This is a genomic window from Mycobacterium kyogaense (assembly GCF_036946525.1).
Taxonomy (GTDB): Bacteria; Actinomycetota; Actinomycetes; order Mycobacteriales; family Mycobacteriaceae; genus Mycobacterium; species Mycobacterium kyogaense_A.
Window position 1 is genome coordinate 57470 of the sequence record NZ_JAQIIY010000017.1, and the last position, 113367, is coordinate 170836.

The 113367-nt window shown below is 68.1% G+C and carries 110 protein-coding genes and 2 pseudogenes (2 of these 112 only partly in view); 66 read left to right on the top strand and 46 right to left on the bottom strand.

From position 1 onward, the window contains the following. From dacB to PGN37_RS15195, 5 genes are all read left to right on the top strand, one after another. A protein-coding gene (gene dacB / locus PGN37_RS15175; RefSeq protein WP_335331849.1) for a D-alanyl-D-alanine carboxypeptidase/D-alanyl-D-alanine endopeptidase crosses the window boundary here: on the top strand, window positions 1-923 show its 3' portion. It extends 448 nt beyond the left edge of the window; the window shows 923 of its 1371 coding nt (coding positions 449-1371); its start codon lies off the left edge, out of view; the stop codon is at window positions 921-923. Continuing rightward, window positions 920-1999, top strand: coding sequence for a zinc-dependent metalloprotease (locus tag PGN37_RS15180; protein WP_335331850.1), 1080 nt, complete (start codon window positions 920-922; stop codon window positions 1997-1999). Before dacB ends, PGN37_RS15180 begins: the two co-directional genes overlap by 4 nt. Further along, window positions 1978-2946, top strand: coding sequence for a tRNA lysidine(34) synthetase TilS (tilS, locus tag PGN37_RS15185; protein WP_335331851.1), 969 nt, complete (start codon window positions 1978-1980; stop codon window positions 2944-2946). Before PGN37_RS15180 ends, tilS begins: the two co-directional genes overlap by 22 nt. Before the next feature lie 20 nt (window positions 2947-2966). After that, window positions 2967-3542, top strand: coding sequence for a hypoxanthine phosphoribosyltransferase (gene hpt / locus PGN37_RS15190; protein ID WP_335331852.1), 576 nt, complete (start codon window positions 2967-2969; stop codon window positions 3540-3542). 86 nt (window positions 3543-3628) lie between these two features. Continuing rightward, window positions 3629-5848 (top strand): molybdopterin-dependent oxidoreductase, encoded by a 2220-nt coding sequence (locus PGN37_RS15195; RefSeq protein WP_335331853.1) that lies wholly within the window; start codon window positions 3629-3631, stop codon window positions 5846-5848. Here the strand turns inward: PGN37_RS15195 and PGN37_RS15200 are convergent. The 3 genes from PGN37_RS15200 to PGN37_RS15210 all read right to left on the bottom strand — a co-directional run bounded on the left by PGN37_RS15200 (window position 5841) and on the right by PGN37_RS15210 (window position 8987). Then, a complete protein-coding gene (locus tag PGN37_RS15200) occupies window positions 5841-6578 on the bottom strand; it encodes an SIMPL domain-containing protein (RefSeq protein ID WP_335331854.1) in 738 nt (245 codons plus the stop codon). The two genes, PGN37_RS15195 and PGN37_RS15200, sit on opposite strands and share 8 nt — an antisense overlap. A gap of 37 nt (window positions 6579-6615) precedes the next feature. After that, on the bottom strand, window positions 6616-7962 hold the full coding sequence (locus PGN37_RS15205; protein WP_335331855.1) for a PE-PPE domain-containing protein: 1347 nt from the start codon (window positions 7960-7962) through the stop codon (window positions 6616-6618). A gap of 71 nt (window positions 7963-8033) precedes the next feature. After that, complete coding sequence (locus tag PGN37_RS15210; protein WP_442932938.1) at window positions 8034-8987, bottom strand: alpha/beta fold hydrolase; 954 nt, start codon at window positions 8985-8987, stop codon at window positions 8034-8036. A gap of 184 nt (window positions 8988-9171) precedes the next feature. On the opposite strand from PGN37_RS15210, the gene ftsH reads away from it, so the two are divergent. The 16 genes from ftsH to PGN37_RS15290 all read left to right on the top strand — a co-directional run bounded on the left by ftsH (window position 9172) and on the right by PGN37_RS15290 (window position 25248). Next, entirely contained in the window at window positions 9172-11523 is a 2352-nt protein-coding gene (ftsH, locus tag PGN37_RS15215) for an ATP-dependent zinc metalloprotease FtsH (RefSeq protein WP_335331857.1), read from the top strand. Window positions 11524-11537: 14 nt separating this feature from the next. Continuing rightward, entirely contained in the window at window positions 11538-12146 is a 609-nt protein-coding gene (gene folE / locus PGN37_RS15220; protein ID WP_335331858.1) for a GTP cyclohydrolase I FolE, read from the top strand. A 44-nt stretch (window positions 12147-12190) separates the two neighbouring features. Next, window positions 12191-13012 carry a dihydropteroate synthase gene (gene folP / locus PGN37_RS15225; RefSeq protein ID WP_335331964.1) on the top strand — a complete coding sequence of 274 codons (822 nt, stop codon included), beginning with the start codon at window positions 12191-12193 and terminating at the stop codon, window positions 13010-13012. Next, entirely contained in the window at window positions 13005-13391 is a 387-nt protein-coding gene (gene folB, locus PGN37_RS15230) for a dihydroneopterin aldolase (RefSeq protein ID WP_335331859.1), read from the top strand. The genes folP and folB overlap by 8 nt, the downstream gene beginning before the upstream one ends. Next, window positions 13388-13915, top strand: a complete 528-nt coding sequence (gene folK, locus PGN37_RS15235; RefSeq protein ID WP_335331860.1) for a 2-amino-4-hydroxy-6-hydroxymethyldihydropteridine diphosphokinase — start codon at window positions 13388-13390, stop codon at window positions 13913-13915. Before folB ends, folK begins: the two co-directional genes overlap by 4 nt. Continuing rightward, complete coding sequence (locus PGN37_RS15240; protein WP_335331861.1) at window positions 13915-14391, top strand: DUF3180 domain-containing protein; 477 nt, start codon at window positions 13915-13917, stop codon at window positions 14389-14391. The genes folK and PGN37_RS15240 overlap by 1 nt, the downstream gene beginning before the upstream one ends. A 76-nt stretch (window positions 14392-14467) precedes the next feature. Next, complete coding sequence (locus tag PGN37_RS15245; RefSeq protein ID WP_335331862.1) at window positions 14468-15736, top strand: DUF6779 domain-containing protein; 1269 nt, start codon at window positions 14468-14470, stop codon at window positions 15734-15736. A gap of 93 nt (window positions 15737-15829) precedes the next feature. After that, entirely contained in the window at window positions 15830-16771 is a 942-nt protein-coding gene (locus PGN37_RS15250) for a Rossmann-like and DUF2520 domain-containing protein (protein ID WP_335331965.1), read from the top strand. Then, the gene (gene panC / locus PGN37_RS15255; RefSeq protein WP_335331863.1) at window positions 16768-17709 is read left to right on the top strand and encodes a pantoate--beta-alanine ligase; all 942 of its coding nucleotides are present in this window, start codon (window positions 16768-16770) and stop codon (window positions 17707-17709) included. The genes PGN37_RS15250 and panC overlap by 4 nt, the downstream gene beginning before the upstream one ends. Then, complete coding sequence (locus tag PGN37_RS15260) at window positions 17710-18525, top strand: type III pantothenate kinase (RefSeq protein WP_335331864.1); 816 nt, start codon at window positions 17710-17712, stop codon at window positions 18523-18525. Between the two features lie 104 nt (window positions 18526-18629). Further along, window positions 18630-20129, top strand: a complete 1500-nt coding sequence (lysS, locus tag PGN37_RS15265; RefSeq protein ID WP_335331966.1) for a lysine--tRNA ligase — start codon at window positions 18630-18632, stop codon at window positions 20127-20129. A gap of 158 nt (window positions 20130-20287) precedes the next feature. Continuing rightward, on the top strand, window positions 20288-20629 hold the full coding sequence (lsr2, locus tag PGN37_RS15270; RefSeq protein ID WP_335331865.1) for a histone-like nucleoid-structuring protein Lsr2: 342 nt from the start codon (window positions 20288-20290) through the stop codon (window positions 20627-20629). 287 nt (window positions 20630-20916) lie between these two features. Further along, window positions 20917-23442: an ATP-dependent protease ATP-binding subunit ClpC gene (gene clpC1 / locus PGN37_RS15275; RefSeq protein WP_335331866.1), complete on the top strand. Its 2526-nt coding sequence runs from the start codon at window positions 20917-20919 to the stop codon at window positions 23440-23442. 218 nt (window positions 23443-23660) lie between these two features. After that, window positions 23661-23879: a CbtB domain-containing protein gene (locus tag PGN37_RS15280; RefSeq protein ID WP_335331867.1), complete on the top strand. Its 219-nt coding sequence runs from the start codon at window positions 23661-23663 to the stop codon at window positions 23877-23879. Between the two features lie 23 nt (window positions 23880-23902). Next, window positions 23903-24703, top strand: a complete 801-nt coding sequence (locus PGN37_RS15285) for a CbtA family protein (protein ID WP_335331868.1) — start codon at window positions 23903-23905, stop codon at window positions 24701-24703. After that, a complete protein-coding gene (locus tag PGN37_RS15290; protein WP_335331869.1) occupies window positions 24700-25248 on the top strand; it encodes a histidine phosphatase family protein in 549 nt (182 codons plus the stop codon). The genes PGN37_RS15285 and PGN37_RS15290 overlap by 4 nt, the downstream gene beginning before the upstream one ends. Here PGN37_RS15290 and PGN37_RS15295 read toward each other — a convergent pair whose 3' ends face one another. Then, the gene (locus tag PGN37_RS15295; RefSeq protein WP_442932937.1) at window positions 25249-26610 is read right to left on the bottom strand and encodes a serine hydrolase; all 1362 of its coding nucleotides are present in this window, start codon (window positions 26608-26610) and stop codon (window positions 25249-25251) included. Continuing rightward, on the bottom strand, window positions 26585-26941 hold the full coding sequence (gene mhuD / locus PGN37_RS15300) for a mycobilin-forming heme oxygenase MhuD (RefSeq protein ID WP_335331871.1): 357 nt from the start codon (window positions 26939-26941) through the stop codon (window positions 26585-26587). Before mhuD ends, PGN37_RS15295 begins: the two co-directional genes overlap by 26 nt. A gap of 40 nt (window positions 26942-26981) precedes the next feature. On the opposite strand from mhuD, the gene PGN37_RS15305 reads away from it, so the two are divergent. Further along, window positions 26982-27746, top strand: a complete 765-nt coding sequence (locus PGN37_RS15305; protein ID WP_335331872.1) for an alpha/beta fold hydrolase — start codon at window positions 26982-26984, stop codon at window positions 27744-27746. Here PGN37_RS15305 and PGN37_RS15310 read toward each other — a convergent pair. Then, the gene (locus tag PGN37_RS15310; protein ID WP_335331873.1) at window positions 27720-27974 is read right to left on the bottom strand and encodes a hypothetical protein; all 255 of its coding nucleotides are present in this window, start codon (window positions 27972-27974) and stop codon (window positions 27720-27722) included. The two genes, PGN37_RS15305 and PGN37_RS15310, sit on opposite strands and share 27 nt — an antisense overlap. Before the next feature lie 72 nt (window positions 27975-28046). Between PGN37_RS15310 and PGN37_RS15315 the strand changes: the two genes are divergently transcribed. Beyond that, entirely contained in the window at window positions 28047-29027 is a 981-nt protein-coding gene (locus PGN37_RS15315) for a helix-turn-helix domain-containing protein (protein ID WP_335331874.1), read from the top strand. Window positions 29028-29043: 16 nt separating this feature from the next. On the opposite strand, the gene PGN37_RS15320 is transcribed toward PGN37_RS15315, so the two are convergent. Further along, a complete protein-coding gene (locus PGN37_RS15320; protein WP_335331875.1) occupies window positions 29044-29946 on the bottom strand; it encodes an A/G-specific adenine glycosylase in 903 nt (300 codons plus the stop codon). Between PGN37_RS15320 and PGN37_RS15325 the strand changes: the two genes are divergently transcribed. Both PGN37_RS15325 and PGN37_RS15330 read left to right on the top strand, forming a co-directional pair. Beyond that, window positions 29945-30565: a carbonic anhydrase gene (locus tag PGN37_RS15325; protein ID WP_335331876.1), complete on the top strand. Its 621-nt coding sequence runs from the start codon at window positions 29945-29947 to the stop codon at window positions 30563-30565. The genes PGN37_RS15320 and PGN37_RS15325 overlap by 2 nt on opposite strands. Window positions 30566-30624: 59 nt before the next feature. Next, window positions 30625-31401, top strand: coding sequence for a hypothetical protein (locus PGN37_RS15330; RefSeq protein WP_335331877.1), 777 nt, complete (start codon window positions 30625-30627; stop codon window positions 31399-31401). A gap of 2 nt (window positions 31402-31403) precedes the next feature. Here the strand turns inward: PGN37_RS15330 and disA are convergent, their stop codons facing one another. The 3 genes from disA to PGN37_RS15345 form a co-directional block, all read right to left on the bottom strand. Next, the gene (disA, locus tag PGN37_RS15335) at window positions 31404-32522 is read right to left on the bottom strand and encodes a DNA integrity scanning diadenylate cyclase DisA (protein ID WP_335331878.1); all 1119 of its coding nucleotides are present in this window, start codon (window positions 32520-32522) and stop codon (window positions 31404-31406) included. A gap of 21 nt (window positions 32523-32543) precedes the next feature. Continuing rightward, on the bottom strand, window positions 32544-33929 hold the full coding sequence (gene radA / locus PGN37_RS15340; RefSeq protein WP_335331879.1) for a DNA repair protein RadA: 1386 nt from the start codon (window positions 33927-33929) through the stop codon (window positions 32544-32546). Window positions 33930-33990: 61 nt separating this feature from the next. Next, complete coding sequence (locus tag PGN37_RS15345) at window positions 33991-34578, bottom strand: hypothetical protein (RefSeq protein ID WP_335331880.1); 588 nt, start codon at window positions 34576-34578, stop codon at window positions 33991-33993. Window positions 34579-34819: 241 nt separating this feature from the next. Here PGN37_RS15345 and carD point away from each other — a divergent pair, with 241 nt between their 5' ends. The 4 genes from carD to rlmB are packed head-to-tail and all read left to right on the top strand — an operon-like array spanning window position 34820 to window position 38176. After that, on the top strand, window positions 34820-35308 hold the full coding sequence (gene carD, locus PGN37_RS15350; RefSeq protein WP_167097262.1) for an RNA polymerase-binding transcription factor CarD: 489 nt from the start codon (window positions 34820-34822) through the stop codon (window positions 35306-35308). A gap of 1 nt (window position 35309) precedes the next feature. After that, window positions 35310-35792: a 2-C-methyl-D-erythritol 2,4-cyclodiphosphate synthase gene (ispF, locus tag PGN37_RS15355; RefSeq protein ID WP_335331881.1), complete on the top strand. Its 483-nt coding sequence runs from the start codon at window positions 35310-35312 to the stop codon at window positions 35790-35792. Between the two features lie 47 nt (window positions 35793-35839). Beyond that, window positions 35840-37231, top strand: coding sequence for a cysteine--tRNA ligase (gene cysS / locus PGN37_RS15360; RefSeq protein ID WP_442932939.1), 1392 nt, complete (start codon window positions 35840-35842; stop codon window positions 37229-37231). After that, window positions 37232-38176 (top strand): 23S rRNA (guanosine(2251)-2'-O)-methyltransferase RlmB, encoded by a 945-nt coding sequence (rlmB, locus tag PGN37_RS15365; RefSeq protein ID WP_335331883.1) that lies wholly within the window; start codon window positions 37232-37234, stop codon window positions 38174-38176. Here the strand turns inward: rlmB and PGN37_RS15370 are convergent. Together PGN37_RS15370 and PGN37_RS15375 are read right to left on the bottom strand one after the other, a co-directional pair. Next, window positions 38173-39411, bottom strand: a complete 1239-nt coding sequence (locus PGN37_RS15370) for an SLC13 family permease (protein WP_335331884.1) — start codon at window positions 39409-39411, stop codon at window positions 38173-38175. The two genes, rlmB and PGN37_RS15370, sit on opposite strands and share 4 nt — an antisense overlap. Next, window positions 39402-40316 carry an MBL fold metallo-hydrolase gene (locus tag PGN37_RS15375; RefSeq protein ID WP_335331885.1) on the bottom strand — a complete coding sequence of 305 codons (915 nt, stop codon included), beginning with the start codon at window positions 40314-40316 and terminating at the stop codon, window positions 39402-39404. The genes PGN37_RS15370 and PGN37_RS15375 overlap by 10 nt, the downstream gene beginning before the upstream one ends. 104 nt (window positions 40317-40420) lie before the next feature. Between PGN37_RS15375 and PGN37_RS15380 the strand changes: the two genes are divergently transcribed. Beyond that, window positions 40421-40687 carry a type B 50S ribosomal protein L31 gene (locus PGN37_RS15380; RefSeq protein WP_335331967.1) on the top strand — a complete coding sequence of 89 codons (267 nt, stop codon included), beginning with the start codon at window positions 40421-40423 and terminating at the stop codon, window positions 40685-40687. Here PGN37_RS15380 and PGN37_RS15385 read toward each other — a convergent pair. Together PGN37_RS15385 and PGN37_RS15390 are read right to left on the bottom strand one after the other, a co-directional pair. Next, on the bottom strand, window positions 40681-41397 hold the full coding sequence (locus tag PGN37_RS15385) for a TIGR03943 family putative permease subunit (RefSeq protein ID WP_335331886.1): 717 nt from the start codon (window positions 41395-41397) through the stop codon (window positions 40681-40683). The genes PGN37_RS15380 and PGN37_RS15385 overlap by 7 nt on opposite strands. Beyond that, complete coding sequence (locus PGN37_RS15390; protein WP_335331968.1) at window positions 41394-42341, bottom strand: permease; 948 nt, start codon at window positions 42339-42341, stop codon at window positions 41394-41396. Before PGN37_RS15390 ends, PGN37_RS15385 begins: the two co-directional genes overlap by 4 nt. Before the next feature lie 114 nt (window positions 42342-42455). Between PGN37_RS15390 and PGN37_RS15395 the strand changes: the two genes are divergently transcribed. Together PGN37_RS15395 and PGN37_RS15400 are read left to right on the top strand one after the other, a co-directional pair. Continuing rightward, window positions 42456-42740 carry a DUF1490 family protein gene (locus PGN37_RS15395; protein ID WP_335331887.1) on the top strand — a complete coding sequence of 95 codons (285 nt, stop codon included), beginning with the start codon at window positions 42456-42458 and terminating at the stop codon, window positions 42738-42740. A 40-nt stretch (window positions 42741-42780) separates the two neighbouring features. Continuing rightward, window positions 42781-44898 carry a heavy metal translocating P-type ATPase gene (locus PGN37_RS15400; protein WP_335331969.1) on the top strand — a complete coding sequence of 706 codons (2118 nt, stop codon included), beginning with the start codon at window positions 42781-42783 and terminating at the stop codon, window positions 44896-44898. Here the strand turns inward: PGN37_RS15400 and PGN37_RS15405 are convergent. Further along, window positions 44884-46080, bottom strand: a complete 1197-nt coding sequence (locus PGN37_RS15405; RefSeq protein WP_335331888.1) for an MFS transporter — start codon at window positions 46078-46080, stop codon at window positions 44884-44886. The two genes, PGN37_RS15400 and PGN37_RS15405, sit on opposite strands and share 15 nt — an antisense overlap. 102 nt (window positions 46081-46182) lie before the next feature. Between PGN37_RS15405 and PGN37_RS15410 the strand changes: the two genes are divergently transcribed. After that, window positions 46183-46491: an ArsR/SmtB family transcription factor gene (locus PGN37_RS15410; protein ID WP_335331889.1), complete on the top strand. Its 309-nt coding sequence runs from the start codon at window positions 46183-46185 to the stop codon at window positions 46489-46491. Here PGN37_RS15410 and PGN37_RS15415 read toward each other — a convergent pair. Together PGN37_RS15415 and PGN37_RS15420 are read right to left on the bottom strand one after the other, a co-directional pair. Continuing rightward, window positions 46484-47249 (bottom strand): annotated as a pseudogene (locus PGN37_RS15415) (LamB/YcsF family protein). The gene PGN37_RS15410 and the pseudogene PGN37_RS15415 overlap by 8 nt on opposite strands. 37 nt (window positions 47250-47286) lie before the next feature. Beyond that, window positions 47287-48435 carry a GTP-binding protein gene (locus PGN37_RS15420; protein WP_335331890.1) on the bottom strand — a complete coding sequence of 383 codons (1149 nt, stop codon included), beginning with the start codon at window positions 48433-48435 and terminating at the stop codon, window positions 47287-47289. Between the two features lie 62 nt (window positions 48436-48497). On the opposite strand from PGN37_RS15420, the gene PGN37_RS15425 reads away from it, so the two are divergent. The 4 genes from PGN37_RS15425 (at window position 48498) to PGN37_RS15440 (ending at window position 52296) form a co-directional block, all read left to right on the top strand. Further along, the gene (locus tag PGN37_RS15425; RefSeq protein WP_335331970.1) at window positions 48498-49538 is read left to right on the top strand and encodes a metal ABC transporter solute-binding protein, Zn/Mn family; all 1041 of its coding nucleotides are present in this window, start codon (window positions 48498-48500) and stop codon (window positions 49536-49538) included. After that, window positions 49525-50310: a metal ABC transporter ATP-binding protein gene (locus tag PGN37_RS15430; protein ID WP_335331891.1), complete on the top strand. Its 786-nt coding sequence runs from the start codon at window positions 49525-49527 to the stop codon at window positions 50308-50310. Before PGN37_RS15425 ends, PGN37_RS15430 begins: the two co-directional genes overlap by 14 nt. A 62-nt stretch (window positions 50311-50372) precedes the next feature. After that, the gene (locus PGN37_RS15435) at window positions 50373-51251 is read left to right on the top strand and encodes a metal ABC transporter permease (protein ID WP_335331971.1); all 879 of its coding nucleotides are present in this window, start codon (window positions 50373-50375) and stop codon (window positions 51249-51251) included. Continuing rightward, a complete protein-coding gene (locus PGN37_RS15440) occupies window positions 51196-52296 on the top strand; it encodes a LacI family DNA-binding transcriptional regulator (RefSeq protein WP_335331892.1) in 1101 nt (366 codons plus the stop codon). Before PGN37_RS15435 ends, PGN37_RS15440 begins: the two co-directional genes overlap by 56 nt. Window positions 52297-52299: 3 nt before the next feature. Here the strand turns inward: PGN37_RS15440 and PGN37_RS15445 are convergent, their stop codons facing one another. From PGN37_RS15445 to kstR, 3 genes are read right to left on the bottom strand one after another with little or no spacing between them, the layout of a single operon-like run. Then, entirely contained in the window at window positions 52300-53181 is an 882-nt protein-coding gene (locus PGN37_RS15445) for a metal ABC transporter solute-binding protein, Zn/Mn family (RefSeq protein ID WP_335331893.1), read from the bottom strand. Between the two features lie 5 nt (window positions 53182-53186). Next, window positions 53187-53942 (bottom strand): trehalose-phosphatase, encoded by a 756-nt coding sequence (gene otsB / locus PGN37_RS15450; RefSeq protein WP_335331894.1) that lies wholly within the window; start codon window positions 53940-53942, stop codon window positions 53187-53189. A 4-nt stretch (window positions 53943-53946) separates the two neighbouring features. Further along, a complete protein-coding gene (gene kstR / locus PGN37_RS15455; RefSeq protein ID WP_172835681.1) occupies window positions 53947-54561 on the bottom strand; it encodes a cholesterol catabolism transcriptional regulator KstR in 615 nt (204 codons plus the stop codon). A gap of 297 nt (window positions 54562-54858) precedes the next feature. Between kstR and PGN37_RS15460 the strand changes: the two genes are divergently transcribed. Continuing rightward, window positions 54859-56970, top strand: a complete 2112-nt coding sequence (locus tag PGN37_RS15460; protein WP_335331895.1) for an acyl-CoA dehydrogenase — start codon at window positions 54859-54861, stop codon at window positions 56968-56970. On the opposite strand, the gene PGN37_RS15465 is transcribed toward PGN37_RS15460, so the two are convergent. Together PGN37_RS15465 and PGN37_RS15470 are read right to left on the bottom strand one after the other, a co-directional pair. Further along, a complete protein-coding gene (locus PGN37_RS15465; protein ID WP_335331896.1) occupies window positions 56967-57545 on the bottom strand; it encodes a hypothetical protein in 579 nt (192 codons plus the stop codon). The two genes, PGN37_RS15460 and PGN37_RS15465, sit on opposite strands and share 4 nt — an antisense overlap. Before the next feature lie 22 nt (window positions 57546-57567). Continuing rightward, window positions 57568-58623 (bottom strand): ferredoxin--NADP reductase, encoded by a 1056-nt coding sequence (locus tag PGN37_RS15470; RefSeq protein ID WP_335331897.1) that lies wholly within the window; start codon window positions 58621-58623, stop codon window positions 57568-57570. 158 nt (window positions 58624-58781) lie between these two features. Here PGN37_RS15470 and hsaA point away from each other — a divergent pair, with 158 nt between their 5' ends. From hsaA to hsaB, 4 genes are read left to right on the top strand one after another with little or no spacing between them, the layout of a single operon-like run. Continuing rightward, the gene (gene hsaA / locus PGN37_RS15475; protein ID WP_335331898.1) at window positions 58782-59966 is read left to right on the top strand and encodes a 3-hydroxy-9,10-secoandrosta-1,3,5(10)-triene-9,17-dione monooxygenase oxygenase subunit; all 1185 of its coding nucleotides are present in this window, start codon (window positions 58782-58784) and stop codon (window positions 59964-59966) included. Next, on the top strand, window positions 59966-60850 hold the full coding sequence (gene hsaD, locus PGN37_RS15480) for a 4,5:9,10-diseco-3-hydroxy-5,9,17-trioxoandrosta-1(10),2-diene-4-oate hydrolase (RefSeq protein WP_335331899.1): 885 nt from the start codon (window positions 59966-59968) through the stop codon (window positions 60848-60850). The genes hsaA and hsaD overlap by 1 nt, the downstream gene beginning before the upstream one ends. Before the next feature lie 4 nt (window positions 60851-60854). Beyond that, window positions 60855-61754, top strand: coding sequence for an iron-dependent extradiol dioxygenase HsaC (gene hsaC, locus PGN37_RS15485; protein WP_335331900.1), 900 nt, complete (start codon window positions 60855-60857; stop codon window positions 61752-61754). 2 nt (window positions 61755-61756) lie between these two features. Beyond that, window positions 61757-62323: a 3-hydroxy-9,10-secoandrosta-1,3,5(10)-triene-9,17-dione monooxygenase reductase subunit gene (gene hsaB, locus PGN37_RS15490; protein ID WP_335331901.1), complete on the top strand. Its 567-nt coding sequence runs from the start codon at window positions 61757-61759 to the stop codon at window positions 62321-62323. A gap of 24 nt (window positions 62324-62347) precedes the next feature. On the opposite strand, the gene PGN37_RS15495 is transcribed toward hsaB, so the two are convergent. Both PGN37_RS15495 and PGN37_RS15500 read right to left on the bottom strand, forming a co-directional pair. Continuing rightward, a complete protein-coding gene (locus tag PGN37_RS15495) occupies window positions 62348-63130 on the bottom strand; it encodes an alpha/beta fold hydrolase (protein WP_335331902.1) in 783 nt (260 codons plus the stop codon). A gap of 8 nt (window positions 63131-63138) precedes the next feature. Continuing rightward, window positions 63139-64101 carry a LysR family transcriptional regulator gene (locus PGN37_RS15500; protein WP_335331903.1) on the bottom strand — a complete coding sequence of 321 codons (963 nt, stop codon included), beginning with the start codon at window positions 64099-64101 and terminating at the stop codon, window positions 63139-63141. A gap of 132 nt (window positions 64102-64233) precedes the next feature. Between PGN37_RS15500 and PGN37_RS15505 the strand changes: the two genes are divergently transcribed. From PGN37_RS15505 to PGN37_RS15515, 3 genes are read left to right on the top strand one after another with little or no spacing between them, the layout of a single operon-like run. Beyond that, window positions 64234-65526, top strand: coding sequence for an MFS transporter (locus PGN37_RS15505; RefSeq protein WP_335331972.1), 1293 nt, complete (start codon window positions 64234-64236; stop codon window positions 65524-65526). Window positions 65527-65537: 11 nt separating this feature from the next. After that, complete coding sequence (locus tag PGN37_RS15510; RefSeq protein WP_335331973.1) at window positions 65538-66284, top strand: 3-hydroxybutyrate dehydrogenase; 747 nt, start codon at window positions 65538-65540, stop codon at window positions 66282-66284. Next, a complete protein-coding gene (locus tag PGN37_RS15515) occupies window positions 66269-68182 on the top strand; it encodes an acetoacetate--CoA ligase (protein WP_335331904.1) in 1914 nt (637 codons plus the stop codon). Before PGN37_RS15510 ends, PGN37_RS15515 begins: the two co-directional genes overlap by 16 nt. Here PGN37_RS15515 and PGN37_RS15520 read toward each other — a convergent pair. The 6 genes from PGN37_RS15520 to fadD3 all read right to left on the bottom strand — a co-directional run bounded on the left by PGN37_RS15520 (window position 68163) and on the right by fadD3 (window position 75239). Further along, window positions 68163-69446: an HNH endonuclease gene (locus PGN37_RS15520; protein WP_335331905.1), complete on the bottom strand. Its 1284-nt coding sequence runs from the start codon at window positions 69444-69446 to the stop codon at window positions 68163-68165. The genes PGN37_RS15515 and PGN37_RS15520 overlap by 20 nt on opposite strands. Before the next feature lie 79 nt (window positions 69447-69525). Then, complete coding sequence (locus PGN37_RS15525; RefSeq protein ID WP_335331906.1) at window positions 69526-70680, bottom strand: pyridoxal phosphate-dependent aminotransferase; 1155 nt, start codon at window positions 70678-70680, stop codon at window positions 69526-69528. A 9-nt stretch (window positions 70681-70689) separates the two neighbouring features. Then, complete coding sequence (ipdE2, locus tag PGN37_RS15530) at window positions 70690-71637, bottom strand: acyl-CoA dehydrogenase IpdE2 (RefSeq protein WP_335331907.1); 948 nt, start codon at window positions 71635-71637, stop codon at window positions 70690-70692. Continuing rightward, window positions 71634-72587 (bottom strand): acyl-CoA dehydrogenase family protein, encoded by a 954-nt coding sequence (locus PGN37_RS15535; RefSeq protein WP_335331908.1) that lies wholly within the window; start codon window positions 72585-72587, stop codon window positions 71634-71636. The genes ipdE2 and PGN37_RS15535 overlap by 4 nt, the downstream gene beginning before the upstream one ends. A gap of 7 nt (window positions 72588-72594) precedes the next feature. Next, the gene (locus PGN37_RS15540) at window positions 72595-73719 is read right to left on the bottom strand and encodes an acyl-CoA dehydrogenase family protein (RefSeq protein WP_335331909.1); all 1125 of its coding nucleotides are present in this window, start codon (window positions 73717-73719) and stop codon (window positions 72595-72597) included. Then, entirely contained in the window at window positions 73719-75239 is a 1521-nt protein-coding gene (gene fadD3 / locus PGN37_RS15545) for a 3-((3aS,4S,7aS)-7a-methyl-1,5-dioxo-octahydro-1H-inden-4-yl)propanoate--CoA ligase FadD3 (protein ID WP_335331910.1), read from the bottom strand. Before fadD3 ends, PGN37_RS15540 begins: the two co-directional genes overlap by 1 nt. A 56-nt stretch (window positions 75240-75295) precedes the next feature. On the opposite strand from fadD3, the gene ipdE1 reads away from it, so the two are divergent. Genes ipdE1 through fadA6 form a run of 4 tightly spaced genes read left to right on the top strand, consistent with a single transcriptional unit; the run spans window position 75296 to window position 78978 of the window. Then, a complete protein-coding gene (gene ipdE1, locus PGN37_RS15550) occupies window positions 75296-76444 on the top strand; it encodes an acyl-CoA dehydrogenase IpdE1 (protein ID WP_335331911.1) in 1149 nt (382 codons plus the stop codon). Further along, on the top strand, window positions 76441-77232 hold the full coding sequence (gene ipdF / locus PGN37_RS15555; RefSeq protein WP_335331912.1) for a (5R,7aS)-5-hydroxy-7a-methyl-1-oxo-2,3,5,6,7,7a-hexahydro-1H-indene-carboxyl-CoA reductase: 792 nt from the start codon (window positions 76441-76443) through the stop codon (window positions 77230-77232). The genes ipdE1 and ipdF overlap by 4 nt, the downstream gene beginning before the upstream one ends. Next, a complete protein-coding gene (gene kstR2, locus PGN37_RS15560) occupies window positions 77229-77837 on the top strand; it encodes a TetR family transcriptional regulator KstR2 (RefSeq protein WP_335331913.1) in 609 nt (202 codons plus the stop codon). Before ipdF ends, kstR2 begins: the two co-directional genes overlap by 4 nt. Next, window positions 77830-78978, top strand: coding sequence for a steroid 3-ketoacyl-CoA thiolase FadA6 (fadA6, locus tag PGN37_RS15565; RefSeq protein ID WP_335331914.1), 1149 nt, complete (start codon window positions 77830-77832; stop codon window positions 78976-78978). Before kstR2 ends, fadA6 begins: the two co-directional genes overlap by 8 nt. Here fadA6 and PGN37_RS15570 read toward each other — a convergent pair. Then, window positions 78962-81661 carry a molybdopterin-dependent oxidoreductase gene (locus tag PGN37_RS15570; protein WP_335331915.1) on the bottom strand — a complete coding sequence of 900 codons (2700 nt, stop codon included), beginning with the start codon at window positions 81659-81661 and terminating at the stop codon, window positions 78962-78964. The two genes, fadA6 and PGN37_RS15570, sit on opposite strands and share 17 nt — an antisense overlap. Continuing rightward, a complete protein-coding gene (locus PGN37_RS15575; protein ID WP_335331916.1) occupies window positions 81658-82482 on the bottom strand; it encodes an FAD binding domain-containing protein in 825 nt (274 codons plus the stop codon). Before PGN37_RS15575 ends, PGN37_RS15570 begins: the two co-directional genes overlap by 4 nt. 85 nt (window positions 82483-82567) lie before the next feature. On the opposite strand from PGN37_RS15575, the gene PGN37_RS15580 reads away from it, so the two are divergent. Beyond that, window positions 82568-83932, top strand: coding sequence for a guanine deaminase (locus tag PGN37_RS15580; protein ID WP_335331917.1), 1365 nt, complete (start codon window positions 82568-82570; stop codon window positions 83930-83932). Here PGN37_RS15580 and hpxO read toward each other — a convergent pair. The 7 genes from hpxO to PGN37_RS15615 all read right to left on the bottom strand — a co-directional run bounded on the left by hpxO (window position 83922) and on the right by PGN37_RS15615 (window position 90460). Next, on the bottom strand, window positions 83922-85076 hold the full coding sequence (hpxO, locus tag PGN37_RS15585; protein ID WP_335331918.1) for an FAD-dependent urate hydroxylase HpxO: 1155 nt from the start codon (window positions 85074-85076) through the stop codon (window positions 83922-83924). The genes PGN37_RS15580 and hpxO overlap by 11 nt on opposite strands. A gap of 6 nt (window positions 85077-85082) precedes the next feature. Beyond that, window positions 85083-85400, bottom strand: coding sequence for a hydroxyisourate hydrolase (uraH, locus tag PGN37_RS15590; protein ID WP_335331919.1), 318 nt, complete (start codon window positions 85398-85400; stop codon window positions 85083-85085). Window positions 85401-85424: 24 nt separating this feature from the next. Next, complete coding sequence (gene uraD / locus PGN37_RS15595; protein ID WP_335331920.1) at window positions 85425-85925, bottom strand: 2-oxo-4-hydroxy-4-carboxy-5-ureidoimidazoline decarboxylase; 501 nt, start codon at window positions 85923-85925, stop codon at window positions 85425-85427. After that, complete coding sequence (locus PGN37_RS15600; protein WP_335331921.1) at window positions 85922-87826, bottom strand: solute carrier family 23 protein; 1905 nt, start codon at window positions 87824-87826, stop codon at window positions 85922-85924. The genes uraD and PGN37_RS15600 overlap by 4 nt, the downstream gene beginning before the upstream one ends. A 72-nt stretch (window positions 87827-87898) precedes the next feature. Next, the gene (locus PGN37_RS15605; RefSeq protein WP_335331922.1) at window positions 87899-89011 is read right to left on the bottom strand and encodes an NDMA-dependent alcohol dehydrogenase; all 1113 of its coding nucleotides are present in this window, start codon (window positions 89009-89011) and stop codon (window positions 87899-87901) included. A gap of 55 nt (window positions 89012-89066) precedes the next feature. After that, a complete protein-coding gene (locus PGN37_RS15610; RefSeq protein ID WP_335331923.1) occupies window positions 89067-89813 on the bottom strand; it encodes a hypothetical protein in 747 nt (248 codons plus the stop codon). Then, entirely contained in the window at window positions 89813-90460 is a 648-nt protein-coding gene (locus PGN37_RS15615; protein ID WP_335331924.1) for a SatD family protein, read from the bottom strand. The genes PGN37_RS15610 and PGN37_RS15615 overlap by 1 nt, the downstream gene beginning before the upstream one ends. 184 nt (window positions 90461-90644) lie before the next feature. Between PGN37_RS15615 and PGN37_RS15620 the strand changes: the two genes are divergently transcribed. Then, entirely contained in the window at window positions 90645-92930 is a 2286-nt protein-coding gene (locus tag PGN37_RS15620; protein WP_335331925.1) for a YncE family protein, read from the top strand. On the opposite strand, the gene ipdC is transcribed toward PGN37_RS15620, so the two are convergent. Genes ipdC through echA20 form a run of 4 tightly spaced genes read right to left on the bottom strand, consistent with a single transcriptional unit; the run spans window position 92923 to window position 96363 of the window. Next, on the bottom strand, window positions 92923-93990 hold the full coding sequence (gene ipdC / locus PGN37_RS15625; RefSeq protein ID WP_335331926.1) for a (3aS,4S,5R,7aS)-5-hydroxy-7a-methyl-1-oxo-octahydro-1H-indene-4-carboxyl-CoA dehydrogenase: 1068 nt from the start codon (window positions 93988-93990) through the stop codon (window positions 92923-92925). The two genes, PGN37_RS15620 and ipdC, sit on opposite strands and share 8 nt — an antisense overlap. Then, window positions 93987-94733: a cholesterol ring-cleaving hydrolase subunit IpdB gene (ipdB, locus tag PGN37_RS15630; RefSeq protein ID WP_335331927.1), complete on the bottom strand. Its 747-nt coding sequence runs from the start codon at window positions 94731-94733 to the stop codon at window positions 93987-93989. The genes ipdC and ipdB overlap by 4 nt, the downstream gene beginning before the upstream one ends. Next, window positions 94730-95608, bottom strand: a complete 879-nt coding sequence (gene ipdA, locus PGN37_RS15635) for a cholesterol ring-cleaving hydrolase subunit IpdA (protein ID WP_335331928.1) — start codon at window positions 95606-95608, stop codon at window positions 94730-94732. Before ipdA ends, ipdB begins: the two co-directional genes overlap by 4 nt. Further along, window positions 95608-96363 carry a (7aS)-7a-methyl-1,5-dioxo-2,3,5,6,7,7a-hexahydro-1H-indene-carboxyl-CoA hydrolase gene (gene echA20 / locus PGN37_RS15640; protein WP_335331929.1) on the bottom strand — a complete coding sequence of 252 codons (756 nt, stop codon included), beginning with the start codon at window positions 96361-96363 and terminating at the stop codon, window positions 95608-95610. Before echA20 ends, ipdA begins: the two co-directional genes overlap by 1 nt. 53 nt (window positions 96364-96416) lie before the next feature. Here echA20 and PGN37_RS15645 point away from each other — a divergent pair, with 53 nt between their 5' ends. Both PGN37_RS15645 and PGN37_RS15650 read left to right on the top strand, forming a co-directional pair. Then, window positions 96417-97199, top strand: a complete 783-nt coding sequence (locus tag PGN37_RS15645) for an SDR family oxidoreductase (RefSeq protein ID WP_335331930.1) — start codon at window positions 96417-96419, stop codon at window positions 97197-97199. 14 nt (window positions 97200-97213) lie between these two features. Then, a complete protein-coding gene (locus PGN37_RS15650) occupies window positions 97214-98119 on the top strand; it encodes an SDR family oxidoreductase (RefSeq protein ID WP_335331931.1) in 906 nt (301 codons plus the stop codon). Between the two features lies 1 nt (window position 98120). Here the strand turns inward: PGN37_RS15650 and PGN37_RS15655 are convergent, their stop codons facing one another. Genes PGN37_RS15655 through PGN37_RS15665 form a run of 3 tightly spaced genes read right to left on the bottom strand, consistent with a single transcriptional unit; the run spans window position 98121 to window position 100159 of the window. Further along, window positions 98121-98600 carry a nitroreductase family deazaflavin-dependent oxidoreductase gene (locus PGN37_RS15655; RefSeq protein WP_335331932.1) on the bottom strand — a complete coding sequence of 160 codons (480 nt, stop codon included), beginning with the start codon at window positions 98598-98600 and terminating at the stop codon, window positions 98121-98123. Between the two features lie 9 nt (window positions 98601-98609). Then, a complete protein-coding gene (locus PGN37_RS15660; protein ID WP_335331933.1) occupies window positions 98610-98996 on the bottom strand; it encodes a hypothetical protein in 387 nt (128 codons plus the stop codon). Further along, entirely contained in the window at window positions 98996-100159 is a 1164-nt protein-coding gene (locus tag PGN37_RS15665) for a steroid 3-ketoacyl-CoA thiolase (protein ID WP_335331934.1), read from the bottom strand. Before PGN37_RS15665 ends, PGN37_RS15660 begins: the two co-directional genes overlap by 1 nt. Window positions 100160-100280: 121 nt before the next feature. Here PGN37_RS15665 and PGN37_RS15670 point away from each other — a divergent pair, with 121 nt between their 5' ends. The 13 genes and pseudogenes from PGN37_RS15670 to PGN37_RS15730 form a co-directional block, all read left to right on the top strand. Continuing rightward, window positions 100281-101543, top strand: coding sequence for a cytochrome P450 (locus PGN37_RS15670; RefSeq protein WP_335331935.1), 1263 nt, complete (start codon window positions 100281-100283; stop codon window positions 101541-101543). Window positions 101544-101570: 27 nt separating this feature from the next. Beyond that, window positions 101571-102572, top strand: coding sequence for an acyl-CoA dehydrogenase family protein (locus tag PGN37_RS15675; protein WP_335331936.1), 1002 nt, complete (start codon window positions 101571-101573; stop codon window positions 102570-102572). Beyond that, a complete protein-coding gene (fadE29, locus tag PGN37_RS15680; RefSeq protein ID WP_335331937.1) occupies window positions 102573-103736 on the top strand; it encodes an acyl-CoA dehydrogenase FadE29 in 1164 nt (387 codons plus the stop codon). Window positions 103737-103764: 28 nt separating this feature from the next. Beyond that, entirely contained in the window at window positions 103765-104715 is a 951-nt protein-coding gene (locus PGN37_RS15685; RefSeq protein WP_335331938.1) for a bifunctional MaoC family dehydratase N-terminal/OB-fold nucleic acid binding domain-containing protein, read from the top strand. Beyond that, entirely contained in the window at window positions 104712-105125 is a 414-nt protein-coding gene (locus PGN37_RS15690; RefSeq protein WP_335331939.1) for a MaoC family dehydratase, read from the top strand. Before PGN37_RS15685 ends, PGN37_RS15690 begins: the two co-directional genes overlap by 4 nt. Window positions 105126-105133: 8 nt before the next feature. Continuing rightward, complete coding sequence (locus tag PGN37_RS15695) at window positions 105134-106288, top strand: lipid-transfer protein (RefSeq protein WP_335331974.1); 1155 nt, start codon at window positions 105134-105136, stop codon at window positions 106286-106288. 390 nt (window positions 106289-106678) lie between these two features. After that, window positions 106679-107560 (top strand): response regulator transcription factor, encoded by an 882-nt coding sequence (locus tag PGN37_RS15700; protein ID WP_335331940.1) that lies wholly within the window; start codon window positions 106679-106681, stop codon window positions 107558-107560. 637 nt (window positions 107561-108197) lie between these two features. Next, the gene (locus PGN37_RS15705) at window positions 108198-108914 is read left to right on the top strand and encodes a response regulator transcription factor (protein WP_335331941.1); all 717 of its coding nucleotides are present in this window, start codon (window positions 108198-108200) and stop codon (window positions 108912-108914) included. A 534-nt stretch (window positions 108915-109448) separates the two neighbouring features. Then, window positions 109449-110057 (top strand): response regulator transcription factor, encoded by a 609-nt coding sequence (locus tag PGN37_RS15710; protein ID WP_335331942.1) that lies wholly within the window; start codon window positions 109449-109451, stop codon window positions 110055-110057. Between the two features lie 323 nt (window positions 110058-110380). After that, window positions 110381-111037: pseudogene (locus PGN37_RS15715) on the top strand (glutamine--fructose-6-phosphate transaminase (isomerizing)); the annotation flags it as partial. A 143-nt stretch (window positions 111038-111180) separates the two neighbouring features. After that, on the top strand, window positions 111181-112695 hold the full coding sequence (locus PGN37_RS15720) for an AMP-binding protein (protein ID WP_335331943.1): 1515 nt from the start codon (window positions 111181-111183) through the stop codon (window positions 112693-112695). After that, complete coding sequence (locus PGN37_RS15725) at window positions 112692-112913, top strand: phosphopantetheine-binding protein (protein ID WP_335331944.1); 222 nt, start codon at window positions 112692-112694, stop codon at window positions 112911-112913. The genes PGN37_RS15720 and PGN37_RS15725 overlap by 4 nt, the downstream gene beginning before the upstream one ends. Beyond that, window positions 112910-113367, top strand: the start of a protein-coding gene (locus tag PGN37_RS15730) for a flavin monoamine oxidase family protein (protein ID WP_335331945.1). The gene runs 928 nt beyond the window's last position; only the first 458 of its 1386 coding nucleotides appear in the window; its start codon is at window positions 112910-112912; its stop codon lies off the right edge, out of view. The genes PGN37_RS15725 and PGN37_RS15730 overlap by 4 nt, the downstream gene beginning before the upstream one ends.

A 113367-nucleotide genomic window follows, 5' to 3' on the forward strand; every position in this document is an offset into this window, starting at 1 on the left:
GAGGCGACCCGACGTTGTCGGCCGCGCCGCGCGGCACCGACACGTGGTACCGGGACGCCGCCCGGATCGTCGACCTCGCCGACCAGGTGCGCCGCAGTGGGACGACCGTGCGCACCGTCGCGGTCGACGTCAGTGCCTACAGCGGCCCGACGATGGCGCCGGGCTGGGATCCGCTCGACATCGACGGTGGTGACATCGCTCCGATGGAGTCGGTGATGCTCGACGGTGGCCGCACCCAGCCCGTCACCGTCGACTCGGCACGCTCGCGGACCCCCGCGCTCGATGCCGGCCGCGCGTTGGCCGTCGCGCTCGGTGTCGACCCGCTGAAGGTGACGGTGTTGCCGTCGGCAGCCCGGGGGCGAGAGATCGCCTCGGTCCAGTCGCCCCCGCTGATCCAGCGGCTGCGCGACATGATGAACGCCTCGGACAACGTGATGGCCGAGTCGACGGGCCGCGAGGTCGCCGAGAAGACGGGCCGCCCGCAGAGCTTCTCCGGCGCGGTCAGCGCCGTGCTCGATGCGCTCGACGACGCAGGGATCGACACCGGCGAGGCGCGGCTGCTGGATTCCAGCGGGCTCTCGGTCGACGACCGGCTGACCGCCGAGACGCTCGATGAGGTCGTCGGTGCGGCCGTCGGTGACGATCACCCCCGGCTGCGTCCGCTCGTGGACCTGCTGCCGATCGCCGGCGGCAGCGGCACCTTGTCGAACCGCTACCTCGACGACGCCGGTCGCGGCGCCGCGGGTTACCTGCGCGCCAAGACCGGGTCGCTGACCGCCACCAACTCCCTGGCCGGCTTCGTGACCGACTCCAACGGCCGGGTCCTGACGTTCGCGCTGCTGTCCAACCAGGCCGGCCCCAGCGGGCGCACCGCGCTGGACGCGTTCGCCGCGACGCTGCGGTCGTGCGGGTGCCGCGCATGAGCCAGACGTTCTCGGTCGGCAGCGCGGTGGACTGGAACCTCGCCGCCTCGTTCGGTGGCAAGCTGGCTCGCCCCGAGCCGCCGGCCAGCGACTACACCCGCACACAGGTGATCGCGCAGCTCGCCGATGCGGCGCGCGCGGCCGAGGTCCCGGTGCGCGACGTGACAGGTCTGGCCGAAGGGGCGGACATCCCGGAGGCCCGGATCGTGAACCGGCCGGAATGGATTCGCGCAGCCGCACATTCGATGCGGGCGATGACGGGTGGGGGCGCCGACTCGAAGCCGCGCGCGATCAGCGGGCGGATCGCCGGGGTGCAGACGGGCGCGGTGCTGGCGTTCGTGTCGTCGGGGATTCTGGGGCAGTACGACCCCTTTGCTTCCGGTGGGCAGGAGCGCAGCGACCCGGGAAATGGCACAGCCGGCGGCGAACTGCTGCTGGTCTATCCGAACGTCATCGCGGTCGAGCGGCAGCTGCATGTGCAGCCGGCCGACTTCCGGATGTGGGTCTGCCTGCACGAGGTCACCCATCGTGTCCAGTTCCGCGCCAACCCGTGGCTGGCCGGGCACATGTCCGACGCGCTCGGGGTGCTGACCCAGGATGCCGGCGACGACGTGACGCAGGTGGTGGGCCGGCTGGCCGACTACCTCCGGCAGCGCCGTTCCGACCAAGCGGCAGAAGCGAATTCGGCAGGCATCCTTGGTCTGGTGCGTGCGGTGCAGTCCGAGACCCAACGTGAGGCCCTGGACCGGTTGCTGGTGTTGGGCACGCTCCTGGAAGGCCACGCCGATCACGTGATGGACGCGGTGGGGCCCGCGGTCGTGCCGTCGGTGGCCACGATTCGCCACCGGTTCGACCAACGCCGACAGCGGCGCCAGCCGCCGGTGCAACGGCTGCTGAGGGCGCTGCTCGGCATCGACGCCAAGATGGACCAGTACACCCGTGGCAAGGCGTTCGTCGACGCCGTGGTGTCGACGGTGGGCATGGCCCGGTTCAACACGATCTGGACCGGCCCGCACACCCTGCCGCTGCCCGAGGAGATCGACGAGCCGCAGCGATGGATCGACCGGGTGCTGTAGCGCAGCTGCGCGTCGCGCTGCGCCGGTTCGTCGCCGAACACGATGTCGACGGTGAGCACTGGTGCGTCGCGCTGTCGGGAGGGCCGGACTCGCTGGCGCTGACCGCTGTGGCCGCGCAATTGCGGCCGACCACCGCGCTGATCGTCGACCACCGGCTGCAGGCCGGCTCCGGCACCGTCGCCGCGACGGCTCGTGACCAGGCGATGGCGCTGGGATGCGTTGATGCGCAGGTGGTTTCGGTAGGCGTCGGCTCCGCTGGCGGCCCGGAGGCAGCGGCGCGTGCCGCGCGGTACGAGGCGCTGGAGCACGCGCGTGCGGGGGCGCTGGTGCTGCTGGGCCACACGCTCGACGATCAGGCAGAGACGGTGCTGCTGGGTTTGGGCCGCGGATCGGGCGCGCGTTCGATCGCCGGCATGGTGGCCTACGACGCGCCGTGGTGCCGGCCGCTGCTCGGTGTGCGTCGCAGCGTCACCCACGCCGCGTGCGCCGAGTCGGGGCTGACTCCGTGGCGGGATCCGCAGAACGACGACCCGCGGTTCACCCGGGTGCGGCTGCGCACCGAGGTGCTGCCGTTGCTCGACGACGTGCTGGCCGGCGGTGTCGCCGAGGCGCTGGCCCGGACGGCCACCGCGCTGCGGGAGGACACCGACGCGCTCGACGCCATCGCCACCGATATCGCCACCGATATCGCGGTCGGCGCGGATCTCGCGGTGGCGACGCTGACGGTGCTGCCCGCCGCGGTGCGCCGCCGCGTGATCCGGCGCTGGCTGCTCGAGGGTGGCGCGGCCGGCCTGACCGATGCGCAGATCCGGTCGGTCGACGCGCTGGTGACCGCGTGGCGCGGGCAGGGTGGGGTCGCGGTTCCGAGTGCGATGACGCGGCGTCGGCTGTTCGCGGGCCGCCGTGGCGAGGTGCTGACGCTCTACCGCGAGCCGGTCGCCGACTGAGCACCGCTACTCTCTAGGGCGTGCCTGCGCATGGGGAGTTGTATCCCGGGGACATCAAGTCGGTGTTGCTGTCGGAAGAGCAGATCCGCGCCAAGACCGCCGAGCTCGCCGAGCTGATCGCCGCCGATTACCCGACGCCGGGGGACGGGCAGCAGGATCTGCTGCTGATCACCGTTCTCAAGGGCGCGGTCATGTTCGTCACCGACCTGGCCCGGGCCATCCCGCTGCCCACGCAGCTGGAGTTCATGGCGGTCAGTTCGTACGGCTCCTCGACGTCGTCGTCGGGGGTGGTGCGCATCCTCAAAGACCTCGATCGCGACATCAACGACCGCGACGTGCTGATCGTCGAGGACATCGTCGACTCCGGGCTGACGCTGTCGTGGCTGCTGCGCAACTTGGCCACCCGTCACCCTCGGTCCCTGCGCGTGTGCACGCTGTTGCGCAAGCCCGAGGCCGTGCGCGCCGACGTCGACATCACCTACATCGGCTTCGACATCCCCAACGAGTTCGTCGTCGGCTACGGCCTGGACTACGCCGAGCGCTACCGGGACCTGCCCTTCATCGGCACGCTCGACCCCAAGGTCTACGAGTCCTGACTCCTCAACCCGCCCACACCGACGTTTGGGCGGGAAAGCGCGAGAAGTTCTCGCCATTTCGTCGATCTGGACGCAGGATCGAAGCCATGACCGACACCGCGTTGCGCATCTGCCCCTTCTGCGAGGCCACCTGCGGCCTGACGCTGACCATCGATGCCGGCCGCGTGGTCGGCGCCCGGGGCGACCGCGACGACGTGTTCAGCGCAGGCTTCATCTGCCCCAAGGGTGCGAGCTTCGCCGAGCTCGACAACGACCCCGACCGGTTGCAGGCGCCGCTGGTGCGACGCGACGGTGTGCTGACCGAGGCGACGTGGGAGGAGGCGTTCGCCGCGGCCGCCGACGGGCTGGGTGCAGCGATCCGTGAGCACGGCGGTGCCTCGGTGGGCCTGTATCTGGGAAACCCCAACGCGCACACGGTCGCCGGCGCGCTGTACCCGCCGCTGATCATCCGCGGCCTCGGCACCCGGCAGGTGTTCTCGGCGAGCACGCTTGACCAGATGCCCAAACACGTCTCGCTGGGACTGATGTTCGGCAGCCCGGTGGCATTCACGGTGCCCGACCTCGACCGCACCGACTACCTGGTGATCATCGGCGCCAACCCGCTGGTCTCCAACGGCAGCGTGGCCACCGCCCCCGACTTCGGCGGCAAGATGCGCGACATCCGCAAGCGGGGCGGCCGGATCGTCGTCATCGACCCGGCCCGCACCCGCACCGCCGACCTCGCTGACCGCCACCTGTTGCCGCGCCCCGGCACCGACGCCGCTCTGCTGTTCGCCGTCGTGAACGTGCTGTTCGACGAGGACCTGGTGACGCTCGAAGACGTCGAAGACCACCTCGCCGGACTCGACGACGTGCGGGCCGCCGCACGCGACTTCGCCCCCGACGCCGTCGCCGACTACTGCGGCGTCGACGCCGACGAGATCCGCACTCTGGCACGCGAACTCGCCGCCGCGCCCAGCGCGGCCGTCTACGGCCGGATCGGCACGTCGACCGTCGAGTTCGGCACCCTGGGGAGCTGGCTCGTCGATGTCGTCAACATCCTCACCGGCAACCTCGACCGGCCCGGCGGCGCGATGTTCCCCTGCTCGCCGGTGGCGCCGGCCCCGCGCGGGCACCGGCCCGGTAAGGGGTTCCGCACCGGCCGCTGGCACAGCCGGGTCGCCGGCCGCCCCGAGGTGCTCTCCGAACTGCCCACCACCGTGCTCGCCGAGGAGATCGAGACGCCGGGGGACGGGCAGATCAGGGCGATGATCACGATCGCCGGCAACCCGGTGCTGTCGGCCCCCGACGGCGACCGCCTCGACAAGGCACTTGAGCGCGTCGACTTCATGGTGAGCGTCGACCCCTACCTGAACGAGACAACCCGGCACGCCGACGTCATCCTGCCGCCCCCGCCGCCGTCGCGGTCCCCGCACTTCGACGTCGCGCTCAACGCACTCGCGATCCGCAACAACGCGCGCTACTCACCGCCGGCGCTGCCGCTCGACGGGCGACCCAGCGAGGCCGAGATCATGTCCCGGCTGGCCCTGGCCGTGTTCGGCATGGGCCAGGACGCCGATCCGGCACTCGTCGACGAGCAGGTCATCGCCACGACCCTGGCCAAGGAGACCGCCGACGCCGCTTCCCCGGTCGCGGGCCGCGCCGTCGAGGAACTGACCGCGATGCTGCCCGCCGGACCCGGCTACGAGCGCCGGCTGGACATGATGCTGCGCCTCGGTGCCTACGGCGACGCGTTCGGCACACGTCCCGACGGCCTCTCGCTGCAGCGCCTCAAGGACGCACCACACGGCGTGGATCTGGGCCCGCTGCAGCCCCGACTGCTCGACGTGCTGCGCACGCCATCGGGACAGGTCGAACTCGCACCGCCCGCCCTGATCGACGACGCTGCGCGCCTGCGCGAGGCCATGGCCCGTCCCGCGGAGGGCTTCGTGCTGATCGGGCGCCGGCATCTGCGCAGCAACAACAGCTGGATGCACAACCTGCCCGCGCTGTCGGGCGGCACCAATCAGTGCACGCTGCGGATGCATCCCGACGATGCCGCCGAACTCGGCGTCACCGACACCGCTGTCGTCAAGGGGTCCGGCGGTGAGCTTGTGGTGCCGGTCGAGATCACCGACGGCATCCGGCGTGGGGTGCTGTCGCTGCCGCACGGTTGGGGCCATGACCGCCCCGGGACCGGGCAGCAGCTGGCCGCCGATCAGCCGGGTGTCAACGTCAATCAGCTCAACGACGGGTCGCTGCTCGATCCGCTGTCCGGCACCGCGGTGCTCAACGGTGTGCCGGTGACCGTCGGACCAACTAGCTGAGCTGCCACACCACCGTCACCGAGAACCCGACGGTCTGCTGGCCCGGCTCCAGCGGCACCGCGGCCTCCATCGCACGCGGCATCGCCGGCATCGGGACCGGCGGGGTCGGCGCGGCCGCCTCGGAGATCGAGATGACGTCGCCGAGGTCGAGGCCCGACAGCTGGGCGTACTGGTTGGCGCGGTCCTTGGCGTCGTTGAACGCGCGGGCGCGGGCGTCGCGGACGAGCTGGGAGTCATCGTCGATCGAGTAGTTGATCGAGTTGATGCGGGCGGCGTTGCCGCCGGTGCTGACGATCAGGCCGATCGCATCCGACGCCTTGGCCAGATCGCGGATCGTCACGGTGATCGAGTTGGTGGCGCGGTAGGCGGAGATCGTGGTGCCGTCGCTGCTGTACTGCGGCTGCAGATCGGCGGCGGTGGTGGCGATGTCCTTGCGGTCGACTCCGGCGCCGACGAGCGCGTCGATGACGGCCTGCTGGCGTTCGTTGGTCTGGCTCATCGCGCCGGTGGCGTCGGCGGCCTGGAATTCCATGGATGCGTTGACGGTCAACGTGTCCGGGGTGCCCTTTACCTGGCCTTCGCCGACGACGGTGACCTGGCGCGCGTCGGTGCCGGGAGCCGCTGCCGGTCCGGACCGGGAGTCACAGGCGCTCGCCGATGCCGCGACGACGCCGGCAGCGGCGACGGCGAGAACACTTCGGACTACACGGGAGCGGGCACAGTGAGGCATGGCTGGCACAGTAACCCGCCAGGCGCCGCATCCGGTGTCACTCGTCGCGGTGGTGTCCCCAGCGCTTCTGCGTCTTCTTGGTGGGTGTGCTGGCCGCAGCCCCATCACTCGTGGGAGGGGCGGTGACCGTGGGCGTGTCGGCTTGCTGTCGGTCGTCATCGGACCGGGCCTTCTTGTGCCGGGGCGTGTCCTCGGCGTCCGCGTCTGCTGAAACATCTTCGGCGACAGCGTGTTTGGCGAACAGTGTGCGACGCTTGGGGGTCACGGGCTCGGACTCCTCGGTGGCGGCCGCGAGGACCGTCTTCTCCGGTTCCGGCGCGACGACGGGTGCGGGCTCAGGTGAGTCGAGATACGGGCGGTCGTAGGCCTTTTCGATGATCTCGGTGAGCGGCCCGTTCAACTTCGCGGCCAGCTCGTCGAAACCCAGGGCGCGCAGCGGCTTGAGCAGCGGGAGTTCCGTGGTGGGAACGAACACGTACGTGGTGTTGCCCTCGGTCCACACCACGTTGTTCGGATCGTCGAGATCCACCCCGCGGTAGTCCAGATGCATCGGGGAGAGCATGCCGGCCGCGACGTTGGCCAGCGCCAGCAGGTTCAGCGGCCGGTCGGGGAAGTCGGCCAGCGGGTCGTACTGCCGAACCACGTCGATCACGTGGTAGTCGGTCGGCGCGATCGGAGGCATGATGCCGCCGTAGGCCCGCCGCGGATTGCCGATCAGGACGAACGACACCTCGTCCGGGGACGGGGCGCCCACGACTCCGGAGTGCTCGGCCATCCACTCCTCGGCCACGCCGGCTCCGTTACTGAAGCCCAGAACGACGGTCGGGCCGTCGCCGGTCGCCTTCGACGGCGACGTCGCCAATTGCGAGAGCTCCCGGTCCAGCGCACGGACCCCGTTCCCAGTCACGAACGGCACGTAGTCCAGCCGGTTGCAGATGTTGTCGGCGCACAGCGACCCCTGCAGCGCGGTGTCCAGTGACCAGATCGGCCAGAGCGGGCTGATCGTCACCACCGAAGAGGCCGGGGGCGGGTCTACCGCCGCGGCGGTCGACGGGGGTGCGGTGGTCACCGACAGCACGGCGGCCGCCGCCACCACCGGGGGGACGACGTAGCGCGCGGACAGGCCCGGAAAACTGAAGGATCGGCGGTCTCTCGGCTCGGGCTCGCGCAGGGACTGTTCGAGATCCTCGAGGACGGCGACGAGCAGCCCGTCGCGGTCACCGAAGTGGCTGTACAGGTCGTCGGTGCTGACACCCGCCGCGTCGGCGATGTCCGCCATGCTCGCAGTGGGCCCGACGTCGGCGAAGGTCTGGCGCGCGGAGGCGACGAGACCGTCGCGGTCCTGCCGGCTGTCAACACGGGCACGCTTTGCTGTGAAGTTCACGTCAATTTCCCCCCGGTGGCGCGGCGCCCCAACCCGCAGCAAACATACCCGTCAATAACGGATGTCACACGTCAAACCGCAAGGAACTCGATCAACAATCGGCTGAGCTGCTCGGGCCGCTCTTCCGTCAGCCAATGCCCGGCACCCTCGAGCAGGACCTCACGATAGGGCCCACTGACTAGTTCGCTGGCGCGGTGGCGCGGGGTGTAGGCCAGTGTGGCATCGGCGGTGCCGCCGACGAACAGCGCCGGCACGCTGATCGTGGCCGCCGGCGGGTCAGCGGTGAGTTCCCAGTTGCGGTCGAAACAGCGGTACCAGTTCAGCGGCGCGGTGAATCCGCCGCGGGTGAACGCCTCCACGTAGACGTCGAAATCGGAGTCGTCGAGCCAGTCCGGCAGACCGCCCGGTTCGGGGATGCGGTCCAGGAACCCCGCGGGCCCGGGCGCGAGCATGCGCAGGGCGGCGGCCTCGTCGTCGGCGGGCGGGGTCGCGAACAGCTTGCGCATCGTGGTCGCGGGGTCGCGGTCGAGCTCCGCATCGGCGGGACCGGGTTCCTGGAAGTAGAGGATGTAGAAGAAGTGGTCGCCGAACAACTTCCGGAACGCCTGCGTCGTCGGGACCCGGGGCCGTGGCACCGGCGGCAGGCTCACTCCGGCCACTGCGGAGAACCGGTCGGGCGCCAGGAGCGGCGCCGCCCACGCCACCACGGCGCCGAAGTCGTGCCCCACCACCGCGGCCCGCTCGGCGCCGATGTCGTCGAGTAGCCCCACCACGTCGCCGACCAGCGCGTCGACGGCGTAGTCCTCGACCGCGGCGGGCTTGTCGGACTCCCCGTACCCCCGCTGATCGGGCGCCAGGACATGGAATCCGGCGTCGGCCAACGCGCGGATCTGATGACGCCACGAGTAGGCCAGCTCGGGGAATCCGTGCAGCAGGACGACGACGGGCGCACCCGGGTCACCGGCCTCGGTCACCTGCAGCGTCACTCCGTTGGTGTGGACCTCTCGTGTGCGCACGGCGTCCAGTGTGAGTCTGGATCGCGAGTCCGGCGGCGATTCCGATCTGTGCGCACATCAACGGCGGGAACTCCAGAGGCTGCCGAACGTTGGTCTAGCGGTAGCCTTGAGGTTTCCAGCTGGCGTTATTGGAAGGATTTCGGCCGGGTTCTCTAGTACCGGCTGCACACACATCGATGAACCGGACCAACGCATGAACCGCAAAAATGTGATCCGCACGCTCACGGTGATCGCCGTGGTCCTGCTGCTCGGGTGGTCTTTCTTCTACTTCAGCGACGACACGCGCGGCTACAAGCCCGTCGATACCTCGGTGGCGATGTCGCAGATCACCAGCGGCAACGTGACCAGCGCGCAGATCGACGACCGCGAGCAGCAGCTGCGGCTGGAGCTCAAAGACGGCAACGGCGACACCGAGAACAGCAACAAGATCATCACCAAGTACCCGACCGGGTACGGCGTGACCCTGTTCGAGGCGCTGCAGGGCAAGAACGTCAAGACCAACACCGTGGTCAACCAGTCCAGCGTGCTGGGCTCGCTGCTGATCTACATGCTGCCGCTGCTGTTGCTGGTCGGCCTGTTCGTGCTGTTCTCCCGGATGCAGACCGGCGGACGGATGGGCTTCGGCTTCGGCAAGTCGCGCGCCAAGCAGCTGTCCAAGGACATGCCGAAGACCACGTTCGCCGACGTGGCAGGCGTCGACGAGGCGGTCGAAGAGCTCTACGAGATCAAGGACTTCCTGCAGAACCCCAGCCGCTACCAGGCGCTCGGCGCCAAGATCCCCAAGGGCGTGCTGCTCTATGGCCCGCCCGGCACCGGCAAGACGCTGCTCGCGCGCGCGGTCGCCGGGGAGGCCGGGGTGCCGTTCTTCACCATCTCCGGTTCGGACTTCGTCGAGATGTTCGTCGGCGTCGGCGCCTCCCGCGTCCGTGACCTGTTCGAGCAGGCCAAGCAGAACAGCCCCTGCATCATCTTCGTCGACGAGATCGACGCCGTCGGCCGTCAGCGCGGCGCCGGCCTAGGCGGTGGGCACGACGAGCGCGAGCAGACGCTCAACCAGCTCCTCGTCGAGATGGACGGCTTCGGCGACCGCCAAGGCGTCATCCTGATCGCCGCAACCAACCGGCCCGACATCCTCGATCCGGCGCTGCTGCGGCCCGGCCGCTTCGACCGCCAGATCCCGGTCTCCAGCCCCGACCTGGCCGGCCGCCGCGCTGTGCTGAAGGTGCACTCGCAAGGCAAGCCGATCGCTCCCGACGCCGACCTCGAAGGCTTGGCCAAGCGCACCGTCGGCATGTCGGGTGCGGATCTGGCCAACGTCATCAACGAGGCCGCACTGTTGACCGCCCGCGAGAACGGCACCGTCATCACCGGCCCGGCGCTGGAAGAGGCGGTGGACCGGGTGGTCGGCGGACCGCGCCGCAAGAGCCGCCTGATCAGCGAGCACGAGAAGAAGATCACCGCCTACCACGAGGGCGGGCACACGCTGGCGGCGTGGGCGATGCCGGACATCGAGCCCATCTACAAGGTGACGATCCTCGCGCGCGGCCGCACCGGAGGTCACGCGATGGCCGTGCCGGAAGACGACAAGGGTCTGATGACCCGCTCGGAGATGATCGCGCGCCTGGTGTTCGCGATGGGTGGCCGCGCCGCCGAAGAGCTCGTGTTCCGCGAGCCCACCACCGGCGCGTCGTCCGACATCGATCAGGCCACCAAGATCGCCCGCGCGATGGTCACCGAGTACGGCATGAGCTCCAAGCTGGGCGCGGTGCGCTACGGCAGCGAGCACGGCGACCCGTTCCTGGGCCGCACCATGGGTAACCAGGCCGACTACAGCCACGAGGTCGCCCAGATCATCGACGACGAGATCCGCAAGCTCATCGAGGCGGCCCACACCGAGGCGTGGGAGATCCTCACCGAATACCGCGACGTGCTCGACGTGCTGGCCGGCGAACTCCTCGAGAAGGAGACACTGCACCGCAAGGAGCTGGAGCAGATCTTCGGCGACGTGAAGAAGCGTCCGCGGTTGACGATGTTCGACGACTTCGGTGGCCGGGTGCCGTCGGACAAGCCGCCGATCAAGACGCCCGGCGAGCTGGCCATCGAGCGCGGCGAGCCGTGGCCCAAGCCGGTGCCGGAGCCCGCGTTCAAGACCGCGATCGCGCAGGCGTCCAAGGCGGCCGCCGAGGCGGCACACCGCAACGGCGGCAACGGGACCAACGGCGCGCACGGTGGGGGCCAGGGTGGGCAGACCCAGCCCGACTACGGCGCCCCGGCCGGCTGGCACGCCCCCGGCTGGCCGCCCCCGCCGCAGCAGCAGGGCGCCCCGCAGCAGCAGCCGCAGCCCGGCTACTGGTACCCGCCGTCGGGTTATCAGGGCGCACCGGCACACCCGCAGCCGCCGTATTATCCGCCGTATCAGCAGCAGTATCCGCAGCCTGCGCCGCCCGACCAGAACGGCGGCCAGGACAACAGCCGCCAAGACAACGGCCGCCAGGACAACGGCAGAGGCGAGAACGGGCACGGCACCCCGCCGGGCAACGGGTAACGGAGGAGACTTCGATGACGCGGTCGCAGGACGGTTCGGCCACGCTCACCACCCCGGATTTCGATCAGGCCCGCGCGGAGGCCGCCGTGCGCGAGCTTCTGCTCGCCGTCGGTGAGGATCCGGATCGGCACGGCCTGCTCGACACCCCGGCCCGAGTGGCCCGTGCCTACCGGGAGATGTTCGCGGGTCTCTACACCGATCCCGACGAGGTGCTCAACACGACGTTCGACGAGCAGCACGACGAGCTCGTGCTGGTCAGGGACATCCCGATGTATTCGACGTGTGAGCACCATCTGGTGTCGTTCCACGGTGTCGCACACGTCGGGTACATCCCCGGCAAGGACGGCCGGGTGACGGGCTTGTCGAAGCTGGCCCGCGTCGTCGATCTGTACGCCAAGCGGCCCCAGGTGCAGGAGCGGCTGACCTGCCAGGTCGCCGACGCGCTGATGCGCAAACTGGATCCGCGGGGAGCGATCGTGGTTATCGAGGCCGAGCATCTGTGCATGGCGATGCGGGGCATCCGCAAGCCCGGCGCCCGCACCACGACGTCGGCGGTGCGCGGCCAGTTCAAGACCGACAAGGCCTCTCGCGCTGAAGCTCTGGATCTGATCCTGCGTTCGTGACCGCCTCAGTCCTCCCGCCCTCCACACCGGCCGGCGTGGCCGTGATGGGGGTCGTCAACGTCACCGACGACTCGTTCTCCGACGGCGGGTTGTTCCTGGACCGGGATCGCGCGGTCGCCCACGGCGTCGAGCTGGTGGCCCAGGGCGCGGCGATCATCGACGTCGGTGGCGAATCCACCCGGCCCGGCGCCACCCGCGTCGACGCGGAAGTGGAGACCGCCCGCATCCTGCCGGTCGTCGCCGAACTCGCCGCCCGCGGCATCACCGTCAGCGTCGACACCATGCACGCCGGCGTGGCCAGCGCCGCCTTGGAGAACGGGGCCCGCATCGTCAACGACGTGTCGGGCGGCAGGGCGGACCCGGACATGGTGCGGGTGGTCGCCGACGCGAAAGTGCCCTGGGTGCTGATGCATTGGCGCTCGGTCGACAGTGCGCGACCGCACGAACCGCCGGCCTACGGCGACGTCGTGGCCGAGGTGCGCGACGAGTTGATGGCCGGGGTGGATGCCGCCGTGGCGGCCGGCGTGGACCCCGACCGGCTGATCCTCGATCCGGGGCTCGGTTTCGCGAAGACGGCGCAGCACAACTGGGCGCTGCTGGCGGCGCTGCCGGAGTTCGTCGCCACCGGGATCCCGATTCTCGTCGGCGCGTCACGCAAACGCTTCCTCGGCGCCCTGCTCGCCGACGACGACGGGACGCCGCGGCCGCCGGACGGCCGCGAGACCGCGACGGCGGCGATCTCGGCACTGGCCGGCTGGCACGGGGCGTGGGGTGTACGGGTGCACGACGTGCGCGCGTCGGTCGACGCGCTCGCGGTGGCGTCGGCCTGGAGAGCGGCCGGGAAGAGGTCGGGGCAGGATGGCTGATCGAATCGAGTTGCGCGGCTTGCGCGTTCGCGGCAACCACGGGGTCTTCGACCACGAGCGCCGCGACGGGCAGGACTTCGTCGTCGACATCACGGTGTGGATCGATCTGGCTGCCGCCGCGGCCAGCGACGACCTGGCCGACACCCTCGACTACGGGTCCCTGGCTCAACGGGCCGCCGCCATCGTCGCGGGCCCGCCGCGCCAGCTGATCGAGACGGTGGCCGGGGAGATCGCCGAGGACGTCATGTCCGACGAGCGCGTGCATGCCGTCGAGGTGGTCGTGCACAAACCGGCCGCGCCGATTCCGCTGGACTTCGCCGACCTGGCGGTGGTGGCGCGCCGTTCACGCCGCGGCGGGCGCGGAGCTGGGCCGAGATGACGTCGGTGGTGCTGTCGATCGGGTCGAACCTCGGTGATCGGCTGGCGCACCTCCAGTCGGTGCTCGACGGACTGGGCGACGCGGTCACCGCGGTGTCGCCGGTCTACGAGACGGCGGCGTGGGGCGGCGTCGAACAGGGCGCCTTCTTCAACGCGGTGGTGCTGGCCGAGGACGCGTCGCGGGGCCCGCACGACTGGTTGCACCGCGCGCACGAGCTGGAGGACGCCGCCCGGCGGGTTCGCGAACAGCATTGGGGGCCAAGAACACTCGACGTCGACCTGGTGGAGGTCCGGGATGGTGGCCGCGAGATCGCCGTCGATGACGACGAGCTGACGCTGCCGCACCCCTACGCGCACGTCCGAGCGTTCGTCCTCGTCCCGTGGCTCGCGGTCGCCCCCGCGGCCACGTTGACGGTCGAGGGCCGGCTCACCCCGGTCGACGAGCTGCTGGCCGCGCTCGATCCCGCCGAACGCGACGGCGTGCACCACACGGAGCACGCCCTGACGGTGCGGACGCCCCGCTGATGGGACCGACGCGCAAGCGCGATCTTCTCGCCGGGGCCGTCGCGGCCGCGGTGCTGGGTTATCTGCTCGTCCGCGCCACCTACCGGTACTTCCCGCCGATCACGGTGTGGACGGGTATGTCGCTGCTCGGCGTCGCGGTTGCCCTCGGGGGCTGGGGTTTCTACGTCCGGGCCCGCATTCGCGAGGGCGAGATCGGTGAAGGGCGTGGCCGGCTGCATCCGCTGGCGGTGGCCCGCTCGGTGCTGATCGCCAAGGCGGCGGCGTGGATGGGTGCTGTCGTGCTGGGGTGGTGGCTGGCCGTGTCGGCGTACGTGCTGCCGCGCCGCGACGCCCTGCGGGTGGCCGCCGCCGACAGCCCCGGAGCAGTCGTCGCGGGTCTGTGCGCGCTGGCGCTCGTCGCGGCGGCACTGTGGCTGCAGCATTGCTGCCGATCTCCCGAAGACACTCCGCCCGACGCGGATCCGGCGCCCGGCTGAGGCTGCCCGCGGCTTCGTGACCGAATCGCCGCAAGGGTCGACACGCTGGGCGACCTGTGGCGGGTACAGTCGCCCCATGACCGAACCGACCCGCGGCGCCCGCATGCGTCGAGGGGGTCGGCGGCCCGGCTGGATCTTGATGTCGGCGTTGCTGGTGCTCGCCATCGCCGCCAGTTCTGCCTTGGTTTTCACCGATCGCGTGGAGTTGCTCAAGCTTGCTGTGATCCTCGCTCTGTGGGCGGCGGTGGTCGCGGCGTTCGTGTCGGTGATCTACCGCAGACAGAGCGACAGCGACCAGGCCAAGGTGCGCGATCTCAAGCTCGTGTACGACTTGCAACTGGAACGCGAGATCTCGGCGCGCCGCGAGTACGAGCTGACCGTCGAGAGCCATCTGCGCCGCGAGCTGGCGGGCGAACTGCGGGCGCAGTCGGCCGACGAGGTGGCCGCGCTGAGGGCCGAGTTGGCCGCGCTGCGGGCGAACCTCGAGTACCTCTTCGACACAGATCTGTCCCATCGGCCGGCTCTGGAGAACGACCGCGCCGAGGCGCCGTCGCTACCCACTGCCGGACGGGTCAGCAGCAGCCGCATCGACACCGAGGACGCCGACGCCCGCCGCGCCGCGCTCCAGATCGACACCGACGAGCACTCCCCGGACACGGAGGAGAGCCCGATCATCGACGTCCCCGCCGAACCGCATCCGGACGAACCCTGGCCGCAGGCCTCCGAGCCGGCCGCGCAGGCCGGCGGTGCGCACCGGCGTGCCGGGCAGCCGACCGGGCCCTGGGCGCCCCCGACTCCGCCCCCTCCTCAGGCCGGGCCGCAGTTCCCGTGGCTGCCGCCGCAAGCACCGCAGCAGCCGCCACCGCCTCGGCCGGCTCGCCAGAACGGCCCCCCGTCGTCGGGTTCGTGGCAGCCCGTACCGGCCGAGGGACAGTTCATCCCCGCCGGTCAACCGGGTTCGCACTGGTCGTCACCAGCACCGCCACCTCCGCCGCGACCCGAGCCCGAGCCAGTACAGCGGGAGCCCGAGCCGGCTCCCGAGCCCGTGGTGGAGCCCGTTCCCGAGCCGGCTCCCGAGCCTCAGTCCGACACCGCACCCGAGTACGTGGGACGGCGCCGGGCACGGGAGTCGAGCGAAGCACCCGAGCCGCCCCGGGGCCGGCATTCGTCGGCACCAGACCAGGAGCCGGCTGCCCCCGACGTCCCCGACGCGCCTGACGTCCCCGACGAGGACGCGGACGAGGACGGCGGCGCGCACACGGGTGGTCAGTCGGTCGCCGAACTGTTGGCACGGTTCCAGGCGAGCCCGTCGGGTGGGGGACGGCGCCGCCGCCGCGAGGACTGATCGCCGCGCTGAGCTAGGCTGTGCCCGACCGGTACCCGCCCCGCGGGACCGGACCGACGTCAGAATTCAGCGAGGGCGAACTCGATGGTTGCGATGGTGCAGCCCCCGATCGGTGGGAATGCTCCCCATGACGGACTGCGCCCCGCCCGGTTGACCGTCGGCGTCGTCTCGGCAGGCAAGGTGGGTGCCGCGCTGGGTGCCGCACTGGAACGAGCCGAGCACGTGGTCGCCGGATGCAGCGCGGTGTCGCGCGCCTCCCGCACCCGGGCGGCCAGGTGGCTGCCCGACACCCCGGTACTGGCGGTCGACGAGGTCGCTGCGCGTGCCGAGTTGCTGCTGCTGGCCGTTCCCGACGCAGCGCTGGCCGATGTGGTCGCGAGGCTCGCGGCCACCGGCGCGGTGCGGCCCAACACGATCGTCGCGCACACATCGGGGGCCAACGGCATCGGCATCCTGGCGCCGCTGGCCGAGCGCGGATGCATCACGATGGCGATCCATCCGGCGATGACGTTCGCCGGCACCGACGAGGACGTGGATCGGCTGCGCGGCACCTGCTTCGGCATCACCGCCGCCGACGAGATCGGTTACGCGATCGCCCAATCGCTGGTCCTCGAGGTGGGTGGCGAGCCGTTCCGGGTGCGCGAAGATGCGCGCACGCTGTATCACGCTGCGCTCGCGCACGGCAGCAATCACGTCGTCACCGTCGTGCTCGATGCGCTGGAGGCGTTGCGAGCCGCGTTGACCGGGCAGGAGCTGCTCGGCCAGGACATCGTGGCCGACGCTCCCGGCGGCCTCGCCGAACGGATCATGGGTCCGCTGGTCCGCGCGTCGGTGGACAACGCGCTGCAGGCCGGTCAGCGCGCGCTGACCGGGCCGGTGGCCCGCGGTGACGCCGCCGCGGTAGCCGGCCACCTGCACGCGCTCGAAGAGGTCAATCCTGCTCTGGCGCAGGCATATCGATCGAATTCCCACCGGACGGCGCAGCGTGCCGATGCACCCCGCGCAGTCTTCGACGTTCTGGCGGAGGCCGAGTGACCACCCGAAAACCGACGTTCTCACCGAACGAGCTGAACATCTACGCCCGCCCGCACGAGGTGTCCGACGTGACTCGGGCGCTGCGGGCCACGGGGCGCCGCGTCATGCTCGTCCCGACGATGGGCGCCCTGCACGAGGGCCACCTCACGCTGATCCGTACCGCCAAGCGGGTGCCCGGCGCGGTCGTGGTGGTGTCGATCTTCGTCAACCCCTTGCAGTTCGGGGCCGGCGAGGATCTCGACGCGTACCCGCGCACCCTCGCCGCCGACCTCGACGCCCTTCGCGCCGAGGGGGTCGAGATCGCCTACACCCCGACGGCGGCAGACATGTATCCGGAGGGTCAGCGCACCACCGTGGTACCGGGACCACTGGGTGGCGACCTCGAAGGTGCCTCGCGGCCAACACATTTCGCGGGAGTGCTGACCGTCGTCGCCAAGCTGTTCAACATCGTGCGCCCCGACCGGGCGTACTTCGGGGAGAAGGACTACCAGCAGCTGACGCTGATCCGGCAGATGGTCACCGACTTGGACCTCGGCGTTCAGGTCCAGGGTGTGCCGATCGTGCGTGAGGCTGACGGCCTGGCCATGTCCTCGCGCAACCGCTACCTCGATCCGGTTCAGCGGGAGCAGGCCGGCGCCCTCTCGGCTGCCCTGCTCGCCGGCATGTACGCCGCGGCCGGGGGCGTGCCCGCGGCGCTCGACGCCGCCCGCGCCGTCCTCGACGAGGTTCCCGCACTGGTGGTCGACTACCTGGAGGTGCGCGACCCGATGCTCGGGCCCGCACCAGTCGAGGGGCCCGCTCGAATGCTGGTGGCGGTCAAGCTCGGAACCACCCGCTTGCTCGACAACATAGCCGTCGACATCGGCGCCAGCGCCGGCATCGACGGTCACCCTCGCACCCCGAGCGGTGAGAGCCACGAACTGCCCTGGAGGAACTGAGTGCTCCTCGTCATCGACGTCCGTAACACCCACACTGTCGTCGGCCTGATCTCTGGTGCCGGCGACCACGCGAAGGTGGTGTCGCACTGGCGTATTCGCACCGAATCGGAGGTCACCGCCGACGAACTGGCGCTCACCATCGACGGGCTGATCGGTGACGACGCCGAGCGGTTGACCGGCGCGGCGGGCCTGTCCACCGTGCCGTCGGTGCTGCACGAGGTCCGCGTGATGCTCGAGCAGTACTGGCCCTCGGTGCCGCACGTGCTCATCGAGCCGGGGGTGCGCACCGGTATCCCGCTGCTGGTCGACAACCCGAAAGAGGTGGGTGCCGACCGGATCGTCAATTGCCTTGCGGCATATCAGAAGTACGGCACCGCGGCGATCGTCGTCGACTTCGGTTCGTCGATCTGCGTGGACGTGGTGTCGGCCAGAGGGGAATTCCTGGGCGGTGCCATCGCGCCCGGTGTGCAGGTGTCCTCCGATGCGGCGGCCGCCCGATCGGCGGCGCTGCGGCGGGTGGAGCTGACCCGGCCGCGTTCGGTGATCGGGAAGAACACCGTCGAGTGCATGCAGGCGGGCGCGGTGTTCGGGTTCGCCGGTCTGGTCGACGGTCTAGTCAGCCGGGTGCGGTCGGACGTCGAGGGTTTCGGCGGCGACGACGTCGCGGTGGTGGCGACAGGACACGGCGCTCCGCTGGTGCTCGCCGACCTGCGGACCGTGCAGCACTATGACCGCCATCTGACGCTCGACGGGCTGCGCCTGGTGTTCGAGCGCAACCGCGACGGCCAGCGCGGCAAGCTCAAGGGCGCCCGCTAGCCGGTCTGAGCGACGTCGGGGGCGGTGGGGCCGGTCATTTAAGCTGGCACGTCGTGACCGACGAATCCGGCAGCCCCGATCTCGACCGTGCCTTCTCCGGGGACATCCCCAAGGACCTCTCGGACGACACTCCCGAGCAGTTCCGGATCCGTCAGGCGAAGCGGCAGAAGCTGCTCGACGAAGGCCGGGACCCCTATCCCGTCGAGGTGGCCCGCACGCACACCCTCGCCGAGGTGCGCCAGGCGTTTCCCGATCTCGCCGCCGACGAGGCCACGGGCCAGGTCGTCGGGGTGTCGGGCCGCGTCATCTTCGCCCGCAACTCCGGCAAGCTGTGCTTCGCCACGCTGCAGGAGGGGGACGGGACCCAGCTGCAGGCGATGATCAGCCTCAACCAGGTGGGGCAGGAGTCGCTGGACGCGTGGAAGGCCGACGTCGACCTCGGGGACATCGTGTTCGTCCACGGCGAGGTGATCAGCTCCCGCCGCGGTGAGCTCTCTGTGCTGGCCGACTCGTGGCAAATTGCCGCCAAGTCGTTGCGCCCACTGCCCGTCGCCCACAAGGAGATGAGCGAGGAATCGCGGGTCCGTCAGCGCTACGTGGACCTGATCGTGCGACCGGAGGCCCGCACCATCGCCCGGCAACGCGTCGCCGTCGTGCGCGCGGTGCGTTCGGCACTGGAGCGGCGCGGCTTCCTGGAGGTCGAGACGCCGATCCTGCAGACCCTGGCCGGTGGCGCAGCGGCGCGGCCTTTCGTGACGCACTCCAATGCCCTCGATGCCGATCTGTATCTGCGGATTGCGCCGGAACTGTTTCTCAAACGGTGCGTGGTGGGCGGATTCGACAGGGTCTTCGAGATGAATCGGGTGTTCCGAAACGAGGGTGCGGATTCCACGCATTCCCCCGAATTTGCGATGCTCGAGACATATCAGGCATACGGAACATATGACGATTCGGCGATCATGACGCGCGAACTCATTCAAGAAGTCGCCGACGAGGCGATAGGGACGCGGCAGGTGCCATTGCCGGACGGAACCACCTATGACCTCGACGGTGAATGGGACACGATTGCGATGTATCCCTCATTGTCCGACGGGCTCGGTGAGGAGATCACGCCGGCGACCAGTGCCGAGCAATTGTGGCAGATCGCGGACCGGCTCGGTGTCGAAATTCCGCGTGATCGCGGTTACGGCCACGGGAAATTGGTGGAAGAACTGTGGGAGCACGTGGTGGGCGACACGTTGTGGGCGCCCACTTTCGTCCGGGATTTCCCCGTGGAGACCACGCCGCTGACCCGCGCGCACCGCAGCATCGAGGGGGTCACCGAGAAGTGGGACCTCTACGTCCGCAATTTCGAGTTGGCCACCGGGTATTCGGAATTGATCGATCCGGTGATCCAACGCGAACGTTTCGAGGCGCAGGCACGCGCGGCTGCCTCTGGAGATGACGAGGCAATGAGCCTCGACGACGATTTCCTTTCCGCCCTGGAGTACGGGATGCCCCCGACAACCGGAACGGGAATGGGCGTGGATCGGTTGTTGATGGCGCTGACCGGGTTGGCCATTCGGGAGACGGTTTTGTTTCCGATTGTTCGGCGGCACAGTTAGACGACACACTTCGGCCACCCGTCTACTTCGGCGTCCCACTACGCCGTCGATTCGCGAGGTGTCCCGCGTTGTTGATCGAAATGCGCATTTATGGCACATTGATGCCGGGGTTCGGGGTTCGAAAAACAGCGGGGCAGCGCAGAGAAGGGCACTGGGCCATGGCGAAAAAAGTCACCGTCACTCTTGTCGATGATTTCGACGGTGAAGGCGCCGCTGACGAGACTGTCGAATTCGGTCTCGACGGAGTGAGCTACGAGATCGATTTGTCGGCCAAGAACGCCGCCAAACTCCGCAATGATGTGAACAAGTGGGCCGAGGCGGGCCGCCGTGTCGGTGGCCGTCGCCGCGGCCGGTCGGCCGGTACCGGCCGGGGCCGCGCCGCAATCGACCGTGAGCAGAGCGCAGCGATCCGGGAGTGGGCGCGCCGCAACGGGCACAACGTCTCCACCCGCGGCCGCATCCCCGCCGACGTCATCGACGCGTTCCACGAGGCCACCTAGCGGCAACGGCGCACGCCGTTGCCGGGCGCATCCCGCCCGGTTCGTTCGCTACCGGCGAAGCCGCCGACCCTGCTCTCTCGAAACGATTCCGCCCGCCGCGGCGTTGCACTGGACAGCGTCAGGCCGTCACCCGCCGTTAAGCCCATGGAGAACAGACCCCGGAACCGACCGGGAACGGGCCGACAGGCGGGGCACCTGAGGCCGCCGCCCATTACAGTGGACGGCAGGTGCGGGCACGTCTTTTGCGTGCGGCACCCATCTATGCGATGGAGAGCAGGTAACCACGGATGTTCGAAAGATTCACCGACCGTGCACGTCGGGTTGTCGTCCTGGCTCAGGAAGAAGCCCGGATGCTCAACCACAACTACATCGGCACCGAGCACATCCTGCTGGGACTCATTCACGAGGGTGAGGGAGTGGCCGCCAAGTCACTCGAGTCGCTGGGCATCTCTCTCGAGGGTGTGCGCAGCCAGGTCGAGGAGATCATCGGTCAGGGCCAGCAGGCGCCGTCCGGGCACATTCCCTTCACCCCGCGTGCCAAGAAGGTGCTGGAGCTCAGCCTGCGCGAGGCGCTGCAGCTCGGCCACAACTACATCGGCACCGAGCACATCCTGCTGGGTCTGATCCGCGAAGGTGAGGGCGTGGCCGCCCAGGTGCTGGTCAAGCTCGGCGCCGAGCTGACCCGGGTGCGCCAGCAGGTCATCCAGCTGCTGAGCGGCTACCAGGGCAAGGAGACCGCCGAGGCCGGCACCGGCGGGCGTAGCGGCGAGGCGGGCAACCCGTCGACGTCGCTGGTGCTCGACCAGTTCGGTCGCAACCTGACCGCCGCCGCGATGGAGGGCAAGCTCGATCCCGTCATCGGCCGCGAGAAGGAAATCGAGCGGGTCATGCAGGTGCTGAGCCGCCGTACCAAGAACAACCCCGTCCTCATCGGCGAGCCGGGCGTCGGCAAGACCGCCGTCGTCGAGGGGCTGGCCCAGGCGATCGTGCACGGCGACGTACCCGAGACGCTCAAGGACAAGCAGCTCTACACCCTGGATCTCGGTTCGCTGGTCGCTGGCAGCCGCTACCGCGGTGACTTCGAGGAACGCCTGAAGAAGGTGCTCAAGGAGATCAACACCCGCGGCGACATCATCTTGTTCATCGACGAGCTGCACACGCTCGTCGGTGCCGGTGCCGCCGAGGGCGCAATCGACGCGGCCAGCATTCTGAAGCCGAAGCTTGCCCGCGGCGAGCTGCAGACCATCGGCGCGACCACGCTCGACGAGTACCGCAAGTACATCGAGAAGGACGCCGCGCTGGAGCGCCGCTTCCAGCCGGTCCAGGTCGGGGAGCCGACGGTGGCGCACACCATCGAGATCCTCAAGGGTCTGCGCGACCGTTACGAGGCGCACCACCGCGTCTCGATCACCGACGGCGCGATCGCGGCGGCCGCCACGTTGGCCGACCGCTACATCAACGACCGCTTCCTGCCCGACAAGGCGATCGACCTGATCGACGAGGCGGGCGCCCGGATGCGCATCCGCCGGATGACCGCGCCGCCGGACCTGCGCGAGTTCGACGAGAAGATCGCCGACGCGCGCCGGGAGAAGGAGTCCGCGATCGACGCGCAGGACTTCGAGAAGGCCGCGAACCTGCGCGACAAGGAGAAGCAGCTGGTCGCGCAGCGCGCCGAGCGTGAAAAGCAGTGGCGCTCAGGCGATCTCGACGTGGTCGCCGAGGTTGACGACGAGCAGATCGCCGAGGTGCTGGGCAACTGGACCGGTATCCCGGTGTTCAAGCTCACCGAGGAGGAGACCACGCGTCTGCTCCGCATGGAGGACGAGCTGCACAAGCGGATCATCGGGCAGGAGGACGCCGTCAAGGCGGTCAGCAAGGCCATCCGCCGCACGCGCGCCGGTCTGAAGGACCCCAAGCGTCCGTCGGGCTCGTTCATCTTCGCCGGCCCGTCCGGCGTCGGGAAGACGGAGCTGTCGAAGGCGCTGGCCAACTTCCTGTTCGGCGAGGACGACGCGCTCATCCAGATCGACATGGGTGAGTTCCACGACCGCTTCACCGCGTCGCGGCTGTTCGGTGCCCCTCCGGGATACGTCGGCTACGAAGAGGGTGGCCAGCTCACCGAGAAGGTGCGCCGCAAGCCCTTCTCCGTGGTGCTGTTCGACGAGATCGAGAAGGCCCACCAGGAGATCTACAACAGCCTCCTGCAGGTCCTCGAGGACGGTCGTCTCACCGACGGTCAGGGCCGCACGGTCGACTTCAAGAACACCGTGCTGATCTTCACCTCGAACCTCGGAACGTCCGACATCTCCAAGGCGGTGGGCCTCGGCTTCACCCAGGGTGGTGGCGAGAACAACTACGAGCGGATGAAGCAGAAGGTCAACGACGAGCTGAAGAAGCACTTCCGCCCGGAGTTCCTGAACCGTATCGACGACATCATCGTGTTCCACCAGCTGACGCAGGACGAGATCATCAAGATGGTCGACCTGATGATCGGACGGGTCGGCAACCAGTTGCGGGCCAAGGACATGACGATGGAGCTGACCGATCGGGCCAAGTCCCTGCTGGCCAAGCGCGGGTTCGATCCGGTGCTGGGAGCGCGTCCGCTGCGGCGCACCATCCAGCGCGAGATCGAGGACCAGCTGTCGGAGAAGATCCTCTTCGAAGAGGTCGGACCCGGCCAGCACGTGACCGTCGACGTCGAGAACTGGGACGGCGAGGGTCTGGGCGAGGACGCGGTGTTCACCTTCCACGGTGGGCCGAAGCGCTCCGAGCCCGCCGAGGCGGACCTGGCGCAGGCCGGCGCAGCCGAGTAAGCGATACGCGAACGGGCGGTCACCTACGGGTGGCCGCCCGTTCGCCGTTTCCGGCACGGTCGGCGCCCGCAGGCGAGCGCCGACCCTTATGATCCGTAATGCAATCGACGGTTGTCGGAATCTGGTGAGACTCCAGAACGGTCGCGCCACTGTGACAGTCAGACCCGATGCCGTCGGCACCCACCAACTGGGACGCGACATCCCGGAAAGGACCCCTCATGACCACTCCGCAAGCCCCCAGAGCGCAGGCAAAGGCCATCGACTTCTCGGCCACCAAGGCCGCGTTGTGGCTGTCGCTGACCGCCTTCCTGGCACTCGTCGTGCTGTACTTCGTCGGCGTCGACCAGGGAGCGACGTCGGTATTCGGCGCCGACAACATGTACATCCACGAGTTCGTGCACGACGCCCGCCACCTTCTCGGCTTCCCCTGCCACTGATTCCGGCAGGGAGAACAACGTCAATGGAAAAGCAGATCATCTGGCGTGGCCTCCTGGCCGGCGCCATCGGCGGCATCCTCGCGTTCGTGTTCTCGAAGATCTTCCTCGAGCCGATCATCGGGCGCGCGATCGACTTCGAGGACGGCACCGCTGCCGCGCACGAGGCCATGGAGATGGCCGCAGGCCACGGCCATTCACACGGTGAAGGCGGCGAGCTGTTCAGCCGCGGCATCCAGTCCACCGTCGGCCTCGGATTCGGTGTGGTCCTCTTCGCTGTCGCGATGGGTGCCTTGTTCGCCGTGGTGTTCGCCATCGCCTACGGACGCATCGGTGCACTATCCGCGCGCGCGACTGCGGTGTGGGTCGCGGGCGCGATGTTCATCGCGCTCTGGGTCGTTCCGGCGCTGAAGTATCCGCCGAACCCGCCGGCGACCAGCGACGACGCCACGATCACTCAGCGTGCGCTGCTGTACCTGCTGATGGTGGGCCTGTCGGCGCTGTTCATGGTCGCGGCGGTCTACCTGGGACACCAGCTGGTCCCGCGGTTGGGCTCCTGGAACGCGACGCTCACAGCAGGCGCCTCGTATGTGATTGCCGTCAGCGTGCTGATGTTGGTGCTTCCGACGATCAACGAGACTCCGGGGGCGCTGACCGACGATGCGGGCACCATCGTGTTCCCGGGTTTCCCGGCCGTCGACTTCTACGAGTTCCGCGTGTACACGTTCTTCACGCAGCTCATCATGTGGACTGCGATCGCCCTGGTGTTCTCGACCTTGGTGTCCAAGCTCCTCGACGGCAAACGGCAGGACGCGCTGACGGTGTGAGTGAAGTCGTCCGGCTGACCCTCGTGTCGCACGGCATGACCGATGCGATGGCAGCCGGACGGTTTCCCACCGACGAACCGCTCAACGCGCTCGGGCGCGGGCAGGTGGCTGATGCGCGCGGCGGCGTCAAGGCCGCCGATCGGGTCTACTGCGGCCCGGAGGCGCGCGCCATCCAGACCGCCGACCTGCTCGGCATGCGAGCCGAGATCGAGCCCAAGCTGGCAGATCTGGACCACGGGCGGTGGCGCGGTGAGGTGCTGGGCCGGGTTCAGCCCGCCGAGCTGGCGATCTGGCTGACCGATCCCACGCAGGCTCCGCACGGAGGTGAGCGCATCGTGGAGCTGATCGCACGGGTACGGACGTGGATGGAGTCGCTGACCTCCGAGCATGTGCGTGTCGTGGCCGCGACACACCCGGCCGTCATTCGCGCGGCCATGCTGGTGGTCCTGGATGCGCCGCCGAAGTCGTTCTGGCGCATCGACATCGCGCCGGCCAGCGCCACGGTGCTGCACTTCCGCGGGCACGCCTGGACGCTGAGATCCTGATCAGGGTTGGACGAGCCCGAACATCTGCCGCGCGATGGACAGCAGCCAGGACGCCGCGGTCGAGCTGCGGTATTGCGACCAGTTGGTCTGCATGCTGACCACCCAGCTCTGCCCGGTGCGGTCGGTGGCGAACCAGCTGAACGTCAGGTCGCCGGGCAGGTTGCCCGCTTTCGCCGCGATGTAGGGCCACTCCGTGCGGTCGAGGTCGATGCCCGGCACCGCGGAGAGGATGTCGTGCACCGGCGCTGCCTCGCCGGTTGCGTTGCGCTGCAGCGCGGCGTGCAGGCGGCAGATGTCGGCGGCGCTGGCGTACCACTCGGCGCCGATGTCCGACGCGGGCATGTGGGTGCGCTGCGGATCGGGTTCGTAGGGGCGTGAATTGGTCTGCTGCAGCAGTTGTGCGCGCCCGGCCGGGGTGGCCTGCTTCCACTGCTCGCGCAGGTTCGGCTCGCCCCAGCCCACCGAGAACATCTCGTGCATGGTCGGGAACGGCGTCATGCTGGACGGGTCGTGGTGGCCGGCGGCGACGAGCGCCCGTTCGATCGCGCCCGGGCCCAGCCGACCGATCAGCAGATCGGTGGCCATGTTGTCGCTGGCCGAGATCATCTGCTGGGCCGCGTCGCGGACCGACACCGTCGAGCCGGGAGGCAGCTTGTCGAAGCCCGACGAGCCGACGGCCTTGGCTTCTGCGGTGATCGTCAACGGATCGGTCCAGGACACCGTGTGCGCCTTGACCGCGTCGGAGAGCGCGTAGAGAACGTAGAGCTTGAAGATCGACGCCAGGGGCAGCGACATCTCGGTGTTGGTGCCCGCGACCTTCTCGCAGCGGCCGTCGGTCACCTTCGACACCTGATAGGAGTATTTCGCGCCGGTCTTGGTGATCTCGGCGTCGACGTCTGCGAACGACGAGATCCGTGGCGGCACGAGTTCGACGGCGAAGCGGTCCACCATGCCGGCGTCGTCGGTGCGCAGCTCGATCGTCTGCGCGACCCCGTACGAGGTGAGGATGTGCAGCGTCGCGTTGCCGGCGCCGACGTCGATCTTGGTGACGGTGAAGGGGCGGTCCCACCACATCCGGTCCATGGTGACGCCGACGGCTTCGACGACCTGGGGGGCGGCCAGCGTGCGGATGCCGGTTTCCCCGATGGGCCAGTCGCTGTTGAGCATGTCCATGGTCTGCTTGGCGCGCAGGCCCTGCGGGGTGTTGATCTGGATGGGGACGCCGTAGGCGGCGTCGGCGGGAGCGGGCCGGGTGGCGGCGCAGCCGTTCACCAGCGCTGCGACCGTGATCAGTGCGGTCGCGCAGGTGAGCGATCGACGACGCGCCCCGGCGCCCCTACGCCTGCGTGCGGGTTCCTGCAACGTCGAGCACAACCTCGAACTCCAACAGTGACGCGCCCTTGGACACGGGGTTGGCGCGTTCCCCGGCGTGCGCCTCGATGGCCGGTCCGCTGGCCCAGGCCTGGAACGCCTCCTCGGACTCCCACTGGGTGACGACGAAGTATCGGTCTTCACCCTTGATCGGGCGCAACAGCTGGAAGCCGAGGAAGCCGGCCTGATTGTCGACGGCGTGGGCGCGGTGGGCGAACCGCTTCTCCAGCTCCGGTCCGGCACCGGGCGGGACCTCGATCGCGTTGATCTTCACCACCGGTGTGGTGTTCGCGTTCTGCTCGGACGTGTTCGGGTCGGGCATGGCGTTCAGGCTACCGCGCGCCCGATGCCATGATGACCGCATGGAGCTGCTCACGGCCCACGGTGGTGCCGGGCGCCCGCTGGTGCTGGTCCACGGGTTGATGGGGCGGGGCACGACGTGGTCGCGGCAGCTGCACTGGCTCGCCGACCACGGTCGGGTGTTCACCTATGACGCGCCGTGGCACCGGGGGCGGGAGGTGCCCGACGCCCACCCGATCTCGACCGAGCGCTTCGTCTCCGACCTCGCCGACGCGGTGTCGGTGCTGGGCGAACCGGCCGTGTTGATCGGGCATTCGATGGGTGGTCTGCACGCGTGGTGTCTGGCGGCCGAGCGCCCTGAGCTGGTCGACTCGCTGGTGGTCGAGGACATGGCTCCCGACTTCCGGGGCCGCACCACCGGCGCGTGGGAGCCGTGGCTCTATGCGTTGCCGGTGGAGTTCGACTCGAAGGCGCAGGTGGTTGCGGCGTTCGGGCCGGTGGCGGGGCGCTACTTCCTGGAGGCGTTCGATCGCACCGCCACCGGATGGCGATTGCACGGAGAGCCGGCTCGCTGGATCGAGATCGCGGCCGAGTGGGGTCGGCGCGACTACTGGACGCAGTGGCGGGCCGTCCAGGTGCCGACGCTGCTGATCGAGGCGGGGGACTCGGTGACGCCGCCGGGGCAGATGGCGGAGATGGCGCGCACGGGCAGGCAGACGACGTATGTCACGGTGCCCGGTGCCGGCCACCTGGTCCACGACGACGCCCCGATGAAATACCGGGACGTCGTCGAGGCGTTTCTATCGACGTTCACCGGTGGCGGTTGAGCTCGGCCAGCTCGGGTGCTGTTCGAAGCGGGTCCGGATGGCGTCGACGTCGTGTGTCACTCGGGTGAGGTCACGGTCGTCGGTGAACAGCCGCCCCGCCAGCGGTGCGGCGATGCGGAATTGGTCGCGGTGCAGACGCAGCACGCCGGTGCGGTGAGCTGCCCAGGTGAGACCCGCAGCGAGGGCGAACGGTGCGGCCAGGATCAGGAAGGTCAGTGCGATGCTCATGGCAGTAATGCTCCACCTACCAAATATCGTGCCACCAGTGGCAGAAGCGACATCTGCCGATAAGATGCTGCCATGACGATACGGACGGTGTCGGCGTTGGTCCTGGACGGGCTCGCGGTGTTCGAGTTCGGCGTGATCTGCGAGGTGTTCGGCATCGACCGGTCCGCCGACGGCGTGCCGAACTTCGACTTCAAGGTCTGCGGGCCGGAACCGGGCAAGCCACTGCGCACATCGGTCGGCGCGACGATCATTCCCGACCACGGCCTCGACGATCTCGTCGGCGCCGACCTCGTGGCCATCCCCGCGATCAGCGGGGGCAACTATCTCCCCGAGGCGCTCGACGCGATCCGCCGGGCCGCCGAATCCGGATCGATCATCCTGACCGTGTGCTCGGGGGCCTTCGTCGCAGGCGCGGCCGGTCTGCTCGACGGGCGGCCGTGCACCACACACTGGATGCACGCCGACGACCTCGCGCGGATGTATCCGACCGCCGAGGTGGATCGCAACGTGCTGTTCGTCGACGACGGGAACCTGATCACCAGCGCGGGCACCGCCGCAGGCATCGATGCGTGCCTGCATCTGGTGCGCCGCGAGATGGGCAGCGAGATCACCAACAAGATCGCCCGCCGCATGGTCGTGCCGCCCCAGCGCGACGGTGGCCAGCGGCAGTACATCGACCAGCCCATCCCGGTGCGATGTTCGGAACGCTTTGCCCCGCATCTCGACTGGATTCTCGCCAACCTCGACAAGCCGCACACCGTGACGTCCCTGGCCCGCCGGGCCCACATGTCGGGACGTACCTTCGCGCGCCGCTTCGTCGACGAGACCGGTCGCACCCCGATGCAGTGGGTGACCGACCAGCGTGTGCTGTTCGCCCGTCGACTGCTCGAGGAGACCACGCTGGACATCGACAACATCGCCGAGCAGTCCGGGTTCGGCAACGCCACGCTGTTGCGCCATCATTTCCGGCGCATCATCGGTGTCACTCCGTCGGATTATCGACGCCGATTCGCTTCTGCCGCAGCAGAATCCGAGGTCGCCGCTACCGCCTGATTGCCGGCTTCGCCGGCTAGTGCGCACCCTCTCCCGGGAAGGCGAACCTGCCGTCGTCGGTCTGCTCCACCAGCCCGTCGACCAGTAGCGAATCGAGGCAGCGGTCCCGCTGGGCGGTGTCCGTCAGCCACGCCACGTCGAGCTGTGCCCGGGTGACCGGAATGTCGCTGCCGCGCAACACATCCAGCAGCTTTCCTCGCACCTGACGGTCGGTGCCGGCGAATTTCTGCACCTTGCGCGCCGGGCCGGTACCGGCGGGGAAGCCGAGCGAACGCCACGTGCAGTGCGACAGCGGGCAGACGCCACACTTCGGGGAGCGCGCGGTGCACACGATCGCACCGAGTTCCATCAGCGCCACCGAGAACGTCGGCGCCCGTTCGTCGTCCGGCAGCAGCGCGGCCACGTCGTCGAGATCGCGCACCGACGCCGCCGCGGCGTCGTCACGCCCGTGCACGGCCCGCGCCACCACACGGCGAACATTGGTGTCCACCACGGGCACCCGCTGCCGGTAGGCGAAGCAGGCCACCGCACGCGCGGTGTAGGTGCCGATTCCGGGCAGCGAGAGCAAGGTGTCGACATCGTCGGGAACGACGTCGTCGTGCTCCGTCGCGATCACGGTCGCGCATTCGTGCAACCGCTTGGCCCGCCGCGGGTAGCCCAGCTTGCCCCAGGCGCGCAGCACGTCGGCCGCGCTCGCCGCCGCGGTCGCCGACGGCGTCGGCCACCGTGCGATCCACTCCCGCCAGATCGGCTCGACCCGGGCCACCGGCGTCTGCTGCAGCATGAACTCGCTGACCAGGATCTGCCACGCCGAGACGCCCGGTTGCCGCCACGGCAGGTCGCGCTGCGCCACGGCATACCAGTCGAGCAGCTCACCCGCGTCGATCATCGGTGCAGGCTGAGGCAGAATGACGGCCATGCCGAACACGAACCCGTTGACCGCGTGGAAAGCACTCAAAGAGGGTAACGAGCGCTTCGTCGCCGGGAGGCCGGAGCATCCGAGCCAGAGCATCGAGCACCGCGCCAGCCTGGCCGCAGCGCAGAAGCCGACCGCGGTCGTGTTCGGATGCGCCGACAGCCGGGTGGCCGCCGAGATCATCTTCGATCAGGGGCTCGGCGACATGTTCGTGGTGCGCACCGCCGGCCACGTCATCGACAGCGCGGTGCTCGGCTCGATCGAGTACGCCGTCGCGGTGCTCAACGTTCCACTGATCGCGGTGCTCGGGCACGACAGCTGCGGCGCGGTCGGCGCAACGCTGACAGCACTGGACGAGGGTTCGCTGCCCGGCGGGTACATCCGCGACGTCGTCGAGCGGGTCACGCCCTCGATCCTGGTCGGCCGCCGCGAGGGCCTGACCCGGGTCGACGAATTCGAGGCCCGGCACGTCACCGAGACCGGCAGGCAGTTGCTGAGTCGCTCGACGATCATCTCGGAGGCGATCTCCGCCGGCCGGCTTGCGATCGTCGGATTGACCTATCACCTGGCCGACGGCCAGGTGGTGTTGCGCGACCACATAGGCGACATCGGCGAAAACTGAAAGGCAACACGCCGAGTGGCGTCGAACAGAGTCGCTTGAGCTGGCCTTACCGTGATGTCGTGCTGGATTTGGAACCGCATGGCCCGCTGCCCCAACAGATCTACTGGCGACGCCGGATGTTGGCGCTCGGCGTGTCCGTGCTCGTCATCGGGATCATCGCGGCTGTCATCGCGGTCGTCGTGATGAACAGCACCAGTACCGAGGCGCCCACCGCGAACGAGAACCAGGCATCCCAGGCTGCCGCACCGCCGACGCCGCTGCCCGGTGACAACCCGCAGGTCAAGACGCCTATTCAGGCGCCGGCTCAGCAGGCGCCGCCGCAGACCGCGACCCCGACGGCTGCCGTGGTGCCGCCGCCGATCCTCAAAGAGGGCGACGACTGCCCCGACTCCACGCTCGCGGTCAAGGGCATCACCAATCAGCCGCAGTACGTCGTCGGCGATCAGCCGAAGTTCACGATGGTGGTGACCAACATCGGGCTGGTCGCCTGCCAGCGCGATGTCGGCGCAGCGGTGCTGGCCGCATACGTCTACTCACTGGACAACCAGCGGCTGTGGTCGAACCTGGACTGCGCACCGTCCGCCGAGACGCTGATCAAGACCTTCCAGCCGGGCGAGCAGGTGACCACCGAGGTGACGTGGACCGGGATGGGTTCGGCGCCGAACTGCCCGCTGCCTCGCCAGCCGATCGGAGCGGGCACCTACAACCTCGTCGTCCAGCTGGGCAATCTGCGTTCGGCGACGGTGCCGTTCATCCTGGCCCCGCCGCAGCAGGTGCCGCCGGGTGCGCCCGGCGCAGTGCCGGCTCCCGCTCCGGCTCCCGCGCCCGCCGGCTGAGTTCAGGCGAGCCGGTCGGCGATCGTCGACTCGGCGAGCTGCGACAGGCCTTCTCGGATGTGGCGCGCCCACATCGAGCCGATCCCGTCGACCGACTGCAGATCGCTTGCGCTCGCCGCGAGCAGGCCCTGCAGGGAACCGAAGTTGCGGACCAGCAGGTCGACGTGCGCGAACTGCAGGCGCGGTATCCCCGACATCGCCCGGTAGCCGCGTGAACTCATCGCCGAATCCTGCGCCTCGGCCGTCGACGGATACCCGAAAACCCTTGCCAGCGTGGTGAAGTCGAGCAGCTCACTGTCCGACAGGCTGTCGAGCTCCTCCAGGGTCGCGGTCACCTGAGCCGGCGTGGGTGGGTCGGGGTTGGCGTGGTAGTCGCGAACGATCAGCTCGCGGTCGATGTCGTTGTCGCCCACCAGCTCGTCGAGCTGCAGCTTCAACTGCCTGCCGTCGGTGCCGAGTTCGACGACGTCGGAGTCGATCTCGAGGCTGATCCGGCGCACCATCTCGAGCCGCTGCACCACGGTCATCACGTCGCGCAGCGTCACGAAGTCCTCGATCTCGGCCATCGAGAGCTGCTTGCTCACCTCGTCGAGGCGGGTTTTGTAGCGCTCCAGCGTGTCGATGGTCTGGTTGGCCCGCGACAGGATGGTCGCCGACTCGGGCACGACGTGCCGCTCGCCGGCCACGTACACCGTCACGATGCTCATCGAGTGGCTGACCGAGATCACGGGGTAGCCCGTCTGGATCGCGGTGCGCTCGGCGGAGCGGTGCCGGGTTCCGGACTCCTCGGTCGGTATCGACGGGTCGGGCACCAATTGCACGTTGGCGCGCAGTATTCGGCTGCCGTCGCTGGAGAGGACGACGGCGCCGTCCATTTTCGACAGCTCACGCAGCCGGGTCGGCGCGTACCGCACGTCCAGTGAGAAGCCGCCGTCGCAGATTGCCTCGACGCTGTCGTCGAATCCGATGACGATCAGCGCGCCAGTGCGCCCCCGCAGGATGCGTTCCAGCCCGTCGCGCAGCTGTGTGCCGGGCGCCAGCCGTGCGATCGTCTCCCGCAGCGTCGGACGGGCCAGCGGAACGACTGTGCGCGAGCTGCGTCCCGTCGACTTCACGGCCATCCGATCCCCTCGAGAGTTGCCTCAGTTCGCGTCATTCTGGCTGATCTGGCGTAGCACCCGCAATGCCGAGGCGATGTCGTCGGCCTCGTAGGTCCGCATGCCACCGGGCGCTGAGGTGAGCCCGGCGGGCACGACGGCGGTGTCGAAACCCAGCCGGAACGCTTCGGCGAGTCGGCGATCCATCCCGGTCACCCGACGCAGGTCGCCGGCGAGGCCGACCTCGCCGATCGCGATCACCGACGTCGGCATCGCGAGATCTGTGAACGCCGAGGCGATCGCCAGCGCCACCGCGAGATCCGATGACGAATCGGTGAGTCGCATGCCGCCGACCGTCGACAGATAGATGTCGTTGGCGCCGACGGGCAGCCGTGCCCGCTTCTCGAGCACCGCGGTGATCATCGCCGCGCGGGAGGAGTCGATGCCGCTGACGGCCCGGCGCGGGCTGCCGCTGGCCGGGGAGCCGATGAGGGCCTGCACCTCGCCGATCATCGGGCGTTTCCCGTCGAGCGTCACCGTCACCGACGTGCCGGGCACCGGTTTGGGACGCTGGTCCAGGAACAGTCCAGACGCATCGGCCACGCATTCGATCCCGTTGTCGTGCAACAGGAAACAGCCGACCTCGTCGGCGGCGCCGAATCGGTTCTTGATGCCGCGCACCATGCGCAACGCCGACGTGCGGTCGCCCTCGAAATGCAGCACGACGTCCACGAGGTGCTCCAGTGAGCGCGGTCCGGCGATCGCTCCGTCCTTGGTCACGTGGCCGACCAGAAGCATCGCGACGCCGGTGGTCTTCGCTGTCATCGTCAGCGCCGTGGTGACCGCACGCACCTGGGTGACGCCGCCGGTGACACCGTCGGCCTCGGTGGTCGACATGGTCTGCACCGAGTCGACGATGACCAGCGACGGCCGGACCGCGTCGATGTGGCCGAGTGCAGTCTGCACATCGGACTCGGCGGCCAGGTACACCTCGTCGTGGGTGCAGCCGGTACGTCCGGCCCGGAGCCGGATCTGACCGGCCGATTCCTCCCCCGAGAGGTACAGCGCCCGGCGTCCGTTCTGGGCCCAGCGATGGGCGACCTCGAGCAGCAGCGTCGATTTTCCGACGCCGGGATCTCCGGCGAGCAGGGTGACCGATCCGGGCACCACGCCGCCGCCGAGAACGCGGTCGAGCTCGCTGATGCCGGTGGGGAAGTGCCGCGTGGTTCCCGGGTCGATCGAGCTGATCGGGACGGCGGGGGAGGCGGGTGCGATGGCGTGGCGGATAGCTGTCCCACCGACGGAGGCCAATGCGACCTCGTTGACCGTGCCCCACGTTCCGCAGTCAGGGCAGCGACCCACCCATTTGGGCGTCTGATGGTGGCATTCCGAACAGCGATATTGCGAACGTGTTTTCGAAGGCCGGGCCACGGATGCGACGGTATCGGCCCGCACCGACAACTGGTGGGCGCGGCGCGCCCGTGTCGTGCGGCTAGTGTCCGCCGGAGTGCTCGGAGACGGCGGCGCCGCTGTCGGCGACCTCTCGGCGCGGTGCCTCACCGGCCGAGATCGGCACCGTCACCGTGGTGTCGCCGGCCTTCTCGAACGTGAACGTGAAGTCATACGTCAGACCGTTGGTGATCGGCTTGGACAGCGCGACGCGCGCCTCGGCCGCGTCCGCGGGTTCGACGGCCTCCAGCGGCGTGGTCTGCCCGTCGGGGGTGCCCACCACGAGCACGCCGTTGGCAGGCAGGTCCTTGCCGCCGGTCAGCGAGACGGTGCCGACGTCGGAGGTGATGCTGACCAGCTTGTCGTTCGTGTCGGGGGAGGTGTTGGCAGCGGTGAAGATCAGCTCGACGTCGCTGCCCGGACGCACGTAGTCCGACGTCTGCTGGGCGCGCAGGTGGACGTTACGCAGCGCGATCGGTCCGGCCTTGGCGCTCGTCCCGTTGATCGCCGGCTCCTGGGTGGCCGTCTGGGACACCTGACCAGCACTGCAGCCGCTCAGCACGGCGGACAGCGCGATCGCGGCCGTCGCCACGGCGGTCGTGACAGAAGTGCGCCGATCCAAAGGGTTCACTCAGGTGCCTCCTGCTCGGCCGGCAACGCGACGTGACATGCCGGTCTCCATCGTTCGACTATGCAGAGTAGTAGGTCGCGTTGACGGGCGGTAGCGCAGGGCGCACGAGGCGCTCGCCTTGCACGGAATCGGCAGCCTGTCAACCCCTGATGTTGCCCGTCTGTGCCCCTGACCTGCATTGTTGGCGCACCCCCGAAGAGTGCCCGTGTTAAACTCGTCATGTGAAAGGGGCTCGAAACTGATGATTTTCAAGGTCGGAGACACCGTCGTCTATCCACACCACGGTGCTGCGTTGATCGAAGCGATCGAAACCCGAACCATCAAAGGCGAGCAGAAGGAATATCTCGTCTTGAAGGTCGCCCAGGGCGATCTGACTGTCCGGGTTCCCGCGGACAACGCCGAATACGTGGGTGTGCGTGACGTCGTCGGCCAGGAGGGCCTCGACAAAGTTTTCCAGGTGCTTCGTGCCCCGCATACCGAAGAGCCGACCAACTGGTCGCGTCGGTACAAGGCCAATCTCGAGAAGCTGGCCTCCGGCGACGTGAACAAGGTCGCCGAGGTCGTTCGCGATCTGTGGCGTCGTGATCAGGAGCGCGGACTGTCCGCCGGCGAGAAGCGGATGCTGGCCAAGGCCCGGCAGATCCTGGTCGGCGAGTTGGCGCTGGCGGAGAACACCGACGACGCGAAGGCGTCGATCATTCTCGACGAAGTTCTCGCCGCCGCATCCTGACGTGATTCCTCGCGTCGGTCTCGGTACCGACGTCCATCCGATCGAAGCGGGGCGGCCGTGTTGGCTGCTGGGTCTTCTGTTCGACGACGCCGACGGTTGTGCCGGTCACTCCGACGGTGACGTCGCCGCCCATGCCCTCTGTGACGCGCTGCTGTCCGCAGCGGGCATGGGCGATATCGGCGGGATCTTCGGCACCGACCGTCCTGAATGGCGGGGCGTGTCCGGTGCCGACATGCTTCGTCACGTGCGTTCGCTGCTCGAGGGGGCAGGGCTGCGCGTCGGTAATGCCGCGGTGCAGGTCATCGGTAATCGGCCGAAGGTCGGGCCGCGTCGAGCGGAAGCCCAGGAGCTGCTGTCCGAGCTCGTCGGCGCGCCGGTCTCGGTGTCGGCGACCACGACTGACGGCCTCGGGTTGACTGGGCGTGGTGAGGGTCTGGCGGCCCTGGCGACGGCCCTCGTTCTGAGCGATGCGGGTTCTGCCTGATCTGGCCGGTAAGCTGGCCCGTCGTGACCGAACGCCCCGCCGCGTCGATGCGGCTGTATGACACCCTGTCTGGCGGTGTGCGCGATTTCGCGCCACTGCGGCCCGGCCACGTGTCCATCTACCTCTGCGGTGCCACAGTGCAGGGTCTGCCCCACATCGGCCATGTGCGCAGCGGTGTGGCGTTCGACGTGCTGCGCCGCTGGCTGACCGCCAAGGGGTACGACGTCGCCTTCATCCGCAACGTCACCGACATCGACGACAAGATCCTCACCAAGGCTGCCGACGCAGGCCGGCCGTGGTGGGAATGGGCGGCGACCTACGAGCGTGCGTTCTCGGCCGCCTACGACGCGCTGGGTGTGTTGCCGCCCTCGGCCGAGCCCAGGGCCACCGGGCACATCACCCAGATGGTGGAGCTGATCGATCGGCTGATCGACCGGGGCCACGCCTACACCGGCGCAGGCGACGTGTACTTCGACGTCGCGACGCTGCCCGACTACGGAAAGCTCTCGGGGCACCGGATCGACGACGTGCACCAGGGCGAGGGGGTCGCGACCGGCAAGCGGGACCAGCGCGACTTCACCTTGTGGAAGGGCGCCAAGCCCGGCGAGCCGTCATGGCCGACGCCGTGGGGTCGCGGCCGGCCCGGCTGGCACACCGAATGTGTGGCGATGGCCCACGAGTACCTCGGTGCCGAGTTCGACATCCACGCCGGCGGCATGGACCTGGTGTTCCCGCACCACGAGAACGAGATCGCCCAGGCCGAGGCGGCCGGCGACGGCTTCGCCCGATTTTGGCTGCACAACGGCTGGGTCACCATGGGCGGGGAGAAGATGAGCAAGTCGCTGGGCAATGTGCTCGCGATTCCCGCTGTGCTGCAACGGGTTCGGGCCGCCGAGCTGCGCTACTACCTGGGCAGCGCGCACTACCGGTCGATGCTCGAGTTCTCCGAGACCGCGCTGGCCGACGCGGCGAAGGCCTACACCGGCATCGAGGATTTCCTGCACCGGGTGCGTAACCGCGTGGGCGCGGTGGTTCCTGGGGAGTGGACACCGAAGTTCGGCGCCGCCCTCGATGACGACCTCGCGGTGCCGATGGCGCTGGCCGAGGTTCACGCCGCCCGCGCCGAAGGCAACCGCGCGTTGGACGCCGGCGATCACGAGACGGCGCTGACCCACGCGATGTCGATCCGCGCGATGATGGGCATCCTGGGTGCCGACCCGCTCGACGAGCGCTGGGAGTCCCGCGACGAGACCTCCGCCGCGCTCGCCGCGGTCGACGTTCTCGTCCAGGCTGAGGTGCGGCGCCGGGGAGAGGCCCGGGCGCGCCGCGACTGGGCCGAAGCAGATGCGATCAGGGACCGGCTGAAAGAGGCCGGCATAGAGGTGACCGACACCGCCGACGGTCCCCAGTGGTCACTCGTCGACGGAACGGACAAGTAGATGGCGGGCAATTCTCAGCGCCGCGGCGCGATACGCAAGGCGGGCACCAAGAAGGGCCCGACGGTCGGCTCGGGTGGGGTCCGCAGGCGCGGGCTCGAGGGCAAGGGTGCGACGCCGCCGGCACACGAGCGGCCCCATCACCCCGCGGCCAAGCGTGCTGCCAAGGCGGCGCGCCAAGCCCAGGGCAGGCACAAGAAGACTGACGACACCGAGACCGTCCTGGGCCGCAACCCGGTGGTCGAGTGCCTGCGCGCGGGCGTGCCGGCGACGGCGCTGTACGTGGCACTGGGCGCCGACTCCGACGAACGTCTCACCGAGGCCGTGCAGACCGCGGCGGACCGGGGCATCGCGATCCTCGAGGTGCCCAAGCACGATCTCGACCGGATCGCCGCCAACGGTCTGCACCAGGGCATCGCGCTGCAGGTGCCGCCGTATGCCTACGCCCACCCCGACGATCTGCTGGCGCTCGCGAAGAAGGACGTGACGCCGCCGCTGCTGGTGGCGCTCGACAACATCTCGGACCCGCGCAATCTGGGGGCCATCGTGCGTTCGGTCGCGGCGTTCGGCGGGCAGGGCGTGCTGATCCCGCAGCGCCGCTCGGCGTCGGTGACGGCCGTGGCATGGCGCACCAGCGCGGGTGCGGCCGCGCGGACCCCGGTCGCCCGGGCCACGAACCTGACCCGTGCCTTGAAGCAGTACGCCGACGCGGGCATCCAGATCGTGGGGCTCGACGCCGGTGGTGACACCGAGATCGACGACATCGACGGCGCGGGCCCGATCATGGTGGTGGTCGGTTCCGAAGGCAAGGGCCTGTCGCGACTCGTGCGGGAGACCTGCGACGCCATCGTGTCGATCCCGATGGCCGGGCCCACCGAATCGCTGAATGCGTCGGTGGCCGCCGGGGTGGTGCTCGCCGAGATCGCGCGGCAGCGCCGCCGCGCTTAGGCGCCGATCACCTGCAGTCCCGCCCACAGCGCGACCACGGCGGCGACCAGCGTGAGCGGTGTGGTGACCAGCCCGACGCGGCTGAACTCGGCGAAACTGGGGTTCATGTCGCGGCGGACCACGCTGCGCCACAACAGGTTCGCCAGCGATCCGACGTAGGTCAGGTTGGGGCCGATGTTGACCCCGATCAGCACGGCCAGCACTGCGGCAGGGCCGATCGGCGCCGACAGCGGCAGGAGGACCAGCACCGCAGGCAGATTGTTGACGACGTTCGACAGCACGGCCCCCACCGCCGCGATGCCCAGCAGCGCCAGCAGCCCCTGACCGTCGGGGAGCACTCGGTGCATCGCGGGCTCCAGGCCGTTGCGCATCACCGCCGCGACGACCACACCCAGACACAGCACGAACGCCAGGAACGGCAGGTCGATCGCCACGGCGATCCTGCGGACCGAGGTGCGCCGGGTCACGAGTCCACGCACGCCGAGTGCGACCGCTCCGGCCAGGGCCGCCCAGGCCGGTGACAGGCCCACCAGCGAGGTGACGGCGAATCCGGCCAGCGTGAGCCCGACGGTGACCAGCGCGAACAGGGGCAGGTCGACGGGCTCGCGGGGCGCCGGCTGCGGCTCGACCGCCAGGTCGCGACGGAACAACAGGCGCAGCAGCACGTATTCGACGGCGATCGCGGCCAGCCACGGCAGCGACATCAGCGCGGCGAAGTGCAGGAAGGTCAGCCCCGCGGCGCTGAACGCCAGCAGATTCGTCAGGTTGGACACGGGCAGCAGCAGCGAGGCGCTGTTGGACAGATGCGCGGTCGCGTAGGCGTGCGGCCGCGCGGGCACGGCCAGCGTGCGCGCCATCGCCAGCACCACCGGGGTGAGCAGGACGACCGTCGCGTCCAGGCTCAGGATCGCGGTGACGGCGGCGGAGACGCCGAACACCGAGAGCAGCAACCGGTGCTGGCCGCCGGAGGTGGCGCGGGCCATCAGCACGCCGGTCGCGTGAAAGAGGCCCTCGTCGTCGCACAGCCGCGCGAGCACCAGGACCGCGGCGAGGAAGCCGACGACCGGCGCCAGCTCGCGGACCTCGGTCCACGCGCCCTGCCAGCTGATGGCACCCGTGACGATGACGAGTGCGGCGGCGGGCACGGCCACCACGGCTTCGGGCCAGCCGTGCGGACGCAGCAGCGCGAAACCCAGGACCGCGACGAGCGCGGCCACCGACAGGATCAGAGCCATGGGTCGGCGCGCTGCCAGAGGGTGGGGAAGTGCAGGGGGACATCGTCGTCGGCGGCGAGCCTGCGCAGAACGCGCACGGATGCGTCGAGGTCGTCGGCGGCGTAGGGCAGCGCCCGCAGGGGCTGGTCGAGCGGACGGAAGAAGTCGTCCCAGTGGATGAGGACGACGCGGCGCGCCCCGACGGTCCGCACGGTCTCGGTCCAGTACTCGACGAGGTAGCTCTCCGGCTGCAGGCCGAGTTGGCCCACCCCGAGGTAGGCGACGTCGGCTCGCCGCCCGGCCAACGCGCCCCTGATGTAGCCGGCGCTGCCGACGATCAACAGGGTCCGCCCGGTGGCGCGGTGGGTGACCAGCGTGGACCATGCCTCGCCGCAGCGGTACGCCGAGGCCCGCACCGGCGGTCGGACCGGCGCGGTGATCTCCCCGGGGAAGCGGTCGGGCGGGCAGTGGTGGCCCTCGATCAGGGTGACGTCGAAGGCTCCTGCGGTGACCGGTTCGCCGGGTGTGACGACGTCGACGCGGCCGAGGTCGGCGCCGCGGCCGATCTGGGCGGCCGACGTCCCGCCGATGAGCCGGGCACCGGTTCTTGCGGCGACGACGGCGGAGTCCATCGCGTGGTCGAAATGCGTGTGTACGGGGGTCACCGCGTCGAGGCGGGTGACGCCGAGCCGGGTCAGTGCATGGCCGATGCGCGACGGCGACGGCCGCAGGGGCCGGGTCGCGACGCTGAGCAATCCGGGCCGGGAGAAGAACCCGTCGGTGAGCACGGCGGACTGTCCGTCGTCGACGAGCAGGGTGGTCACGCCGGCCCAGGTGACCGTCACCGGTGAGCCGGTGATCGCCGCGGGTACGTCGAACCGGTCGGCGTACGCGGCGAGGTCGGGCCTGCCGAGCTTGAGACGCATGACGGCAACCCTAGGGGGCGGTACCGACCGGGTCGCACTTGCCGACGCCACGCTTATTGATAATGATTGTCATTACCAGTCAAGAGCAAAGTGCGGAGGCAGAAATGAAGCGCGGCATTCATCCCGACTACCACCCGGTGGTTTTCCAGGATGCGAACACCGGAGCGGTTTTCCTGACCCGCTCGACCGTGACGAGCGACAAGACCATCGACTGGGAGACGCCCGAGGGGGTGCGGCAGTACCCCCTCGTGGTGGTCGAAGTCTCCTCCGATTCGCATCCCTTCTGGACGGGCAGTCGCCGCATCGTCGACGCCGCCGGTCAGGTCGAGAAGTTCACCCGTCGGTACGGCGCGAGAAAAGGGCGTCAGTAGCTGTACGTGTTCTTCGGTGGCGGGATCTGCGCCACGCGGTAGACAGACATGGTCGGGATTGCGCCCCGCGTCAAGACATCTTGTCCGACAGCCACTGTGCCCTCGACGCGTATCCAGGCGCCGTCGGGCAGACGCGCGGCGTCCACCGCGGCAGGTCCGTCGAGATCGACGCGAGCCAGCTGGGCGTCGGCCGCACAGCAGATGATCACGACGCGCCCCAGAGCGACACGGTCACCGTCCTTCATCGTGAAGCCGGTGACGCTGACCGCGCGATCGCGCAACGTACTGGCCGAATCCTGGGCCAGCCGGATCAGCAGGTCCGGTAGCGACAACTCCGGGGCGCGGACATCGGGCAGCGGGGGAAAGGGCCGCCGCTGCGTGGCGTTCTCATTCGCCGTGGTGGTCGGCCGGGCGGTCTGGGGACCGATGGCTGGCGGAACCACGATGGCCAGCAGCGCGATGGGGACGAGCAGCAGCCACGCGACGCCGGGGCGGTGTCGGTCGCCGTGCTCGTGGTCCGGCAAGCCGGAGCCGCGCCGGATGTCACGGATGATCGCGACGATCGCCAGCAGCGCCAGCACCACCCCAGAGGTGAGCAGCCAGGGTTGCAGCGCGGGCTTGACGTAACGGGTGTACGCGCCGCCTGCGGTGACGAGTACGGTGCTGACACCGACGAGCAGGAGCAGTGCGTTCTCGGTCTCGCGGCTCACCGGTGACCGACCACCAGCAGGCCGACGCCGGAGGCCACCAGCGTCGCGACCGCGAACGTCAACGGCGCGAAGCGCACGGCGAAGGCACGGCCGAACATGCCGACCTGCATGGCGAACAGCTTGAGGTCGATGGCCGGCCCGACGACCAGGAACACCAGGCGCGGCAGCAGGGGCAGCATCGACAGGCTGGCGGCCACGAAGGCATCGGCCTCCGAACACAGTGACAGCACGACGGCCAGCACGGCCATGACGGCGATGCCGAGGACCAGATGGCCTGCGAGGTGGTCGTACATCCAGCTGGGCACCACGATGTGCAGCGCCGCGGCCGCAGCCGCACCGAGAACGAGAAACGATGCCGCCTGCAGGAAGTCGTGCCGAGCCGCCTCGGTGAACACCGCCCAGCGCGACCCAACGCGCGCGTGCAGATCGGGTGTCCTGCGGGTGATCCAGGCCGGTCGCCCGAACCGCGCCCACAGCGCTCCCATCGTCACCGCCGTGAGGAAGGAGGCGGCGCAGCGGGCGAGCACCATCGCGGGCTCGCCGGGGAACGCGACCGCGGTCGCGACGAGCACGACGGGGTTGATCGCCGGGGCAGCCAGCATGAACGTCACCGCGGCGGCGCCGACGGCACCGTCGGAGTAGAGCCGGCGCGCGATGGGCACCGAGCCGCATTCGCATCCGGGCAGTGCCGCTCCGCCGACCCCGGCGGCCAAGATCGCCGCGGCAGGTCTGCGGGGCAGCCACCGCGCCAGCCGGACGGGCGTCACGACCGCGGCGACCAGGCCGCTGACGAGCACCCCGAGGACGAGAAAAGGCAGCGCCTGCACGAAGATTCCGCAGAACACGGTGGCCGCGGTGGCGATCAGGGGCTGGGTGGCGACGACGTCGCGCAGCGTGGTGCCCGCGAGTGTGAGAGCCACGATCGTGAAGACGAGCACGTGCATCGAGGTGATGCGCCGACCTACCGGCTGCGTCCCGACGGCCACGCCGCCATTGTGCCAGCCGCGATCTTGATCACCCTGGCCATTACCTGGCAATCAGCCCGCTAGGGTGGGCCCATGGCTTTCCAGGCGCTCGTGATCAAGGCGGCATCCACTGTGGTGACCGGTGCTGTCGGAGTGGCGGCCTATCAGGGTGTCCGCAAGGCGATCGCGAAGGCGCCGCTGCACGAAATGTCAGTCTCTGCCACCGCATTGGCCCTTCGTGGTGCACGCAAGGCCGAAGAGGGTGCGGAGTCGGCGCGGCTGAAGGTCGCCGACGTGGTCGCCGAGGCGCGTGAGCGCATCGGCGAGGAAGCGCCCCCTCCTGCCGTGTCCGACACCGGTCACGACCACGACCACTGACTTGGCAGCCCCCACCGTCGTCTCCGACGCGGCGGGGCGGATGCGCCTCCACGTGCCGTGGTGCCGCAACGACGTCCGCCGCGCAGTCGCCGTCGAGGACGCCGTCGAGCAGGTGGCGGGTGTGCGCGCGGTGCATGCCTATCCGCGATCGGCCTCGGTGGTCGTGTGGTTCTCGCGGGCGCGTTGTGAGCGCAGCTCGATCTTCGCGGCCATCGAGTCCGCTGCGACCGTGTCACGCGAACTCGTGCCCGCACGTGCACCGCGCTCGGCCGATGTCACCAACGCCGACGTGCTGCGGATGACCGTCGGTGGAGTCGCGTTGGCGCTGTTGGGTATTCGGCGATACGTGTTCGCGCGCCCACCGCTGCTCGGGCCGGGCAGTCGGCTGGTGGCCTCGGGTGTCACGCTCTTCACCGGCTATCCCTTCCTCCGCGGTGCGCTGCGAACACTGCGGGGTGGCCGTTCCGCGGGGACCGACGTGTTGGTGACCGCGGCGACGGTGGCGAGTCTGGTTCTGCGCGAGAACGTCGTCGCGCTGACGGTGCTCTGGCTGCTGAACATCGGTGAATACCTGCAGGATCTGACACTGCGGCGGACCCGTCGGGCGATCACCAATCTGTTGCAGGGCAACCAGGACACCGCGTGGGTTCGGCTGGCCGACGGCGTCGAGGTCGAAACAGCCACGGCTGAACTGAGAATCGGCGACGAAGTGGTGATCCACGAGCAGGTGGCGCTTCCCGTCGACGGTGTCGCGGTCGACGGTGAGGCGATCGTCGACCAGTCGGCCATTACCGGGGAGAACCTGCCGGTGGCGATATCCGCCGGCGCTCGGGTGTACGCGGGCTCTGTGGTGGTGCGGGGCAGGCTGGTCGTGCGGGCCGAGGCCGTCGGCTCGGAGACGACCATCGGCCGCATCATCGCGCGAGTCGAGGAGGCCCAACATCATCGGGCTCCGATTCAGACTGTCGGAGAGAGCTTTTCGCGCCGCTTCGTGCCGGCCTCTTTCCTGTTGTCGGCCGTCACCCTGGTGCTCACGCGGGATGTGCGCAGGGCGATGACGATGCTGCTGGTGGCCTGCCCGTGCGCGGTGGGGTTGTCGACGCCGACGGCGATCAGCGCCGCGATCGGCAACGGTGCCCGGCGCGGCATCCTGATCAAGGGCGGTTCCCACCTCGAAGAGGCGGGCCGGGTCGATGCCGTGGTCTTCGACAAGACCGGCACCTTGACGGTGGGTCGCCCGGTGGTCACCAATCTGGTTGCCTTCCACAAGGACTGGGAGCCCGAGCAGGTGCTCGCGTACGCGGCGAGCTCGGAGATCCACGCGCGGCATCCGCTGGCCGAGGCGGTGATCCGATCGACCCAGGAACGCCATATCGAGATCCCGCCGCACGAGGAGTGCGAGGTGATCGTCGGCCTCGGCATGCGGATGCGCGCCGATGGCCGCACCCTCCTGCTGGGCAGCCCGTCGCTGCTGCGCCGAGAGAAGGTGCGGGTCACCAAGAAGGCCACCGAGTGGGTGGAGACCCTGCGACGCCAGGCCGAGACCCCACTGCTGCTCGCCGTCGACGGGCGGCTCGTCGGACTGATCAGCCTTCGTGACGAGATCCGCCCGGAAGCCCATGACGTCCTCACACGGTTGCGCGCCAACGGTGTTCGGCGCATCGTCATGTTGACCGGCGATCATCCGGACACGGCCGCCGTCGTCGCCGAGCAACTCGGCATCACCGAGTGGCGGGCCGAGGTCCTGCCCGAGGACAAGCTGGCGGTGGTGCGTCAGCTGCGCGACGAAGGCCATACGGTTGCGATGGTCGGTGACGGCGTCAACGACGCACCGGCATTGGCCGAGGCCGACATTGGCATCGCGATGGGGTTGAACGGCACCGACGTCGCGGTGGAGACGGCCGATGTGGCGCTGTCGAGCGACGACCTGCGGCGCCTGCTCGACGTCCGCGATCTCGGAGGCCGCGCCGTCGACGTGATTCGGCAGAACTACGCGATGTCGATCGCGGTCAACGCGCTCGGTCTGGCGATCGGCGCGGGCGGTGCGCTCTCACCTGTGCTGGCCGCCGTCCTGCACAATGCATCGTCGGTTGCGGTGGTCGCCAACAGTTCTCGGCTGATCCGCTATCAGCTCACCGAGGACTCAGCTGCGCGCTGACTGCTGGCGCAGCCCCGCCACCGCGGCGGCCAGGCACGCCGCGGCCACTGCTCCGGCGAACCACGGGAACACCGCGGCCAGATCCCAGCGGGTGGCGGCCCACCCGGCCACCAGCGTCGGCACCGCCATGGCGGTGTAGGCCGCCAGGTAGAACGCCGACATCGTCTCGCCGCGCCGGCCGGCGGGCACGACGTCGGACAGGTGTCGCAGCGACCCGCCGAAGCCGAGCCCGAACGTCGCGCCGAGCAGTGCTGCGGCCACGAACACCAGCTGCGGCTGGTGGGTGAGCAGGACCGGGATGGTCAGCAGCAGCGACACCGCCATCCCGATGTCACCGATGATCGCCGAGTACTTCGCCGGTAACCGCGTTGCCGCGAGCTGGGCCAGTGCGGCGGCGAACGCGGTGCTGCCGACGACGGCTCCGCCGAACACCAGGTTGTCGATGTGGGTCTGGCGTGCGGCCAGCGACGGGTACAGCGAGAGCAGCACGCCAAGGACCGACCAGGACGCCATCGCGCCCATCGCAGAGAACCAGAAGTCGCCCCGGATCTCGGCCGGGACAGCGGGTTTCGCGATGCGGATGGGACCGGCGCTACGGGCGGTGTGCGGTTCGCGCAACGCCAGCACGCCGACACCGACGATCAGGCAGACCACCGCGACCACCGCGTAGGGGGTGCGCAGCGGATGCGGCGCGTACTGGGCCAGCAGCGCGGAACCGAGGATCGACACCGTCATGCCGACGTTGAAGCTGACTCCGGACAGCTGCCCGCTGCGCACGCCGTGGTTGGGGCGCAGGTCCAGCAGCGCGGCCGCGCCGGCGACGACGATCGAGCCGACGGCGGCGCCGTGGATGGCGCGGGCGAGCAGCAGCAGGGCCATGTTGTCGGCGATCAGGAACACCGCGAGCCCGACCAGCAGGGCGATCAGGGCGCCGACGAGCACGGGCTTGCGCCCCACCACGTCGGAGATGCGCCCGGAGACCAGCACCGCGCCGAGCGCGGCGACCGCGTAGACAGCGAACACGATCGTGGTGGCCAGCGGGGAGAGGTGCCAGTTCGACTCGTAGATGCCGTAGAGCGGTGCGGGAACGCCGGAGACGCCGAGCGCCACACCGCTGAGCACCAGTAGCAGCGGGTAGGCCCAGCGCTGCGTCTCGGTGACCGGACGGTCGATCGCCACCATGGGAGCCCTTCCTGCGTCGAGTACAGTACGACGGACATCGAACCCGTTCGAGCGTACGCTGGGTTCGACGATCATCAAACCCGACGTGGTGAAGGACACGCCATGCCCGTAGACACCCAACCGGTGGCCCCGGTTCAACAGGTGCTGGCTGCCCTGCACGATCCGGTCCGGTTGGAGATCGTCCGCCGTCTGCACAACGCGGGCACCTCTCTCCAATGCGGCGCCCTCTACGACGGCATCAACAAATCGACCGCGACGCACCACTTCAAGATCCTGCGCGAGGCCGGGCTCACCGAACGGCTGGTCGTCGACGGGCTGACCTATCAGCGTCTGCGCACCGACGAGGTCGAGGCCGCGCTGCCCGGCCTACTGGGCAGCATCGTGCGCGGCGCCAACAGCGCGGTCAGCTGAACGCGCTCAGCGCCACGCCCTCAGCCACCAGGCGCTCCCGAACGGCGGTGGCGATCTGCACCGCGCCGGGCGAATCACCGTGCACGCACACCGATTCCACCGAGATCGGGATCGTCGAACCGTCTACGGCGCTCACCCGTCCCCGCGTCACCATCTCGAGCACGCGATCGGCGATCTCGCCGGGATCGTGCAGCACCGCGTTGCGTTCGCGCCGCGACACCAGCTGCCCGTCCGGCCGGTAGGCCCGGTCGGCGAACGCCTCGGGCACCGTTCGGATGCCCGCGTCGTCGGCCTCGGCGAACAGCACCGATCCGGAGAGTCCGAGCACCGGGAGCGCGGGGTTCACGGCACGCACGGCCGCGATCACCGCGCGGGCCTGCTCACGATGGGTGACGACGGCGTTGTACAGCGCGCCATGGGGTTTCACGTAGGACACCGTTGAACCCGCCGCGGTGGCCAGCGCCGACAGAGCGCCGATCTGGTACACCACGTCGGCGGTCAGATCCTCGGCCGGCACGTCGATGAACCGGCGGCCGAAGCCGGCGAGATCGCGGTAGCTGACCTGCGCGCCGATCTGCACACCGCGCTCGGCGGCCAGCCGGCAGGTGCGGGCCAGGGTGGCCGCGTCGCCGGCGTGGAAACCGCACGCGATGTTGGCACTGGTGACGATGCCGAGCATCGCGTCGTCGTCGCCGAGCTGCCACACCCCCGAAGCTCTCGCCGAGATCGGCGTTGAGGTCGACCGTGCGGGTGGTCACCGCGCCAGCGTAGCCGCGCACGCCTGCGGGGCGCGGCTCAGTGTGGATGGCTGTGCGTGACGCCCCACGCGGGAAGGGGGTCGGGGAGCGTCAGCCACGTCGACTGTCCCGTCGCCAATTCGGCATCGGTCAACAGGGCCTCGGTCAGGAGGTGCTGCACTGAATCTCGATCGAGCTTGATGCCGATGAACACGATTTCCTGGCCGGGCGCGATGTCGGTCGACGACCAGTACTGAGCCGGCTCGATGACCAGATTGGGCCCCGCCTGAGACCAGATTGCGGCGATGGCAGGTCGGCTGGCGATCCAGCAGAATCCCTTGCTGCGCACGATGCGTGTCATCTTCCCCAACGCTTCCGCCAACCGCTGGGGGTGAAACGGCCGGTCGGATCGAAACGTCATCGAGCTGATGCCGTACTCCTCGGTTTCCGGTGTGTGACCGTCGGCGATCTCTTCGTCCCATCCGGGCGCTTCTGCGGCGAGAACCGGATCGAAGAGTCCTGTGTCGAGCACCTCGATTGTGTCCACGACGCCGTGATCGGTGCGGATGAGCCTGGCCCTCGGATTGAGTCGCGTCACCAAGGTCTCCACGGTGTGCAGTGTCGCGGCGCTGACCAGATCCGTCTTGTTCAGCAGGATCACGTCTGCGAACTCCACCTGATCCACCAGAAGGTCGGAGATGCTGCGCGCATCGCCGTCGCCGGCACTCATGTCGCGGTCGGCCAACGCTTGGCCCCTGGCGATCTCGGTGAGAAACGTCGACACGTCGACGACCGTGACGAGAGTGTCGAGGTGGGCAAGCTGCCCGAGGCTCGAGCCGTCGTCGAACTCCCAGCTGAAGGTGGCGGCCACCGGCATCGGCTCGGAAATCCCGGTGGATTCGATGACCAGGTGGTCGAATCGGCGCTGGCGGGCCAGCGCGCCGACTGCGTCGATCAGGTCTTCGCGCAGTGTGCAGCAGATGCAGCCGTTGGTGAGTTCGACGAGCTTCTCTTCGGTGCGGTCGAGGTGGCCTTGCCCGGCAATGAGTGCCGCGTCGATGTTGATCTCGCTCATGTCGTTGACGATCACCGCGACGCGCCGTCCGTCCCGGTTGGCGAGGATGTGATTGAGGACGGTTGTCTTGCCGGCGCCGAGGAAACCGGACAGAACCGTGACGGGCAGGGTGTCTGATGAGGTGGAGGTCACCGCTTAATGATAATCATTTTCATTAAGACATGACGTTGCCGACACCCGCCGCGCGGGCGTTAATGGAAACGGTTATCGTTACCCGCGTGACGACTCCGAACTTGACGGCCCGACTGGCCGCCGCCGCGATTGCCCTTGCCTCGCCAATCGCTCTGGCCGCGTGCGGGAACAGCAATGAACCCGCTGCGTCCTCGACCACCGGCCCCGCTTCGGCCGGTACATGCCCCGCCGCACCGATCAAGGTCGTGGTCAGCGTCGACCAGTGGGGTGACATCGTCTCGCAGCTCGGCGGCGCCTGCGCCACCGTCACCACAGTGCTCGCCGGATCGTCGGTCGATCCCCACGACTACGAGCCCGCGCCGTCGGACGCCACCCTCTTCGACGGCGCGCAACTCGTGGTCCTCAATGGCGGGCACTACGACGAATGGGCCGCCAAACTCGCCGCCTCGTCGGACCCGGACGCGCCCGTCATCAACGCCGTCGACCTGAGCGCGGGCGGCGATCACGGCGGCGCAGACCATGCCGGCAGCGGCGAAGCCGGCCACGATCACGGTGCTGATCATGCCGAGGACGGCAACCCGCACGTCTGGTACAGCCCGACCGTCGTCGGGGAGGTCGCAGAGGCTGTCACCGCGGAGCTCAAGAAGCTGTCGCCCGCCGCCTCCGCGTACTTCGACGAGCGGCACACGGGCTTCACCAACGTCATGAAGCCCTACGACAGCGAGATCGCCGCGATCAAGGCCGGCGCCGCCGGCAAGAGCTACGCTGCCACCGAGAGTGTGTTCGACGACATGGCGGCGGCACTGGGACTCGAGAATCGGACGCCTGAGGGCTACCGGCTCGCCTCGGCGAACGAGAGCGAGCCCGCCCCGGCCGATCTCGACGCCTTCCTGCAGCTGCTCGGCGACCGGAAAGTGGACGTGCTGATCTACAACACCCAGACCGAGGGTTCGGTGGTCGAACAGATTCGTGCGGCTGCCGAGCAGGCGGGGGTACCGGTCGTCAACGTCACCGAGACCGTTCCGCCGAATACCGAATCCTTCCAGACGTGGCAGGTCGAACAATTGACCTCGCTGGCCAAGGCGCTCGGTGTCCGCGAATGACGCGGTAGCCTCTCCGGCGCTGTCGTTCACCGATGTCAGCGTGGTCCGCGGTGGGCGCACGATCTGGTCGCAGTCGACATTGCAGGTCGAGGCAGGCAGATTCGTCGCCGTCATCGGCGCCAACGGCGCCGGCAAGACCACGCTGCTCAACGTGATCCTCGGGCTGGTACCCGCCGCCACGGGCACGGTGCGGATCTTCGGTGAGCAACCGGGCTCGCGCAACGACCTGATCGGGTACGTGCCCCAGGATTACGACGTCAACGCCACCGAAGCCATTCGCGCACGCGACGCGGTGTTGCTCGGTCTGACCGGGCACCGTTGGGGGTTCGCTCGGCCGACCGCGCAGGACCGTCGGAGCGTCGACGATGCGCTGCGCCAGGTGGAGGCGACGACGTTCGCGACCAGGCGACTCTCCGAGCTGTCCGGGGGGCAGCGGCAACGCATCGCGCTCGCCGGCGCACTGGTCTCCGCGCCGCGGATGCTCATCCTCGACGAGCCGCTGGCGTCGCTGGATCTGCGCAACCAGCACGAGATCGTCGAGTTGCTCGCACGCCTTCGGCGGGAGCTCGGGGTGACGGTCATCGTGGTCGCCCACGACCTGAACCCGCTGCTGGCGACGCTGGACAGCGCCATTTACCTGCTCGACGGGCACGCCCACCACGCGGCGATCGACCAGGTGGTGGAGGCCGATCTGCTCACCCACATGTACGGCACCCCGATCAAGGTCGCTCACACCCTGCAGGGCGACCTCTACATGCGGAGTTCGGAATGAGACAGACCGTCCTCGCGGTGGGCTACCAGGAGAACTGGGTGCACATCCTCAGCTCGTCGTTCATGCGCAACGCTTGGCTGGGCGGCACCATCGTGGCGCTGGCCGCCGGCTTGATGGGCTACTTCATCGTCGTCCGCAACTCGTCGTTCGCCGCTCACGCTCTGGCCCACATCGGGCTGCCGGGCGCCACGGGGGCCGTGCTGCTGGGAGTGCCCGCCGCGGTGGGTCTCGGGGTGTTCTGCGTCGGGGGCGCGCTGGTCATCGGAGCGCTCGGCAAACGGGCCTCCGATCGCGACGTGGCCACGGGCACCGTGCTCGCGTTCGCCACAGGACTCGGGCTGCTCTTCAATTCGTTGGCCACCCGCAATTCGTCGACGCTGACGAACGTGCTCTTCGGGAATCTGTTGGCGATCACTGCAGAGCAACTGGCCGGGTTCTTGGCCCTTCTGGTGGTGCTGGGCGCGAGCATCGCGTTCATCTATCGCCCGCTGCTGTTCACCTCGGTCAACAGTCAGGTGGCAGAAGCCAGAGGCGCGCCCGTGCGGAGCCTGTCGATCGTGTTCATGGTGCTGCTCGGGATCACCGTCACCATGGCCGTGCAGGCGGTGGGCACGCTGCTGCTCTTCGCGCTGGTCGTCACGCCCGCGGCGACCGCCCTCAGTCTGACGGCCAGGCCCGTGGTCGCGATGGCGGTTTCGGCGGCCATCGGTCTGCTCTCGGTATGGGTGGGCCTGGCCGTGTCGGCGATGTTCAATCTCCCGCCGAGCTTCGTGGTCGTGTCGATCGCCTGCGGCATCTGGTTGATGACCTGGACACTTCATCGTCTGCCGCGCCGGAATCAGATGTCTGCTGCGGATGGCGGAAAGTCCACTAACCTGTCGGAACATGTCCAGAAGTCCGACGCCGAGACGGCGCGCGACCCTGGCCTCACTCGCCGCTGAACTGAAGATCTCGCGGACCACTGTCTCCAACGCCTACAACCGGCCGGATCAGCTGTCGGCCGAATTGCGGGAGCGGGTGCTCTCCACCGCCAAGCAACTGGGATATCCCGGACCCGATCCGGTGGCCCGTTCGCTGCGGACACGCAAGGCCGGCGCGGTCGGGCTGATGATCACCGAGCCGCTGAACTACTCCTTCTCGGATCCCGCGGCCCTGGATTTCGTCGCCGGCCTCGCCGAGTCGTGTGAGGCGGCGGGGCAAGGCCTGCTTCTGGTGGCTGTCGGGCCGAACCGCAGCGTGAGCGAGGGCTCGGCAGCGGTGCTGGCCGCAGGGGTGGACGGTTTCGTCGTCTACTCGGCATCAGATGACGATCCCTATCTGCCGCTCGTCCTGCAGCGCCATCTGCCTGTGGTGGTCGTCGACCAACCTCGTGACGTACCCGGTGCGTCGATCGTGTGTATCGATGATCGCGCGGCGATGCGGCGACTCACCGAGTACGTGCTCGAACTCGGCCACCGCGAGATCGGCCTGCTCACCATGCGGCTGGGTCGGGATTGGCCGCACAGCGGTCGCGGCCCAGCTCTGGCCGACCCTGAACGGGTGCGCACGCCGCACTTCCACGTGCAGAGTGAACGCATCCTCGGAGTGTCCGACGCGTTGGCCGAGGCGGGCCTGAACCCCGATGCGCTGACGGTCGTGGAGAGCTACGAGCATCTGCCGACCTCCGGTGGAGTCGGCGCGGACGTCGCATTGGAGGCGAATCCGCGAATCACGGCGCTGATGTGTACCGCCGACGTGCTGGCGCTGTCTGCGATGGATCGGTTGCGCGCCCGCGGGGTGTACGTGCCGGGCCAGATGACGGTGACAGGGTTCGACGGGGTGCCCGAGGCGTTGTCGCGCGGGCTGACCACGGTGCGCCAGCCGAGTATCGAAAAGGGCCGGCGCGCAGGGCAATTGCTGCACAACCCGCCTCGGTCGGGGTTGTCCGTGGTCGAGGTTCTCGACACCGAGTTGGTGCGGGGTCGCACCTCGGGTCCGCCCGCCTAGCCGTCAGTTCGGGCTGTTCAGCGCCGCAGCGATGTGGTCGACGGTCGTGCGCTGCCATTGCAGGTAGCTCATCCCGTCTGGGAGCGTGGAGCTGATCGAGATCATCGGCAGGGCCACCCCGCGGGCGGCCGCGGTGATGGTGTCGAAGACTCCGCTCTTGGCCTGGTCGTCGACGACGAGCGCCGAGACACTGCGGGTGGTGATCAAATCCCGCACCGCGGCGACGTCGGCGGGGTCGGGCGAGCGACTCTGCTCCAGAGCTTCGGCGAAGGTGGGCGGAGTCTTGTCGGCGATGCCGGCGTTACGTATCGCGTAGGTCGCGACGGGTGTTATCGAGATCACCGACGCACCGGGGTGGGCCTGGCCGATGGCGTGCTGGGCCAGGACCAGCGTGTCGAGGTCGTCGTCGAACTGCTGTGCTGCCGCCGTGTAGTCCGAGGCGTGCTCGGCATCGGACTCGCCGAGGGTGTCGGCGATGCGGTCGGCCACCGCCTTGGCGGTCAGCAGGTCGTAGAAGACGTGATCGTCGGCCGGTGGCTGCAGCGGGGTCAGCGACAGCGCGTCGATGCGAGGGATGTCCGGTGAGTTTTCGAGGATCGGGGCGATCCACTGGTCGTAGCGGCCGCCGTTGTAGAGGACCAGCGACGCGTCGGCGACGTCAGAGACGGCGGCGTCGCCGGGAGTGAACGCTCGCGGGTCGGCGTCTGCCGGCATCAGGGACCGCACAGTCGCGTGTCGTCCGACGACGGCCGCGGCGACACTGGCCCACGCCCCGGTGGAGGCGACCACGTTGGCAGTGCCGTGTTCGGCGTTCGGCGGGGTCTGTGAGCACCCGGTCAGGGTGCTCATCAGCAGCGCGGGGACCAGGAGAACGGAGAAACGCACTGTCGTCAGCTTCTGCCTGATTCCGCGCGCGCTGACAGTAGATACTCCAGCGCGGCCGCGACGTCCTCGGGCGCATCCACCCGATACGCGGCTGCGGTGTCGCCCGGACCCACCTTGACCCCGATGTCGCCATCGGTCAGCCGCCGGAACGCCTTCTCGTCGGTCACGTCGTCGCCGAAGAACACCACGATGTCGGCGCGGTGTTCGGCACGCAAAATGTCCAGCGCCTCACCCTTGTCGGTGTCGATGACGGCGAACTCCAGCACCGCCTTACCCGTCGTCGCGTGCACGTCCCAGCTCTCCGCAGCGTCCCACGCCGCGGCCAGCGCCGCGTCGCCGTCGGAATCGGAGGCGTTGCGGACGTGCAGCGCGACGCTCGCGGGCTTGGTCTCAACGGTGACGCCCGGCTTGTCGGCCGCGATCGCCGACAGCGTCCCGGCGATGGTGTGCAGCAGGTCGGTGTCGATGTCGTGGGCGAACCCGGCGTCGAATTCCGCGCCGTGGCTGCCGACCAGGTGAACCTCGGCGGGCATCGACGAGAGCGTCCGGAGATCTCGCAGCGCGCGCCCGGAGATCAACGCCGCCTCGGTGTCGGGCAGCCCGGCCAATGCGATCAGCGCGTCACCCGAGGCAGGCAGCGGGCGGGCGTCGGCGGGGTTCGAGACGATCTCCGACAGCGTGCCGTCGAAGTCGGAGGTGACGAGCAGGCGGGGTGCCCGCGCAGCGGCGTCGAGGGCGGTGGACAGCTCCGGCGGCAGCACGCCTTCAGATCTTAGGTTGCTCGCCGTCGCCGATGAGCAGCCGCATCGCCAGGTCCAGCCGCTTGCTCACGTCGGTGGCCGAGGCGCGGCGGGTCAGCCAGGCCAGCAGATTCGACAGCCACACATCGGAGATCACGCGGGCGATGTGGTACTGGTCCTCGGTCGGTTCACCCTCGCTCATCGCCCGGGCGAACATCGAGTCCATCAGCTTGCCGACGTAGTCGACCTCCCCGGCTGCCGAGGCGTCGGCGAACACGAACGCGCGCGTCATCGCCTCGGTGAGCAGAGGGTTGCGCTGCATGGCGCGGTTGAGCTTGCCGACCATGATGTTGAGCCGCTGATACGGCGTCGCACCCGCGGCCAGCACGGAGCGGTCGGTCTTGGCGTCGATGCGTTCGAATTCGCGGCCCAGCGCGGAGACCAGCAGGTGGACCTTCGACGGGAAGTAGCGGTACAGGGTGCCGACGGCGACGTCGGCGCGTTCGGCGACCGCGCGCATCTGCACGGCCTCGTAGCCGCCTTTGGACGCGATCGCCAGGGTCGCGTCCAGGATGCGCTTGCGGCGTTCCCGCTGCGCCTCGGACCCCAACTCCGACTCCGCCAGCACCGCGACGTTCATCACCTGCCGGGGGCGGGCGTCCGCTCCCGCGCCGTCAGCGCGCGCCGACGGCCCTGTAGCGGACTGAGACGACCCGGACATGTGGCGTGGCTCCTTCGGTGTTCTGCGGCAGATGCATGGGAATGCAACCGAAGGAAAACGATACGCATTCCGGTTGCGACTTTCTCGCCGCCCTCTGCGCGTCACCAACGATCTGGTCTGCTGCGATGGCGTTCGACTTGACGTTCGAACACTGGCACTATTAGAACACGTTCTAGTGGGAAGCACGGGGTTCTCACCCAAAGCCTAGGAGTCACGGTGCCGGCAACCATCAGCGACGATCAGTCCGCCGCACGGGAGTTGGTGCGCGACTGGGCGTCCGGGTCGACGTCGCTGGAAGCCGCCCGCGACGTCGAGCAGGGCTCGCCCGATGCGTGGCGCGCGCCCTTCGAGGCGCTGGCTGCACTCGGCATCTTCGGGGTGGCACTGCCCGAGGATCTCGGTGGCGCCGACGGCACGATCGCCGATCTCGCCGCGATGCTCGAGGAGGCCGCCGCCGGTCTGATTCCCGGCCCGGTGGCCACGACCGCGCTGGCCACGCTGGTGCTCGACGCCTCCCAGGGCGAGCTCCTCGAAGCGCTGGCCGCCGGAGCGCGGACGGTCGGCGTCGCCGTGCGCGCCGAGCTCACGCTGGCAGGTGAGACGGTCTCCGGTGTCGCCGCCGCAGTGCTGGGTGCGACCGCCGATGGCGTGCTGCTGCTGCCTGCCGGTGATGTGTGGGTGTCAGTCGATGCCACGGCCGACGGCGTCGTCGTCGATCCCGTCAAGGCCACGGATTTCTCCCGCCCGCTGGCCCGGGTGACGTTCGACCGCGCGCCCGCCACGGTGATCGCGATGCCTGCGCAGCGCATCGTGGACCTCGCCGCGACAGTCGCGGCCGCCGAAGCCGCCGGGGTGGCCCGCTGGCTGCTGACGACGGCGACCGAGTACGCGAAGGTGCGCGAGCAGTTCGGCAAGCCGATCGGCAGCTTCCAGGCGATCAAGCACATGTGCGCCGAGATGCTGCTGCGCAGCGAGCAGGCGTCGGTGGCCGCAGCGGATGCGGCGCGAGCTGCAGGCGAACCCGATGACCAGCAGCTGTCGATCGCTGCAGCGCTGGCAGCATCGGTGGGGATCGAGGCGGCCACGGCCAACGCCAAGGACTGCATCCAGGTGCTGGGCGGTATCGGCATCACCTGGGAACACGACGCGCACCTGTATCTGCGCCGCGCCTACGGGATCGGGCAGTTCCTCGGCGGCCGGTCGCACTGGCTGCGCAGGGTGGCCGCACTGACGCAGCAGGGGGTGCGCCGCGAGCTGCACGTCGATCTCGACTCGGTCGCCGACCTGCGGCCCGAGATCACCTCTGCGGTAGCCGAAGTCGCTGCCGCACCGCAGGATCGCCGACAGGTCGTGATGGCCGAGACGGGGCTGCTGGCACCCCACTGGCCGCGGCCACACGGCCGTGATGCGGGCCCAGCCGAGCAGCTGTTGATCGACCAGGAGTTGGCCGCGGCCGGTATCACCCGTCCGGATCTGGTGATCGGTTGGTGGGCCGTCCCGACGATCCTCGAGCACGGCAGCGCCGAGCAGGTCGAGCAGTTCGTCCCGCCGACCTTGCGCGGCGACCTGCAGTGGTGCCAGCTGTTCAGTGAGCCGGGCGCCGGCTCGGATCTGGCCGCGCTGCGTACCAAAGCGGTTCGGGCAGAAGGTGGTTGGAAGCTCACCGGGCAGAAGGTGTGGACGTCGGCTGCGCAGAAGGCGCACTGGGGGGTGGCGCTCGCGCGTACCGACCCCGACGCTCCGAAACACAAAGGCATCACCTACTTCCTGATCGACATGACCAGCCCGGGCATCGTGATCCGTCCGCTGCGTGAGATCACCGGCGACGAGCTGTTCAACGAGGTGTTCTTCGACGACGTGTTCGTTCCCGACGAGATGGTGGTCGGCGCGGTCAACGACGGCTGGAAGCTGGCGCGCACGACGCTGGCCAACGAGCGGGTCGCGATGGCGCAGGGCACTGCGCTGGGCAACCCGATGGAGGAGTTGCTGCGCGCGCTGTCGGAGTCGGATGTCGATGACGCGCAACAGGATCGGCTCGGTGAGCTGATCTGCACCGCGCAGGTGGGCTCACTGCTGGATCAGCGCATCGCCCAGCTCGCGGTCGGCGGCCGCGATCCCGGTCCGCAGGCCAGCGCCCGCAAGCTCATCGGTGTGCGCTACCGGCAGGCGTTGGCGGAATTCCGCATGGAGCTGTCCGAGGGCGGCGGCGCTGTGGAGAACCAGCAGGTGCACGACTTCCTGAACACGCGGTGCCTGACCATCGCCGGGGGCACCGAGCAGATCCTGTTGACGATGGCGGGGGAGCGGCTGCTCGGGCTGCCGCGCTAGCCGAAGCGGGTCTGCGCGCAGGCGGTCGGCGTGGTCAGGTTGACCCCGCTGTAGACCACCTGGATCTGCGAGCACGCGATGAAATCGGCGCCGGTGGCCGGCAATCCGTCATGCCACTGCGTGGGCACGGAGTCGCCGTCGGAGGTGAATCGCGCGATGTCTCCGCCGCCGAAGTAGGTGATGGACAGCTCGACGTCGCTGAGCGAGCGGTACATCTTCGACAGCACGTTCTCGTGGTTGGCACCCTTGAGCTCGCGCGGGTTTCCCGACGGTGCGCTGTACCAAGCCTGCTGCCAGACGTCGCGGTCGGAGCTGCGCAGCGTGACGGTCTGACGGGCCCACGTGTCCTGGGGAAAGCCGGTGGGGCCGCCCGGCGTCAGCAGGCTCGCGGTGGTGGTGAAGAAGCACCGGGCCTGGGCTGAGTCGCAGTTGGCCGAGACCTGCATCTGGATGGACGTGGCGGGGTCGACGGTGATCGAGCTCGTCTTGGTGTCCGACGCCGCGACCGCCGTCGCAGGGTGTACGAGGGCGGCCATCGTCAGGGCCGTCGCACCAACTACCGCGAGCCGCTTCATTCTGGCGAACCTAGCGCGCTGCTCACTCGTCATAGGTCACTTCCACCGAATCCGACCGCGGGTGGGCCTGGCACGCCAAGATCAGGCCCTCGTCGAGGTCCTGTTGTTCGAGGACGTCGTTGACCTCCATCTCGATGTCACCGGCCTTCTTGACCACCGCGCACGCCCCGCAGTGCCCCTCGCGGCACGAGAACGGCGCGTCGAGACCCTTGTCGAGCAGCACGTCGAGCAACTTCGCCCGCCGCGGCCAGCTCAATTCGTGGGTGGTGCCGTCCAGCGTGACGACGGCGGTCGCGGGGCCCTCGTCACCGTCGTCGGTGTCGTCGAGGACGACCGCGGCGAACGGGTCGGAGTCCAGGGACTTGAACACTTCGATGTGCACCCGTTCGGGGGCTGAGCCGCAGGCTGTCAGCGCCTCCTGCGCGGCGGTCATGAACGGGCCGGGCCCGCAGAGGAACGCCTCGCGGTCGCGGTACGGCGCGAGCAGTGCCGCCAGCGCCGAGGCGGTCGGCAACCCCTGCACCGACTCCAGCCAGTGCACCGTCGTCAACCGGTCGGGGTGCGCGCCCGCGAGCTCGCGCAGTGCTGCGGCGAAGATCACCGAGTCCTGGTCGCGGTTGGCGTAGACGAGGGTGACCTGCCCGCTGCCCTGATCCAGTGCGGACTTCAGGATCGCCATCATCGGTGTGATGCCGCTGCCGGCGGCGAGCAGCAGGAAGTCGGTGTCGAGGTCGGCGGGGACGAAGGTGCCCGACGGGGCCAGCACGTGCATCCGCATGCCGGGGTGGGCGTTGTCGCAGAGCCAGTTGGACGCATACCCGTCGGCGGTGCGCTTGACGGTGACGGTGAGGGGATCGCCGGTGAAGGGAGAGCTGCACAGGGAGTAGCAGCGCGCCACCGAGCCGGTCCGGTCGCTGGGCACCCGCAGTGTCAGGAACTGCCCGGGCCGGTACCGCAGCTTGTCGGTGGGCACCTCGTCGGTCGCGGTGAACACCAGCGAGCGGGCGTCGGCCGTCTCGTCGATCACCTCGGCGATCTCCAGCTCGAGCACGTGGGCACCCAAAGGCTCGTCGGTCACAGGCGGCTCTCTCTTCCACACCGTCGGGGGTCAATAACTAGAACAGGTTACAGAAATGAATGTGTGCAGGTCCAGACATCACAGGACACCGCTACTCGACACAAATCGTAACGTGTTCTAATCTTTGTGCAGGTCCCTACTCCTGGGAGGCAAAACCAGTGACGTCCATTGAACAGCGCGACGTGCAGTCCGTTCTCGCCGGCATCGATGATCTCCTGCCGCGCATCGCCAAGCGCGCCGCAGCCGCCGAGGAACTGCGCCGCCTGCCCGACGACACCGTCGCCGAGCTCGACGAGGTCGGCTTCTTCAAGCTGCTCCAGCCGGAGCAGTGGGGCGGTCTGCAGTGCGATCCGACGAAGTTCTACGAGGCCGTGCGCCGCATCGCGAGCGCCTGCGGGTCGACAGGCTGGGTGTCCTCGATCATCGGCGTGCACAACTGGCATCTCGCGCTCTTCGATCAGCAGGCCCAGGAAGACGTGTGGGGCGACGATCCCACGGTCCGCGTCTCCTCGTCGTACGCGCCGATGGGGGCGGGCACCGTCGTCGACGGCGGCTACCTGGTCAGCGGTGCGTGGCAGTGGTCCTCGGGCTGTGACCACGCCACGTGGGCGTTCCTGGGTGGCCCGGTGATCAAGGACGGTCGCCCGGTCGACTTCGGCAGCTTCCTGATCCCGCGCTCGGACTACCGCATCGACGACGTGTGGAATGTGGTGGGGCTCAAGGCGACCGGCAGCAACACCGTCGTAGTCAAGGACGTGTTCGTGCCGCGGCACCGGTTCCTGTCGTACAAGGCGATGAACGACGGCACCGCCGGAGGATATGAGACCAATTCGGCGCCGGTCTACAAGATGCCCTGGGGCACCATGCATCCGACCACGATCAGCGCGCCGATCATGGGCATGGCATACGGCGCCTATGACGCTCACGTCGAGCATCAGGGCAAGCGAGTGCGCGCCGCCTTCGCCGGGGAGAAGTCCAAGGAAGATCCGTTCGCCAAGATTCGGATCGCCGAGGCGGCCAGTGACATCGACGCGGGCTGGCGTCAGCTGATCGGCAACGTCGGCGAGGAGTTCCAGCTGCTGCAGTCGGGCCAGGAGATCCCGTTCTCGCTGCGCGCGCGTGCCCGCCGCGACCAGGTGCGCGCCACCAAGCGCGCCATCGAGTCGATCGACCTGCTGTTCGAGGCCTCCGGTGCCACGGCGCTGAATCTCGACCAGCCGGTGCAGCGGTTCTGGCGTGATGCGCACGCGGGCCGGGTGCACGCGGCCAACGAGCCCGAGCGCGCCTACCTGATCTTCGGTAACGAGGCGTTCGGTCTGCCGCCGCAGGACACGATGGTGTGATGACGTCGTTCGCCGCCGAAGCTGCTCAGCAGCAGGAGATCACGTTCGAATCCACCTCGCGCTACGCGCAGGTTCGAGACGACATGCGGCTGCACTATCACGAGGCCGGTGACCCGGCCTCGCCTAGGGTGGTGCTGCTGCATGGCGGCGGGCCCGGCGCGTCGAGCTGGTCGAACTTCAGTAGGAACATCGGCGTGCTGGCCCGGCATTTTCATGTGCTGGCCGTCGATCAGCCCGGCTACGGGCACTCCGACAAGCACACCGAACATGAGCAGTACAACCGCTACAGCGCCACCGCGCTGCTCGGCCTGTTCGATCAGCTGGGTATCGAACGCGCTGCGCTGGTGGGTAATTCGCTCGGCGGCGGCACTGCCGTGCGATTCGCTCTGGACAACCCGAAGCGGGCCGGCCGGCTGGTGCTGATGGGTCCGGGCGGGCTGAGCGTGAACCTCTTCGCCCCCGACCCGACCGAGGGCGTCAAGCTGCTGGGCCGCTTCGCCAACGATCCGACGCGGGAGAACATCGAGAAGTTCCTGCGCATCATGGTGTTCGATCAGTCGCTGATCACACCGGAGCTGGTCGAAGAGCGCTTCCAGATCGCCAGCACACCGGAGTCGCTGGCCGCCACCAAGGCGATGGGAAAGTCGTTCGCGGGGGCGGACTTCGAGCTCGGCATGATGTGGCGCGACGTCTACAAGCTGCGCCAGCCGGTGCTGTTGATCTGGGGCCGCGAGGATCGGGTCAATCCGCTCGACGGCGCGCTGGTCGCGCTCAAGCAGATTCCCCGCGTGCAACTGCACGTGTTCGGCCAATGCGGGCACTGGGCGCAGTTGGAGAAGTTCGACGAGTTCAACAAGCTGACCATCGATTTCCTCGGAGGGTGACGTCGTGACGATCCGTTCGCTCGGATACCTGCGTATCGAGAGCACCGACGTCGCCGCGTGGCGTGAGTACGGGCTCAAGGTGCTCGGAATGGTGGAGGGCTCCGGCGCCACCGAGGGCGCGCTCTATCTGCGGATGGACGAGTTCCCCGCCCGGCTGGTCATCGTCCCCGGCGAGCACGATCGCCTGATGGTGTCAGGCTGGGAGACCTCGAATGCGGCGGCGCTGCAGGAGGTTCGGCAGCGACTCGACGTGCAGGGGGTGCCGTACAAGGAGGGTACCGCCACCGAGCTCGCGGAGCGTCGCGTCGACGAGATGATCACGTTCGACGATCCGTCCGGCAACACCCTCGAGGTGTTCCACGGGGTCGCGCTGGAGCACCGCCGCGTGGTCAGCCCGTACGGACACAAGTTCGTCACCGAGGAGCAGGGGTTGGGGCACGTGGTGCTCACCACCCGTGACGACGTCGAGACGCTGCACTTCTACCGTGACGTGCTCGGCTTCAGCCTCCGCGATTCGATGAAGCTGCCGCCTCAGCTGGTCGGGCGGCCGGCCGACGGTCCGCCCGCGTGGCTGCGCTTCCTCGGTGTCAACCCGCGGCATCACAGCCTGGCCTTCATGCCCGGCGAGACGCCCAGCGGCATCGTCCATCTCATGGTCGAGGTGGGCGAAGCCGACGACGTCGGCCTCTGCCTGGATCGTGCGCTGCGCCGCAAGGTCAAGATGTCGGCGACCCTCGGCCGGCACGTCAACGACAAGATGCTGTCGTTCTACATGAAGACCCCGGGCGGGTTCGACATCGAATTCGGTTGTGAAGGGCTTGAAGTCGACGATCAGGACTGGGTGGCGCGGGAGAGCACCGCGGTCTCGCTCTGGGGACACGACTTCAGCGTGGGCTTCAAATAGCAGTGTCCGGCGCACCGATCGACCCGCGCACATTCCGCACTGTGCTGGGCCAGTTCTGTACGGGTATCACGGTCATCACGACAGTCCACGAGGACGTTCCGGTCGGGTTCGCCTGCCAGTCGTTCGCCGCGCTGTCGCTGGACCCGCCGCTCGTCCTGTTCTGCCCGACCAAGGTCAGCCGGTCCTGGCAGGCCATCGAGGCCAGCGGGAAGTTCTGCGTCAACGTCCTGCACGAGAACCAGAAGCACGTCTCGGCGCGCTTCGGGTCCCGCGAGCCCGACAAGTTCGCCGAGATCGACTGGAAGCCTTCGCCTCTCGGATCGCCGATCATCGATGGCACGCTGGCCCACATCGACTGCACAGTGGCCTCGGTGCACGACGGCGGCGACCATTTCGTGGTGTTCGGGGCGGTGCACTCGCTCTCCGATGTGCCCCACAAGAAGCCGCGGCCGCTGCTGTTCTATCAGGGGCAGTACACCGGGATCGAACCCGACAAGACGACGCCGGCGGACTGGCGCAACGATCTCGAGGCGTTCCTCACCGCCACGACTGACGACACCTGGCTCTGATCCCCCGGCCGAATCACACGCCTGTCATTCATCCCCAATGTGGATAACCCTGTGGATGAACGACACGATGGTGTCGCTCACCTCCCGGTGGACGGTCTCGTTGAGGATGTCGTGGCGGGCGCCTGGGAACTCGATCAGCTCGAGTGCCGTGATCGTCTCGGCATAGGCGCGCACCGCGCTGATCGGCGAGATCGGGTCGTCGACGCCGTGGATGGCGAGGGTCGGCAGCGCCAAGGTCGGTAGCTCGGAGCCGAAGCGATCCCACGCCCGGTCCAGCTCGCGGGCCAGGTCGCGGCTGTCGGCCTCGACGAAGGCAAGCGGGTCGTTGAGCATCGAGTCGAGGTAGAACGGATCGGCCGAGAGCCACGAGGGGTCGAGGTCGAGCGACGTGTCGACATCGAGCAACTCGGGCACCGGAACCAGTGGCGCGCCGGAGATGACCGCGCCGGCGTACTGGTCGCCGTGCTCCAGGACGCGCGCGAGCGTGACGACCGCACCGTAGGAGTGGCCCTGTGCGATCACCGGGATATCGGAGTGTGCGCCAGTGGCGAGTTCGGTGAGGTTCTCGGCCAGCGCGGCGCTGTCCTCGATGGTGCCGACGTCACCGCGGTCGCCGCCGGTGAGGCCATGGCCGAATTGATCGACCGCCCACAGGTCAATGCCTGCCGCGTTGAGGGCGAACCCGTACCGGTGATAGACGCCGGTGTGTTCGCCGAAACCGTGCAGGAAGACGACGGAGGCTCTCGGATCTTCGGCCGCCCAGTGTCGGTAGTAGGCGCGTCCACGGGGATGGTCGAGGAAGGGCATGCCTCACGCTAGACGGCGCCGAGCAGGACGTCGCGCTGGTCGGTCATCTGGGCCCTGATCGCGTCGACGACGGCGGCCACCTCGGGTCGCCGCCGTGTCTCGGGCCGGGCGACGAGCCAGTAGGCCAGGCGAACGGACACGGTGTCAGCCAGCACCCGGACCAGATCGTCGTGCCGGTCGGCCATGAAGCAGGGCAGCAGTCCGAGGCCCGCTGCCGCTCTGGTGGCCTCGACGTGGACGAACACATTGGTCGAGGTGACCGATTCGCGCATCGCGGGCGCGAAGCTGGTCGCCAGGTCCAGATCGTCGACCTGCAGCATGGAGTCGATGAAGTACACCAGCGGAAAGCGGTGCAGGTCGGCCACATCCGCGGGAGCTCCGTGCTCGGCGAGGTAGTCACGCGAACCGTAGAGGCCGAGGCAGTAGTCGCCCAGGCGCAGCGCGGTGGCCCGGTGGACGCGTGGTTCGCTCCCGGGTTCGGCGACCACGACCTCGAGGTCGAGTCCCGAGCGCTGCTGCGTGGCGCGCCGGGTCGCGGCCACGATCTCGACCGCGACCTTCGGATGCCTGCGCTGCACCGAGGCGGCGGCGGGTGCCGCGATGTAGGCGGAGAACCCGTCGGTGGCCGACAACCGCACGACGCCTTCGAGCGCGCGGTTGCCTGCCGCGTCGACGGTCAGGGAGCGCACCGCCGACTCGACGGCCTCGGCTGCCGCGAGCGCGTCCCGGCCGAGCTCGGTGAGCTCCCAGCCGCCGGCCACCCGGGCCAGTACTCGCCCGCCCATCGCCTGTTCCAGTGCGGTGATGCGACGGCTGATCGTCGTGTGGTTGAGGCCGAGTTCCTCTGCGGCGGTGGTGTATCGACCGGTCCGTCCGACGGCCAGGAGCACGAGCAGGTCGTCGGCGCTCGGCCGGCGGGCAACTGAGGTCACTTCTGCAGTTTTGCAGATCCGTGGTGCGGTTTTGGCCATTGCTGCGCTGGGTAGCTGCAGGAATACTCACTGCCATCTGTGGTCGCCATCACAACAAAGGGGTGTGAATTGAGTACGCAACAGGACGCCGGGTCGGTCACGACCGGCCTCAAGCGCGTCGTCGCGGCGTCGATGGCCGGCACGGTCGTCGAGTGGTACGAGTTCTTTCTCTACGCCACCGCGGCGACGCTGGTGTTCAACAAGGTGTTCTTCGCCGAGGGCACCAGCGAGGCCGCGGGACTGATCGCGGCGCTGTTGACCTATGCGGTCGGTTTCGTCGCCCGGCCGCTCGGCGGCATCGTGTTCGGGCACTTCGGGGACAAGTACGGCCGTAAGAAGCTGCTGCAGTTCGCGATCCTCCTCGTCGGAGTCGTCACGTTCTTGATGGGCTGCCTGCCCACCTACGCGCAGATCGGCGTGTGGGCGCCGATCCTGTTGGTGCTGTTGCGATTCCTGCAGGGCTTCGCGGTCGGCGGTGAGTGGGGCGGCGCGGTCCTCCTCGTCGCCGAGCACAGCCCGAGCAAGGACCGCGCGTTCTGGGCGAGCTGGCCGCAGGCCGCGGTGCCGGTCGGCAACATGCTGGCCACCGTGGTGCTGCTGGTGCTCACCGGCACGCTGTCCGACGAGGCGTTCCTGTCGTGGGGCTGGCGCGTGGCGTTCTGGCTGTCGGCGGTGGTCGTGCTGATCGGTTACTACATCCGCACCAAGGTCACCGATGCGCCGATCTTCGTGGAGGCGCAGCAGGAGGTCGAGCGGGTCAAGGCCGTCTCCTACGGCGTGTTCGAGGTGCTGAAGCGTTATCCCCGTGGGGTTTTCACGGCCATGGGGCTGCGATTCGCGGAGAACATCATGTACTACCTCGTCGTCACGTTCTCGATCGTCTACCTCAAGACCCACGTCGGTGCCGACACCGGCGACATCCTGTGGTGGCTGCTGGCCGCGCACTTCGTGCACTTCCTGGTCATCCCGCAGGTCGGCAAGCTCTCCGATCGCTTCGGGCGGCGCCCGGTGTACATGGTGGGTGCCGCGCTGGCCGCCACGTGGGGCTTCTTCGCCTTCCCGATGATGAACAGTGGCGACTACCTGCTGATCATGGCGGCCATCATCCTCGGCCTGATGATCCACTCGCTGATGTATGCGCCGCAGCCGGCGATCATGGCCGAGATGTTCCCGACGCGCATGCGCTACTCGGGTGTCTCGCTGGGCTACCAGGTCACCTCGATCGTGGCGGGCTCGCTGGCGCCGGCAATCGCGACGTGGCTGCTGGACGACTTCGGAACGTGGGTGCCGATCGCGATCTACCTCGCCGGTGCCGCCGTAATCACCTTCATCGCTGCGTGGTTCACCCGCGAGACCAACGGCCTGGATCTCAAGACGCTCGACGAGGCCGACCGTGAGCAACTCGCCAAGGCAGGCATCGCGTGAGTGGGCCGGGCATGAGCGAGCTGCAGGGCCGCACCGCCTTGGTGACGGGCGGAGCCAGCGGAATCGGCGCCGCGTGCGCACGCGAACTCGCCTCGCGGGGAGCGTCCGTCACGGTCGCCGACATCGACGACGTCGGCGCCAAGGCGCTGGCCCAGGAGATCGGCGGCACTGCATGGCCACTGGATCTGTCCGACGTCGCCGCGTTGGAGGATCTGCATCTCGAGGTCGACATCCTGGTCAACAACGCCGGCATCCAGAGCATCAGCGAGATCGCCGAGTTCCCGCCCGACCGCTTCCGCGCAATGCTGGCGCTGATGGTGGAGGCGCCGTTCCTGCTGATCCGGGCGGCGCTCCCGCACATGTACCGCGAGGGCTACGGGCGCGTCATCAACATCTCGTCCATCCACGGATTGCGGGCGTCGCCCTTCAAGGTGGCGTACGTGACGGCCAAGCACGCGCTCGAGGGGCTGTCCAAGGTGACGGCGCTGGAGGGCGGCCCGCACGGCGTCACCAGCAACTGTGTCAATCCGGGCTACGTGCGCACCCCGTTGGTGACAAAGCAGATCGCCGATCAGGCGCGAACACATAACATCGCTGAGGATCAGGTCATCACGGACATCCTCCTCAAGGAGAGTGCTGTCAAGCGGCTCGTCGAGCCGGAAGAGGTGAGCGCATTGGTGGCATGGCTGGCCACACCTGCGGCGGGCATGGTGTCCGGAGCGTCGTACACGATGGACGGTGGATGGAGCGCCCGTTGACGGCGACGACCGACGCGCCCCAGTGGGTGCCCACCGCCGACGACGTCAGCGGCGCCCGTGTCACCGATTTCGCGCGCTTCGTCGAACGCCGGACCGGCGGGACCTATCCCGACTACCGCGACCTGTGGCAGTGGTCGGTCGACGACCTCGAGGGATTCTGGTCGGCGCTGTGGGACTATTTCGATCTCGGCGAGCGTGGCCCGACGGTGCTCGAAAGCGCCGATATGCCTGGCGCACAATGGTTTCCCGGCACGACCTGTAACTACGTCGACGTGATCGTGCGCAATGCGCGCTCCGATCGCCCGGCGATCATCTCGGTCAGCGAGAGCGGAGCGGACCGCGAGATGTCGTGGGACGAACTGCTCGGCCGTGCCGCGGCGTTCGCCGACACACTGCGTGCCAGCGGCGTGACCGCCGGCGATCGAGTGGTCGGTTACCTGCCCAACATCGCCGAGGCGGTGATCGCCTTTCTCGCCACAGCGAGCATCGGCGCGGTCTGGAGTGCGTGCGGTCAGGACTACTCGGCTAAGGCCGCACTCGATCGTCTCGGCCAGCTGGAGCCGACGGTGCTCGTGGCTGCCGACGGCTATCACTTCGCCGGCAAGTATCGCGACAAGCGGGCGGACGTGGCGGCTCTGCGCGACGGATTGCCCACGCTGCGCGCCACATTCACGCTGGGTGACCTCGAGGAGAAGAGCCCGCGCGGCCTCGACAGCGTCGCCGTGCCGTTCGACCACCCGTTGTGGATCCTGTTCTCCTCGGGCACCACGGGGTTGCCGAAGGGCATCATGCACGGCCACGGTGGCGTCATTGTCGAACACCTGAAAGCCGTTGCGCTGCAGTCCGACATCGGACCCGATGACACCTTCTTCTGGTACACCAGTCCCAGTTGGATGATGTGGAACTTCCAGGTCGCGGGTCTGCTGGTCGGCGCGACGATCGTCTGTTACGACGGCAGCCCGAACGCGCCGGAGCCCGACGCCCTCTGGGCCATTGCGGCTCGCGTCGGCGCGACGGTGCTGGGCACCAGTCCCGGCTACGTACTGGGCTGCATCAAGGCGGACGCCCGCCCCGCCACGACCCATGATCTCTCCGCGCTGCGGAGCATCGGCATCACGGGCTCGTCGCTGCCGGCGTCGTCGTCGCAGTGGTTGGCGGACAATGTCGGCGTCCAGGTCGCCTCGATCAGCGGCGGCACCGATGTGGTGTCGGCGTTCATCGGCGGGGTCCGAACAGTGGCGGTGTGGCCCGGTGAGCTCTCGGTGCCGTTCCTCGGCGTGGCACTCGACTCCTGGGACGAGACAGGCGAGCCCGTCCGTGGAGAGGTCGGCGAGCTCGTCGTCACCAAGCCGATGCCGTCGATGCCGATCGCGTTCTGGAACGACTCCGACGGAAGTCGTTACCGCGACGCCTATTTCGACACCTACCCCGGGGTGTGGCGGCACGGCGACTGGATTACGATCACCGATCGCGGCAGCGTCATCGTCCATGGCCGTTCCGACTCCACCTTGAATCGCCACGGCATCCGGATGGGCAGCTCCGACATCTACCAAGCCGTCGAGAGCCTCCCCGAGATCGCCGAGGCGCTGGTGATCGGCGCCGAACAACCCGACGGCGGCTACTGGATGCCCCTGTTCGTGGTCCTCGCCGAGGGGGCCGAGCTCGATGATGCTCTGCGCCAACGCATCAACGACGCGATCCGCACCGAGGTCTCGCCACGACACGTGCCCGACGAGATCATCGTCGCGCCGGGCGTGCCGCACACCCGCACCGGGAAGAAGCTCGAGGTCCCGATCAAGAAGCTGTTCCAGGGCCGCGACGCGACCAAGGTCGTCGACCGCAGCGCCGTCGACGATCCCGACCTCCTCGACTGGTACGTCACGCAACGTCGCGCCTGACGAGGTCGATCGCGAGGATTCCCTCGACCACGCTGTAGCGGCGGGCCGGCGGTGGTCCGGGTAGTGGTGGTGCGGTGGAGTGGTAGACCGCGCCGGTGGGGGTTCGATATGCGGCGGTGTGGCGGCCGTCGGTGTCGTGGGTGGTGACGGTCCAGCCGGGGGCTTCTTTGGCGTAGTTGCAGGCTTCGCAGGCCCCCAATCCGTTGAGTGCGCTGGTCTTGCCGCCGTGGCGGGCGGGGGTGGCGTGGTCGTGGTGGCGGATGGGGGCGTCGCAATAGGGGGTGCGACAGGTCTGGTCGCGCAGCCCGATGAACATGGCCAACCCGGGCGGGAAGATGCGGGCCCGCGATTCCATCGCCGCCAGTTGGCCGCTGGAGGGGTGGCGGTAGAGCCGCCGCAGCGTCGCCTTCGCCGCCCCGTCGGTGATCGTGTCGGAGACCAGGTCGCGCACCACCGCCGCGGGGACGGGCCCAAAGTCCTGCACCCAGCCGGGGCTGTCGTCGTCGCCGAAGAGGGTGGTGTCGGCCATGACCAGGTTGACCGCGATCGGTATCGACGCCTCGGCCGGGCGGGCGGTGACCCGCTGGTAGAGGGTGTCGGTCATGATCTGCCCGCGGGGGCGGCCATCCCCGCACAGATCCGCCTCACGCTTCAATGCGGCGTAGACCCCGATGCCTTGGGACAGCGGCATCACCGCGGTCACGTACACCATGCCGTTGGGTGCGGGCCGGGTCGACACCCGCGCCGACGCCGCGGCCCGCTCCTTGCGTTCCACGACCGCGGCCGCGTCGAGGCGGGCGGCGATCGCGGCCGCGGCCGCCTCGATCCGCGTATTCCCCAACCCGACCAACGCATCCTGGTCGGCGCACAGTTCGGCATCCAAGGCCTGGCGGTCCTCGATGGTGAGGCAGGCGGAGTGTTTGACGATCAGGGTGGCCCGCCACTCGGTCAGCACCCCGGCTTTCAGGGCGGCGAGGGTGTGGGGCATTTCCTCGACCAGGGCCCGGGCGAATCCGAGGTGCTGGCCGCCGCGGGCCGGGGAATCCAGGCGCGCCAACGCCACTTCCGAGGCCAACCCCCGACCTCGCTTCGCTGCCGGCATTCCCGAGGCCTGCTCAGCCGCCCGCCGCTTATGCGCCCACAGCGCGGTCGCGCGTGCCTGCGCCGCGGCAGCTTCCGCTTTCAATTGTTCGCAGCGGGTGATGACCTCGCGCAGCTCGGCCTCCGAGGCAGACCCGTCGATATCGAACATTTGTGCGAACATGCTGCCGACGCTACAACGACCCACCGACATCTTTGGAGAACCGTCGTGATGGCCCTCGTCGACCGGACTCGGGTGAGCCTCAGCGCAGCCATCCGCCGATGCGCCGCAACGCCTCCTCGATGTCGGCGGTCGGTCCGGCGAAGGACAGCCGCACCGATGCCCCACCGCGCACCGTGTCGAAGTCGACGCCCGGCGCTATCGCAACGCCGGTGTCGGACAACAGCGTCGAGCAGAAGCGCAGTGATTCGGTGGTCAGGTGGGAGATGTCGGCGTAGACGTAGAACGCGCCGTCGGTGGGCGCAAGCCGATCGATCCCCATCCCGCGAAGACCGTCGAGCAGCAGTGTGCGATTGGCCGCATAGCCGTCGAGCAACGCTTCCGACTCGGCGATGGACTGCTCGGTGAACGCGGCGACGGCCGCCAGTTGCGGAAGGACCGGCGGGCAGATGGTGAAGTTCCCAGTCAGACGGTCCACGGCCCTGCGCAGCTCCTCGGGCACCAGGAGCCACCCCAGCCGCCAGCCGGTCATCGCGAAGTACTTCGAGAAGCTGTTCACCACAACGGCTTCCCGTGATGTCTCCCATGCGCAACTGGTCTCGGGTGCCCCGGGGTAGACCAGGCCGTGGTACACCTCGTCACTGATCAGGCGGACACCGGACTCGGCGCACCACGCCGCGATCGCCGCCAGCTCGGCCGGCGGGATCACGGTCCCGGTGGGGTTGGCGGGGCTCGCGACGATGACCCCGGCGACAGGCGGGTCGAGAGCGGTGAGCATGTCCAGGGTGGGCTGGAAACGGGTCTCAGGCCCGCAGGGCAATTCGACGACCTCGCACCCCAGCGCCGTGAGGATGTTGCGGTAGCAGGGATAACCGGGGCTGGCGATGGCGACGCGATCACCTACGTCGAAACAGGCCAGGAACGCGAGGAGGAACCCACCTGAGGAGCCGGTGGTGATCACGACGTCGTCGGGATCGACCGAGACGCCGTGGCGGTGGTCGTAGGTCGCCGCGATCGCGGTGCGCAGCTCGGGAATACCGAGCGCGACGCTGTATCCGAGTCGGTTGTCGCGCAGCGCTGCCACAGCCGCGTCGCGGACCGCGCTCGGCGCACCCGCACTGGGCTGGCCGGCTGACAGGTTGACCAGATCACCATGCGTGCGCTGCCGCTCGGCCGCGGCCAACCAGACATCCATCACGTAGAACGGGGGGATGCCGGACCGCAGCGACACGCTCATCCCGTCAGGCTAGAACAGTTCCGATTCGAGGCGGCGCAGCTGTGCGCCCGCGGGCCCGAGCAGCTGCGCGCTGCCGTGGGCGCGCTTGAAGTACAGCTGGATGTCGCTCTCCCAGGTGATCGCGATGCCGCCGTGCATCTGCACGGCTTCGGCAGCGACTCCGTTGAGCGCCTCGCTGGCGGCCAGCCGGGCTCGCGCTGCCGATACGGCCGAGGGTTCAGTGACGGCCTCGTCGACGATGACACGGGCCGTCTCGACCGCGACGTACTGATCGGCCATCCGGTGCTTGAGTGCCTGGAAGCTTCCGATCGGCCGGCCGAACTGCACCCTGTCCTTCGTGTAGGCCACGGTCAGATCGAGGCACCGCGACGCGGCGCCCACCTGTTCGGCGGCGACGAGGATCGCGGCCATGTCGGCCAGCCCGGGGTCGGTTCCGAGCACCGCCGTGTCGGTGGGTGCCAGGGCGGCCAGCGGGCGGGTGATGTCCATCGCCACCGCTGGCGTGGTGTCGAATGTTCGCCAGTGAGTGAGATTTTCGCCGTCGGCGGCGATCACGACGTCGGCGACGGTGCCGTTGACGACGTGACCCGCGTCGAACACGACGGTGCCGATGGAGCGCCCCTCGGCCAGCGCCTCGAGCAGATCCGCCGGTGGCTCGTCGAGGGACAGCAGCGCGAGCTGTGCGAGCGTGGTGCCCAGCAGCGGTGTGGGCACGAGTCGCTTGCCGAGTTCTCCCAGTACCACTGCGGCGTCGGCGAGTTCGCCGCCGGCACCGCCGAGCTCCTCGGGCACGACAAGCGCCGCGGCGCCCACCTGCTCGCACAGCATGGTCCACAGCGCCTCGTCGTACCCACGCTCTGATGCGGCCGCGTTGCGCACCGCCTCGGGAGAGGCGTGCTTGTCGATCAGTGCGGCGACGGTGTCGCGCAACAACTCCCGCTCGTCACTCGAGGTCACAATGCCTCCAACACTCGTCGCCGGTGCCACGTGGGGTCACCCCAGGCCGGCCGCAGGGCCTGCGCCCGCAGCAGCAGCAGTGACAGGTCGTGTTCCTGGGTGTATCCGATCGCGCCGTGGGTCTGCAGCGCCGACCGCGCCGCGAGCAGCGCTGCGTCGGCTGCGGCGACCTTGGCGGCGCTCACGTCGCGCGCCGTGTCGGGAGAACCATCGGCCAGTGCGAGCGCGGCTCCGTACACCAGGGGGCGTGCCATCTCGACGGCGATCAGCACGTCGGCGAGCTTGTGTTTGATCGCCTGGTAGGTGCCGATGACGGTGCCGAATTGGCTGCGCTGCTTGGCGTAGTCGACCGACGCGTCGAGCATGGCCTGCGCGGCTCCCACCAGCTGTGCGGCGGTCGCGAGAGCGCCGAACTCGAACGCGCGCGCCACGTCGGCGGGGCGCGTGTCTCCGGTCGCGGTCACCTCGAACAGATGGCGGCCGGGGTCGACGGATGCATGCCGCTCACCGGGGGAGGCCTCACCCACCGTCCCGTCGGCAGCCAGCAGCACGAGCCCGGCGGTGTCGGCGTCGACGGCGCGGGGGACCCGCGGGGGCGCGGCGACCGTGGCGATCAGCTCACCTGAGGCAAGGGCCCCAGAGCGCTCGTCATCGGGAAGCAGAATGGGCGCGACGGCAATGGATTCGGTGACCGGACCGGGAACGTTCCACCGGCCCAGCCGTTCCAGCGCGACCACCAGGTCCACCGGATGGGCGTCGATGCCGTCGAACTGCTCGGCCACCATCAGCGCGGTCACGCCCAGGCCGGACAGCTGCGCCCAGATCTTTCGGCCGGGCCCCGTGTCACCGGCCGCCCACGCCCGGACAGCGTCCGGGACGTTGGCCGCACCCAGGGCGGCGTCGATACTCGCGGCGAAATCCCGCTGCTGGTCGTCGATCTCGAAATTCACGTCTCGTCTACTTTCGGGGCAGGCCCAGCAGCCGCTCGGCGATGATGTTGCGCTGGATCTCGTTGGTACCCGCATAGATCGGGCCGCCGAGCGCGAACAGCAGACCCTCGGTCACGCTGTCCATCAGCTCACCGTCCGCGCCCCGCAGGTCCAGCGCCGTCTGGTGCAGCGCCACGTCCAGCTCGGACCAGAACACCTTGGTTATCGACGACTCGGCGCCGAGCTCGCCGCCCGCGGACACCCGGGTCACGGTGCCGAACGTGTGCAACCGATACGCCTGCGCCTTGATCCACGCATCGGCCACGCGATCGGTGAACTCCGGTTTCGGGTCGTCCTTCCACTGCGCCACGAGTCGTTCGGCGGGTGCCAAGAAGCGTGCGGGGCTGCGTAGTGACATGCCGCGCTCGTTGCTCGACGTGCTCATCGCCGCGCGCCAGCCGTCGTGCACGCCACCGATGACGTCCTCGTCGGGCACGAACACGTCGTCGAGGAAGATCTCACCGAAGCCCGTGGCACCGCCGAGTTGTGCGATGGGGCGCACGGTGACGCCGTCGGCTTTCAGGTCGAACATCACATAGGTCAGGCCCTTGTGGCGCTGCGCCTCGGGATCGGAGCGAAACAGCCCGAAGGCGCGCTCCCCGAACACCGCGCGCGAGCTCCAGATCTTCTGCCCGTTGAGCAGCCACCCGCCGTTGGTCCGGGTGGCGGTCGAGCGCAGTGACGCGAGATCGCTGCCCGATTCCGGCTCCGACCACGCCTGGGCCCAGATCTCCTCGCCACTGGCCATTTTCGGCAGGATGCGCTTCTGTTGCTCCTCGGTCCCGTGCGCGAACAGTGTGGGTGCGAGCATCGAGGTACCGTTGGCGCTGGCCCGTCCCGGCGCTCCGGCGCGGAAGTACTCCTCCTCGAACACGATCCACTGCAGCAGTGTGGCGTCGCGGCCGCCGTAGCTCTGCGGCCACGTGATCACCGACAGTCCGGCGTCGAACAGGGTCTTGTCCCAGCGGCGGTGCTGTTCGAATCCTTCGGCGGTGTCGTAGGACTCGGTGGGGAAGTCGTTCGTGTGGGCCTCGAGGAACTCGCGGACCTCGGCGCGGAACGCCTCGGTGTCCTCGTCGATGTGGAGGTCCATCAGTTCCTCTCTCGCAGTTGCGGTTTGACGACCTTGCCGCCAGGGTTGCGCGGCAGCGCGTCGAGGAACTCGACCGAGCGCGGGGTCTTGAAATTGGCGAGGTGGGCGCGCGCGTGCCCGATCACCGTCTCGGCGTCCAGCGCGGTGCCTGGCAGTGTCACGACGAAGGCCTTACCGACCTCGCCGAGACGCTCGTCGGGCACGCCGATGACGGCGACCTCGGCGATACCGGGAAGCCGCGCGAGGACCTGCTCGATCTCGGCGGGATAGACGTTGAAGCCGCCGCAGATGTACATGTCCTTGAGGCGGTCGGTGATCTTCAGGTTGCCGGCATCGTCGCACTCGCCCACGTCGCCGGTGTGCAGCCACCCCTCGGCGTCGATCGCCGCCGCCGTCGCCTCCGGGTCGTCGAGGTATCCGAGCATCACGTTGGGCCCGCGGAGCAAGACTTCTCCATGGTCGGCGATCCGCAGTTCGAAGTCGGCGATGGGGCGACCCGACGTGGTCGCGACGGTCACCGCGTCGTCATCGGCGCGACACATCGTGCCGAAACCGGCCGCCTCCGTGAGCCCGTAGGCGGTCAGCACGATGTCGATGTCGAGTTCCTCTTGCATCCGCTCGATCAGCACAACGGGGATGGTGGCGGCGCCGGTGACAGCGAAACGCAAGGAACTTAAGTCGAATTCGCTACGCCGGGGGTGGTCTAGCAGCGTCTGGTAGATGGTCGGGGGCCCGGGCAGCACGGTGATGCGATGTTCCTCGACGGACCGCATCGCGGCCTCGGGGTCGAAAGTCAGAGCGGGGAACAGCGTGGCGCCGGTCTGCAGGCAGGCCAGGATGCCGGCCTTGTAGCCGAAGTTGTGGAAGAACGGGTTGATGCAGAGATAGCGGTCGGCGCTGGTGATCTGTCCGCACGCCGCCCACGCCGCCGAGGCGTCCAGGGATTGCCGGTGCGCGCAGCGCACCCCCTTGCTACGCCCCGTGGTGCCGGAGGTGAACAGGATGTCGGAGACGTCATCGGCGCTGACGGCCGCTGCGCGGGCATCGACGGCTGCCAGATCCGTTCCGGTGCCGACGAACTCGTCCCAGGCGCCGTCGTCGGCGTCGATCGGGATGCGGACGACGTGCCGCAGTGCGGGAAGTGTGGAGCGCTCGATGCTCGCGGCCTTGTCAGCGCCGAGGAACTGGCCCGAGGCGAACAGCAGAGGCGCGGCGGTGCGGGCCAGGATGTCGGTGGCCTCGCTGGCGGTGTAGCGGGTGTTCAACGGGACGAGCACGCCGCCGGCGTGGTGGATAGCCAGACAGGCGACCACCCAGTGCCAGGTGTTCGGTGACCAGATCGCGACGCGATCGCCCGGCTCGATGCCGGCGGCGATCAGCGCGGCCGCGACCTGGCGGACCTCGCCGTGCAACTGCGCGAACGTCAGCGTCTTCGCGGGCGCGACCACGGCGGGATGATCGGGGAGTTCGCGCGCGATGTGGCCCAGAACCGCGGGAGTGGTTCTCGCGGCGGTGGTCATGGAACTCCTTGGGGATCGGTTACCCGAGCAAGTGCTTGGTAGGTTAGCCTACAGGGGTGATTGAGGTCCAGGAGTTCAGGGCGCAGGTCCGCGACTGGCTGGCCGAGAACCTGGTCGGCGACTATGCGGCGCTGAAGGGGTTGGGCGGTCCGGGCCGCGAGCACGAGGCCTTCGAGGAGCGGCTGGCCTGGAACCAGCATCTGGCGGCAGCTGGTCTGACGTGTCTCGGCTGGCCGGAGGAGCACGGCGGCCGCGGGCTGTCGGTCGCGCACCGCGTTGCGTTCTACGAGGAGTACGCGAAGGCCGATGCACCCGACAAGGTCAATCACCTCGGCGAGGAGCTGCTCGGCCCGACGCTGATCGCCTACGGCACCCCCGAACAGCAGAAGCGGTTCCTGCCCAAGATCCTCGACGTCACCGAGTTGTGGTCGCAGGGCTATTCCGAGCCCGGCGCGGGCAGCGATCTGGCCAATGTGTCGACCACGGCTGTGCTCGACGGTGACCACTGGGTCCTCAACGGGCAGAAGGTGTGGACATCGCTCGCGCACTGGGCGCAGTGGTGTTTCGTGGTCGCCCGCAGCGAGAAGGGCTCCAAGCGGCACGCCGGCCTGTCCTTCCTGCTGGTACCGCTGGACCAACCCGGTGTCGAGATCCGCCCGATCATTCAGCTCACCGGCGACTCGGAATTCAACGAGGTGTTCTTCACCGACGCCCGCGCCGATGCCGACCTCGTGGTCGGCGAACCCGGTGACGGGTGGCGCGTGGCGATGGGATTGCTGACCTTCGAGCGTGGGGTGTCCACGCTGGGCCAGCAGATCCGTTATGCGCGTGAGCATTCCAACCTCGTCGAGGTGGCCAAGAAGACCGGCGCCGCGGACGATCCGCTGATCCGGGAGCGGCTCACCCGGTCGTGGGCGGGTCTGCGGGCGATGCGCTCGTACGCGCTCGCGACGATGGATGTGGAGCGGCCGGGCCAGGATTCGGTATCGAAGCTGCTGTGGGCCAACTGGCATCGCGAGCTGGGGGAGATCGCGATGGACGTGGTCGGAATGGCGGGCCTGACGTTGCCCGAGGGAGAATTCAGCGAGTGGCAACGGCTGTTCCTGTTCTCGCGCGCCGACACGATCTACGGCGGCTCGAACGAGGTGCAGCGCAACATCATCGCCGAGCGGGTGCTCGGCCTACCCAGAGAGGTGCGCCCGTGACCGACCTGTCCGTCGCCCCGGCAGAGATCGAGGGGCACAACCTGCTGGCCGGCAAGGTGGTTCTGGTCACCGCCGCCGCGGGCACCGGGATCGGGTCGACGACGGCCCGGCGGGCGCTGGCCGAAGGCGCCGACGTCGTCGTCTCCGACTACCACGAGCGCCGGCTGGGGGAGACCCGCGACGAGCTGGCCGCTCTGGGGCTCGGGGCGGTGCACTCGGTGGTCTGCGACGTGACCTCGACCGCGGCGGTCGACGGTCTGTTCGCCGAGGCGGTCGAGAAAGCCGGCCGGCTCGACGTCCTGGTCAACAACGCCGGGCTCGGCGGCCAGACCCCGGTGATCGACATGACCGACGACGAGTGGGACCGGGTGCTCAACGTGACGCTGACCTCGGTGATGCGGGCGACCCGCGCCGCGCTGCGCTACTTCCGCGACGCCGGGCATGGCGGCGTGATCGTCAACAACGCCAGCGTGCTGGGCTGGCGCGCACAGCACTCCCAATCCCACTACGCCGCAGCCAAAGCCGGTGTCATGGCGCTGACGCGCTGCAGCGCGATCGAGGCAGTCGAATACGGCGTGCGGATCAACGCGGTGTCGCCGAGCATCGCGCGGCACAAGTTCTTGGAGAAGACGTCGAGCTCCGAGTTGCTCGACCGGTTGTCCCAGGGCGAGGCGTTCGGCAGGGCCGCCGAACCGTGGGAGGTCGCAGCCACCATCGCATTTCTGGCCAGTGACTACTCCAGTTACCTCACCGGCGAGGTGATCTCGGTGTCGAGTCAGCACCCATGAGCACCGGAGCCACCAACACCCGTCGCGACGAGCTTCTCGCGCTCGCCGCGACGATGTTCGCCGAACGCGGGCTGCGTGCCACCACCGTTCGCGACATCGCCGACTCCGCCGGAATCCTGTCAGGCAGCCTCTACCACCACTTCTCGTCGAAAGAGGAGATGGTCGACGAGGTGCTGCGCGGCTTCCTCGATTGGCTCTTCGACCGCTACCAGCAGATCGTCGAGACCGAGGACAACCCCCTCGAGCGGCTCAAGGGGCTGTTCATGGCGTCGTTCGAGGCCATCGCCACCCGGCACGCAGAAGTCGTGATCTACCAGGACGAGGCCAAGCGGCTCTCGGCGCAGCCCCGGTTCGCCTACGTCGAGGAACGCAACAAAGAGCAGCGCAAGATGTGGGTCGACGTCCTCACCCAGGGCATCGAGCAGGGGTGCTTCCGCCCCGACGTCGATGTCGATCTCGTCTACCGATTCATCCGCGACACCACCTGGGTGTCGGTGCGATGGTACCAACCGGGCGGCCCGCTGACCGCCGAAGAGGTTGGCCAGCAATACCTTTCGATCGTTCTCGGTGGTATCACCCCGTCAGAAGGAGTCCACAATGGCTGAAGCGTTCGTCATCGACGCGGTGCGCACCGCGATCGGCAAGCGCAACGGATCGCTGGCCGGTGTGCATCCGGTCGATCTGGGTGCAGCCGGCTGGCGCGGCCTGTTCGACCGCAACGACGTCGACCCGGGTGCGGTCGACGACGTGATCGCCGGATGCGTCGACGCGATCGGTCCTCAGGCCGGCAACATCGCGCGATTGTCGTGGCTGGCGGCCGGCTTCCCCGAGGAGGTTCCCGGGGTGACCGTCGACCGCCAGTGCGGGTCCAGTCAGCAGGCCATCTCGTTCGGCGCGCAGGCGATCATGTCGGGCACCGCGGATCTCATCGTTGCCGGCGGCATGCAGAACATGAGCCAGATCCCGATCAGCTCAGCCATGCTCGTCGCCGAGCAGTTCGGATTCACCTCGCCCACCAATGAATCCAAGAGCTGGCTGCACCGCTACGGAGATCAGGAGATCTCCCAGTTCCGCGGCGCCGAGCTGATCGCCGAGAAGTGGGACATCAGCCGCGAGGACATGGAACAGTTCGCGCTGACCAGTCATCAGCGCGCACAGGCCGCGATCCGGGCAGGCCATTTCGACAACGAGATCCTCGACGTCGAGGGCTTCCGGGTGGACGAGGGGCCGCGCGACACCTCACTGGAGAAAATGGCCACCCTCAAGACGCTCGTCGACGGAGGCCGGTTGACTGCGGCGATGGCCAGCCAGATCTCCGACGGCGCCAGTGCGGTGCTGCTGGCCTCAGAGCAGGCCGTCAAGGACCACGGCCTGAAGCCTCGCGCCCGTATCCATCACATCAGCGCGCGCGGCGCCGATCCGGTGTTCATGCTGACCGGTCCGATTCCGGCCACCCGCTACGCGTTGGACAAGGCGGGCCTCTCGATCGAGGACATCGACACGGTCGAGATCAACGAGGCGTTCGCGCCGGTCGTGCAGGCCTGGCTCAAGGAGACGAAGGCCGACCCGGAGAAGGTCAACCCCAGCGGCGGCGCCATCGCACTCGGCCATCCGCTCGGCGCAACGGGGGCAAAGCTTTTCGCAACCATGCTGAACACGCTGGAGCGCACCGGGGGTCGCTACGGTCTGCAGACGATGTGCGAGGGCGGCGGCACGGCCAACGTCACGATCATCGAGCGGCTCTGATCGCCCGCCACACCCTCGCCGGCGTCATCGGAAGTCGGTGCACCCGTGCACCGGTCGCGCGCGTGATCGCGTTGGCGATCGCGGGGGCGACCGGGTTGTAGGGCGATTCACTCATCGACTTGGCGCCGAAGGGCCCCAGCGTGTCGTAGGTGTCGGCGAAGTAGACCTCCGTCACCGGAACGTCGGCCAGCTGCGGGAGATGGTAGTTGCGCAGCGTGGTCGTCGACATCGCACCGTCGGCGCCGACGTGCATCTCCTCGTACAGCGCTGAGCCGATACCCTGTGCCACACCGCCTTCCACCTGACCACGACACTGCTGCGGGTTCATGACGACCCCGGCGTCGGCGGCCTGGACATTCTGCAGGATGCGCACCTCACCCGTTTCGACGTCGACGGTGACGCGGACGGCGTGCACGTTGAATGCGACGGAGCGGGGCGTTCCGCCGTGCCGTCCGTAGCCGACCAACGGCACCGGCAGATCCGCGAAGTCGATCAGCCGCCCGGCGCAGTGCACCCCGTTGCGGGTCAGTGCGCACGCACCGCGGGCGACACCGGTGAGCTCCGAGGCGGCCGCCTCCAGCTGCGAGCGCAGCTTCTGTGCGGCCACGAGCGTGGCCTGTCCCGCCACCACGGTTCCTGCCGAGCCGAACGCTCCGGTGTCGTACCCGGTTGCCGCCGTGTCGGATTGGTTGATCCGGATGTTGCTGACGACGGTGTTGAGCGCGGTTGCCGCGATCTGTGCGTGCACGGTCGTGGTTCCGTTGCCGAACTCGGCGGTCCCGACGCGCAGCGTGTAGATCCCGTCGGCGTCGATGCTCACCGCGGCCTCGGCGTGATGGCCCCGCGGCGGGATGGTGGCGATCATCGCGATCGCCATCCCCTCTCCGGTGCGCCATTGCGGCCCAGCGGGGAGGGGGACGTCGTTCCCGCGGCGCAGCGCCGCCTGCGCGAGATCGAGGCACTGGTCGAGTCCGTAGCTGCCGAAAATGAGGTCGTCGTCGAGCACGTGGGAGTCGACGAAGTCGTCACCCGGAACGACCACGTTGCGTCGACGGAAGTCGAACGGGTCGATACCGAGGCGCGCGGCGAGCTCGTCCATCGCGGATTCGATGGCGAAGATCAGCTGACCCAGCCCGTAACCGCGGAAAGCCCCCGACGGCAGGTTGTTCGTGTACACCGCGCGGGCATCGACCCGCTTGTTCGGGCATCGGTACACCGACACCGATTCCCCGCAGCCGTGGAACATCACGCCGACGCTGTGGTTGCCGTAGGCACCGGCGTCGACGAGCACGTCGACCGCGAGAGCGGTGAGCACTCCCGATGCGTCGGCGGCCGCGGTGACATCCACCCGGAACGGGTGCCGGCACGGCGCGGTGGTGAATTCGTCACTGCGACTGAACTCGTAGCGCACCGGCTCGCCCAACCGCAGCACAGCCAGCGCGACCAGATCCTCGACGAGCATCTCCTGCTTGCCGCCGAATCCGCCGCCGACACGTTTGGTGAACACCTGCACCTCGTCGGCGGACAGGCCGAACAGGTGGCACAGTTCGTCGCGCACCAGGAACGGGACCTGTGTGCTGGTGCGGATCACCAACCGGCCGGCGTCGTCGCGCCACCCGGTGCAGCCGTGAGTTTCCAAGTGGGCGTGCTGGACCCGCTGCGTGTGCCAGCGGCCGCGCACCACGGCACCGCCGTGTGCGGCGGCCAGGCCGCCTTCGATGTCACCCACCCCGCCGTGCAGTTCGGCAACCAGATTGCGGCCCGGATCGGCGATCCTGGAGTCCGCGCCCTTGTCGCCGTGCAGCAGCGGCGCATCGGGTGCGGTGGCCTGCTCGGGGTCGAATACGGCGGGCAACTCCTCGTAAGTGACGACGAGTGCGCGGCAGGCTCTTTCGGCAGCGGCCGGGGTCTCCGCCACCACCGCGGCCACCCGCTGCCCGACGAACCGGACGACGTCGTCGAGGATCACCGTGTCGTCCGGATCGTCCTCGCGGTTCTCGTGTCGCGCGGTCGAGAAGCGCACCGGGGGGCTGTCGGCGTGGGTCAGCACCAACCGGACACCGGGAACGGCTGCGGCAGCCGAGGTGTCGACGGCCACGATGCGCGCGTGCGGCACGGGGCTGGTCAGCACCGCGAGGTGCAGCAACCCCGGCGGCGCGAAATCCATGGTGTATTCCTCGGTTCCGGTGACCACCCGCACCGCAGCCGGTGCGCTGATAGACCGTCCCGCATCCTGGCCGTCGGATTTCTCGACGTTCACCGTGCCGGCGAGCGCATCGGTGATCGCGCGATATCCAGTGCAGCGGCAGAGATTGTTCTTCAACTGCTGGGGGAGTTGCTCGGGGTCGAGGGTCGGCAGCGAGGCGGCGGTGGTCACCATGCCTGCCGTGCAGAAACCGCACTGGAAACCCGCGGCCTCGACGAAACGGCGCTGCACCGGATGCAGGTCCCCGGGATCGCCGAGACCCGCGGCCGTGGTCACCTCCCGGTCGGCCGCCCGGAACGCCGGATACACACATGAATGCACGGCCGCGCCGTCGACGAGCACCGAGCATGCGCCGCAATCGCCGGCGTCGCAGCCTTTCTTGACCTCGAAGTGGCCTCGCTCCCGCAGGAAGGTACGCAGGCACTGGCCCGGGCGTGGATCGTCCTCGTGGACGCGGCCGTTGACGGTGACCCTCATGTCAGCTCGGTGACGATCTGGTCGGCCAGCTGGTGCGTCATGGCGGCGCGCCAGTCAGGATCACCGTGGGCATCGCGGGTCCACGCGTCGTCCGGGATCACCGACAGCGCCTCGCGCAGCGCATCGGGAGTCGGCGAGGCTTCGAATCGCACGACGTACGGCCGGACGGTTGCCGCGGTCACCGAGATGGTGAGCGCGCCGCCGTCGGCCGGGGTGTCGCGCCGACCGATGACGACCACACCGGAGCGCCCCAGCGGTGACGTCGCGAGCTTGCGGAACGCGGTCCGGCCGCGCAGTGCGGCTGCGGGGATGTGTATCGAGCGCAGGATCTCGCCGGTGTCCAGCACGTTGGTGGTGACGCCGGTGACGAAGTCGGCGACAGGCAGCGTGCGGGTGTCGCCGTCGGGTCGCCAGATCAACGCGGTGGCGTCGAGCGCAGTGGCCAGCGAGATCATCGAGCCCGCAGGCAGGGACAGACAGATGTTGCCGCCGACCGTTGCGGTGCGCCAGATCTTGAAACCGGCCACCAGTGCGGTGCAGCACTGAGCGAACAGCGGCGCGGCGGTCCAGTCGTGCGGCAGGGTGCTCGACAAGTCGGTGAGTTCGGCCAGGGTGGTTGTGGCGGCGATCTCGATGCCGTTGTCCGACAGCGTGATCGGTGGCCACTGCAGCGTGGTGATGTCGACCAGCCGGGTGACGTGCTGCTGTGGTTCGGAGAAGAGCCAGGTTCCGCCGGCGAGGATCGCGTCCGTGGGCCCCAGCGGCCACACCTCGTCGCGGGATCGCGGCGTGTGCACCGCCTCGACGGTGTTGAGGTCCATCACTGCACCGTAGATTGCGGGGGGTCGCGGTGCAGGCCAAGCCGCCGAACTGCGAGGACGCGGCAACGCTGGGAGAATCGCACGCGTGCGTGCCTACCGCGGTCATCTGCTGCACATCGGTGGCGCGCCCCAGCTGGCGCAGGTCAGCGACCATCTCGTGTCGGTGCCCGACGGCGTGCTGGTCGTCGATGACGACGGCGTGATCGTGTTCAGCGGCGAGTACGCGGGACTGCCGGTGGACTTGGCCGGCGCCGACGTGACCGATTGCCGGCCGGGATATCTGCTGCCGGGGTTCATCGACACCCACATCCATTTCCCGCAGACCTACTGCACCGATTCCTACGGGGGCGGGCAACTGCTGGACTGGTTGCAGCGGTGCATCTTTCCCGCCGAGGCGAGGCTCGCCGACGCGGAGGTGGCCCGCCGGACGGCGCGCGACTTCTGTCGGCGCAGAGTCGAGGTCGGGACCACGACGGCGCTGGTGTTCGGGTCGGCCTTCCCCGACGCGCAGGACGCATTGTTCACCGAATCGCTGCGGGTCGGACTGCGCACCATCTCCGGCCGCGGTATCCAGACGGTGGGTCCGGCCGCGGCAGGCCCGCTGCTCACCGACGAGGCGGCGGCGATCGACCTGTCGGCCAGGGAAATCGATCGGTGGCACACGGCCCATCCGCTGCTGCAGGTCGCCGTGGTGCCGCGATTCGCGCTGTCGGTGACCGCACAGACCCTGGCGGCGCTGGGCGAGCTCTACGATTCGGTGCGCGCCGCCGGGGTGTACTTCCACAGTCACCTGTCCGAGAACCTCCTCGAGATCGATGCTGTCCGTGGATCGTTGGACGTCTCCTGTTATCTCGACGCCTACGACGGGCGGGTCGGCCGGGCGGGCGGGCCGACGCTGCTCGGGCCACGTAGCGTGCTCGCGCACGCCGTGCACTGCACCGACGGCGAATTGGCGCGGCTGGCCGAGACCGGCACCTCGATCTCGCACTGCCCGACCTCGCAGCAGTTCCTGGGGTCGGGCACCATGCCGTGGCGGCGCACCACTGCCAACGGGGTGACGGTGGCCCTGGGCAGCGATGTCGGCGCCGGTGACGAGTGGTTGATGGCCCGCGTCGCCAACGACTGCTTCAAGGTGCACATCAGCGAGCCGGGGTCGGCAGGGTTGTCGATCCCGCCGGCGCAGCTGTTGTTCACAGCCACGCTGGCGGGAGCCCAGGCGCTGGACATCGAGGATCGGGTGGGCAATCTCGACGCCGGCAAGCAGGCCGACTTCCTGGTGATCGACCCGCAGCGCCAGCCGTTGCTGCCCGAGCTCCTCGAACGGGTGGACGCCGAGGACACAGACCGGCTGCTGTTCACCCTGTTGCTCGGCATGCGGGAGGCCGCGATCTCCGAGGTCTTCGTGCAGGGTCGCCGGCTCACGGCCGAGGCGTCGATGCCTACCGCGTGAGGGGCCCGCCCATGATGTTGCCGACGATCCCACGAATGATGTTGCTGCCGTCCTCGTTTCGGAGCTCGTCGTACCACGCCGCGGTGGCCTCGGGGTCTTTGGCATGCGTCACGTCGCATCGGCGCCGCGCACGCAGCACAAGATCCCCGGCCCGCTCGCTGCGTGCGTACTGGTAGGACAGCAGCGCGGCGTGCACGTCGCCGGGATGGTCACGCAGCGCCCACTGCAGCGCCACCGCGTCCTCCATCGCCGAGCAGCCCCCCTGCCCGATGTCGGGTGTCGTGTTGTGGGCGGCGTCGCCGAGCACCGCGACGCGTCCCTTGACCCAGGTGTCGAAGGGATCGAGGTCGAGGATCTCCACGCGATTGGTGGTGGCGGGATCGAGGACGTCGATCAGCCGGTGCACTCCGGACGCCCACCCGTCGAAGCTCCGGCGCAGCATCTCCTTGACGTCGCCGCCGATCGCGGATGGCTCTCCGACGATGTCGAAGAAGAAGTAGAACCGGCCGCCGGCCACCGGCATCACCGAAACCCGTTGTCCATCAGCGACATAAGTTGTCCACTCGGTGGCCGGTCCGATCTCGTCGTCGACCGGCACGAGCCCGTTGACGTTCACGTACCCTGCGTAACGGCGGGTCACCGGCCCGCCCAGGACGTATTCCCGGGTGATGGAGTTTGCGCCGTCGGCGCCGATGATCAGGTCCGCGGACACGGTGGTCCCGTCGGCGAACGTCGCCACCGCGGCATCGTGCCCGTCCTCGACGGACACCATCTTCATGCCGAATGCGATGTCGTCCATGCCGTAGTGGTTCATCAGCATCGACTGCAGCTCCGCGCGGGCGATGGGGTAGGGCCGTTGGCCGACCTCCTCGATCAGCGGCTGCATCGAGAATCGACACATGGTGGCCCCGCTGTGCCCGTCGATGTAGCTCATCGTCTCGACGCGCCCACCCAGGGCGGCTGTCTCCTCGGCCAGGCCCAGGTAGTTCAGGCATTTGACGCCGTTGGACCACACCGAGATCGCCGCGCCGACGGGCTTGTTCTCGGTGACGCGCTCGTAGACGTGGGTGTCGATGCCGATCTGCCGCAACGCGATCGCCGCGCTCATGCCTCCCATCCCCGCACCGATGATGACGGCTTTCACCTCTGATCAGCTCCCTCTGTAGGTCGAGTAGGCATACGGCGACAGCAACAGCGGAACGTGGTGATGTGCCTGGGCATCGGTGACCTCGAACGTGATCACGACCTCGGGGTAGAACCCGGTGACTCCCTGAGCGGTGAAATAGCCTGCGGTGTCGAACCGTAACCGATAGGTGCCCGCCGCCAGCTCGGCGGCCAGCTCGCCGACGCGGCCGTCGTCGTCGGTCACGCCGGCTGCCATCTCGCCGTCGGATCCCTGCAGGGACACCGCGACGCCGGTGGCGGGCCGGCCCGTGGTGGCGTCGAGGACGTGGGTGGAAAGACTCATGGGATCAGCATCCCCGATCGGCGCTCATGTGGGTGGCTCGCTGAGCAGACGTTCCAGCCGCAGCCGGTTGATCTTCGCCAGCTCGCTACGCATCACCCGGCGTTCGGTGTCGGGGTCGTTGTGCAGCCGCTCGGTCAGGATGTCCAGCAGCTCCTCGGCCGAGCGCCCGCTGGCGCACACCAGGTACACGTACCCGAACCGGTCTTCGTATTCGCGGTTCTTTGTTGCCAGTTGCGCCTTGATGTCGGCGTCGGCGCCGGCGACACGGGCCTGCTCACGTGCCGACGACGGGTTGTCCACGGCGGCGCCGATCCGGGGGTGGCCGTCGAGGGCGGCGTCGAGTTCGGCGTCCGGCAGCTCGGCCAGCACCCGATCGGCCCGGTCGTAGAGGGCGTCGGCGTCGCGGAACGGTGCGGCGGCCAGCACCCGTCGCGCCCAGATCGGTGACGAGCACACCTCGAACAGCAGATGCATCTGCGCTCGCTCCGAGGCCGCGTTGAAGTGCGTCAGCCCGACTGCCCTCACGAGAGTTCGTTGAGCCTGCTGAAACGCGCAGCGGCAACGGGATTGGCGTCGGCGACCAGGTCGGTGAACCTGTGGTTCACGATCTTGGCGACCTCGATCAGGGCGAACGCCTTCTCCGCCGACGGCGAGTTGTCCATCCGGGACCAGCCGTTGCGCAGGACCCGGTCGAAGCGCTCTGTCTCCTTGGCGCAGATGATCAGCGGGAAGCCGAAGTGACTTCGGTAGGCGGTGGCGAGCTCCACGACGTCATTGTGGTCGTCGTCGTCGAGGTTGGACAGGGCCACGTGATCCACGGCGAGCACCTGGCCCGTCTCGTCCTCGGCGCCCAGGTCGGGGAACGCGCCCAGCAGCTCGGCCTGCTGCTCGGACGAGCCGGTCAGCACCGCGTCCTGGAAGGCTTCACGCAGCGCGGTGGTGTCGGCGAACGGCCGCTGGTCGTAGGCGCGTTCGACGGCCCACGGCACGTCCTGGACGACGTGGCCGAACACCTCGGTGAACCGTTCCTTGGTCATCGCGTTGACCTCACCGAGCGTGATCGAGCCGCCGCCCGCCACGCGCGGGCCGCCTGAACCGGTGTGGAAGAACACGATGTTCAGCAGGATCGCGCTGACCGCGCCGATGCTGATGCCGCTGCCGAAGATCAGGTCGACCCCGGTGGGCATGGCCTTGGCGATGTCCGGATAGGCCGTCACCCACAGCGCCAGCGCGAGGCTCGTGGTCACGATGATGAGGTTGCGGTGGTCGGTGAAGTCGACCTTGCCCAGCGTCTGGATCCCGACGACGGCGACGGTGGCGAACAGCGTCAGCGCGGCGCCGCCCAGCACGGGATTCGGGATCGAGGCGACGACCGCGGCGACCTTGGGCAGGAAGCCGAGCAGGATCATGAACACCCCGGCGGCCGCGACCACCCAGCGGCTCTTGATGCCGGTGAGCCGTACCAGGCCGACGTTCTCGGAGAACGCGGTGTAGGGGAAGGAGTTGAAGACACCGCCGATGGTGGTGGCCACCCCGTCGGCGCGCAGCACGTTGCCGATGTCGGAGGCCTTCACTCGCTTGCCGACGATCTCACCGGTGGCGATGGTGGAGCCGGTCGATTCCACGGCGGTGATCATCAGCACGATGATCATCGTCAGGCAGGCGACGAAGTCGAACTTGGGCATGCCGAACAGGAACGGCGGCGTGAAGCCGATCGGAGCCGCTTCGCCGACCCGATCGAAGTTCATGTCGCCCAACGCGAATGCGACCGCGCAGCCGACGACGAGGCCGAGCAGGACGGCGATGGTCGCCAGGAAGCCGCGGAAGATCCGCTGGATCGCGACGATGATCGCGATCGTGCCGACGGCGTAGAGGAACCACCGGATGTTGGTCGGATCGGGTTCGTGGGTGGCGGGATTGGTGACGGCGTCCATGGCGCCGACGGGCACCAGGCACAGACCGATGATCGTGATCAGCGTGCCGGTGACGACGGGAGGGAAGAACTTCAGCAGCTTGATGAACACCGGGGCGATCAGGAACGTGAACACCCCGGCGACGATCACGGCGCCGTAGACGTAGAGCATGCTCGACGCGCCGCCGCCGTGAGCCATGCCGATCGCGATGATCGGCGACACCCCGGCGAACGTGACGCCCTGCAGCAGCGGCAGGCGGACACCGACGTTGCGGAACCCGACGGCCTGGATGATCGAGGCGATACCGCAGGTGAACAGGTCCGCCGTGATCAGCTTGACGAGTTCTTCCTGGGACAGTCCGACAGCCCCGGCGATGATGATCGGCACGAGGACCGCGCCGGCGTAGAACGCGACGACGTGCTGGAACCCATAGGTGGCGAGCTTCGGGACGGGCAGCACCTCGTCGACGGGGTGGGTGCGCTTGCTCGTGCCGCGGGCGGTGGGTGTCGACATCGGATCAGAATCCGACAGGTTCGCTCACTTCCGGTGACGAGCGCGTTTCCGGGATGTTGCAGCTCACGCCGGTCAGTGGTCGTGCAGGATCACGCCGCGCACGTTGCGCCCGGCGCGCATGTCCTCGTAGCCCTCGTTGACTTCGGCGAGCTTGTACTCGTGCGTGACGGTCTCGTCGAGCAGGAGCTTGCCCTCGCGGTAGAGCGAGAGCAGCCGCGGGATGTCGGCGCGCGGATTGGCCTCGCCGTACAAGCTGCCGAGCAGGCGCTTCTGGAACAGCGTGAACATCATCATCGACAGCGAGGCCTGGTTGTCGGCCATCGTCGACAGGGCAGTCACCACGACCGCTCCGCCCTTGCGGATGATGTTGACCGCGTCGTCGATCATCGTGCCTTCGAGCAGGCCGACCGTCAGGATCGCCGAATCCGCCATCACTCCGCGGGTCAGCTCGGCGACCAGCGCTGTCGCCTCGGGCAGCGACGTGACGAAATGCGTGGCACCGAGCTGTAAAGCCTTGGCGCGCTTGTCTTCCACGGGTTCGACCACGACGATCTTCTCCGCACCGGCCAGCCGCGCGCCCTGCACCGCGCCGCTGCCGATCCCGCCGAACCCGATCACCACGACCGTGTCGCCAGGTTGGACGTCGGCGGTGTTGACCGCCGATCCCCATCCGGTCGTCACGCCGCAGCCCAGCAGGCAGGCCCGTGAGAGCGGGACGTCGTCGTCGATCTTGACGATGGAGGCTTCAGGCACCGTGCCGTACTGAGAGAACGTGCCCACCAGTGACATCACGCCGATGTCCTGGCCCCGGGCGCGCCGTCGATAGGTGCCGTCGATCTGCGTGCCGGCCATGATGATCGCGCCGAGGTCGCAGAGGTTCTGGTGACCCGTCGAGCAGAATCGGCAGCGGCCGCAGGCCGGAAGGAACGACGCGACGACGTGGTCGCCAGGGGCGAGGTCACGCACGCCCGGTCCGACTTCGCGGACGATCCCGGCGCCCTCGTGACCGCCGATCATCGGGAGGGGGAAGGGCAAGTCCCCAGTGCGGATGTGCTCGTCGGAGTGGCAGAGGCCGGTGGCCTCCCAGGACACCAGCACCTCGCCGTCACCGGGCGGGTCGAGATCGATTTCCTCGATGCTCCAGTCGGAGCCGTACTCCCACAGAATCGCGGCATTGGTCTTCATCGGCCGAGTCTAAGAAGCGGCCCGGTCCGTCCGCGGCGGATTCGCCCGACAGGTGTCAGACGGTGGTCAACGCCAAGCCCGCCAGTGCGATCAGCCAGCTCGCGAAGCTGCCCACCAGGAAGTACTCGGTCACTTCGTCGATGCCGGGGCCGACACCCGGATCGTCGGTCCCGGCCTCCTTGCGCGCGGCGGCGAGTTCGGGGAATCGGATGATGCCCTTGGCCGCGATCACGGCCGAGGCCGCGCCGAACTCGCCGCCCAGCGCCAGCCCCACGATCAGCAGTCGCTCCATCGGACCGAGCAACCGGCCGCCCTTGAGGCGGTCGGACGGCTGGGGTTGGCCGACCGGGCGGACCGCACCGACCGCGCCGAGGACGAGCCGCACCACCTGGTTGGCAGTGACCAGCTGAAGCAGGACGACCCCGACGATCATCAGCGCTCGGCCCGGGTCGACGTCCGGCAGCCCGATCCAGGGCAGCCACCACCCGAGCGGGCCGGCCACCGGGGACGCCCAACCGCTGAACGCGACGATCAACGCGGCGCCGGCGCCGAACACCGTCAGCGCGCGACCGTGCCGAGTTCCGTTGCGGTCCGCAGCGTCGCCGAGGATCACCCAGACGACGGAGACCGCCGCAGCGACGACGAGCAGCACGATGTCGCCGAGGTGCCACAGTCCGGCCACGGCCGCGCTGGTCACCACGGCGACCGGACCTGCGACCAGCGCGGGCCACCGGCGGGCGCTGAGTTTGCGAGAGATGTCAGCGACGCCGACGGCGAGGAGGAACACCGCCAGCGCACCCATCACAGCTCCCGTAGTTCGGCCGCGGCGGCGAGGAGCAGGTCGAGCCCGGCCCGCCCGGCGCGCTGGGACACCGCCGAGGCACTGATGCCCTCCGCCATCGCCAGCTCCTTCTTGGTTCGCCCTGCGCGCATCCCGGCGAATATCCGCAGGGACCTCTCGTCGAGCGATCCAAGCAGATGGTCCCGACACATCAGGGCGGCATTGACGGCGTGGGGATCGATGCCTACGCCGGTGTCGTTGCGGAAGGCGCTGCGTACGTGCGTCATTCCCGGTTGCTGCTGAGTGGCCGCGGTCCACTCGATGGCTGCGCGTGCGGCCCACCAGCCAGGTCCGTCCTGGATTCCTGACTCCCGGTCGAGAGTGGTGACGGAGCCCCAGCCGAGTCCGAACCGGATGTCGATCGCCGGTGCCAGCTCCAGGCGCAACGTCAGTGCGGCGTCGATCGCGAGCCCGACCGCGGGGTACGCGCCCTGGAACTCGTCGCCCACCGTGAGGGCGGGTGCGTCGACGGCACCCTCGGCCACGGTGGCCAGCGCCGCAGTGACGCGGCGGTGGAGTCCGCGCCGGTCGGCGAACGTGCGGGAGCCCACGACGTCACCGATGAGCGTCGCGCGCGGCAATGAAGTTTCTCGCTTAACTCGCGCCATATGAAGACTATAGCTTCACTTCTGCACTATGAAGCCAGGGACTTCAGCATGTTCGGCCGATCGGTTCGTCCGGGCAGGGCCGAACCGTGCATTTCTTGAGCGCAAGGGAATTCCCCGATTGGCTGCTGGGCTCCCCCGGAGTGAACATCATGCTGCCTGAGTAATCCAACGGGGGAGGTCTGCTGTGGGGTTCGAAAAGCACATCGGCAGGGTGGGCGCATTGGCCGTCGCACTGGGAATCGGATCGGCTGTGGCGGCGATGCCGGCAGTCGCCTCGGCCGAACCCGACACCGCCGGCACGGCAGCGCTCTCGCGCCACGCGGATGACTCTGCGCGTGAGAACGCTCCGCGGCTCGGCAAGCGCTCCCGTCCGGCCAGCGAAGCCCCGCCGGAGACGAAGCGCCGCTCCGTCGGCAGCCGGCGCGCCGAGGCTGCCGACACCGATGCGCCGCAGGTCGGCGTCGACAGCTCTGAGGAGCCCGAGAGCGCTACGAGTTCGACACCGAAAGAGCCTGCTGGACAGCGCCGTAAGGGTCTCGTGCGCAGTGAGTCGGCATCCGAGACGCCGAAGCTCATCACGGCGCTCTTCGCGCCGCGGGCTGCCTCTCGGCGCACCGACACCCCCGAACCCGACAGCGCGTCCCCACTGGCGTGGACGATGCTGGCCGCCGCGCGGCGCCAGCTCGGTGAATCACGCGATACTGCGGCAAAAGTCACCGCCGCGACCACCAGTGTGGTGCAGTCGGATGCCGGCAGCACCACGCCGGGGCTCGCGACCCAGCCGGTGGTCATCGGCGCGGACGGCACCATTTATCAAGTCACCGTCGAGGCCAACGCAAACACCGGGATGCTTGCCGGTGGTACACGTGTCAGCATCGTCGGACCCGACGGCACGACGCGCACGACCCGCACCATCGTCGGCGGCCCGAGCGAAGGGTCCAACGCGGTCGCGCGTGAGGACGGCAGCCTGCTGATCACGACCTACAGCCGGCTGCTGAATCGCACCTTCGTGTCAGTGGTCAACCCCAACGGAGGAGTCCGTCCGATCGGTTCGGCGGGCGGCAACGTCCAGACGCCCATCGCGATCGCGGCCGACGGCACGGCCTACCTCCAGACCCTGGTGAACCCCTCATTGGGTGTGGGCTACAAGCTGATTCGCGTCTCTGCCAACAACACCACGCGGGTGTATTCGGCGACAGTGTCTTCGTTTCCCCCTGCCGTCGCACCCGACGGCAGCGCCTACCTGGTCACGCAGAACCTTCTGACCGACAGAGTCGTGCTGATGGCGATAGGCCCCGGCGGAGAGCTGCGCAGGACGGCCCCGCGGTCCGATCTGCAGACGGTGGGTCAGCCGGTGATCGGAACAGACGGACGCGCCTACTGGGCGGTCACCTATGACGGGGCCGGCGACGCGCGCGTCACCGACGTCTACACCTTCACCGGCAACAAGAGCTCCATCCGGCACATCGACGGTGACGTGTCCACGTACAGCCTCGTCCCGGCCGGTGACGGGGTGTACGTGCCGGTAGTCGACAATGCTGCGGGGACGACCAGCATCGCGCGGATCAGCGCGACCGCCATCGAGATCTCGCAGTCCGCAAGCGGGTATCTGATCAATCCGATCGACGTCACCCCGGACGGTACGGTCTACGCGTCGTTGCACGATTACGTCACGGGTACCGACAGAGTCGCCGTCTATCGGGTCGACGGCGGCGTCACTGCGGTCGCGGTCGCGGGCGACATCGTCGACCTCCCGAGTTATCAACGCCCGCCGACGGAGTATTTCCCCACCCCCAATCCGGACAACGCCGGCTACGTCACCTACACCGCCGACGGGCACTCCCTCCTCGCCGTGTTGTCCTCCGATGGCACCATCGTCCGCACGGTCGCACTTCCGGACGGAATGGCCGTCACCCGGCCGGTGAGCTTCGACGCCGACGGCAGGGCGTACCAGGTCGTCGAGACGCCGAACAACACCGGCAACCCCAGCGTGTCAGTCGTGTCCGCGTCGACGGGAGCTGTCATCGCGACGTTGCCGGGATCACTTGTCTCAGGACATGATTCGCTGCTGTTCGGCCCCGACGGCACCGGCTACCTCGTCACCGCTGACACGTCGGGTCCCACCTACCACATCGTGTCCTTCGACAGCACCGGTGCAGTGGTCGCCAGCCTCGATGCCGGCGGGTTCCTCGCGCGCAACTATGTCGACTACCGGGGCAAGGGGTACGTCAGGGAACCCCTGACGTTCGGGCCGGACGGCACCGCTTACGCCAGCTTCAGTACATTCTCGGGCCAGGAAGGCGGCGTCTACGCGCTGACCGCTGCCGGGGCAACCAAGATCCTCGCCGTCGACCAACCGGACACGAGTCTCACTGTCGTCATCGTGGATGACGCGGGCACCCCGTACGTGACCATCACCCGACAGGAAGGCAACAGGTACGTCAGTACCGTCACACCGCTCACTACGTGATGTAGGCGGTGGCCTTCTGCAGATGGTCGATCGCCTCGGCGACGATCGCGGGAACCAGTTCCGCGCAGGACGGCAGATCCTCGATGATCCCGGTGACCTGTCCGGATGCGAGCACGCCGGCATCCGTATTGCCCTCGACCAGGCCGGCTTTCAGCAGCATCGGGGTGTTGGCGGCCATCACCACCTGGGCCCACGTCAAGTCTTTGCCGTGCCGCATCGCCATGCCGTCACGCAGCATCGACGGCCACGACATGCCGCTCATCTTCTTGAACTTCTGCGCATTGCCCACCGCGGCGGCCAGACCGCGAACCGGGGAACCGCTCTCCAGCTTCTCCACCAAGCCGGTGCGCAGCACGCGGTGCGGCATGCCGTCGACCCGGGTGGAGACCACCGTTCCGTCGAGCGCGGTCTGCAGATAGCGCTGCTTCACCGCATCGGGCACGGTCGAGTCAGTCGTGAGCAGGAAGCGTGTACCCATGGCGACCCCTGCCGCGCCGTAGGACAGCGCCGCGGCCAAACCCCGGCCGTCGAAGAAGCCGCCCGCCGCGATCACCGGCATCCCGGTGTCGGCGACGGCGTCGAGCACGGACGGCAGGAGCAGGGTCGTGGCGATCGGACCGGTGTGGCCACCACCCTCGCCACCCTGCACGATCACCGCGTCGGCACCCCAGGCCGCGACTTTCTTCGCGTGTTTGGCCAACCCGACCGACGGAATCACCACGACGCCAGCGTCTTTGAGCTTGGCGATCAGATCGGGTTTCGGAGCCAGGGCGAAAGAGGCGACTTTGACTCCTTCGCTGATCAGGAGGTCGACGCGGTCGTTCGCGTCGCCCGCGTCGGCACGGATGTTGATGCCGAACGGCTTGTCGGTGGAGGCCTTGACCTTGGCCACCGCGGTCTTGAGCTCGTCGAGGGTCATCGTCGCCGAGGCGAGAATGCCCAGCCCGCCGGCATTCGAGGTGGCCGCCACCAGGCGCGCACCCGCGACCCAGCCCATCCCGGTCTGCACGACCGGATGCTCGATGCCGACCAGCTCCGTCAGGGGAGTCTGCAGCTTCACTTGACTTCCTTGTCACGCAACGACTTCGGGTCGATGACCTCGCGCAGGATGCGCAGTTCGTCGGCGGAGGGGAGCCGGGTCGCTTCGGCTTCGCCGAGACCGTGGACCTCGAACGAGGTGTTCTCTGCAACCTGCTCGGGCTCGATGCCCGGATGCAGGGACACCGCCCGCATCTGATGGTCGGGCCCGTTGAAGTCGAACACACCGAGGTTGGTGATCACCCGGAAGACGTTGACCAACCGATAGGCGGGGTTGTCGGGATCTAGTTTGTCCCAGCCGATTCCGGAGACGATGTCCACGGATTCGCCGAACACGCGTGTCGAGTGGTTGCCGACCCAGTAACTGGTGGCGTGGTTGATCGTGTTGCCCGGCGCACCGCGGACGCCGAACATCTGCCTCTTGGGGTGCTGTAGCGGTCCGAAGGCCGACAGGTTCTGGTTGCCGTAGCGATCGATCTGGTTGGCGCCCATCACGACATGGCGGCGGCCCCAGGCCAGCGTCTCGAAGACCCGACCGAACGGCATCCAGCCTTCGATGGCGGCGGCCGCGCCGATGGCGGGGGTGTCGGCGATCAGCCGCGCCTCGCCGTCGGTGAGCACGATATCGGGGGAGAACGTCAGGCGAGCGAGCCGCGCCCCGATCGAGACGATCGTGGTCATCGGGCTGACCATGATCTCGCCGGCGTCACGGAACAATTCGGCGCACGCGACGGCGCACACCTCTGCGCGGGTTGCCGAGATCACTGGGCCGCCTCCTGGAACTTACGCACCGCTGCCTGGTAGTCGGATTCGCTTCCGGACAGATACTTGTCGACGAACGTCGACCACGTCTCGTCGGAGCCGGCCGCCTCGGCGTAGTGCCGCTGGAACTTCTCGTCACGCCGGTAGTCGGGCTCCGCGGTGGTGAAGTGGGCTCCGTTCGGGGCCTCGACGAGGGTGTCGACCATCATGCGGTTGATCAGCAGCGCTTGCGGCGGAACGGATTTCACGAGTTCGTCGGTCGGCACCACCTTCTCCACCGACAGGAACCGGCGCTGTGCCGACATCAGGAAGAGATCGTCGAAGTACGGGTCGATACCTGTGTAGGCCGCATTGCCTCGCGAGTCACCCACATTCATGTGCACGAACGCCGCGTCGAGGTTCAGGGCCGGCATCGCGATGAGCTCCTCGTAACCTTCGCCCGTCAGGTAGGGCGACCGCACGGTCTTGAGTTCGTCGCCCCAGAACGCGCGCACATCGCTGCCCAGGCCGGCGCGGATCGGCAAGAACGGCAGGCGCTGCGCGGCGGCCTGTAGGCCACAGCGGAGCATGCCCTCGTCCATCTCCCTCGCCTCGATCGCACCGGAGGTGCGGGCCTTGGCGAACCACGGGTCGTAGAACGGCGGGGAGTCCAGCGACACGAAGCCGTAGTAGGCCCGCTTGACCTTGCCCGCCGAGCACAGCAGACCGAGATCGGGTCCGCCGTAGGTGACGACCGTCAGATCGGTGACTTCGGTACGCAGCAGCGCGCGCACGAAAGCCATCGGCTTGCGCCGCGAACCCCAGCCGCCGATGCCGATCGTCATGCCGCTCTCGATGGAGGAGACGGCCTCGTCGAGAGTGGCGCGTTTGTCTGACACTATTTCGACCCCTTGTCCGTGCCCGCGAACGCATCCCGGTGTTCGTCCGAGACGCCGGCGAGGTTGAGCTCGAAAGTGAAGCCCTGCTCCATCCGGTAGCGGGCAGTGACCGGTTGCACGTCGATGAAGTTCAGTGCTTCTTTGGCGGCGCGGATCACCCGGGTGTCCTTGGCGGCGATGTCACGCGCCACCCGCAGGGCCGACTCGTCGAGGTCGGCGCGCGGCACGACCTCGTGCACGGAACCGAAGTGGTGCAGCGTGTTCGCGTCGACGGTCGCCGCGGTGAAGAACAGCCGTCGCATCATGTGTTGCGGCACAAGGCGAGACAGATGGGTAGCCGCGCCGAGTGCGCCGCGCTCCACCTCGGGCAGCCCGAACTTCGCGTCGTCGGAGGCGACGATGACGTCGGCGTTACCGACCAGCCCGATTCCTCCGCCGACACAGAAGCCGTTGACTGCGGCGACGACCGGCACCGCGCATTCGTAGACGGCCCGAAACGCCTCGTAGCACCCGCGATTGGCGTCGATCAGTGCGGTGAAGCCCTCGGTGTTCTGCATCTCCTTGATGTCGACGCCGGCGTTGAAGCCGCGTCCCTCGGCCCGCAGGATCACCACGTGCGTGGTCTTGTCACGCCCGGCCGCGGTGATCGCGTCGGCGAGTTCGAACCAGCCTCGCGACGGGATCGCGTTGACGGGTGGGTAGTCGACGGTCACCGAGACGATCCCCGGCTCCACCGTCGCGGTGGTGATCGGCATGCGCAACTCCTGGGTGGCTACCTAAGCAAGCACTTGCTTGGTACGCTAGCACAGTGACCGACGCCCCCGACAGCGCCATCAGCCTTGCTCTCAGTGGCCGCGTGGTGCTGGTGACCGGTGGTGTGCGCGGTGTCGGCGCCGGCATCAGCACTGTGTTCGCCGATCAGGGAGCCACCGTCGTCACCTGCGCTCGCCGCCCCGTCGACGGGTCGCCGTTCGAGTTCCGCGCCTGCGACATTCGCGACGACGACGCGGTGGCCGCCTTGATCGCAGGCATCGTCGCCGATCACGGTCGGCTCGATGTCGTGGTCAACAACGCCGGCGGATCGCCGTACGTGCCCGCCGCCGCGGCCTCGGCGAAGTTCAGCCGCAAGATCGTCGAGCTCAACCTGCTCGGCGCGCTGTCAGTCGCCAGTCACGCGAACACCGTGATGCAGCAGCAGGATTCGGGTGGGTCGATCATCAACATCTCCAGTGTCAGCGGTCGGCGGCCCACTCCGGGAACCGTCGCCTACGGCGCGGCCAAAGCGGGGATCGAGAACATGACCGCCACGCTCGCCGTCGAGTGGGCGCCCAGGGTTCGGGTGAACTCCGTGGTGGTCGGGATGGTCGAGACCGAGCAGGCGGAGCTGTTCTACGGAGACGCCGATTCGATCGCCGCGATCTCGCGCACCGTGCCCCTGGGCAGGCTCGCCCGACCGAGCGACGTGGGCTGGGCCACGGCGTTCCTCGCCTCGCCGGCGGCCTCCTACATCAGCGGGGCGTCGCTGGAGGTGCACGGTGGGGGAGAGCCGCCGCACTACCTGGCCACCACCACCGCCGACATCAACAAGTAGAGGAGACAACGGGAATGGGATTGCTCGACGGCCGTGTGGTCATCGTGACGGGTGCGGGTGGCGGTATCGGCCGGGCGCACGCCCTGGCGTTCGCCGCTGAGGGGGCCCGCGTCGTCGTCAACGACATCGGTGTGGGTCTCGACGGGTCGCCGGCCGGGGGCGGCAGTGCGGCCCAGTCCGTCGTCGATGAGATCGTCTCTGCCGGAGGCGAAGCCGTGACCAGCGGGGCCAACGTCGCCGACTGGGCCCAGGCAGAGGGTCTGATCCAGACCGCTGTCGACGCGTTCGGCGGGCTCGACGTCCTGGTGAACAACGCCGGAATCGTGCGCGACAGGATGTTCGCCAACACGAGCGAAGAAGAGTTCGACGCGGTCACCGCGGTGCATCTCAAGGGCCACTTCGCCACGATGAAGCACGCGGCCGCGTACTGGCGCGCCAAATCCAAGGCCGGCGAGCAGGTGGACGCCCGCATCATCAACACCAGCTCCGGTGCGGGCCTGCAGGGCAGCGTCGGGCAGGCCAACTACAGCGCGGCGAAGGCCGGCATCGCGGCTCTCACGCTCGTCGCCTCCGCCGAGATGGGACGCTACGGCGTCACCGTCAACGCGATCGCTCCGTCGGCGCGCACCCGGATGACCGAGACGGTGTTCGCCGACATGATGTCCACGCAGGACCAGGATTTCGACGCGATGGCGCCGGAGAACATTTCACCCCTGGTGGTGTGGCTGGGCAGTGTGGAAGCCCGCGACGTCACCGGGAAGATGTTCGAGGTCGAAGGCGGCAAGATCCGCGTCGCCGAGGGCTGGGCGCACGGACCGGAGATCGACAAAGGCGCGAAGTGGGATCCGGCCGAACTCGGACCCGTGGTCGCCGATCTGCTTGGCAAGGCCCGCCCGGCGGTACCGGTCTACGGGGCCTGACTCAGGCCGGATCGCAGATGACGATCGGGATCTTGCGATCGGTGTAGGAGCGGTAGTTCTGGAAGTCCGGATACATGGCGTCGAGCTTGGGCCAGTATTCGTCGCGTTCCGCGTCTGTGGCGTCGCGGGCAACCAGTTCCAGGGTTTCCTTCTTGGTCTGGAAGGTGATCTCGGGATTGGCTCGGAGGTTGAGGTACCACATCGGGTTGGTGGCTCGGCCGCCTTGTGAGGCGACGAGCACGATGCGACGGCCCTCCTGGAGGAACAGCAACGGACTGTCCCGTGCCTCGCCGGATTTCCGGCCGATCGTGGTCAGGATGCCGACTTCGGCGCCGCGCAGGAACTTGTTGCCGAGCCTGCCGCCCGACTTCTTGAACAGCCACGTGTTGGCCTTCGACATCCATTTGATCGCTGTGCCGACCTTGGCCGAGTTGAGGCTTTCGATTTGTTTGGGGCTCAGCGGGCGAGGCGAATTGGCCATGGGTGAACCCTATCGCGTCAGAAAGGGACGGATCGAGGCGTTGATGTGGTGGATCTGCGCGCGGCCCGACGGGTCGTCGGCGGGGATCAAGAACGTCTCGTCGATGCGGGCGCCGACGCTGCGGCCGCCCAGCTTCGGCTTCGTCGAGAGCTCGAATCGTGCGCGCACGGTGTCGCCGTCGATCGTGAACTCCGGTGTCGACACCTTCTCGATGACCCGGTACTGGAGACCGCGATTGAGGCTGCGCCGCAGGTGATCTCCGGAGAAGCCGGTCTTGAGCCCCACCTCCACTCGGGTGCAGCCGGGCGCGAACGGCACGTCGTCGGCCTGGTGGCTGGCCAGTGAGGTGATGTATGCCTGCGCCGCGGCGATGCGCTCGGCGTCCGGAACGGCCATCAGATGCGCTCGATGATGGTCCCGGTCGACAGCGCGCCGCCGGCGCACATGGTGATCAGCGCCGTCGTCTTGTCGGTGCGCTCCAGTTCATGCAGTGCCGTGGTGATGAGCCGGCTGCCGGTGCTTCCCACCGGATGACCCAGTGCGATCGCGCCACCGCTGACGTTCACCGTGTCCATGTCGGGCTCGTGCACTCGGGCCCAGGACAGCACGACCGATGCGAATGCCTCGTTGATCTCCGTGATGTCGATGTCGCCCATCTTCATCCCGGCCTTCTCGAGCACCTTGGCGGTCGACTGCACCGGCCCGTCGAGGTGGTAGTACGGCTCGGACCCGACCAGGGCCTGGCTGACGATCCGGGCCCGGGGCCGCAAGCCGTGCGCCTTGGCGACGTCTTCGTCCATCCACAGCACCGCCGCTGCTCCATCGGAGATCTGCGACGACGTGCCCGCGGTGTGAATACCGCCCTCCATCACCGGGTTCAGCGATGCCAGGGCCTCCAGCGTGGTGTCCCGAAGCCCCTGATCGCGGGTGACCGCGGCCCTCTCGGCGGTGGGTTGCTTGTTCTCGTCGAGCACCGGAGCCTCGATCGGGCTGATCTCCCGGTCGAAGCGACCTTCGGCCCACGCCTGCTTGGCCTTGCGCTGTGAATCGAACCCGAAGCGGTCGATGTCCTCGCGAGTGATGCCGCGGCGCTTGGCGATTCGCTCGGCAGCCTCGAACTGGTTCGGCATGTCGATGTCCCACGACTGCGCGCGGATCTTCGACCGGTCCGGGCCGGCGTTGGCCCCCAGGCCGACCCGGCTCATCGCCTCGACGCCGCACGCGACGCCCATGTCGATGGCCCCCGCCGCGATCAACCCGGCGATCAGGTGGTTGGCCTGCTGGCCGCTACCGCACTGGCAGTCCACCGTGGTGGCGCCGACGTGCTCGGGCAGTCCCGCGGTCAGCCACGCCACGCGGGTGATGTTGTTGGACTGTTCCCCGTACTGCGTGACGCAGCCGCCGATCACCTGTTCGATCCCGGCGGCGTCGATGCCCGCCTTGTCGACGAGCGCCTTCTGGACAGCGCCCAGCAGCTCCGTGGCGTGCAGCCCGGACAGCCAGCCGTTGCGCTTCCCGATGGGGCTCCGGGTGGCTTCGACGATCACAGGGTTACCCATGGCGTCAGGCTAGAACACGTTTCATTACTCTGACAAGCGGCGATGCCAGTGTGCCTTTTATCTGCGGTGGAGGCATGTTTTACTGGCACTAGAACACGTTGCAATTGAGGAGCGCTTCCCTATGCCAGGCCCCAACACCTGCCCGATCAGCCCCCACTTCGACTTCCTCGACGCGAGTCTCAATCTCGAGCGTCTGCCCGTCGAGGAGTTGGCAGAGCTCCGCAAGTCCGAGCCCGTCCACTGGGTCGACATCCCCGCCGGCACCGGCGGCTTCGGAGACAAAGGCTACTGGCTGGTCACCAAGCACGCCGACGTCAAGGAGGTGTCGAAGCGCAACGACATCTTCGGTAGCTCGCCCGACGGCGCGATCCCGACGTGGCCCGCGGACATGACGCGCGATGCGATCGACCTGCAGAAGGCTGTCCTGCTGAACATGGATGCGCCGCAGCACACCCGGCTGCGCAAGATCATCTCCCGCGGTTTCACCCCCAGGGCCATCGGGCGCCTCGAGGACGAATTGCGCTCCCGCGCGCAGAAGATCGCCGAATCGGCCAAGGCCGAGGGCACCGGTGATTTCGTCGAGCAGGTGTCCTGCGAACTGCCGCTGCAGGCGATCGCGGAACTGCTCGGTGTCCCGCAGGACGACCGCGACAAGATCTTCCGCTGGTCGAACGAGATGACGGCGGGCGAGGATCCGGAGTACGCCGACGTCGACCCCGCGATGTCGTCGTTCGAACTCATCACCTACGCGATGAAGATGGCCGAGGAGCGGGCGAAGAACCCGACCGAGGACATCGTGACGAAGCTGATCCAGGCCGACTTCGACGGGGAGAAGCTCTCCGACGACGAGTTCGGCTTCTTCGTGGTCATGCTCGCGGTGGCCGGAAACGAGACCACCCGCAACTCGATCACTCACGGCATGATCGCGTTCTCGCAGAATCCCGATCAGTGGGAGCTCTACAAGAAGGAGCGCCCGGAGAGTGCCGCCGACGAGATCGTCCGCTGGGCCACCCCTGTGTCGGCGTTCCAGCGCACCGCACTCGAAGACACCGAGCTGGGCGGAGTGAGCATCAAGAAGGGTGACCGGGTGGTGATGTCGTACCGCTCGGCCAACTTCGACGAGGAGGTGTTCATCGAGCCGGATAGTTTCGACATCATGCGCACGCCCAATCCGCACGTCGGCTTCGGCGGAACTGGCGCCCACTACTGCATCGGCGCCAACCTGGCGAAGATGACGATCAATCTGATCTTCAACGCCGTCGCCGACCACATGCCGGATCTCCAGCCGATCGGTGAACCCGAGCGGTTGAAGTCGGGCTGGCTCAACGGCATCAAGCACTGGCAGGTGGACTACACCGGACAGGGCTGTCCGGTCAGTCACTGACGCATCGAAGACTCGAGGAGGAGTCGGGTGGATTTCACCCCAGACGAGGGTCAGCAGGCGGTCGCCGACGTGGTGACGTCCGTGCTGGACCGCGACAACTCATGGGACGCACTGGTTTCCGGCGGCGTGCTCGCACTGGCCGCCCCCGAGCGCCTCGGTGGCGACGGCCTGGGCATCGCGGAGATCGCGACCGCCCTGACCGAGATCGGCAGGCACGGAACCATCAGCGCGGCACCGGTCACGCTCGCCGCGGCCGCGGTGCTGCTCGATGTGGCGTCGGCGGCGCAGCAGGATCGCTGTCTGGCCGGCCTGGCCAAGGGGGCGGTGCTCACCGTGGCCCTGAACGAGCCAGGCTCATCTCAACCCGATCGACCGGCGACCACGTTGTCGGGCGGCGCGCTCAACGGCACCAAACTCGCCGTCGGGTACGCCGCCGAGGCCGAATGGTTGTTGGTCACGGCGGATTCGGGCGTCGTCGTGGTGCGCGGGGACGCCGACGGTGTCTCGACGACGAAGACGCCCTCGGCGACCGGGGCCGACGAATATGTGGTGACGTTCCGCGATGTCGCTGTCGCCGCCGACGACGTGCTGGCCGATGTCGGCGCCCACCGCGTGAACCAGGTGGTGTTGGCGTGCTTCGGGGCTTTTGCTTCAGGGCTGGTGGCCGGGGCACTGCGGTTGACGGCGGACTACGTCGCCACCCGCGAGCAGTTCGGTAGGCCGCTCTCCACGTTCCAGACAGTGGCTGCGCAGCTGTCCGAGGTGTACATCGCCTCCCGCACCATCTCACTGGTGTCGACATCGGCGGTGTGGCTGCTGTCCCAAGGCCTCGACGCCGATGACGACCTCGCGATCCTCGGGTACTGGCTTACGTCGCAAGCTCCGCCGGCGATGCGGCTGTGCCACCATCTGCACGGCGGGATGGGCATGGACATCACCTACCCGATGGACCGCTATTTCTCCTCGATCAAGGACCTGACCCGCGTGCTGGGTGGTCCGACGCACCGTCTCGATCTGGTGGGAGCGTAAATGTACATCGAACTGACCCCTGAACAGCGGGCTCTGCAAGCCGAACTGCGCCAATACTTCTCGACGCTCATCACGCCCGAAGAAGCCGAGGCGATGACGTCGAACCGGCACAACGAGGCCTACCGCGCCGTCGTCAAAAGGATGGGTTCGGACGGCAAGCTCGGTGTCGGTTGGCCCAAGGAGTACGGCGGCCTGGGCTTCGGCCCCATCGAGCAGCAGATCTTCGTCAACGAGGCCAACCGCGCCGACGTGCCGCTGCCTCTGGTCACCCTGCAGACCGTCGGCCCCACGCTGCAGGTGTACGGCACCGACGAGCAGAAGAAGAAGTTCCTGCCCGGAATCCTCTCCGGTGACATCCATTTCGCAATCGGCTATTCCGAGCCGGATGCGGGAACGGACCTGGCCTCCCTGCGTACCACGGCCGTCCGACACGGTGACGAGTTCATCGTGAACGGACAGAAGATGTGGACCACCGGTGCGCACGATGCCGACTACATCTGGCTGGCGTGCCGAACCGATCCGGAAGCGGCCAAGCACAAGGGCATTTCAATCCTCATCGTCGACACCAAGGATCCTGGCTTCTCCTGGACACCGATCATCCTGTCCGACGGGGCGCACCACACCAACGCGTCCTACTACAACGACGTGCGGGTGCCCGCCGACATGCTCGTCGGCGAGGAGAACGGTGGCTGGAAGCTGATCACCACCCAGCTCAACCACGAGCGGGTCGGCCTCGGTCCGGCCGGCCGAGTCGCGGGCATCTACGACCAGGTGCACGCGTGGGCGTCCAAGCCGGGGTCCGACGGGGTGACGCCGATCGAGCAGGCCGACGTGAAAAGGCTTCTGGCCCAGATCAAGACGATCTGGCGGGTCAACGAGTTGCTGAACTGGCAGGTCGCTGCGTCGGGCGAGACCATCGCTGTCGCCGACGCCGCGGCCACCAAGGTGTTCTCCACCGAGCGTATCCAGGAAGTCGGCCGCCTGGCCGAGGAGATAGTCGGCACGTACGGCAATCCCGCGGATCCGGAGACCGGTGAGCTGCTCGCCTGGCTGGACCACATGACCAAACGCAACCTGGTCATCACCTTCGGCGGTGGAGTCAACGAGGTGATGCGGGAGCAGATCGCGGCGTCAGGGCTGAAGGTCCCGAGAGTGACGCGATGAGCGCTTGCGCGAAGAGCCGAGGGCAGCGATGAGCGATCTGCGTGCCGGCATCGACGAGATCACTGCTGCAGGCAAAAGTGAGCCGCGCCGTGGTCCCGATCCGGTGAACCTGCCGATGATCCACCACTGGGTGGATGCAATCGGGGACAGGAATCCGATCTACGTCGACGAGGCCGCGGCCAAGGCCGCAGGCCATCCCGGCATCGTCGCGCCGCCGGCGATGATCCAGGTCTGGACGATGGGCGGCCTCGGCGAGGGTCGCTCCGACGACGATCCGCTGTCGAAGATGATGGCGCTCTTCGACGATGCCGGCTTCGTCGGCGTGGTCGCCACCAACTGCGAGCAGACCTATCACCGGTACCTGCGTCCGGGCGAAGAGGTCGAGATCCACGCCGAGATCACCGATGTGGCCGGACCCAAGCAGACCGCGCTGGGTGAGGGTTACTTCATCAACCAGCTGATCACCTGGACCGTCGGCGACGGTGAGAAGGTCGCCGAGATGAAGTGGCGCATCATGAAGTTCGCCCCGCGTGCGGCGGACGGACCGGTGGTGCCCGATGATCTCGATGCGGACAAGCTGATGCGTCCGGCGTCGTCGCGCGACACCAAGTTCTTCTGGGACGGAGTCGGCGCCCACGAATTGCGCATCCAGCGCCGTCCTGACGGCAGCCTTCAGCATCCGCCGGTACCCGCGGTGTGGGCCGACAAGGACGAGCCGGTGGACTACGTCGTGGCGAGCGGCAACGGCACTGTGTACAGCTACGTCGTCCACCACGCGCCGAAGGTGCCGGGGCGGACGCTGCCGTTCGTGATCGCGCTCGTCGAACTGGAGGAGGGCGTCCGAATGCTCGGCGAGCTCCGGGGTGTCGATCCCGCCGACGTGAAGATCGGGATGCCCGTCAGCGCAACCTATCTCGACTTCCCCGACAGCGACATCAGCCCCGCCTGGACACTGTACGCATGGGAGCCGCGATCATGAGTGCACCGACCGTGCCGTCTTTCGACGTGGGCACCGCGCTGCCCGAGCTCACCCTCCACGCGGACCCGACGTTCATCGTGTCCACGGCCATCGCCACCCGTGACTACCAGGACGTCCACCACGACCGGGACAAGGCGCAGGCCAAGGGGTCCAAGGACATCTTCGTCAACATCCTCACCGATACCGGGCTGGTGCAGCGCTACCTCACCGACTGGGCCGGTCCCACCGCGGTGATCAGATCGATCTCGTTGCGTCTGGGCGTGCCGTGGTACGCCTACGACACGGTGACGTTCCGCGGCGAGGTGACCGCCGTCGACGGTGATCTCGTCACCGTGAAGGTGACGGGCAGTAACAGCCTGGGCGATCATGTGATCGCCACGGCCACAATGGCATTGGGCGGCGCTCAGTGACCGGGGGACTGTCGGGCCGGGCGGCCATCGCCGGTATCGGGGCCACGGACTTCTCCAAGAACTCCGGGCGAAGCGAACTGCGTCTGGCGGCCGAGGCCGTGCTCGACGCGCTCGACGACGCGGGTCTGGCACCGTCGGATGTCGACGGTCTGGTCACGTTCACGATGGACTCCAACCTCGAGACCGCGGTGGCTCGCGCCACCGGTATCGGTGATCTCAGCTTCTTCAGCCAGATCGGCTACGGCGGTGGAGCCGCGGCCGCGACGGTGCAGCAGGCCGCGCTCGCGGTGGCGACCGGTGTGGCCGAGGTCGTCGTCGCCTACCGTGCGTTCAACGAGCGCTCGGAGTTCCGCTTCGGTCAGGTGTCGACAGGTCTGACGGCCAATGCGGATTCCCGCGGGGTCGAATACAGCTGGTCCTATCCGCACGGGTTGAGCACACCTGCCGCGTCAGTGGCCATGATCGCGCAGCGTTACATGCACGAATACGGCGCCACGAGTGGCGATTTCGGCGCCATCTCGGTGGCGGACCGCAAGCACGCCGCCACCAATCCCAAGGCGCACTTCTACGGCAAGCCGATCACCATCGAAGACCATCAGAATTCCCGGTGGATCGCCGAACCGTTGCGCCTGCTGGATTGCTGCCAGGAGACCGACGGCGGGGTCGCGATCGTGGTCACCACACCCGAGAGGGCCAAAGACCTCAAGCACCGGCCCGCCGTCATCGAGGCCGCCGCACAGGCCGCCGGCGCTGACCAGTTCACGATGTACTCCTACTACCGCGACGAACTCGGGCTGCCCGAGATGGGGCTCGTCGGTGGGCAACTGTGGCAGCAGTCGGGCCTGAAGCCGGCCGACATCCAGACGGCCATCCTGTATGACCACTTCACCCCGTACACGCTGATCCAGCTCGAGGAACTCGGCTTCTGCGGCAAGGGAGAAGCGAAGGACTTCATCGCGGGCGGAGCGATCGAGATCGGTGGCAGCTTGCCGATCAACACCCACGGCGGTCAGCTGGGGGAGGCCTACATCCACGGCATGAACGGCATCGCCGAGGGTGTGCGCCAGCTCCGCGGCACTTCCGTCAATCAAGTCCCTCACGTCGAACACGTCCTCGTGACCGCGGGCACCGGCGTGCCGACCTCGGGGCTGATCCTCGGCTGAAACCCAGCCAGCAAAGTTATTACGTAAAAATCGCACGGCCTTCGGGGTTGTCGCCCCGGCATTCTCTGCGGGGCAGTTGTGCGGTTGCGGCAAAATCGCAGCCATTTTTCGATAGCGGGACGTCAGCGCTGTTGGGCGGCGCCCGCTGTGCCCATCCTCTGACCAGGCAAAACAGTAGCTATTTGCGGAAAAGTCAATAATGTGGCCGTTTCCGAACTCAAGCAAGCACGCGTTCCTGCGAAAACTACACTTGACTGCAAATCTAGCAAACTTACATAATATGAGTGCTTGCAGCGCCAGTGAAGGGGGCACTATGGGGTCGGCGGAGCAATCGAGCGAAACGATTTGGGCTCTGGCCGTGATCAGCGGGGGCCGAAAACGCAGGGCACGATGATGACCCAGATATGGGATCCGGTCGGCGATCCTTTACCGGTGGTCCATCACAGATGGGATGGGCACAACCCCCGCGAAGGATGTCGCGGTGGTAGCGACATCGCGGGGCTTGGTGACGAAGTGGGACGGCATGGGGTGATGCCAGTGCGCACCCCAACGCTTCCGGTGAGCCTGCCGATGACCCGGCGCGAACGACAACGCGCCCTCCTCAACGGACCCCACACGGCCGACGGGGCGCATCTCGAGTTGCCGGTTGAGGACATCCTGATCGTCGATGACTCCCGCCTCCAGCGCGAGAACCTCGCGACCATCCTCGCCGGCGAGGGTGTTGCGCGGCCTGCCATGGCGTGGAGTCTCGATTCACTGAGCGTGGCCGTTTCCACGCCACCGCGCATCGTCTTACTCAATCTGTTTACGCACCAGAGTATTTCACTACTTCACTGTGTACGGCAGCAGTGTCCTACAGCCAAAGTGATCGTCATGGGTGTCGCCGATGAGGATGAGGCCGACGTCATCGCGTGCGCGGAAGCCGGCGTTGCGGCGTATCACCTACGGACCGAGTCCCTGGGTGAGCTGCGAAACCTGATCGCCAGGGTCTCTCGTGGAGAGTTTGTGTGTTCGCCGCGAATCTCGGCCATCCTGCTCAGGTACCTGTCGAACGTGGCAACCGAGCGACGGTCAGATCCCGGCGATCCGGACCTGACCGCGCGCGAGATGCAGATTCTCCGGATGCTCGAGCAGGGTCTGTCCAACAAGGACATTGCCGACCAGCTCTGTATCGCGGTGCACACAGTGAAAAACCACGTGCACAGCGTGCTTGGCAAGCTCGGGGTCCGTACGCGCGCTGAAGCGGCAGCCTTCTGCCGGTCATTGCGCTGACGATGTCTCTCTGGGATCTAGATAGGGTCCTGGGTGATAAATCGCTCCAACGATCCATGTACGTGCGCCCCGCCGCTGTTGATAGTTGACGTACGGGGTTAGCTCGCTTCGCTTGGTCCGGCGCATCTGAGTATCGCCAACTTTTCCCCGCAGCTGCTGTGGGGAGGTGGAATGTCTACTCATCAGAACGGCACACATTGGGCGGCAGCAACATTGCCTCCAGCTGGGCGACGCGATGACGACCAAAGCTCGTCTACACGCTCCTGTAGGGAGGTGGTCGGCGCGGGCGGAGTGGCGGTCCGCACTTTGCCGCACCTAAGGCCCCATGAAACACCACGAGACCCGCACCAAGGTCCCGTGACGCCATCAGCAGCAGTGGCAGCGATGCAACCCCAAGGACCGGTGCCGACCCCGGTGCCCGCTCAGTCGACCGCCCCCCCGTTCGGTCGACTCGCCGGGGCCGGCACCTCCTCGAGAGAAGCTGTAGCGCCTCCGGCGCCATCAGCGCCATTTGTGAGCTACGAGATGATGCCCGCACCAGGAGTTTGCGCGCCGAGGCCGGTCGAGGAATGGTTCAGTGCTGACCACGCCGACGGAGGCTCGATCGTCTGCGTCCGCGGTGGACGCGACGGCTCCCGTGACCGACGCTGACCCGCGCGTAGCAGTCCTGGGCAAGGTGTTGATCATCGATGACTGCGCGCTGTATCGCGAAGCATTGGCGTCGGCACTGAGATGGAAGGGGATACCGCGCGCCCGTACGGCCTGGGACCTGCCCTCCCTCATCGGTGCGCTGGAATCCGAAGCGCCGCAGGTGATTCTGTTGAACTTGACGGCCGACAACATGCACACCTTTCTGCGGGCCGTGCGCAAATTGAGGCCGGAGGTGCCCGTGGTCGCGTTCGCGACTCCCGAAGACGACCCGGACGTGATCTTCGCGTGTGCCGAGGCAGGAGTGGCGGCCTACCACATGAAGGCCGATTCGTTGGCCGACCTCGTCGTGTTGATCCGTCTCGTGGCGGAGGGAAAAACCTGGTGCCCGCCAGAAATCGCAGCAACGCTCCTTCGACGGGTTTCCGAGGTCGCTGGTTCACGACATTCTGCGACAAGAGATTCAGCACTCACGTCGCGTGAGATCCAGGTCTTGCACATGCTGGAACTAGGCCGGTCGAACCAGGACATCGCCCTAGAGTTGTCCATCGCGGTTCATACCGTGAAAAATCACGTGCACAATCTGCTGACAAAGCTAGGGGTCAACACCCGTGCCGAGGCAGCTGCGGCGTTCCACAAGCTGCGGATGGATCATGGCGACCACCAGAGGTCCGGGTCCCGATCTAGTCAAAGTTGGCTCCGATGACCCATGTACGGCGGTTCTGACGGCCCCGATAGTGGTGGGTATCAGACGAGTTAGCTCTGCACAGCGATCTCCCTGAGTCGGCGAACGAGTCGCACTGTGATCCCGCTCTTCGCCGCGAGGCACGGTGGCACAGCAGGTTTCGTGGGGGAGGGCCTTTGATGACACAGCACTGTGCGGGCGAGACCGCGGGTCTCTGCCCACGTCAAGAGTCGGATGGCGGGCCCCGAGATGAATGAGCTCCCGCCCATCCGCTCACTGCTGTCGGCCTTGACTGATGACGACATCGCACGGACCGACGATCTCGCTTCGTGTGCCGGGGATCGTCGCGGAGCGGCCTATGATCGACCGTCCATCAGTGGATGCCCGACGGATAACCCACTACCCCTGCAGTATTCGAATGCCGGGTTACGAAATCGGATAGTCCGAACGGAAGATGGAGCGGAATCGCGCCGCACGGTACCGAGCGGACTCGCATCGCTCCAAGACGTGCGCGTTGTGATCGTCGATGACTGCGCTCTCCACCGCGAGTGTCTGGTGGGCGTGCTCGCCGCGCGGCCAGGCGTGGTGGGAGTCGGCGTGGCATGGGACCTGAAGTCGTTGGTGGCCGAAGTCCACACCACACTCCCGCACGTCGTCGTGTTGAGCATGTCGACCCGCGATAGCGCGATGTTGCTACGACATGCATCGAGATTGGGCCCGGATGTGCGTGTGGTCGTCGTCGGTGTGTCCGAGGAGGACGAATCCGGAATCGTCGCGTGCGCGGAGGGCGGCGCATCGGGTTATCACCTCCGTACGGAATCACTCGACAACCTGGTTGTGTTGATACACGAAGTTGCTGCAGGTGAATCATCCTGTTCGCCAGGGGTGTCGGCGATACTGCTCAGGCGCTTGTCGACCCTGGCGTCACAGCGCCGGCGGCCGGCAGCCAGAGAACTACCTCTCACTGCTAGGGAGATCCAGATCCTTCACATGTTGGAGGCAGGACTGGCGAACCGCGACATCGCAGGCCGGCTCTGCATCGCCGTCCACACGGTGAAGAACCACGTGCACAGTGTGCTGACCAAGCTCGGTGTCAGCAGCCGTGAGGAGGCGGCAGCACTGGCCCGCAACATCTTTGCGGCCGATGATGTCGCGTCGTACTAGATCTCGAATCAGTCCCGGGCCCAGTCCGAAAATCGCTCTCATGGTCCATGTACGAACGGTAGCGGGGTCGTCAATAGTGAAGATGTGTTTGCCGGGGATGATGAAAGTTGTTGCGAGGCAGCGATGCAGATAACGATCTGGCCGGTCCTGGACGAGGTCGTCGTGAATCTCAAGGTGCCGCTTGGCAAAGTCGTCGACCGTGTCTCCAATGCGCCGAATCCGGTTTCGCACCTGCAAATTGCGGCCCTGCCTCAGAGAAGCGGGATGTCCAACAGGCGGTACCGACGCACATTCGCCGGCGTCGATCGAGGAGCTTGGTGATGATGTGCGGAATCATTGCCTGCCGGACGCACCGGCCGGCATTCGATCACCTCAGCGTCGGGTTACGAAGGCTCGAGTACCGCGGATACGACTCAGTGGGTGTTGCGACACAGGCTGTCAGCGGTGAGGTGCTGCCACTCCGGACGACCCGACGGATGAGTTCCCCGGAGGCCCTGCTGGGTCAGTGCGCAGGAACCGGGTCCACCGGGGTGGGTATCGGCCACACGCGATGGGCCACCAATGATTCGGAGACCCAGGACAATGCGCACCCGCACTCTGACTGCACGGGACAGATCTACGTCGTGCACAACGGGATCATCGAGAATTTCGCCGGTCTGCGCGCGGAGCTCGCCTGCGCCGGACATAGTTTCGCGACCCCGGTGGACAGTGAAGTTCTCTGTCACCTCATCGAGGACGAACTGCTCGGAAAGGGCGACCTCGTCGACGCGGTGCGCAGGGCTCTCAGCCGGGTACGGGGCTCTTGGGCGCTCGCGGTACTGGAAGTGGTCACCGGTCGAATAGTGCTTGCGGCCAACGGGTCTCCGCTACTCGTGGCGCACACCGATCACGGAGACTTCGCAGCAAGCGACATCGCGGCGATCGCCGACTGGATCAACGACATCCGCGCACTCGACGACGGCGACGTCGTGGAACTGACGAACGCGCAACTCTCGCGCCATGCGAATATGCCGCAGCGTACTGCCGAGTCGGTGACAGTCGAATGAATCCGCAATTGCAACGAGCGATCGAGTCGTCAGTCGAGCGAAGCCTTGATGTCTGGAAAGCCATGTATCACGACGCGATGTCGACCGGCGATCTCATCGAAGATGAATCCGAGCACGTGGCAGACATCATCGATGATTTCGCTGGCGCAGTGCGCGACTGGCCTCACCACCCTGCGCTCGTACACAACGGGACGGCGACCACATACCAGGAACTCGACGAGCGGGTCCGACTGACCGCCCTGCGTGTTCAGTCTGAGACTGCAGGTATCAGCAGGACGCCCGGTCGCATCGGTGTGGTGGCATCGCACCATCCGGCAGTGGCACACCAGCTGTTGGGAGTGTTGCGGGCGCAATCCACGTACTGCCCCATCGACGCCGCGCTACCGACCGGTCGGGTGCAGGCGCTCATCACGGCGATGGGCGTCGACCATCTGATGTCCGCAGCACAGGAGTCGGCAGGCGAAGCCGATGATGTTCTCCCCGAGGCGCGCTGGCGTCCGAGTGACCCTGCATACGTTCTGTGTACCTCCGGCTCGACCGGCGCGCCCAAGCCCGTGGCGGTGTCGCGCTATGCCCTCACCGTCACGGTGCGGGCACTGCGTTCGCTTTTCGCACTCACTCCCGCGGACCGCGTGTTGCAGTTCGCCTCGCTCGGCTGGGACACGTGTTTGGAGGAGATCCTGCCCGCCCTGACTGCAGGGTCGGCGCTGATCTTCGACGACGCTGCCCACAGCGGATCGTTTCCAGCCTTCGTGCGCATGCTCGCAGACCAAGCGATCACTGTCATGGATCTGCCCACGGCGTTCTGGCATGAACTCGTGCTCTTCCTGCACGAGGAGCGGACCCCTCTGCCGGACAGCGTCCGGCTCGTGGTCATCGGAGGTGAGCGAGTCGACACCACTCGTCTGCAGCAGTGGCGGGATCTCGATCACGGAGACGTCTGCCTGCTCAACACCTACGGGTGCACCGAGACGACGATGATCACGCACGCGGCACAGCTGAGCGGTCCCGGTACCGAACCCCAGATCGGTGCGTCCAAGGAGGCGCCGATCGGCCACCCACTGCCTCACGTGCGTGACCACGTCACCAGTGATGGCGAGCTTCTGGTCTCCGGACCGGGTTTGGCCACCGGGTACCTCGACCTGCCCGAGCTGTCCGGGACCGCGTTCGCGGTCGCGGACCATGGAACGGGGCCGGCCCGCTGGTTCCACACTGGGGACCTGGTCAGCCGTGCCGAAGGCGGCTCGCTGTATACACATGGTCGCGCCGACGACCAGCTCAAAGTACGTGGTGTGCGGATCCATCCCGCTGAGGTGGAGGCGCAGCTGAACGCACACCCGGCGGTCTCCGGTGCTGTCGTGGTCGGTGAGCGATCCTTGGGTCGAATGTCGTTGACGGCGTACGTGGTTGCAAGTCAGCCGGCCACCGCCGCCGAATTGAGGGCGTTCCTGCGCGAGCGGCTACCAGGACAGTTCGTGCCTGCCCGCGTGAATTTCATTACAGCGCTCGCCCACAACGCAAACGGAAAAGTCGATCGCGGGGCAACACGGCGATCCTTCGTGAACAGCAACATCCAAGGAGCGAAACGGTGAGTCCCGACCATATCGTCCAGATCTTCCGGCGAGTCCTCAAAACCAATGAGGTGGAGGAACATTCCGACTTCTTCGATCTCGGGGGTGACTCGCTGCTGGCAACCAGAGTAGTGAGCGCGATCGCTCGCGACGTCGGGATAGAACTCGTCTACGACGACCTCGTCGAGAACCCGACTCCGATTGCCCTGTCCGATCTCGTGGCTGTCGTGATGCCATGACTGGGGCGCACGCACGCGTCGTCGTGGTCGGAGCCGGCCTTGCGGGTCTGGTTGCGGCCCGGGACTTGGCGGAGTCAGGCGCCGAGGTCAACGTCTTGGAGGCGCGTGATCGGGTGGGCGGTCGCATGCGTGGTGTACCGGTGTCCTCGGGCGTCGTGGCCGACGGAGGTGCCGCCTATCTGGGACGCCAACACACCGAACTGCTCCGTCTCGTCGGTGATCACGGGCTGAACCTGGTGTCCACAGGCATGACCGGCGAGAGCACCTTTTTGATCGACGACGACCGCACGACGACCGCGAGCAGGGTGCCGCCGCTGGACGCCGTCGCACTCGGTGACCTGTTCGACCGTCTCGATGATCTGATCGAGTCAGTCCGGCCGAATGCACCGTGGCTGACACCCGACGCCGATCGCCTCGATCATCAAACTGCGAAACGGTGGCTCGTCGATGGGAT

Excerpts from the sequence above, each read along its gene's own strand:
- tilS (WP_335331851.1), top strand. The coding sequence starts at position 1,978 with ATGGATCGACCGGGTGCTGTAGCGCAGCTGCGCGTCGCGCTGCGCCGG.
- PGN37_RS15285 (WP_335331868.1), top strand. The coding sequence starts at position 23,903 with ATGGAAAAGCAGATCATCTGGCGTGGCCTCCTGGCCGGCGCCATCGGC.
- PGN37_RS15375 (WP_335331885.1), bottom strand. The coding sequence starts at position 40,316 with ATGCGTCTCAAGCTCGGCAGGCCCGACCTCGCCGCGTACGCCGACCGG.
- PGN37_RS15435 (WP_335331971.1), top strand. The coding sequence starts at position 50,373 with ATGCGCAACGCTTGGCTGGGCGGCACCATCGTGGCGCTGGCCGCCGGC.
- PGN37_RS15240 (WP_335331861.1), top strand. The coding sequence starts at position 13,915 with ATGGGACCGACGCGCAAGCGCGATCTTCTCGCCGGGGCCGTCGCGGCC.
- PGN37_RS15315 (WP_335331874.1), top strand. The coding sequence starts at position 28,047 with ATGACGATACGGACGGTGTCGGCGTTGGTCCTGGACGGGCTCGCGGTG.
- PGN37_RS15405 (WP_335331888.1), bottom strand. The coding sequence starts at position 46,080 with ATGGTGGCGATCGACCGTCCGGTCACCGAGACGCAGCGCTGGGCCTAC.
- PGN37_RS15605 (WP_335331922.1), bottom strand. The coding sequence starts at position 89,011 with ATGAAGACCAATGCCGCGATTCTGTGGGAGTACGGCTCCGACTGGAGC.
- PGN37_RS15440 (WP_335331892.1), top strand. The coding sequence starts at position 51,196 with ATGTCCAGAAGTCCGACGCCGAGACGGCGCGCGACCCTGGCCTCACTC.
- PGN37_RS15540 (WP_335331909.1), bottom strand. The coding sequence starts at position 73,719 with ATGGACCTCCACATCGACGAGGACACCGAGGCGTTCCGCGCCGAGGTC.
- PGN37_RS15700 (WP_335331940.1), top strand. The coding sequence starts at position 106,679 with ATGATGACCCAGATATGGGATCCGGTCGGCGATCCTTTACCGGTGGTC.
- PGN37_RS15670 (WP_335331935.1), top strand. The coding sequence starts at position 100,281 with ATGCCAGGCCCCAACACCTGCCCGATCAGCCCCCACTTCGACTTCCTC.
- folK (WP_335331860.1), top strand. The coding sequence starts at position 13,388 with ATGACGTCGGTGGTGCTGTCGATCGGGTCGAACCTCGGTGATCGGCTG.
- PGN37_RS15655 (WP_335331932.1), bottom strand. The coding sequence starts at position 98,600 with ATGGCCAATTCGCCTCGCCCGCTGAGCCCCAAACAAATCGAAAGCCTC.
- hsaD (WP_335331899.1), top strand. The coding sequence starts at position 59,966 with ATGACGTCGTTCGCCGCCGAAGCTGCTCAGCAGCAGGAGATCACGTTC.
- fadA6 (WP_335331914.1), top strand. The coding sequence starts at position 77,830 with ATGGCTGAAGCGTTCGTCATCGACGCGGTGCGCACCGCGATCGGCAAG.
- PGN37_RS15320 (WP_335331875.1), bottom strand. The coding sequence starts at position 29,946 with ATGGCCGTCATTCTGCCTCAGCCTGCACCGATGATCGACGCGGGTGAG.
- PGN37_RS15720 (WP_335331943.1), top strand. The coding sequence starts at position 111,181 with ATGTCGACCGGCGATCTCATCGAAGATGAATCCGAGCACGTGGCAGAC.
- PGN37_RS15180 (WP_335331850.1), top strand. The coding sequence starts at position 920 with ATGAGCCAGACGTTCTCGGTCGGCAGCGCGGTGGACTGGAACCTCGCC.
- PGN37_RS15610 (WP_335331923.1), bottom strand. The coding sequence starts at position 89,813 with ATGGGTGCGCTGGCGGTGTTCCTCCTCGCCGTCGGCGTCGCTGACATC.
- PGN37_RS15615 (WP_335331924.1), bottom strand. The coding sequence starts at position 90,460 with ATGGCGCGAGTTAAGCGAGAAACTTCATTGCCGCGCGCGACGCTCATC.
- fadD3 (WP_335331910.1), bottom strand. The coding sequence starts at position 75,239 with ATGACCACCGCCGCGAGAACCACTCCCGCGGTTCTGGGCCACATCGCG.
- kstR (WP_172835681.1), bottom strand. The coding sequence starts at position 54,561 with ATGAACGTCGCGGTGCTGGCGGAGTCGGAGTTGGGGTCCGAGGCGCAG.
- PGN37_RS15390 (WP_335331968.1), bottom strand. The coding sequence starts at position 42,341 with ATGCACGTGCTCGTCTTCACGATCGTGGCTCTCACACTCGCGGGCACC.
- PGN37_RS15395 (WP_335331887.1), top strand. The coding sequence starts at position 42,456 with ATGGCTTTCCAGGCGCTCGTGATCAAGGCGGCATCCACTGTGGTGACC.
- mhuD (WP_335331871.1), bottom strand. The coding sequence starts at position 26,941 with ATGCCCGACCCGAACACGTCCGAGCAGAACGCGAACACCACACCGGTG.
- folB (WP_335331859.1), top strand. The coding sequence starts at position 13,005 with ATGGCTGATCGAATCGAGTTGCGCGGCTTGCGCGTTCGCGGCAACCAC.
- PGN37_RS15465 (WP_335331896.1), bottom strand. The coding sequence starts at position 57,545 with ATGAAGCGGCTCGCGGTAGTTGGTGCGACGGCCCTGACGATGGCCGCC.
- PGN37_RS15310 (WP_335331873.1), bottom strand. The coding sequence starts at position 27,974 with ATGAGCATCGCACTGACCTTCCTGATCCTGGCCGCACCGTTCGCCCTC.
- PGN37_RS15505 (WP_335331972.1), top strand. The coding sequence starts at position 64,234 with ATGGCCGGCACGGTCGTCGAGTGGTACGAGTTCTTTCTCTACGCCACC.
- PGN37_RS15500 (WP_335331903.1), bottom strand. The coding sequence starts at position 64,101 with ATGGCCAAAACCGCACCACGGATCTGCAAAACTGCAGAAGTGACCTCA.
- PGN37_RS15570 (WP_335331915.1), bottom strand. The coding sequence starts at position 81,661 with ATGAGGGTCACCGTCAACGGCCGCGTCCACGAGGACGATCCACGCCCG.
- echA20 (WP_335331929.1), bottom strand. The coding sequence starts at position 96,363 with ATGCCGATCACCACCGCGACGGTGGAGCCGGGGATCGTCTCGGTGACC.
- PGN37_RS15200 (WP_335331854.1), bottom strand. The coding sequence starts at position 6,578 with ATGCCTCACTGTGCCCGCTCCCGTGTAGTCCGAAGTGTTCTCGCCGTC.
- PGN37_RS15410 (WP_335331889.1), top strand. The coding sequence starts at position 46,183 with ATGCCCGTAGACACCCAACCGGTGGCCCCGGTTCAACAGGTGCTGGCT.
- PGN37_RS15305 (WP_335331872.1), top strand. The coding sequence starts at position 26,982 with ATGGAGCTGCTCACGGCCCACGGTGGTGCCGGGCGCCCGCTGGTGCTG.
- PGN37_RS15515 (WP_335331904.1), top strand. The coding sequence starts at position 66,269 with ATGGAGCGCCCGTTGACGGCGACGACCGACGCGCCCCAGTGGGTGCCC.
- PGN37_RS15370 (WP_335331884.1), bottom strand. The coding sequence starts at position 39,411 with ATGGCTCTGATCCTGTCGGTGGCCGCGCTCGTCGCGGTCCTGGGTTTC.
- PGN37_RS15650 (WP_335331931.1), top strand. The coding sequence starts at position 97,214 with ATGGGATTGCTCGACGGCCGTGTGGTCATCGTGACGGGTGCGGGTGGC.
- lsr2 (WP_335331865.1), top strand. The coding sequence starts at position 20,288 with ATGGCGAAAAAAGTCACCGTCACTCTTGTCGATGATTTCGACGGTGAA.
- uraH (WP_335331919.1), bottom strand. The coding sequence starts at position 85,400 with ATGAGTCTTTCCACCCACGTCCTCGACGCCACCACGGGCCGGCCCGCC.
- ftsH (WP_335331857.1), top strand. The coding sequence starts at position 9,172 with ATGAACCGCAAAAATGTGATCCGCACGCTCACGGTGATCGCCGTGGTC.
- PGN37_RS15685 (WP_335331938.1), top strand. The coding sequence starts at position 103,765 with ATGAGCGATCTGCGTGCCGGCATCGACGAGATCACTGCTGCAGGCAAA.
- carD (WP_167097262.1), top strand. The coding sequence starts at position 34,820 with ATGATTTTCAAGGTCGGAGACACCGTCGTCTATCCACACCACGGTGCT.
- PGN37_RS15520 (WP_335331905.1), bottom strand. The coding sequence starts at position 69,446 with ATGTTCGCACAAATGTTCGATATCGACGGGTCTGCCTCGGAGGCCGAG.
- PGN37_RS15250 (WP_335331965.1), top strand. The coding sequence starts at position 15,830 with ATGGTGCAGCCCCCGATCGGTGGGAATGCTCCCCATGACGGACTGCGC.
- kstR2 (WP_335331913.1), top strand. The coding sequence starts at position 77,229 with ATGAGCACCGGAGCCACCAACACCCGTCGCGACGAGCTTCTCGCGCTC.
- PGN37_RS15425 (WP_335331970.1), top strand. The coding sequence starts at position 48,498 with ATGGAAACGGTTATCGTTACCCGCGTGACGACTCCGAACTTGACGGCC.
- PGN37_RS15660 (WP_335331933.1), bottom strand. The coding sequence starts at position 98,996 with ATGGCCGTTCCGGACGCCGAGCGCATCGCCGCGGCGCAGGCATACATC.
- cysS (WP_442932939.1), top strand. The coding sequence starts at position 35,840 with ATGCGGCTGTATGACACCCTGTCTGGCGGTGTGCGCGATTTCGCGCCA.
- PGN37_RS15400 (WP_335331969.1), top strand. The coding sequence starts at position 42,781 with ATGCGCCTCCACGTGCCGTGGTGCCGCAACGACGTCCGCCGCGCAGTC.
- PGN37_RS15510 (WP_335331973.1), top strand. The coding sequence starts at position 65,538 with ATGAGCGAGCTGCAGGGCCGCACCGCCTTGGTGACGGGCGGAGCCAGC.
- PGN37_RS15495 (WP_335331902.1), bottom strand. The coding sequence starts at position 63,130 with ATGCCCTTCCTCGACCATCCCCGTGGACGCGCCTACTACCGACACTGG.
- PGN37_RS15280 (WP_335331867.1), top strand. The coding sequence starts at position 23,661 with ATGACCACTCCGCAAGCCCCCAGAGCGCAGGCAAAGGCCATCGACTTC.
- PGN37_RS15575 (WP_335331916.1), bottom strand. The coding sequence starts at position 82,482 with ATGGACCTCAACACCGTCGAGGCGGTGCACACGCCGCGATCCCGCGAC.
- PGN37_RS15325 (WP_335331876.1), top strand. The coding sequence starts at position 29,945 with ATGCCGAACACGAACCCGTTGACCGCGTGGAAAGCACTCAAAGAGGGT.
- PGN37_RS15665 (WP_335331934.1), bottom strand. The coding sequence starts at position 100,159 with ATGGGTAACCCTGTGATCGTCGAAGCCACCCGGAGCCCCATCGGGAAG.
- PGN37_RS15600 (WP_335331921.1), bottom strand. The coding sequence starts at position 87,826 with ATGTCGACACCCACCGCCCGCGGCACGAGCAAGCGCACCCACCCCGTC.
- PGN37_RS15195 (WP_335331853.1), top strand. The coding sequence starts at position 3,629 with ATGACCGACACCGCGTTGCGCATCTGCCCCTTCTGCGAGGCCACCTGC.
- PGN37_RS15525 (WP_335331906.1), bottom strand. The coding sequence starts at position 70,680 with ATGAGCGTGTCGCTGCGGTCCGGCATCCCCCCGTTCTACGTGATGGAT.
- PGN37_RS15380 (WP_335331967.1), top strand. The coding sequence starts at position 40,421 with ATGAAGCGCGGCATTCATCCCGACTACCACCCGGTGGTTTTCCAGGAT.
- rlmB (WP_335331883.1), top strand. The coding sequence starts at position 37,232 with ATGGCGGGCAATTCTCAGCGCCGCGGCGCGATACGCAAGGCGGGCACC.
- fadE29 (WP_335331937.1), top strand. The coding sequence starts at position 102,573 with ATGTACATCGAACTGACCCCTGAACAGCGGGCTCTGCAAGCCGAACTG.
- PGN37_RS15245 (WP_335331862.1), top strand. The coding sequence starts at position 14,468 with ATGACCGAACCGACCCGCGGCGCCCGCATGCGTCGAGGGGGTCGGCGG.
- disA (WP_335331878.1), bottom strand. The coding sequence starts at position 32,522 with ATGGCCGTGAAGTCGACGGGACGCAGCTCGCGCACAGTCGTTCCGCTG.
- folP (WP_335331964.1), top strand. The coding sequence starts at position 12,191 with ATGGGGGTCGTCAACGTCACCGACGACTCGTTCTCCGACGGCGGGTTG.
- folE (WP_335331858.1), top strand. The coding sequence starts at position 11,538 with ATGACGCGGTCGCAGGACGGTTCGGCCACGCTCACCACCCCGGATTTC.
- clpC1 (WP_335331866.1), top strand. The coding sequence starts at position 20,917 with ATGTTCGAAAGATTCACCGACCGTGCACGTCGGGTTGTCGTCCTGGCT.
- PGN37_RS15690 (WP_335331939.1), top strand. The coding sequence starts at position 104,712 with ATGAGTGCACCGACCGTGCCGTCTTTCGACGTGGGCACCGCGCTGCCC.